Here is a 115343-nt window from a genome sequence, read left to right on the forward strand (position 1 = left end):
AATATTGAGTTATCATATAATAAACATAACTTTTTCATTTCTTAGGAGGATTTCGCCGAAGATGAACGCAAAACGTGCCATTCCCGTAAGAGAAAGAAATATCGTACTGATCGGATTCATGGGTGTCGGAAAGACAACAATCGGCCAGCTGGTCGCTAAGAAACTATACAGAGACTTCATTGATATTGATCTGCAGATTGAGAAAGATTTCAATATGTCCATCCCTGAAATGTTTGAGAAAAAAGGTGAAGCCTTTTTCCGTCAGACTGAAAAGGACTATATATTAGATATCTGCCGCAATACGAAATTCAAGATCGTGTCGCTTGGGGGCGGTTCGTTTAAACAAGAGGAAATCAGACAGTGCTGCCTTGAAAACTGCCTCGTGCTCCATCTTGATTTATCATGGGAGAATTGGAAGCAGCGGGCTGATCTGCTGATTGAAAGCCGTCCCGTTCTGCATAACCGTTCCATGGATGAAATGCAGCAGCTCTTTAACGAGCGCCAAAGCATCTATGATAAACATAATTCAAAAGTGGCGACGGATAATCTGGAACCAGAAGAAATCGCCGATTATATCGTAGAAACGTTAAAAATCGGCTGGGACTTGTATCAGCCGATGTAAAAAGAGCCGTGACGCTGTGAGCGCACGGCTTTTTTGTTTTTAAACAAACGTTTATTAAAATGTTTAGAAAATGAGTGTAAAATCGTGTTAAGATAGAGTCAGAAAATTAAAACATATAAAACAAAGGAGAATAATCGGATATGCAATTATACGACTTGCCGCTCGACCAACTGCAAACCTATAAACCAAATAAAACCGCTCCTCATGACTTTTCGGATTTTTGGGCATCATCATTACATGAGCTTGCAAAGGAAGAGGCAAAGCCTGAATTAAAGGCTGAAAGCTACCCGGCTGACGGCGTGAAAGTATTCCGGCTGACATACCGAAGCTTCGGCAAGGCGGAAATTGAGGGATGGTACGCCGTTCCCGACCGGCAAGGACCGCATCCGGCCATCGTGAAATATCACGGCTATAATGCGAGCTATGACGGGGATATACATGACATCGTAAATTGGGCGCTACACGGATATGCCGCATTCGGCATGCTTGTCCGCGGTCAGCACAGCAGCACAGATACAAGCGTCTCACCGCACGGACACGTTCCCGGCTGGATGACGAAAGGGATTTTAGATAAAGATACATATTATTACCGCGGCGTGTACTTAGACGCCGTCCGGGCTTTGGAAGTCATCAGCGGCTTTGATGAAGTGGATGAAACGAGGATCGCCGTCATCGGCGGGAGCCAGGGAGGCGGACTTTCAATCGCCGCGGCGGCACTATCTGACATTCCGAGAGCGGTTGCGGCCGATTATCCTTATTTAAGCAATTTTGAGCGGGCCATTGATGTCGCTCTTGATGAGCCGTATCTTGAGATTAACTCCTTTTTCAGAAAGAACGGCAGCCCTGAAACGGAGAAGGCCGCGATGAATACACTGGCCTATTTTGATATCATGAATCTGGCGGACCGCGTAAAAGTTCCGGTGCTCATGTCCATCGGCCTGATTGACCGCGTGACTCCGCCGTCGACGGTGTTTGCCGCTTACAATCATCTGGAAACGGAAAAAGAATTGAAGGTTTACCGGTATTTCGGACATGAATACATACCTTCTTTCCATACGGAAAAGCTGGCCTTTCTGAAAGCGCACCTGAAAGGCTGACAGCCGCGAAAAGCCCAAGTACTTGGGCTTTTTTCAGGAATCATCACGGAAAAGGACGGATACAGATGGAACAAAAGATCATCGAAGGATTAAAACGAATTGAAGCACAGCATGGCGTCAAGGTGCTTTACGCCGTAGAATCAGGGAGCCGCGCATGGGGGTTTCCGTCAAGAGACAGCGACTACGATGTACGGTTTCTCTATGTGCCGAAAAAAGAATGGTACTTTTCGATCGAACCGCATAGGGATGTCATAGAAGAGCCGATTCATGACATGCTTGACATCAGCGGCTGGGAACTGAGAAAAGCGCTTAGGCTTTTTAAAAAATCAAATCCGCCTCTTTTGGAATGGCTCTCTTCTGAGATGATCTATTATGAAGCTTTCTCAGCGGCTGAAAAGCTTCGAAAACTGAAAATCCGCGCCTTTTCGCCTGAAGCCGGCATCTATCATTATCTCAATATGGCAAAACGGAATGAAAAAACGGAATTGCGGGGCAGTGAAGTGAAGATTAAAAAGTATTTTTATGTTCTGCGTCCTCTCCTTGCCTGCAGATGGATCGAAACGTTCGGCTCCGTACCGCCGATGTCATTTCCCGTACTGGCCGATGCCTTATTGACGGATGAAGCGCTCATTTCTGAAATCAATACACTGCTTACAAGGAAAAAAAGCGGTCAGGAGCTGGCTCCGGAACCGAGAAATACGATTATTCATGCGTTTATAGAAGAAGAAATAGAACGCATCGGGCACTATGTCAAAACGATCAAAACGCCGAAACCTGACATAACGGAGGAACTGAATCAGCTATTGATTCAGACCGTCGAAGAGGCGTGGGAGGAAAAAGGCGGAAATTGACGATTGCCGTCATTTTCGTCCGCCTTTTTTCGGCATAATCCGCCTGCTATCTAAGAAGCTGATTGTGGTAAAACCACAAAAATATATCAGAATCTTTGTATTTTTAGAATATTGTGAGAGGATGTTTTGTCCATTTACAATAGACTCATACAAATACTTCTTAGATTGCGGGGTGTTAAGGTTGGAAGTGATTACAAGAGATTTTTTCTTATTTTTATCCAAGAGCAGTTTTCTCAATAAGATGGCGCGAAGCTGGGGAAGCCGTGTGGCAGCCGGCAAAATCATCGGAGGAATGGATTTCCGCAGTTCTATCCCGACAATCCGACATTTGAACAGCCAGGGGCTGTCAGTTACTGTCGATCATTTGGGGGAATTTGTCAACAGCGGTGATGTCGCGAAAGAACGCACCGAGGAGTGCATGCAGACCATCGCCTTAATCGCTGATGAACAGCTGAATTCCCAAGTGTCATTAAAAATGACGTCTTTAGGTCTTGATATAGATCTCGATCTCGTCTATGAAAATATGACGAAAATCCTCCAGACGGCTGAAAAACATAAAGTCATGGTGACGATTGACATGGAAGATGAAACGAGATGCCAGAAAACGCTGGATATCTTTAAAGACTTCCGGAGCCGGTATGAATATGTAAGCACCGTGGTGCAGGCCTATCTGTACAGAACGGAGAAGGATCTTGATGACCTCAGCCCGCTGAATCCGTTTCTGCGGCTTGTCAAAGGGGCCTATAAAGAATCGGAAAAGGTGGCCTATCCTGAAAAAAGCGACGTCGATGAAAATTATAAAAGACTCATCCGCAAACAGCTTTTAAAAGGACATTATACGGCAGTTGCCACGCATGATGACAAAATGATCGAGTTTACAAAACAGCTTGCCAAAGAGCACGGCATTCCAAACGACCGTTTTGAGTTTCAGATGCTGTACGGCATGCGCTCGCAAACCCAGCTCAGCCTGGTGGAAGAAGGATACCGCATGAGAGTCTACCTGCCTTACGGGGATGACTGGTACGGCTATTTCATGAGACGGCTCGCCGAACGCCCCTCAAACATCGCATTCGCCTTTAAAGGGATGACTAAGAAGTAAAAAAGGGAGAGATGACAATGACTACACCTTATAAACACGAACCATTCACGAATTTCCAAGATCAATCGAACGTTGAAGAATTTAAGAAAGCGCTTGCGACGGTAAATGAGTATCTGGGAAAAGATTATCCGCTCGTCATCAACGGTGAAAAGGTAGAGACGGAAGCGAAAATCGTTTCAATCAATCCGGCTGATAAAGAAGAAGTCGTCGGAAAAGTGTCAAAGGCGTCCCAGGAGCACGCTGAGCAAGCGATTGAAGCAGCTGCGAAAGCGTTCGAAGAGTGGAGATACACATCCCCTGAAGAAAGAGCGGCCGTTTTGTTCCGCGCAGCTGCCAAAGTCCGCCGCAGAAAGCACGAATTCTCCGCCCTGCTCGTCAAGGAAGCGGGAAAACCTTGGAACGAAGCTGATGCGGATACGGCGGAAGCCATCGACTTTATGGAATACTACGCGCGCCAAATGGTTGAATTGGCAAAAGGCAAGCCGGTCAACAGCCGCGAAGGCGAGAAAAACCAATATGTGTACACTCCGACTGGAGTGACAGTTGTTATTCCGCCGTGGAACTTCTTGTTTGCGATCATGGCAGGAACAACAGTGGCGCCGATCGTTACTGGAAACACAGTGGTTCTAAAACCTGCGAGTGCTACACCTGTTATTGCAGCAAAATTTGTTGAGGTGCTTGAAGAGTCCGGATTGCCAAAAGGCGTAGTCAACTTTGTGCCGGGAAGCGGAGCAGAAGTAGGCGATTATCTTGTTGACCATCCGAAAACAAGCCTTATCACATTTACAGGATCACGTGAAGTCGGTACGAGAATTTTCGAACGCGCGGCAAAAGTGCAGCCGGGCCAGCAGCATTTAAAACGTGTCATTGCAGAAATGGGCGGTAAAGATACGGTTGTCGTTGACGAAGATGCGGACATTGAATTGGCGGCTCAATCCATCTTTACATCAGCATTCGGCTTCGCGGGACAAAAATGTTCTGCAGGTTCACGTGCAGTTGTCCATGAAAAAGTGTATGATCAAGTATTAGAGCGTGTCATTGAAATTACGGAATCAAAAGTAACTGCTAAACCTGACAGTGCAGATGTTTATATGGGGCCTGTCATCGACCAAGGTTCTTACGACAAGATCATGAGCTACATTGAAATCGGAAAAGAAGAAGGCCGTTTAGTAAGCGGCGGCACCGGGGATGATTCAAAAGGCTACTTTATCAAGCCGACGATCTTCGCTGACCTTGATCCGAAAGCAAGACTCATGCAAGAAGAAATTTTCGGGCCTGTCGTGGCGTTTTCTAAAGTGTCAAACTTTGATGAAGCTTTAGAAGTGGCAAACAATACTGAATATGGTTTGACAGGCGCGGTCATTACAAATAACCGCAAACATATTGAACGGGCGAAACAGGAATTCCATGTCGGCAACTTGTACTTCAACCGCAATTGTACGGGAGCGATTGTCGGCTACCATCCGTTCGGAGGCTTCAAAATGTCCGGCACTGATTCAAAAGCGGGCGGCCCGGATTATTTGGCCCTCCACATGCAGGCGAAAACAATCAGTGAAACGTTTTAAGAGGGACTGAATGGGCATCCTCCTCGCGGGGGGTGTCCATTTCACCATAAACATATAAAGCGGAGGAGGAAATGCCATAGCAAACATTCAGTTGATTATTTCCATTTGTATTTATATGGCGGGTATGCTGTTTATCGGTTATTTCGCCTACAGACGGACGTCAAATCTGACGGATTACATGCTCGGGGGGCGTTCTTTAGGCCCTGCCGTCACAGCGCTCAGCGCGGGAGCGGCGGATATGAGCGGATGGCTCTTGATGGGGCTTCCGGGCGCTATGTTCTCGACAGGATTAAGCGGCGCTTGGATTGTGATCGGGCTTGTGCTCGGGGCGTGGGCGAACTGGCTTTTCGTGGCGCCGAGACTGAGAACGTATACCGAAAAAGCGGGGAATTCCATCACCATTCCGGGTTTCCTTGAAAACCGTTTCGGTGATCATACGAAGCTTCTCAGACTGTTTTCGGGTCTTGTCATACTCGTCTTTTTCACATTTTACGTTTCATCCGGCATGGTCTCAGGAGGTGTCTTATTCAACAGCATTTTAGGGTTGAATTACCACACGGGACTGTGGGTCGTGACAGGCGTCGTTGTCGCCTACACCTTGTTCGGGGGCTTTTTGGCGGTAAGCTGGACGGACTTTGTTCAAGGGATCATTATGTTTGCGGCGCTTATTCTTGTGCCGATTGTGACGATTTTCCATACGGGCGGCCCGGGAGAAACCGTTGCCGATATCCGTTCCGTCAACCCGGAACTGTTTAACATGTTCAAAGGGACGACCGTCCTTGGCATTATTTCTTTATTTGCGTGGGGGCTCGGCTATTTCGGGCAGCCGCATATTATTGTGCGCTTTATGGCAATCACATCTGTGAAAGAAATCAAACGCGCCAGACGGATCGGAATGGGATGGATGATTTTGTCTGCACTAGGCGCGCTGTTTACGGGTCTTGCGGGAATCGCGTATTACCACCAGCACGGACTGAAGCTGGCTGATCCGGAAACCATTTTTATTCAGCTCGGCAACATTCTGTTCCACCCGATTATTACGGGATTTCTCATTTCTGCGATTTTAGCGGCCATTATGAGTACGATTTCGTCTCAGCTGCTCGTTACGTCCAGTTCTTTAGTGGAGGACTTGTATAAGTCCATGTTCAGGCGTTCGGCTTCTGATAAGGAACTCGTATTTCTGGGGAGAATGGCAGTGCTTGCGGTGTCAATCATCGCTTTGGTGCTCGCCTGGGAGAAAAACAACACGATACTTGGTCTTGTCAGCTATGCATGGGCGGGATTCGGCGCTTCATTCGGGCCGGTCGTACTGCTCAGTTTATTTTGGAAACGGATGACGAAATGGGGGGCACTCGCCGGCATGATTGCGGGAGCGATTACCGTAATCATTTGGGCGAATGCCGGTCTTTCAGACTTTTTGTACGAAATCATTCCGGGCTTTGCTGTAAGCCTTGCCGCTGTATTTGTCGTCAGCTTATTGACACAGGCTCCGTCAAAAGATGTCACAGATCAGTTTCATGAGTACCGTGATACACTTTCTCAATAAAAGCAAGGAACGAGAGGAAGAAGGGACCGCCCTTTTTCCTCTTTTCACGATACAGGCTTTCGGATAATTCCGTTTTGGGAATATGTGAATTTTTTTCTATACAAAAAGTCACCCCGCAGAGTATGATAAAGATAAAAAGAGCATAGGAGAAATAGGTATGGAAGAGCTTTTAGAGAGAGTTTTTTCATTTACGGACATTGATAAATTAATTGATTTCATCAGTTATGAATTGCAGAAGCCCGTTATTCTGGAAAGCGCGGATTTCTTTTTGCTTGCCTATAATTCTTATTACATTAATCACTTCGACTCCGCCAACCAGCAGACGATATTTTCAAAAAAATGCCCCGTGCAGATTTTTGAAAGGTTTCTGAAGGACGGGGTGATCGAAAAGCTGAAAACCGTTCCTGAACCGTTCCGTGTCGAAAAAATAGACAGTATCGGACTGAATCAGAGAGTGGTTGTAAGCGCAAAACATAAAGGGGAAGTGATGGGCTACATCTGGATTCAGGAGCTCGACCGAAACTTGACGGACGAGGAGCTCGATTTTTTATATGAAACTTCATTCCATGTCGGAAAAATCATCTATAAAACGAACCGGCTGAAACAGGAAAAAGAAGAGAGAGCGGAAGACCTGGTGAAACGGGCGATCTTTCAGCAATTCTCCTCTGAAAAGGAGTTCAGGCGGGAAGCGGAAAAGATGAACGCCGTGCTGCCGTCGGTTTTTTCGGTAGTCGTCCTGCACGCCGCAAATGGGGATGGGGAGGCAGTCGAAGATGTGAAGGAAAACATCAAATCGTACTTGAATTTGCGGGATAAAGTCAGTCACGTCTTAACCATTGATTCCAATATTGTCATCGTCGTCGCAAGCTTCTCGCAAAAAAGCTCCGGCACTTCGGCAGCATCTGAATTCATCCACAAACTGCTGACTCATTTTCACTTTCAGAAGATCCCCACTCCCATCTATATCGGAATCGGCAATGAATACAGCAGCATCCTGAAGCTCGGCAAAAGTTATATAGAGGCCCTTGAAGTCATAAAGGCCGCCGAAATTACCGGAAACCAGGAAAATATCCCGTACGAATACAGTAAGCTCGGGATTTACCGCTATCTTGAAAGCATCGAAGAAAAAAACGCCTCACTGGAATATGTAAACGATGATTTAGCGTTATTAAAAGCCAAAGACAGAGAAAGCAGTACCGAACTGCTGAAAACGTTAGAAATCTATCTCCTCAATAACTGCAAAACAAAACCAGCCGCAGAACAGCTTTTTATTCATCAAAACACATTGAACTACCGTATCAAACAGATTCTTGACATGACATCAATTAATTTAAACGACTTCAGGACAAGGTGCCAGCTGTATCTCGATATCATGCTGATGAAAAAGAGATAAAAAAGAAACCAGTCGCCGTACTGGTTTCAGTTTTAATACCTTCCCGCTTATCAATCTCAGAACCTCACTTCTGAATCACTCCTTTCCCGCAAGAGAGAAATGAATAAACACTGCTGCTCGATGTGTGTTATACTTTTATTGATATTGATTCTCAATTAAAAATGTTGAAGTATAGATATAAACGGGAGGCAGAACGATGGCGGAAAATCATGAGGTGTATGACGTCACGATTATAGGCGGAGGCCCGATCGGCCTGTTTGCGGCTTTTTATTGCGGGATGCGCGAGCTGAAAACGAAAGTGATCGAGTTTTTGCCGCGGCTCGGAGGGAAAGTGTCTATGTTTTTCCCTGAAAAAATCATCCGTGATATCGGCGGAATACCCGGGATTGCCGGAGAACAGCTGATTAAGCAGCTGAAGGAACAGGCTGCGACATTTGAGCCGGATATCGTGTTGAATCAGCGGGTGACCGGATTTAAACGGCTGGAAGACGGAACCATTGTGCTGGAAAGTTCCGAAGGGGAAAAGCACTATACACGCACGGTGATTTTGGCCGTCGGCATGGGAACGCTTGAGGTCAATGAACTTGACAGCGCGGATGCGAGCCGTTATTCGGGAAAGAACCTTCATTATAAAGTGGAGAAGCTTGATGCGTTTCAGGGGAAGCATGTCGTGATTTCCGGAGGGGGAGATACCGCGGTTGACTGGGCGAATGAGCTGGAACCGATTGCGGCGTCTGTTACCGTCTTGCACCGCAGGGAGGAGTTCGGCGGTTTGGAAAGCAGCGTGGCGAAAATGAAGCGGTCTTCCGTGCGGGTGCTTGCGCCGTATCGTCTGAAGCATCTCAACGGCACCGGAGAACGGATCGAGAGCGTCACCGTTTGCCAAACTGAGTCCGGACTTTCTGAAGACATCAAGCTTGATGAGCTCATTATCAACCACGGATTTAAAATTGATCTCGGTCCGATGAAGGACTGGGGGCTTGAGATAGAAGAAGGCAGGATTAAAGCTGACAGACATATGCGGACGAATCTTCCGGGCGTGTTTGTCGCCGGTGACGCCGCCCATTATGAAAGTAAGCTCAGATTGATTGCAGGCGGTTTCACGGAGGGGCCGACCGCCGTGAACAGCGCCAAAGCCTATTTGGACCCGCAGGCGGATCAGATGGCGATGTATTCGACTCACCATAAAAAATTGGTGACACAATAAAAAAGGGCTGACCCCCGATGTTGAGCCTGGGGGGTCAGAAAAGCATTCCGGCGTATCAGCTGTGAACGAGCATGTCTTTCATTTCATTTCGTATAAACGCAAATAACTGTTCCTGATTTTTCACGGCGGTAAACCCGCAGCCGGCGGGGACGTCTTCGCCCATGCAGATGACGGGAGGGCGGTTTGCTGACGGATTCGGTGATATGCCGATTTGTTTTCCGGCGCTGATCAAATGCTGAGCGGATTCTTTGCCCGTACAGATAATCATTTGCAGAGGAGACTCACTGATCGTGCGTTCGATCATGGAAGTGAACCGCTCATCCGCGATATGTTCATGGGTGATATAAAAAGAGCATGATTTTGAGTCTGGCAAGTTTTCTGTCGCTTGACGGCTTCCCACAATAAGCGAATGCGGAGAATCATGTTGACATTCGGATAGGAGAAAGCCCCGTTTTGTCAGTTCCGTCTTTGCGGCCTCAGTCGCTGCATTCAGGCTTGCGGTCACCCGGCGGATGTCGATCTGCTTGAAAGCCAGTGTGTCAAAGAATTCGCATACCGCAAGGCGTGATGTAAAAAATAGTTGTTCAAAGGTGCTGATCTGTTTCAGGATGTTTTCGTTTGCGGGCATTTTTTTAACGATCCGCTTCGGCCACTCGATAACATCGGCGCCATACTCGCGCAGCTTGTCTGTCAATGTATGTTCTTCATCGCCATGAGTGACAACCATGATATGCCGCCCGATGAACGGTTTGCTTTCAAACCAGCTGTGTGTTTGAAAATTGACAATATCACCGATGACGATAATGGCGGGGTTGGTGATGTTTTGGCTTTGAACTTTTTCATGGATATCCTGAAGCGTTCCTTTAACGCTCCGCTGCCGCCCCCACGTCCCCCATTGAATGACGAGTACGGGAACGGAAGGGGATTTTCCGTACTCCGTAAGCTTACGGCATATAAATGACAGATTTTTAACGCCCATGTAAAACACAAGCGTTTGAACGCTTCGGGCAAGCCCTTCCCAGTCGAGATTCGGCCTGCCTTGCAATGATGTATCATGAGCGGTGATCATCGCGAAGGACGAAGCGAAATCACGATGGGTGACGGGGACTCCCGCATACAGCGGCGCTGCGATTCCCGAGGTGATGCCGGGCACCATTTCATAGCGGATGCTGTGCTGATGAAGCGCCTCTGCTTCTTCGCCGACTCTGCCGAACACACTTGGGTCTCCGCCTTTCAAGCGGACTACGGTGCAGCCCTCCGCCGCTTTTTCAATCAGCAGGGCATTTATCTCAGACTGTTTCATAAAATGGCGGTCGGGCAGCTTTCCGCAATAAATGAACCGGCAGTCCGGTGAGGCATATTCAAGAAACTTTGGGTTTGCGAGCCGGTCATACAAAATAATATCCGCTTTCTCCAGAGCCTGTTTTCCTTTTACGGTGATCAGCCCCGGGTCTCCTGGTCCGGCACCGACAAAATATACGATTCCGTTTTTCATGATGGCGTCATCCCTTCAGCAATTTAAAAAATGAAGGACCACTTGAAAAAGTGATCCGGTCTGATCAATACAGGAGGTATACATTCTCTCCTTCGATCAGTGTTTCGTATGTTTTGACACAGCCATGATCCGGCTCTTGGACTTTTCCGTCTTCTAAGGAGATTTTCCAGTCATGCATCGGGCAGAAGACGTATTCTCCGCTGACGATACCTTCAGCCAAGACGCCCCCTTTATGGGGACAGCGGTTTTCGACGGCGCGGACGCTCCCGTCAGAAAGCTTAAATACGGCAAGCTCTTTATCTTCTATATATACGGTTTTTCCTAACTCCTCGGGTAATTCGTTTACTTTGCCTATGCAAACCTTTGTCATATCTTTATTAACCATGTCCGTTCCCCCTTACTGTTTTATGAAGTCGTGACGACATTTTCGAATAGATCTTGAGATGCTTTTTTATCTTTAAGGAAGTATTGCCACGGATCTTTGTGGACAGAGAGTGTCTCATTCATTCTGTCGTTGAGCTCCTGCCGTTTTTCCGGATCGTTTAATACGGATTGGACATGAGATAAACCGACGCGCTCAAGCCATGCGGATGTCCGCTCCAGATAGTTTGCCGTTTCTCTGTAGTACTGAAGGTAAGCACCCGCATATTCTAAGACTTCTTCATTCGTTTTTACTTTCATCAGCAAATCACCGGCGCGCAAATGGGTTCCGCCGTTTCCGCCGACATAAAGCTCCCAGCCTCCGTCGATGCCGACAACGCCAAGGTCCTTAATGCCTGATTCCGCACAGTTCCGAGGGCAGGCGGACACGGCCATTTTGACCTTATGAGGCGTATTGAGCCCTTCGAATTTTTTCTCAAGCGCAATGCCCAGTGCCATGGAGTCTTGCGTGCCGAAGCGGCAGAATTGTTCGCCTACGCACGTTTTTACCGTGCGGAGTGTTTTTCCGTACGCGTAGCCTGACGGCATATCAAGCTCGGCCCATACTTTCGGCAGGTCTTCTTTTTTGACGCCGATGAGATCAATTCGCTGGCCGCCTGTCATTTTAACGAGCGGGATCTCATATTTGTCGACGACATCGGCGATCTTGCGGAGATCTTGAGAGTTGGTTACGCCCCCGTACATCCGGGGAACGACTGAGTATGTTCCGTCCTTTTGAATATTGGCGTGCATCCGTTCGTTCACAAAACGGGATGTTCTGTCATCCTCGTATGTAGCCGGATTAATCATGCCTAAGTAGTAGTTGAGGGCAGGCCGGCATTTGGAGCAGCCCTCCGGCGTTTTCCATCCGAGCACGTTCATGATTTCTCTTGTATGGGACAGCCCTTTGGCTTTGATTTCTTCTACGACTTCATCTCTCGACAGTGAGGTACAGCCGCAAATCGCTTCTTTTTGCGCGGACGCGTCAAATTCTGAGCCCAGTGTATATTGAAGAATGTCGTCCACGAGCGGTTTACAGCCTCCGCAGGAACGGGATGCCCCGGTGCATGCTTTGATTTCGTCCGTTGATGTGCAGCCTTTTTCCTGAATGGCTTGAATAATCGCGCCTTTTGAAACGCCGTTGCACCCGCAGATGATTTCATCGTCGCTCATCGCCGCGGTCATGCTTGCGCCTGCTTCCTGATCAAGAGGCTGTAAGATTGATATTTTGGAGGTTTCAGAGATATCGGCTTGTTTTTGAATCATTGAAAACAGGCGGCTGCCCTCGCTGCTGTCTCCGAACAAAACAGCGCCGACAATTTGATTGCCCCTCAGGACGATTTTTTTATAAATGCCGTCCTGCTCATCGAACACTTTAATCGCTTTTTTGTCCTCTGATTCGTTAAAGTCACCGGCAGAGAAGACTTCGACGCCTGATACCTTTAATTGAGTGGAGAGAACGGAGCCTTCATACGGTTTTGTTTCAATGCCGCAAATATGTTTGGCCAGCACTTTTGCCTGTTCATAGAGCGGCGCCACAAGACCGTATGCGATTCCGCGGTGCTCGGCACATTCACCGACCGCGTAAATGTGCGGAATGTCAGTCTGCATATAATCGTTGACAATGATTCCGCGGTTTACCGGAATGCCGCTTTCTGTGCCAAGCTGTGTATTCGGGCGGATGCCGACGGCCATGACGACCAGATCAGCTTCGATGCTTGTGCCGTCTTTAAAGCGTACGCCTTCGACACGGTCAGTACCGAGAATTTCTTCGGTTTGCTTTTCAAGGAAAAAGGTCATGCCTTGTTTCTCTAATTCGTTTTGCAGCAGGCGTCCCGCCGCTGCGTCAAGCTGGCGCTCCATCAGGAATGGGGCGAGGTGGATGACAGACACGTCCATGCCGAGGTTCAGCAGTCCGCGTGCGGCTTCCAAACCCAGCAGTCCTCCGCCGATGACGGCTGCTTTTTTATATTGTTTTGACGCGGCGAGCATCGTGTCTGTATCTTTTATATCCCGGAATGCCGTGACGCCTTTTTTGTCTGCGCCCGGAATCGGAAGGATAAAAGGGACAGAGCCTGTCGCCAGGATGAGTTCATCGTAAGGCTGGATTCTGTCTGCATCGGTGATGACGGTTTTGTTTTCCGTGTCGACTTTGATGACTGTTTCACCGGTATACAGCTGAATGTTGTTTTCTTTGTACCAGTTCCAATCGTTTAACGTAATGTCTTGAATGTCGGTATCGCCTTGCAGCACTTTTGACAGAAGGATTCGGTTATAGTTGGGATGAGGTTCGGCCCCGAATATTGTAATCTCGAATTCGTCTTTTGAAACACGCAGTATTTCTTCAATCGCTCTTACCCCGGCCATTCCATTTCCAACAAGAACTAGCTGTTTTTTTCCCATCAGATGATCCGCTCCTTATCTTTGTTTTTTTTAGCGTAGCACAGCAAAAACAAATATTTAAGATGCATGTTATGAAATGTAACAAAAAATACTAAAAAATCTAAAAATTTTATGAAAAATTATATAGGGCTGATTCGTACCGCGCACATCTTAAAACCGGGCATTTTACAGTCCGGGTCCAAGGCTTCACCAATTAAATCGTTGACGTTTTGCGTGTCAGACCAATGGATGGGAACAAACAACGTGTCTTTTCGTACTTTCTCCGACCATCTGCTCCGGACCGTGATGCTGCCCCGGGGGGATTCTACTTTCACGAGAACACGGTCTTCGATATGATAGTCGGCCGCCGTTTTTGGGTGGATTTCCACAAAGGATTCGAAATGTCTTGCAGCCAGGGCGGAGCTTTTTCTCGTTTGTACACCCGTTAAGTAATGAGACATCACCCTGCCCGTGGTTAAATAAAGCGGATAGCCGGCGCTCGGTTTCTCTTTCGGGACGGCCGGTTCATTTGGAATCACGCTTAATTCAGCTCTGTGATCGGGATGGGCAAATGAGTGCTCAAACAATCGCCCGGTTCCGGGGTGATCCGCTTCAGGACATGGCCACTGAATGCCGCCTTCCCGCCTGAGCCTGTCATAGGTGATGCCTGCGTAATCAGCAATTCCGCCGCGGCTTGCTTCTCTCAGTTCGTTAAAGATTTCCTCCGCCGACGTATAGGGAAAATAATGCCCTTTACCAAGAGCCGAGGCAATGTCACAGATGATCTGCCAATCATGTTTCGCTTCTCCGGGACAGGTGCGGCTCGCTTCTCTTAATGTCACGCGGCCTTCTACATTTGTCATCGTGCCTTCGTCTTCCAAATAAGAGGAGGCGGGTAAAATCACATCCGCGAATGCCGCGGTCTCAGAAATAAATAAGTCAACTGCGACAAAAAATCTCAGTTTCTTGATTGCCTGCTTGACGAAATTCGCATTTGGGCCGGAAACAGCCGGATTGGAACACATGAGAAACAGTCCTTTGATGTCGCCGCTATCTATTTTTTCTATCATTTCATAGGCTGAGACGCCTTTTTGCGGCAGCTCATCCTGATGAATCCCCCACATCTTCGCAATATACGCCCGGTGTTCTTCATTTTCGATAGAACGGTAGCCCGGAAGCTGATCCGCTTTTTGGCCGTGTTCTCTCGCGCCTTGTCCGTTGCCTTGACCGGTAATCGCCCCGTAACCTGAGAAGGGCTTGCCGATTTTTCCGGTGATCAGCACCATATTTAAGAAAGCTTTCACTGCCGCGGTACCGTCAGTCTGCTGTTCGATCCCCCGCGCTGTAAACAGCATGCCGGATGTTTCCTTGGCAAACTTCACGGCGGCCTTTCGCATATGCTCCAAAGGAACACTTGTCTGCTCGGAGATCTCTTTCAGATCCAAAGCGTCGGTATGCTGTTTGAGCTTATCGAATCCGTTTGTGCGTGTGCGGATAAAGTCTTTGTCTGTAAGCTGTTCGTCAATGCAGATTTTGACGAGTCCGTTTGCCAGGGCTGCGTCTGTGCCGGGCTTGATTTTCAGGTGAAGATCGGCTATTTTGGTCGTCGCCGTTTCCCGGGGATCAATGGCGATAATGTAAGCTCCGTTTTCTTTCGCTTTATCAAAATACGGCATGATCGTCGGCTGGCATTCGGCGATATTGGTGCCGGCCAGGATGATGACACGTGTATGCGGGATGTCCGATAATGGATTCGTCAGGCCCCTGTCCGCGCCGAATGTCTGGCCGGCCGCCGTTGCTGCGGCAGACATACAGAGCCGCCCGTTGTAATCGATGTATTTCGTCTGTAAGCCAACCCGTGCGAACTTTCCAAGCAGATAGGCTTCTTCATTTGTAATTGAGGCGCTCCCGTAGACGGCCATCGCATCATTGCCGTGTTCGGTTTGGATCAGATTGATTTGTTCCTTAATGCGATTCAGTGCTTCAGCCCAAGAGACAGGCACAAATTCACCGTTTTTTTTAAGCAGGGGGCGTGTAATGCGGGAAGAGTGCACGGCATGCTGATGGGCATTCATGCCTTTTGTACATATACGGCCATGTGTCGTCGGATTATCAATGCCGATTGCAGTGTATTTCTTCCGTGCCGCGAAGGTTTGTTCCGTAAGCTGCATTTTGCATTGCATGCTGCAGAACGGGCATTGCGTCTCATATGTTTTTTCCGATTGAATATCTTGCAGTTTGTCACGGAAATAACGGAGCATCGGTTCAGTCAAAAAGCTTCATCCTTTCGTATGGCGTTTTCCCGGCAGACAGGTTTTGCAGCAGGGATATGTCTGAACGGAGATTTTTCAGAAGCTGTGTCCGCATATCTTCTTCAAACAGCATTTCTCTGATATGGACGAGGCCGAGTCTGTCAACCCATTGATAAATCGCTTCGTTGTAGTGAGCCGTTTCGCGATAATATTGAATAAGGCCTTTCATCATAGCGGCGGTACTGTCTTCGTTATCCGTCACACAAAAAAGGCTGCCGGCGCGGGCTTGTTTTCCGCGGACGCCCCCGATATAAATCTCCCAGCAAGTTTGTGTCTGAAGCGCGCCGATATCCTGAATGTAAGCATCGGTGCAATTGTTTTCACATGACAAGCTGACGGATATATAAGCGGGGACGGCAAGCGTGTCGGTATCTCGTTCAATCTTGCTTGCCAGCTCTTGAAAGGAGCGATGCTGTCCGCACGTACATGCTCTGATTTGAATCGTCCTGCGGTGCCGGGGGGAGAAAACCGGCATGTTCAGTGCTTTTCTGATGCTTGCAAGGTCATTTGGCCTGATTCCGGAAAGCCTCAGCCGGTGACTGTCAGTCATCGAAACGCCGGGGATGCTGTATGCTTCGATGACGTCTGCGATGTTTTTGAGCTCTGCCGCACGTGTCAGTCCGCCGTACATTTGCGGAATCAGGGTGCATGTCTCTTCTGCCGATATTTCATTGAACTGCATAAAATCAGGCCGCGTCCTTTCCAAGTAATAGTGAAGCGCCGGAATACAAATGCGGCAGCCGTTTTCTGTTTTCCAGCCGATCTCTCTCATTACCTCGGCGGCATCAGTGAACGGACGGCGGCGAATTTCGGCGATGACTTCTTCTTCTGTCAAATCGGTGCAGCCGCAAAACGAAGGCTGGCGGGAGGATTTTGTGTAATCATCGCTCGCCATATATTTCAGCAAGTCTTCAACGAGCGGCCTGCATCCTCCGCAAGACCCGGACGCTTTTGTCATGTGCTTCACTTCCTCCGCGGTTTTTAAGCCATATTTGTTCACCGCTTCTTCAATGGAGCACTTGGTCACTGAGCTGCATTGGCAAATGGTTTCATGGGGAGGCATGGATTCAAAGGATATACCGCCTTGATCCGGTTCCATGAGCTGTTTTTTTACGATGGAAATGTCCCTTTGCTTCACAAGACTGTCGAGAAGCCGCTGTTTACCGCGCGTGTCCCCGAATAAAATAAAGCCGGCCGGTTTATCGTCCTCAAAGAGCGCTTTTTTGTAGATGCCTGCATGCTCATCATGGAACAATATGCCGGCTGTGTGCTCATCCTCGTGCACCTTTCCTGCCGACCATACATCAATACCGGCTATTTTTAAGGCCGCAGATTGTGCAAAGCCCTGAAACCCTTCGCACGGGACGCCGCATAGATGCTGCGCGAGCACTTTTCCCTGTTCATAAAGCGGCGCCGCCAATCCGTATACAATCCCGTCATGCTCCGCGCATTCACCGACGGTATACACATTCGGTTTGTTCGTCTGCATGAATTGATTGACGATGATTCCTCTGTTCACTGAAAGTCCGGCAGATGCAGCCAATCGGATATTGGGCTTCACACCGGCGGCCATGACAATCAGGTCTGCTTCTATGGAACAACCGTCTTTGAAACGGATGCCTTCCGCCCGTGAGTTCCCTGTAATGGATGCCGTGTCTTTCTCTAAAAGAAAGACTAAGCCTTTTCGTTCCAGCTCTTTCTGCAGCAGGCGGGATGCCGTTTGATCAAGCTGTTTTTGCATAATGGCGGAAGAGTGGTGAATGACGCTGACGTCCATGCCGAGCTGCCGTAAGCCGACGGCCGCTTCAAGACCTAATAAACCGGCGCCGATGACCGCCGCCTTTTGATACCGGCCGGCCGCATTGATAAGGGATTGGCAGTCTTCTATTGTCCGAAAGCCGTACACACCTTCTTTATCTGCTCCGGGTATGGGGAGAATATAAGGAGAGGAGCCCGTTGCAAGGATGATTTGATCGTAAGTCATGCTGCGCTTCCGATCCGTTGTGACAACCTGCCGTTCTGTATCAATGTGTACAACCGTTTCTCCCGTGTAAAGCGTAATTCCGTTTTTTTCGTACCATTCGCGGCTATTCAGCGTAATGTCATCAAGCGAAACCTCACCTTGTAAAACGGAGGATAAGAGAATGCGATTGTAATTGGGATGAGGTTCGCTTCCGAAAATGAAAATCTCAAACATGTCACGGTTCATCTTTAAAATGTGTTCAATACAGCGGATTCCGGCCATTCCGTTCCCTGCTGCAATTAATCGTTGTTTCTTCATTCGCCAAACCTCCTTTGCAGCTGCCTGTAAGATTGCTTCTCTATGAGAAATTATGGCACATTGCCTGATTAACGCATTAAATGTGTCGCATTATCTTACACATGTCTTTTCCGGTGAATGCCGGTCATATATTCTTGATTCAGCAATTTGAAATGATAGAAGACCGGAAAGGAGAATGTTATGAAGCTGTCGGAATTAAAAACAAGCGGTCATCCGCTCACTCTGCTCTGTTCCTTCTTATATTTTGATGTGAGTTTTATGATTTGGGTAATGCTGGGGGCGCTCGGCGTTTATATTTCTCAGGATTTCGGGTTATCTTCTTTTGAAAAAGGGTTTGTCGTGGCTCTGCCGATCTTATCAGGATCTGTGTTTCGGATCATTTTAGGTGTGTTAACGGACAGGATCGGGCCGAAGAAAACAGCTGTGATCGGGATGCTGATCACGATGATCCCGCTGCTTTGGGGGGCATTCGGCGGCCGTTCTTTGACTGAGCTGTATGCGATCGGCATTCTGCTGGGCGTAGCGGGCGCAAGTTTTGCTGTTGCGCTTCCGATGGCGAGCCGGTGGTATCCGCCTCACTTGCAGGGGCTTGCGATGGGGATAGCAGGTGCCGGCAACAGCGGCACTTTGTTTGCGACATTGTTCGGTCCCCGCCTTGCGGAACAGTTTGGGTGGCACAGTGTAATGGGAATTGCGCTTCTTCCGTTGATGATCGTTTTTATACTGTTTATCGTCATGGCGAAGGACTCTCCTGCACAGCCCGCACCGCAGCCGCTTAAAAACTACCTTCACGTTTTCAGGCAGAAGGAAACATGGTGTTTCTGTCTTCTGTACGGCGTCACTTTCGGAGGTTTTGTGGGATTATCAAGTTTTTTGGCGATTTTTTTCGTTGATCAATATCAATTGTCAAAAATCCATGCCGGTGATTTCGTCACAATATGTGTCGCAGCGGGCAGTTTTTTTCGCCCTGCAGGAGGCTGGATTTCAGACCGGGCGGGAGGTGCGAAAGTTCTGGCTGTACTGTTTGTCATCGCGGCTCTGTGTATGGCGGGAGTCAGCAGTCTGCCTCCGCTTTCAACGGTGATCGTTCTGCTGTTTATCGGAATGATGGCGCTCGGTATGGGCAACGGAGCGGTATTTCAGCTTGTCCCTCAGCACTTTGCAAAAGAAATCGGAATGGTGACGGGAATCGTCGGAGCAGCCGGCGGCATAGGGGGTTTTTTCCTTCCGAATATTTTAGGATCATTGAAGCAGATGACGGGAACTTATGCGATCGGTTTTATCTCTTTCTCATGTATCACATTGCTCGCATTTGTGCTTGTTCTGGCCGCAGGCTATTTTTGGAGAAAAAGCTGTGGCACTGAAAACAGTCCTGCGGATGTTTAAGTTTGGGCGGAAGACACGTATGACAGCGTGTCTTTTTTATGATTGATTATTTTTCACTTGATTTTAAACGGAGAATACATCAGAATAAATAGTAACGATTACGATTTATAATAATGTACATCATGATGATAATAAGGCAGGTGCAGGGTATAAATCGTAATCATTCTATTTTGTCAGGAGGCTATTTTATGAAAAAAATTCCGGTTACAGTATTGAGCGGCTATCTTGGTGCCGGAAAGACGACCGTTTTGAATCATATTTTACAAAACCGCAACGGTTTAAAAATTGCCGTCATCGTCAATGACATGAGCGAAGTAAATATAGACGCGGGCTTGGTGAAGCAGGGAGGCGGCTTGTCAAGGACGGATGAGAAACTCGTAGAATTATCCAACGGCTGTATCTGCTGCACGCTGCGTGAAGATTTATTAGTCGAAGTTGAGAAACTCGCGAAAGACGGCAGATTTGATTATATTGTGATTGAATCAACAGGGATCAGCGAACCGATTCCCGTTGCCCAGACATTTTCTTATATAGATGAAGAAATGGGCATTGATCTGACAACATTCTGCAGGCTGGACACAATGGTGACCGTGGTGGATGCAAACCGCTTCTGGCATGATTTCCAGTCCGGTGACAGCCTTCTTGACCGGAAGGAAGCGGTAGGAGAAGAGGATGAACGGGTGATTGCCGATTTATTAATTGACCAAATCGAGTTTTGTGATGTACTCATTTTAAATAAATGCGACATGGTGGGCGAAAAAGAGCTTGAACAGCTGGAAACGGTCCTTCGCGCATTACAGCCCCGCGCCAGACTGATCCGGTCCGTCCGCGGAGAAGTGCCCGCCGAATACATATTGAATACCGGTTTATTTGAGTTTGAGGAAGCGAGTTCATCAGCAGGATGGATAAAGGAACTGACGGCAGGTCATGAAGCGCACACTCCCGAAACGGAAGAGTACGGCATCACTTCGTTTGTGTACTCGCGGCGTCTGCCGTTTCATACCGCTCGTTTTGACAGCTGGCTGCATCAATCAATGCCTGACAGCATTGTGCGCGCAAAAGGAATTGTTTGGTGCGCAACCCGCAACAGCCTTGCGCTGCTGATGTCTCAGGCGGGTCCGGCGGTTTCGATTGAGCCTGTTTCTTATTGGGTGGCGGCAATGCCGAAACTTGAGCAGGAGCAGATCAAACAGCAGGAACCGGAGATTCTGGAAGATTGGGACGACCAATTCGGAGACCGTCATACGAACCTGGTGTTTATCGGAACAGATTTAGATGAAGCAGCCATTACAAAGGAATTGGATCAGTGCCTGCTCACGCCGTCTGAGTTTGATTCCGATTGGTCGCAGCTTGAAGATCCTTTTCAATGGGATATTCAGCGGGCCGAATAACATACCGGCCAAGTTTAGAAGCAGGTGAAAAGGGAAGGAGTGATGAAAAAGGAGCTGACCAAGTGTGAAAGCACTGACATACCAAGGAAAAGAACATATGGAAGTGAAAGAAGTCCCGGCACCCGCCATTCAAGATGAGAGAGATGTCATCGTTCGAATCACCGCAACCGGGATATGCGGTTCAGACCTTCATTTATATAAAAACGGAATACCCGCCGATCCGGGTTATATCGTCGGGCATGAGCCGATGGGAATCGTTGAAGAAACGGGCAGTCAAGTCAAAAAGCTGAAAAAAGGCGATCGGGTCGTGATTCCTTTTAACATCGGCTGCGGAGAATGTCATTATTGCAAGCACCAGATGGAAAGCCAGTGTGATGAATCTAATCCAAATCCTCATACAGATGCCGGCGGCTTATTCGGTTTTTCGGAGTTTAACGGTAATTATCCCGGCGGGCAGGCTGAATATTTACGTGTTCCTTATGCTGATTTCTCTTCTTTTCTGGTTCCGGCAGACAGTGAGCTTGAAGATGAGCAGGTGCTGCTTCTGTCAGATGTCATGCCGACCGCCTTTTGGAGCGTCCAGCACAGCGGAGTGAAAAAAGGAGATACAGTCGTGATTCTGGGATCAGGTCCGATCGGCTTAATGGCGCAAAAATTCGCGTGGAAAAAAGGAGCTAACCGGGTTATCGCAGTTGATCAAGTCCCGCACCGCCTTGAACATGCGAGACGTATAAACGGAGCAGAGACCTTCAATTTTTCAGAACATGATGAGATCGGGAAACTGCTGCATGAACAAACGTCAGGGGGCGCGGATGTAGTGATTGATTGTGTCGGAATGGACGGCACGCCGCTTTCAAAAGAAAAAACAGAGCAAAAACCGAATCAGTTCGGAACGATCAGTCCGATTCTTACAGCATCAGAAGCCGTTAAAAAGTTCGGAACCGTGCAGCTCACGGGCGCATACATTTCTGAAGCGGACGGCTTTCCGCTCGGTGATTTTTTCACACGCAACGTTTCTTTAAAAATGGGCCAGGCACCCGTTATTCATCTGATGCCGATGCTGTATCAAATGATCGAACAAAATGAAATTGATCCGACGGATATCATTACACACAAAATGAGTCTTGCGGAAGCTCCTGCTGCATATGATATATTTGACAAAAAAGAAGATGGCAACATTAAAGTGATTATAAAGCCATAGCGAGGAGAAACACGATGAATATTTACAGACCGGCGGGATTTTGGATCAGATTGGGAGCCGTGGTACTCGACTATTTAATTACTTCAGTGCCTTTGGCGATTATTTTTATGCTGGCAACAGGAAAAGATCCGAATGAGAGCACAATGATCAGCATCATTTTGACTCTTTATGCTATTTTGCTCCCTGTATACTGGAACGGTTATGTTATCGGCAAAAAGATCTGCGGTATCCGCATCGTCAAAAAAGACGGCACTCAGGTAGGCTTCCTCACTATGATTTTGAGAGTACTTGTGGGCGGCCTGATATATGGCGTGACGTTTGGAATCGGTGTGATCGTGAGCGCATTCATGGTCGGAATGAGAGAAGACAAACGGTCAATCCACGATTTTGTAGCGGGAACGTATGTCACATACGCGCTGCCGGACGAATCGATTGAAAAGAGCGAATAATTTCGCTCTTTTTTTGCATAAAAAATGGATGAGGGAGCAACATATAACAAACGTTAAAGGAGGAAAGAGTCATGAAAAAAGCTGCATTGTCTTTAGCTGCGTTTTTCATTACAGCAATGGTTTTCACAATGCCGGCACACGCCGCCGGAACAAAAATGCCTTCAACCATGTCACTCACGGAACAGCAGAAAAAAGAAATTGAATTACTTGAAAAAGAAGTGCTCGAAAAACGAAAACATGTCATATCCAAATATGTTGAGTACGGAGTCCTGCCGAAAGAAAAAGCAGAACATATTAAACAGCATATGGACAGGCGCTTTAACATGATGAAACGAAATGGGTTTGTCCCGAAGCCTCCGCCTCATAAATTGGAAAAGCGGCATCATCATTCTTAAGCATCCGGCAAGCCGGATGCTTTTTTGTTTTTATCGGGATTGCTCTGAAACGCGTTTCATAACGTATGATATCAATATCATACGCATCAGGAGGATGAAACACATGATACATAAAAAACAGGGCCTGTTCCCTGATACATTTCTATGGGGGTCAGCCTCGGCTGCCTATCAGGTTGAAGGAGCCTGGAATAAAGACGGTAAAGGACCTTCAGTATGGGACTTATTCACGAAAATACCGGGTAAAACGTTTAAAGGCTCAAATGGCGATACAGCAGTCGGCCATTATGAGCGTTATAAAGAAGATATCGCCTTGATGGCAGAAATGGGTTTGAAAGCTTACCGCTTTTCTGTCAGCTGGCCGAGAATTTTTCCGAATGGCAGAGGGGAAATCAACGAATCAGGGATCGCATTTTACGAAGACCTGATCGATGAATTGATTTCTAACGATATTGAGCCGGTGCTGACTCTTTATCACTGGGACTTGCCTCAGGCGCTGATGGATGAATACGGCGGCTTTGAATCAAGAAAAATGATTGATGATTTTAATAATTACTGTATTGCGTTATACAAAAGATTCGCCGGCAAGGTGAAATACTGGGTCACGTTAAATGAGCAGAATTATAATTTTCATAACGGGTTTATTACAGCTGCACATCCGCCCGGCGTAAAGGACAGAAAACGATTTTATGAAGCCAATCATATCGCATTTTTAGCTAATGCCAAAGCGATTGAATCCTTCAGACAATATGTTCCTGGCGGCATGATCGGCCCGAGCTTCGCTTATTCACCGGCTTATCCGCTTACAAGTCACCCTGAAGACATAACTGCATTTGAAAACGCAGAGGAATTTATGAACCATTGGTGGCTTGATATGTATTGCCGGGGGACTTATCCGCAAATTCCTTTCAATTATTTAAAGGAAAAGGGCTGGGCGCCCGCCATTGAAGCCGGGGATATGGAATTGCTTGCAAAAGGCAAGCCGGATTTTATCGGTGTTAATTATTATCAGACGATTACGTACGAAAGAAATCCTCTTGACGGTGTATCGGAGGGGAAAATGAACACGACTGGTCAGAAAGGGACAAACCAGGATACTGGTATACCGGGGCTGTTTAAAACGAAAAAGAATCCTAACCTCGTGACGAGTAATTGGGATTGGACGATTGACCCGATAGGTCTGCGCATCGGCCTCCGGCGTATAACGAGCCGCTATGAGCTGCCGGTTTTTATAACAGAAAACGGGCTGGGGGAATTCGATAAAATAGAAGAAGACGGCTCAATTCAGGATGATTACAGAATTGACTATTTACGCTCCCATCTTGAACAGTGCAGAGAGGCCATTAGTGACGGAGTTCATCTCATCGGCTACTGCAGCTGGTCATTCACGGATCTATTAAGCTGGCTGAACGGCTATCAAAAACGCTACGGTTTTGTCTATATCAATCGAGATGAAGAAGATGAAAAGGATTTGAAACGGATCAGGAAAAAAAGTTTTTATTGGTACCAGAATGTAATTGAAACAAACGGTAAAAGTTTATAAAAGTTCCCTGAGAGAAATAAGATTCTCTCAGGGATTTCTTTTACATTGCGGCTGCATCAATAATATACGTATCCGCATGAAGATCGGATAATTCGGCAGGCACTGAATAACAGGTAAGGCTGTATCGGCCTTTCGGAATATTAAAAGAAAGCCGCTTTGACATCACGCTTTCAATCTCAATTCCATCTTTTACAGCCTCAAAGGGAACAGTCGCTTTTTTCTCATAGGATGGTACCGGTTCACTTGTGTTAAGCCTGAGGACGATAAATGCCCTCGTATTTCTCCTTGCCTCAAATGAAACAGCTCCGTCAGCTTCCGCATATCCTTTTTCAATGGCTTCATCGGTCCAATCGATAACAGGCGGTTCTGAATCTTTTTGGAAGATTGTAAATTGATGATAAGAAATGGCCAGTTCTTGCGGTTTCCATGATTTATTCAATGCGCTGTTCCTCCTGTTTTTTACTTGATTTTAAATAATACTCTCGTTCCGTCGGGATCATTGGTAAGCTGGTGTCCGACCCAAGAGCCGGCTCCGCGGTTGTCTGCCGGAGAAATATATTCTACGGAGGCATTATTTCCGCCCTGTTTACAAACCGCCATCGGCCATTCATCCCTATCGTATCCCGTTTTGACGGGCACATGTTTAAGAGATTGCTCACGCCGCTTATGTACTCCGTCTCTGTCAATGGTGCATATGCTGGAATGCCCTTCTTTTATCGCGTCCTTAATATGCTTTGCTGTTTCCGGATATCGATCGGACGGAAATAGGATTACTTTGTCGTAATCACTCTTCTGAACGGTCTGCTCGTTATCTGAGAAAAGATCACCCTTGATCAGGGCCGCGACTGCTCCGGCAATGATGATAAGAACAAGCAGCAGTGCTTTTAATGTTTTCAAGAGTATCAATCACCTCCAGTTTTAATTGCTGTAAAGCTGGTCCAAGAATAAAGCAGAATCGGCCGGCTGTAAAGCTGTTAAAATATATTTCTCAGCCGCAATTCAGCTGAATATCTGTAAAACCATCCGCACAAATCAACTTTATTCATTAAAAATTCAATCAGAAAGTGTTTTTTGCAGTTTCCCTATTCAGAAATGAACGGTTGCGGGTGTATCGTCAATTGACTTATTATAGCGATAAGCTCACCGGCAGGATATCTTCGTCTGCGAGTGTCCGACCCGAAAACCTTGGTCTGCATGACCGTGCGCAACAAGACGATAAAAAGACGGCCATCTGATAAGAAGGCCGTCAGCAAATCATTCCAGATTCGCATGCTTTGTAAACATGTCTGCTGAATTCAATTCTTTTTTCTCCATGATTTTTAGAATAACCGCATCGTAAAACAGCAGAAGAGTTTGTTCGAATAAAGAACCCATCGGCTGAATCGTCTTTCTGTCTCCGCCGGTCTCTTCCTTAGGAGAGCCGGGAATCGTTATTGTAAGATCCGCAAGTTTGCCGAGACTTGAGTCGGGGTTAATCGTTAATGCAGTGATGATGCCGTTAAGGCTTTTGGCTTTTTCAGCTGTATGAAGCAGACTTTTTGTTTCGCCTGAGCCTGAGCCGATGATGACGAGACCGCCTTCTTGGAGGGGAGGAGTAAGCGTCTCACCGACGATGTAAGCGTTCAGACCGATGTGCATCATCCTCATGGCGAACGCTTTAGCCATAAAGCCGGAACGTCCCGCTCCGGACGTGAAGATTTGATCTGCCGATAAAATCTGATTCGCAAGCTTGTCAGCTTCACTGTCGGATATTAATGCTGCGGTGCGGGATATTTCATTTAGTATTTCATGTAAGTATTCAGTCGTTTTCATGATCCTTGTGTGATCAGCTGTTTCATTTTAGCAGCAGCATCCGCTTTATTGTCAGCTCCCGTAATGCCTCCGCCGACAATGATTAAATCTGGGTTTTGTTTGATGGCTTCAGGAAGCGTATCAAGTTTAATGCCTCCGGCAATTGCGGTTTTAGCGCTCTTGACCGCTTTTTTAATCGCCGTCAGTTCCTCGAATGAATTTTTTCCTTCTGCTTGAAGATCATAACCTGTGTGAACACAAATATAATCAACACCGAGCTGGTCAATTTCTTTTGCCCGTGTTTCAAGGTTTTTTACGTTAATCATGTCGACGAGGATTTTTTTCTGCTGTTTTTTTGCTTCGGCAACCGCCCCTTTGATCGTTGAGTCGTCTGTCGCCCCTAAAACGGTGATGATGTCGGCTCCCGCTTCTGCCGCTTTCATAATCTCGTAACCGCCTGCATCCATGATTTTAAGATCGGCAAGCACTTTCAAGTGAGGAAAGGCTGTTTTCATTTCCTGCACGGCTTTCAGTCCTTCATTAATGACAACGGGAGTGCCGATTTCTACAACATCTATATATGGTTCGACCTCTTTCACAAGTTCAATTGCTTCCGGGATATTTACTAAGTCTAATGCCAGCTGTAATTCCACTTTATATCCACTCCTCTTTTTTATGTATTTTCATTCTATAGAGTGCCCCGCATGTTGAGAAGTACGCACTTTGAAGTCTAATAGTTACTTTGAGGATACTGTCCCAAGCAGGCAATACGCTTTGTTTCAGCAAAACTGCGTGGTAGTATAAACTGATGAAAGTTGTGTGAAAAAGTAAGCGTGTATGAATAGATGATGACCGTACAAAAAGTAAGAGGAAGGAGAATGGCCCGTGAGCCGAATGGATGAGAAAACGTTTAATTGCGAAAAGGAATTGACGCTTGCCGTGATAGGCGGGAAGTGGAAAATGCTGATTATGTGGCACTTGGGAAAAGAAGGGACGAAGCGGTTTAATGAGCTGAAAGCTTTAATTCCGGATATTACGCACAAAATTCTTGTGAATCAGCTCAGGGAGCTGGAGCAGGATCTGATCGTTCACAGGGAAGTTTACCCTGTCGTCCCTCCGAAAGTGGAGTATTCTTTAACGGCGCAAGGAGAAAGCCTTATGCCGATTCTGGACGCCATGTATAAGTGGGGAAAAGATTATATGGAATTAATCAACATTGATAAAACTGCAATAAAGGAATCTTTTTGAAGTGCTCTATGTAAAATAGAGTGCTTTTTTTGCGGTTTAATGAAATCATATTGCGAACATTCGGACCGTTTGTTTCGGTTCTTGCGCTGTTTTTTCCGGGTCAGCTTACGTACGTAAATTTTTTTCATTCTGCCATAACTGGATATTCGACAGATTTTCATTATAGTTTAAAGATTTTTAATTTTACGTAAATAATATTTTTGAAAATAAATTGCGGGATGCCGCAAAATACCCTCTGAATTCGTCGGATTTTTTTTCGGTGTGCCGCATGAAACTTTTCACCCATTTTTCGGTGATAAAAACAATATTTTCATATAAAGTGAACGTAAGTAGATATATAGAAATACATGCAGAAATAGGTAAACCTTTCGTGCTTACAATCAATGGCTTTTTGTCTTGATTTCTCATAAATTTGATGCCGCATTTCGGACTGCGCGGGTGAACGGATGACGGATTTCGGCGGTGATTGAATCGGGATCGTTTTTGGAGGTAAGTGGTTCTTTTGGCTTGAGAATGAGTTAGGGACATAGAGGGAGGCTGTTTCTAAGGGAGAATTGACATCTTTATCTTAAAAAGGGGAGGCGCACACATATGGAAATAACTTTTTATCCTTTAACAAATGCTCAAAAACGTATCTGGTATACAGAAAAATTCTATCCGAACACAAGTATTTCAAATCTTGCCGGGTTCGGGAAACTCATTTCTGAAGACGGCGTACAGGCTCATTACGTTGAGAAAGCGATACAGGAATTCGTCCGGCGGTATGAGTCGATGAGAATCCGTCTGCGGCTTGATGATGAGGGGGAGCCCGTTCAATATGTGAGCGAATACCGTCCGCTCTCTATCGGGCACACAGATATCAGGCAAGCCGGCTGCTCTGCGGACGAGCTGTCCAAATGGGGGCGTGAAGAAGCTGGCAAGCCTCTGGCGTTATATGATCAGGATTTATTCCGTTTTTCCGTGCACACGATCAGTGAAAATGAGGTCTGGTTTTACGCTAATGTGCATCACATTATTTCAGACGGGATTTCCATGACGATTCTGGGCAATGCGATTACCGATATTTATTTGGAGCTCTCAGGCGGAGCAAGTGAGGAACAGACGGAGATTCCTTCTTTTATCGAGCACGTGCTGACAGAGCAGGAATATGTGCAGTCGAAGCGGTTTAAAAAGGATCGGGATTTTTGGAACGGGCAGTTTGAGACCGTGCCGGAGCTTGTGTCCCTGAAACGGAGCCAGGCAGATGCGGGTCTTGATGCGAAACGGTTTTCTCAAGAAATTCCTCACGACTTATATGGCCGCATTCATTCATTCTGCGAGGAGCATAAAGTCAGCGTACTATCTCTGTTCCAGTCAGCTCTGATCACTTATCTCTACAAAGTGACCGGCCGGGATGACGTTGTCACGGGTACGTTTATGGGAAACCGGACGAATGCGAAAGAAAAGCAGATGCTCGGGATGTTCGTATCTACGGTGCCTGTGCGGACAAGCGTTGACGGAGGACAGTCGTTCTTGGAATTCGTTAAAGGCCGGATGAAGGATCTGATGAAAATTCTCCGCCACCAAAAGTATCCGTATAACCTGCTTGTCAATGATTTGCGCGCTTCGAAAAGTTCGCTGAGCAGATTGTTTACGGTGGCTCTGGAGTACCAGGTGATGCAGTGGCAGAAAAAAGAGAATCTGTCCTTCCTGACAGACCCTATTTTCAGCGGAAGCGGTACAAATGATATTTCAATTCATGTGAAGGAACGATGGGACACCGGGAAATTGACGATTGATTTTGACTATCGCAGCGACATTTTCAAGGGGGAAGAGATTGAATCTGTTTCTGAACGTTTGATCACGCTGATTGAAGATGCGATTTCATCTCCTGATCGCATAATTGATGAACTTACTCTTCTTTCTGAATCCGAGAAAGAGCGGCTGCTGAAACGGGCCTCCGGCAATCCGGTGAATTACCGCGGAGAGATGACGATACCGGGGCTGTTTGAAGAGAAAGTGAAGTCACTGTCTGACAAACCCGCGGTTGTGTATGAAGGCCGAACATTGTCCTATCGCACATTGCATGAACAGTCAGGCCGTATCGCCGGACGCCTTCTTCAAGCCGGGATATCAGCCGATTCTCCTGTCGCGGTGCTGCTTGGCCGTTCTGAGCGTGTCATTGCGGCAATATTGGGAATTTTGAAAGCGGGCGGCGCCTATGTGCCGATAGATCCTGACTTTCCGGCGGATCGGATTCAGTACATTTTGGAGGACAGCGGAGCGAAGGCTGTTCTGACGGAGGCCGGAATACAGGCGCCCGCAGCGGATGCCGAACGGATTGATTTTGACGAGGCTGTTCAGTATGAAACGGCTGCGGACGGTGTCAGCACACAATCAGACCGGCTGGCTTACATCATCTACACGTCAGGTACAACGGGGCGGCCGAAAGGCGTGATGATTGAGCACCGGCAAGTTCATCATCTGGTGCAATCACTGCAGCAGGAGATTTATCAATGCGGTGAGCAGACGTTAAGAATGGCGCTTTTGGCTCCGTTTCATTTTGATGCGTCCGTCAAACAGATATTTGCCTCGCTTCTTTTGGGACAGACGCTTTATATCGTGCCGAAAACGACTGTAACGAATGGCTCGGCACTGCTGGACTATTATCGTCAAAACCGGATTGAAGCCACTGACGGAACGCCTGCGCATCTGCAGATGATGGCTGCGGCGGGAGATGTCAGCGGAATTGAATTGCGCCACATGCTCATTGGGGGAGAGGGCCTGTCCGCGGCTGTTGCTGAACAGCTGATGACGCTCTTTCATCAATCGGGCAGGACGCCGCGTCTGACGAATGTCTACGGGCCGACAGAAACGTGCGTAGATGCGTCCGTGCATCAGGTGTCAGCGGATAACGGAATGAATCAACAGGCGGCGTACGTTCCGATCGGAAAACCGCTCGGCAACGCCCGTCTGTATATATTGGATAAGCACCAGCGGCTTCAGCCCGACGGCACGGCCGGTGAGCTGTATATCGCGGGTGACGGTGTAGGCCGCGGCTATTTAAATCTTCCGGATTTGACCGCAGAGAAGTTTTTGCAGGACCCGTTTAACGGAAGCGGCCGCATGTACCGCACGGGTGATATGGCGCGCTGGCTGCCGGACGGGACGATCGAATATATCGGCCGTGAAGATGATCAGGTGAAAGTCCGCGGCTACCGCATTGAGCTGGGAGAAATTGAAACGGTGCTCAGAAAAGCCCCGGGCGCGGCGCAGGCCGTCGTGCTGGCACGGCCGGATCAGCAGGGCAGCTTAGATGTCTGCGCATATATCGTTCAGGAAAAAGGAACCGAGTTTCACCCTGCCGAGTACAGGGAGTATGTGTCCAAGCACCTTCCTGATTACATGGTGCCCGCTTACTTTACAAAAACGGACGAAATTCCGCTCACGCCGAGCGGGAAGGCGGACCGCAAAAAGCTGTTTGCGCTTGATGTGCAGGCTGTCAGCTCATCTGAATATGCCGCGCCGAGAAATGAAACGGAGGAAACACTTGCCGTCATCTGGCAGGAAGTTCTCGGAATGGACAAGGCGGGCATTTATGATCATTTCTTCGAGTCAGGCGGTCATTCATTAAAGGCAATGACGCTTCTGACGAAAATTCATAAGCAAATGGGCGTTGAAATTCCGCTGCAATACTTGTTTGAGCATCCGACGATTGCGGCGCTTGCCGATTATGCGGAAAACCGAAACGAAGGACCGGCATTCAGTGCAATTGAGCCGGCTGAGAAGCAGGCGAGCTATCCGCTTTCGCTCGCTCAGCAGCGGACTTATATCGCAAGCCAATTTGAAGACGCGGGAGTCGGATATAACATGCCGGCTGCGGCCATGATTGAGGGCGCTTTAGACCGTGAAAAGCTTGAGCGTGCATTTTCTGCCTTAATCAGCAGGCATGAAGCGCTCAGAACATCGTTTCAATCAGAGGACGGCACGCCGAGACAAGTGATTGGCGAGCATGTTCCGTTTCATATTGAAATGATCGAAGCGCGCGGAAGAACGAATGAACAGGTCATGAAGGACTTTGTGCGCCGTTTTGATTTATCTGAGGCGCCGCTGTTCAGAATCGGCCTGCAAACGCTCGGTCACAATCGCCATATGCTGCTGTTTGATATGCATCACCTGATTTCTGACGGGGTGTCTATTTCCATCATGCTGAAGGAACTGGCTGACATCTACGGCGGAAATCAGCTGCCTGAATTGCGCATTCAATATAAAGATTATGCCGTATGGCAGGCGGAACGGGCGAAAGAAGGCTACAAGAAGGAGCGGGCGTACTGGAAAGAAGTCTTCAGCGGCGAACTGCCGGTGCTTCAGCTGCTCCCTGATTATCCGCGGCCGCAGGTGCAAAGCTTTGAAGGTGACCGCGTGTCCGCCAAGCTGCCGAAAATGCTGCGGGAACGGCTGCAGAAGCTTGCCGAGAAAAACGGAGCCACCCTTTACATGGTGCTGTTATCAGCATACTATACGCTGCTTTCTAAGTATTCGGGACAGGAAGACATCATCGTGGGAACACCGTCAGCGGGAAGAAATCACTCCGATACCGAGGGGCTCATCGGGATGTTTGTCAACACGCTTGCGCTGCGAAGCTCCGTGAAGCAGGATCAGACATTTGCCGGCTTGTTAGGTCATGTGCGCAAGCAGGTGCTGGATGCGTTTTCTCATCAGGATTATCCGTTTGAGTGGCTGACCGAGGAGCTGAACGTGCCCCGGGACATGAGCAGGCATCCGATATTTGACACGATGTTCAGTCTGCAAAACGCCTCGGACGGAATTCCGGAGATCGGTAATCTGACGCTGTCTCTTCATGAAACAAACTTCAATATCGCCAAATTCGACCTGACCATGCAGGCTCGGGAAACAGCGGAAGGCATTGCGCTTGATTTGGATTATTGCACGAAGCTGTTTAAGCGCTCAACTGCGGATCGCATGCTTGCGCACTATGTCCGTCTGCTGGAGAGCGCGGCAGCTCAGCCGGATGCGAAAATCAGCGAATATGATCTGCTTTCTGAACGGGAGGCTTTGAATCAATTACAGCGGTTCAACCCGGAACGCACGGCGTACCCGAAAGAGCAAACGATCGTGCAGATCTTTGAAGAACAAGCCCGAAAGAACCCTGACCGGACGGCTCTACAGTTCGAAGGGGAAACCCTGTCGTATCAGCAGCTGAATGAACGCGCCAACAGGCTTGCGCGGCATATTCTTTCGGTCGGAGGCGGCGGAAAAACCGCGGCTGTTCTGTCTGAACGGTCAATGGATATGATTGTTTCCATTATGGCTGTGTTAAAAGCGGGGTCCGCCTATGTGCCGATTGATCCTGAGCATCCGGTTCAGCGGATTCAGCATTTCTTCCGCGACAGCAGGGCGAATGTGCTCCTGACTCAGCAAAGCCTCAAGCCGCTTGCGGAAAAGGCCGGTTTTCAAGGCGTCATTGTGCTTGCTGATGATGAGGCGAGCTATGAAAAGGACTCTCACAATCCAGCATTGCCGTTTGATTCCAAAACGATTGCCAATCTCACTTATACATCAGGCACGACGGGAACGCCGAAAGGAAACATCGTCACACATGCCAACATTTTGCGGACGGTAAAAAACACGAACTATTTGACTGTTTCTGAAGAGGACACAGTGCTCGGTCTGTCGAACTACGTTTTTGACGCTTTTATGTTTGATATGTTCGGTTCGCTGTTAAACGGTGCAAAGCTTGTGATCGTCCCGAAAGATACGGTGCTGGATATGTCACGCCTGTCCCGTGTGATCAAACGGGAGAACGTCAGCATTCTGATGATTACGACGGCCCTGTTCCACCTGCTTGTTGATATGGAGCCGTCCTGTCTGACGACGCTTCGGAAAATCATGTTCGGGGGCGAAAGAGCGTCTGTAGAACATGTCAAAAAGGCGCTTGCGGCAGTCGGAAAAGGAAGACTGCTTCATATGTACGGCCCGTCGGAAAGCACGGTGTTTGCGACATACCATCCCGTGGATGTCATTGAAGAGGATACGCTCTCCGTTCCGATCGGGAAACCGGTCAGCAATACGGAAGTCTTCATCATGAACTCAGCCGGACGCATTCAGCCGGCGGGTATCGCGGGAGAGCTGTGCGTCAGTGGGGAAGGTCTCGTAGAAGGCTACTACAACCGTCCTGAACTGACGGAAGAAAAATTTGTAAAGCATCCGTTTAAGGAAGGTGAACGGATGTATAAAACGGGCGACTTGGCCAGATGGCTTCCGAATGGCGATATCGAGTTTATCGGACGTATCGACCATCAGGTGAAAATCCGCGGTCAGCGGATTGAGCTTGGCGAAATTGAGCATCAGCTTCAAAGTCATGACCAGATTCAGGAATGCATTGTGCTCGCTGTGGATCAGGGCGCGGGTGACAAACTTCTTTGCGCGTATGTTGTCGGCCTCAGGGAAATCTCTTCCCGGGAGCTGAGGGAGCATTCGGCGAAGGATCTTCCGGCTTATATGATTCCGTCCGTCTTTATTCAATTGGATGAACTGCCTCTTACAGGGAACGGAAAAATCGACAGGCGGGCGCTGCCGATGCCGGATGTGACCGCAGCGAATGCCGTGTCATATACGGCGCCGCGCAATGAAACAGAACAAAAACTGGCGGATATTTGGGCTGAGGTGCTGCAAATGGAGCGGGTCGGCGTCCATGACCAGTTCTTTGAGATCGGGGGCCACTCGTTAGCGGGGATGAAACTGCTGGCCCTTATCCAGAAGACATTCGGCGCGCAGCTTACCTTAAAGGATCTGTTCACTTCTCCGACGGCCGCGGGGCTGGCGCAGCTGATTGAAGGGGCTGAGCGGAAGGCGGCTGAGAGCATCGCACCGGCGGCCGAGCGGGAAACGTATCCGGTTTCTTCACCGCAGAAGCGGATGTTCGTGCTTCAGCAGCTGGAAGGCGCTGAAACAAGCTATAACATGCCGTCTGTGCTCCGCTTAAAAGGAAAGCTTGATGCAGAAAAGCTGAAATCCGTCATGGAACAGCTGACAGAACGCCATGAAGCCTTCAGAACGACATTTGACATAAAGGATGGAGAAACGGTTCAGCGCATATGGACGGAAGCTGATATCGACATGGAATATTATGAAGCCTCTGAAGAAGATGCTGAACGGATTATTCAGAGCTTTATCCGGCCGTTCCGCCTGGATCAGCTTCCTCTCGTCAGAACGGGACTGGTCAAGCTGGCTGAACATGACCACCTGCTGCTGTTTGACATGCACCATATCATTTCGGACGGCGCTTCAGTCGGCGTGCTGATAGATGAACTGTCCCGCTTGTATGGCGGTGAAATGCTTGAGCCGCTGCGGATTCATTATAAAGACTATGCGGTATGGCAGCAGAAATTTATTCAATCAGAGCAGTACCGCAAGCAGGAGGAGCATTGGCTTCGGGAGCTTGACGGCGAGCTTCCGGTATTGACGCTGCCGGCTGATTACAGCCGTCCGGCCGTGCAAACCTTTGAAGGAGACAAGCTGGTCTTTTCTCTGACTGAGGAACAGACGTCGGCTCTTCGCAGTCTTGCGAAACAAACGGATTCTACCATGTACATGGTGCTGCTGGCGTCATACAGCGCCTTTCTCTCAAAACTGAGCGGACAGCATGACATCATTGTCGGCTCGCCGGTTGCGGGACGGTCACATGCGGATCTCGCAAACGTCATCGGTGTTTTTGTGAATACACTCGCGCTTCGTACGTATCCGGAAGCGGACAAAACGTTCACGGACTATCTTAAAGAAGTAAAACAAACCGCTTTACATGCATTTGAAGCGCAGGATTATCCGCTTGAAAACCTTCTGCAAAAGGTTGAGGTGCAGCGTGATACGAGCAGAAATCCGCTGTTTGATGCGGTATTCTCAATGCAAAATGCAAATGCGGAAGATCTGGTCATGGAAGGAATTGAGCTGAAGCACCATCCGTTTGACAGAAAAACAGCAAAGTTTGACCTGACAATGACGGCTGAGGACACAGACGAAGGTTTAACGTTTGTGCTTGAATATAACACCGCGCTGTTTAAACCGGAAACGGCAGAGACATGGAAGCATTACTGGCTTCAACTGTTAGAAGCCGCAGCGGAAAATCCGGCTGCAAAGCTTTCTGAGCTTTCATTGGTAAATAAAACAGAAAAACAAGCCCTCCTTGACGCATGGAAAGGAAAAACAATTTCTGTGCCGCGGGACAAAACGGTTCACCGTCTCTTTGAAGAAACGGCCGCCCGCTACGCGAACCGGCCGGCCGCGGCATATAACGGGGCGAAATGGACGTACGGCGAGCTGAACGCAAGGGCTAACCGCATTGCGCGCATTCTCATGGACTGCGGCGTCACGGCTGACGAACGTGTCGGCATTTTGACGAAACCGTCCTTGGAAATGGCCGCAGGCGTACTTGGCGTCCTGAAAGCGGGCGCGGCATTTGTGCCGATTGATCCCGACTACCCGGAAGAGCGCATCAGCTACATTCTGCAGGACAGCGGGGCCAAGCTTCTTCTCACACAGGAAGCGCTGGACGTGCCGGAAAGCTACAACGGAGAAACGATTCTGCTTGACGGCAGCCGCTCCATTCTGAGCCTGCCGCTTGATGAAAACGATGAAGCGAACCCGCAGACGGAAACAACGGCAGATCATCTCGCTTATATGATTTACACGTCAGGAACGACCGGACAGCCGAAGGGTGTCATGGTCGAACACCATGCGCTGGTGAACCTGTGCTTCTGGCATCACGACGCATTCGCCATGACGGCGGATGATAAAAGCGCCAAATACGCGGGCTTCGGTTTTGACGCCTCCATCTGGGAGATGTTCCCGACATGGACCATCGGCGCGGAGCTTCACGTCATTGACGAAGCGATCCGGCTGGATATCACCCGCTTAAATCACTATTTCGAGGAGAACGGCGTGACCATCACCTTCCTGCCGACGCAGCTGGCCGAACAATTTATGGAGCTGGAAAATACCTCTCTCCGCATGCTTCTCGTCGGCGGCGACAAGCTGAAGCGGGCGGTGAAACAGCCGTACACGATCGTCAACAACTACGGCCCGACGGAAAACACCGTCGTCGCGACAAGCGGCGTCATCAATCCGGAGGAAGGATCGCTTTCGATCGGACGGGCGATTGCCAATACGAGAGTTTATATTCTCGGCGACGGCGATCAGGTGCAGCCGGAAGGCATTGCCGGTGAATTGTGCGTGGCCGGCCGCGGTCTGGCGCGCGGATACCTGAACCGTGAAGAAGAAACGGCGAAGCGGTTTACCGCAGATCCGTTCGTGTCCGGAGAGCGCATGTACCGGACCGGCGACCTCGTCAAATGGAACGCGAAGTGCGGCATCGAATACATCGGCCGTATCGACCAGCAGGTCAAAGTGCGGGGCTACCGGATCGAGCTTTCAGAAATCGAAGTCCGCCTCGCCCAGCTTGCGGACGTTCATGACGCAGCGGTGACGGCCGTGGAAGACAAAGCGGGCAATACCGCGCTTTGCGCCTATGTCGCGCCTCAGCAGGACGATATTGAAGCGCTCAAATCCGCGCTGAAAGACACGCTGCCTGACTACATGGTGCCGGCTTTCTGGGTGGAGATGGACGAGCTTCCGGTCACCGCAAACGGAAAGATTGACAAAAAAGCCCTGCCGGAAACGGATATTGAAGCGGGAAGCGCGGCATACAAAGCGCCGGAAACGGAGATGGAGACGCTGCTTTCCGACATTTGGCAAGAAGTGCTCGGTCTTGATCAGATCGGCGTAAGCGATAATTTCTTCACGCTCGGCGGGGACTCGATCAAAGGCATCCAAATGGCGAGCCGTCTGAACCAGCACGGCTACAAGCTGGAGATGAAAGACCTCTTCCAGCATCCGACCATCGAAGAGCTCGTCTCCTACGTGGAGCGGACGGAAGGCAAGCAGGCCGACCAGGGACCTGTCGAAGGCGAAGCGGCCTTAACGCCGATCCAGCGCTGGTTCTTTGAGAAAAACTTCACGGACAAACACCACTGGAACCAATCCGTCATGCTTCACGCGAAAGACGGCTTTGATCCGGAGATAACAGAAAAAACATTACATGTCCTGACGGTGCACCATGATGCGCTCCGGATGATTTATCGTGAACAAAAACCGTATTACAGAGGGCTTGAGGATGCGTCTGTTGAACTGAACGTCTTTGAGCTGAACGGACCTGCTGAAGACCATGAGGATCGTATCGAAAGGGAAGCAGACCGTCTTCAAAGCAGTATTTCACTGGAAACAGGACATCTCTTGAAAGCCGGGCTCTTCCGGGCTGAAGATGGAGACCACCTTCTTCTCGCAATCCATCACTTAGTCGTGGATGGTGTATCTTGGCGGATTTTACTGGAGGACTTTACGTCCGTGTATACGCAGCTGAAGCAAGGCAATGAACCGGCGCTGCCGCCGAAAACACATTCATTCGCCGAATTTGCCGAGAGAATCAAAGAATACGCAAATACGAAGGCGTTTCTGAAAGAAGCGCATTACTGGAGAGAGCTTGAGGAAAAAGAGGTATGCACTCAGCTTCCGAAAGACAGGCAGTCTGGTGATCAGCGCATGAGACATACGAGAACGGTCAGCTTCTCTCTGACGCCTGAACAAACTGAACAGCTGACGACAAACGTACATGAAGCCTATCACACCGAAATGAACGACATCCTGCTCACGGCGCTCGGACTGGCGCTGAAAGAGTGGACGGGTGAAGACACGATCGGCGTTCATTTGGAAGGCCACGGACGCGAAGACATTCTTGACGGCTTGAATATCACCCGGACGGTCGGATGGTTTACGAGCATGTATCCGATGATCCTTGAGATGAAGCACGCCGACGATCTTTCATATCAGCTGAAACAAATGAAAGAAGACATCAGACACATCCCGAACAAAGGAGTCGGCTACGGCATTCTGCGTTATGTAACGGCGCCTGAGCATAAAGAGAATCTTTCATTTGAGATTGATCCGGATATCAGCTTTAACTACTTAGGCCAGTTTAATGAGATGTCGGATTCCGGCTTATTTACAAGATCCGGGATGCCGTCAGGACAATCGCTGAGCCCTGACACAGAGAAGCCGAATGCGCTTGATATTGTCGGATTTATAGAAAATGGGCAGATGACGATGACGTTTGCCTATCATTCTCTCGAATTTCATGAAAAAACCATTCAATCGTTCAGTGACAGTTTTAAAGGGCACCTCTTGAAAATCATAGATCACTGCCTGGCCCAAGACGGACCTGAGCTTACGCCTAGCGATCTTGGCGATGATGATCTGACGCTTGATGAACTTGATAAATTAATGGAAATTCTCTAACAGAAAAGACAGAGGTGACATATGAGCAAAAAATCGATTCAAAAGGTGTATGCACTCACACCGATGCAGGAGGGAATGCTGTATCATGCGCTGCTTGATCCGCATTCTTCCTCCTACTTCACACAATTAGAGCTTAGGATTCACGGAAGCTTTCAGCTGGAGCTTTTTGAAAAAAGCGTCAATGAGTTGATCCGGACATATGACATCCTGCGTACGGTATTCGTGCACCAGCAGCTTCAAAAACCGCGCCAAGTCGTATTAGCCGAGCGGAAGACGAAGGTGCACTATGAAGATATCAGTCAATTAGATGAAGCGCGCCAAACCGAATATATTGAACGCTATAAACGCGGCGTGCAGCAGCAGGGCTTTCATCTGGCGAAGGATATTCTCTTTAAAGCGGCGGTGTTCAGACTCAGTGAGAAGGAGCTGTATCTCGTCTGGAGCAATCATCATATCGTCATGGACGGCTGGAGTATGGGCGTTTTGATGAAAAGCCTGTTCCAAAACTATGAAGCGCTTCGTGCCGGCCGGCCCGCCGGGGGAAGCCAGGGCAAACCTTACTCTGACTATATCAAATGGCTCGGAGGCCGGGATTATGAGGAGGCGGAACGATATTGGAGCAGCCGCCTGGCGGATTTCGAACAGCCGAGCCTGCTCCCGGGCCGTCTGGCAGCAGAAAAGAAAGACTACCAAAATGAAGAATATTCTTTTGTCTGGGATGAAGAGCTGGTCGCGCAGATTCAGCAGACCGCCAACCGGCATCAAGTCACGGGACCTAACCTGTTTCAGGCCGTTTGGGGTGCGGTGCTCAGCAAATACAACTATACAGACGATGTGGTGTTCGGCACCGTCGTATCAGGCCGTCCTTCAGAAATCAACGGCATAGAAACGATGGCGGGGCTGTTCATCAATACAATTCCCGTCAGAATCAAAATTGACAAAGATACAGCCTTTTCGGACGTGATGGCGGCAGTTCAGAAAAACGCCGTGGAAGCCGAGCGCTATGATTATGTGCCGCTCTATGACATTCAAAAGCGCTCCGCCCTGGACGGCAGCCTCTTAAATCATTTGGTCGCGTTTGAAAACTATCCGCTGGACAAAGAGCTGGAAAACGGGGGCATGGAGGAAAGACTCGGCTTTTCCATTAAAGTTGAACATGCTTTTGAGCAGACGAGCTTTGATTTTAATCTCATCGTGTATCCGGGAAAAACGTGGACTGTCAAAATCAAATACAATGGAGCGGCTTTCGCTCATGATGCCATCGAACGAACGGCGCACCATCTGACCCGCATGATGAAAGCCGCGGTCGGAACGCCTGACGCGCCCGTGCGGGAACTCGGCCTTGTTTCAGGCGAAGAAGAGCGGCAGATTGTTGAGATATTCAATGATACGAAAACGGCGCTTCCGGAAGAGGAGGCCGTTCACCGTTTGTTTGAAGCACAGGCAAACCGGACGCCTGCAAGCATCGCGATAAAAGAAGCGGGACGCGAATGGACCTACCGTGAAGTGAACGAAGCGGCCAACCGCCTGGCGAGACACCTTGTGAAGAGCGGGCTGGAAAAAGGCCGGACCGCCGCTATTATGAACGACCGGTCTGCGGAAACCGTTGTCGGAATGCTTGCCGTCCTAAAAGCAGGCGGCGCATATGTGCCGATTGATCCGGCTTTTCCGGAGGACCGTCTCCGCTTTATGGCGGAAGACAGCTCGATTCGGCTCGTGCTGACAGTTCAGGACTATCAAGAACAAGCGGGCGCATTGCAAGTCCCGGTCGTCATGCTGGATGAAAGCGCGGATGAAACGGTAAGCGGAACAGACTTGAATCTTCCGGCCGGCGGCAACGACTTGGCGTATATCATGTATACATCCGGATCGACCGGCAAACCGAAAGGCGTCATGATTGAACACAGAAATATCATCAGGCTCGTCAAACATTCGAATTACGTGCCGGTTCATGAAGAAGACCGGATGGCGCAAACGGGAGCCGTCAGCTTTGATGCCGGAACCTTCGAAGTCTTCGGCGCATTGCTGAACGGAGCGTCATTGCACCCGGTGAAAAAAGAGACGCTGCTTGACGCCGGACAATTCGCCCAATTTCTGAAAGAGCAGCGGATCACGACCATGTGGCTGACGTCTCCGCTGTTTAATCAGCTTGCCCAAAAGGATGCCGGCATGTTTAACACGCTCCGGCACCTCATCATCGGCGGTGATGCGCTTGTGCCGCATATCGTCAGCAAAGTGAGAAAGGCATCACCGGAGCTGTCGCTTTGGAACGGATACGGGCCGACGGAGAATACGACGTTTTCGACGAGTTTTCTCATTGATCAGGATTATGACGGTTCGGTCCCGATCGGGAAGCCGATCGGAAATTCCACTGCGTACATTATGGATGAAAACCGCAACCTCCAGCCGATCGGCGCGCCCGGTGAGCTGTGCGTCGGCGGAAGCGGAGTGGCAAGAGGCTATGTGAACCTGCCTGAATTAACGGAGAAGCAGTTTGTCCGCGATCCGTTCAGACCGGATGAAATGATATACCGGACGGGGGACTTGGCGAAGTGGCTTCCGGACGGCACGATCGAGTTTCTCGGCAGAATTGACAACCAAGTAAAGGTCCGCGGTTTCAGAATCGAGCTCGGCGAAATCGAGGCGAAAATCAGCCAGGCGGAGAATGTGACGGAATCTGCGGCTGTGATCCGGAAAAATAAAGCGGATGAAAATGAAATCTGCGCTTACTTTACGGCAGACCAAGCCCTTTCGCCGGAAGACCTGCGCAAAACACTTTCGGAATCACTTCCGGAATATATGATTCCCGCGCACTTCATCCAGATGAATCAGTTTCCGCTGACGGCGAACGGAAAAATTGATAAAAAAGCGCTGCCTGAGCCTCAGGCTGAAGCCGTTCAAAAAGAATACGTAGCGCCGAAAACGGAAGCGGAGCAGAAACTCGCGGACATTTGGGAAGGCATTCTCGGTGTAAAAGCGGGTGTGACTGACAATTTCTTCACGATTGGCGGACATTCTTTAAAAGCCATGATGATGACCGCTAAAATCCAGGAGCACTTTCAAAAAGAAGTGCCGATTAAAGTGTTATTTGAAAAGCCGACCATTCAGGAGCTTGCGCATTATTTGCAGCATGAGAGCGAGGAGGAGCAGCAGTTTGAACCGATCCGACAAGCGCCTTATCAGAAGCATTATCCTGTTTCCTCAGCACAGCGCAGGATGTATATCCTTAATCAGCTCGGACAGGCAAGCACGAGCTACAACGTCCCTGCTGTACTTTTGCTGGAAGGGTCAGTAGACAAAAAGCGTCTTGAGGAGGCCATGCAGGCATTAATCAACCGTCATGAGACACTGCGTACGTCGTTTGACATGGCAGAGGGAGAAGTCGTGCAGACCATTCACAAAAATGTGTCGTTTGAGCTTGAAACCGCCGAGGGCCGGGAAGAAGATGCAGAAGAGCTGACAAAAGCCTTTATCAGGCCGTTTGCGCTCAACCGCGCGCCGCTTGTCCGTTCGAAGCTGATCCGGCTTGAAGAAGACCGGCATCTTCTGCTGATTGACATGCACCACATTATTACGGACGGAAGCTCAATGGGCATTTTCATCGGTGATCTTGCGAAGCTTTATCAAGGCACGGAGCTTGCGCTGCCAAAGATTCATTATAAGGATTTTTCAGTCTGGCAGCGTGAAAAAGCAAGTCTCGATCAGCACGAAGCCTACTGGCTTGATACGTTCAAAGGCGATCTGCCGGTGCTGGATCTGCCGCTTGATTTCCCGCGTCCTGCCGAGCGCAGTTTTGAAGGGGAACGCGTCATCTTCGGGCTTGATAAACAGGTGACGGCGCAGATTAAGAAGCTGCTGGCTGATACGGATACGACGATGTACATGTTCTTGTTAGCCGCTTTTCAAGTGCTGCTGTCCAAATATTCGGGGCAGGAAGACATCATAGTCGGGTCTCCGGCGGCCGGAAGACAGCATCCTGATCTCCAAGACGTGCCGGGCATGTTTGTCAACACAGTTGCGCTTCGGTCGCATCCTGCCGGCAAAAAAACGTTCAAACAATTTCTGGATGAGGTGAAAACGGCGAGCCTTCAAGCTTTTGAGCATCAAAGCTATCCGCTTGAAGAATTAATTGAAAAACTGCCGTTAACGAGGGACACAAGCCGGAGTCCGCTGTTCAGCGTGTTATTTAATATGCAGAACATGGAGATCCCGGACCTGCGGCTCGGAGATTTGGAGATTTCTTCATACTCCATGCATCATCATGTCGCTAAATTTGATCTTTCCTTAGAAGCGGCTGAGCGCGGAGAAGAGGTCGGATTGAGCTTTGATTACGCGAAAGCCTTATTTGCGGACGAAACCATCCGCCGCTGGAGCGCTCATTTTGTCAATCTGATTAAAGCCTGCGCTGAAAATCCGGATATTCAGCTGGCCGATGCAAGCCTGCTGTCCGCTCCTGAACGGGAAGCGCTCCTTTCTGATGAAAAACGTACGGAGGCGGATCTGCCTGAGGGCACTTTTGTTTCGCTGTTTGAACGGCAAGCGCAAAAAACGCCTGATCTCACGGCGGTTGCGGGCGGAATAAGTCTGACATATCGTGAGCTTGATGAACGCTCGAACCGGTTTGCCCGCCACCTTCAGGCTTGCGGAACGGGCAGTGAGGACATCGTGGCCATTATGATGGATCGTTCGGCCGACTTGATTACCGCGATTCTCGGTGTCATGAAAGCCGGAGCGGCATTTCTCCCGATTGATCCGGAGACTCCTGAAGAGAGAATCCGCTACTCTCTTGAAGACAGCGGAACGAAGCTTCTGGTCGTCAATGAGAGAAACATGACCGCGGCCGCCGTTTATAAAGGAAAAACGGTCGTAATGGAAGACGGAGAATGGCAGAACGAAAGCGCCGACCGGCTTGAAACGGAGCCCGGCGCCGACCAGCTTGCATATATCATTTATACCTCGGGAACAACGGGCAAACCGAAAGGCGTCCAGCTGGAGCACCGCAATCTAATCAATTATGTCACATGGTTCAGCCGTGAAGCCGGTTTGACCGAAGCTGACAAATCCGTGCTGCTGTCTTCTTACGCATTTGATCTCGGCTATACGGCTATATTCCCGATTCTTCAGGCGGGCGGAGAGCTGCACATTGTGCCGAAAGAGACGTACACCGCGCCTGATCAGCTTGGTGAGTATATACAGAAAAACGGCATTACGTATATGAAACTGACGCCGTCATTGTTCCATATGATCGTCAATACAGCCCGTTTTACGTCAGAACGCCGTTTCAGCCCGCTTCGTTTAGTGGTGCTCGGCGGAGAAAAGATCATCACGTCCGATGTCCGCAAGTTTCATGACGTATACGCCCATACCGACTTCATCAATCACTACGGGCCGACGGAAACGACGATCGGCGCCATTGCCGGACGGATCAATATGGAGCGCCTTGATCAATATGAACAGCGTCCCGTCATCGGCCGCCCGATCGCGAATACCGGCGCGCTTGTATTGGACGGAGCAATGCAGCTCGTTCCTCCGGGCGCAAGCGGCGAGCTTTATATTACCGGGAAGGGGCTTGCCAGAGGATATCTTCACCGTCCGCAGCTGACGGCGGAGAAATTTCTCTCAAATCCTTTTTCACCGGACAGCCTCATGTACAAAACGGGAGATGTCGTCCGCAGGCTTCCTGACGGGACGATTGAATTTATCGGCCGTGCGGATGATCAGGTGAAAATCCGGGGCTACCGCATTGAATTAAAAGAGGTTGAAACTGTGCTGTTAAGCGTAAACGGCATTCAGGAGGCGGTCGTTCTCGCAGTCAGCGAAGGCGGGCTGCCGGAACTGTGCGCGTATTATAAAGCCGACAGCGAGCTGAAAGGCTCTGAGCTTCGCAAACGGCTTTCCGAAACACTGCCGTCTCATATGCTTCCGGCTTATTTCATACAAGTAGACCGCATTCCGCTCACAGCCAACGGAAAAACCGATAAAAACGCCCTTCCGAAACCGGGCGTCAGCCAAACGGCGCAAACAGCTTCAGCCTTGCCGGAAACGGAATTGGAGGAAAAGCTGTGCCGCATTTGGAAACAGACACTCGGTACGGATACGCTCGGCATCGACGATAATTTCTTCGATTACGGCGGGCACTCTTTAAAAGGCATGATGCTCCTCGCCAATATTCAGGCTGAACTGGACAAAACGGTTCCGTTAAAAGCGCTGTTCGAACAGCCGACTGTCCGCCTGCTTGCCGCATATATCGAAAAATCAGCGGTATCTGAGGGATATCGGATGATCTCACCGGCCGACAGTGCAGACGCGTATCCGTTATCATCCGCCCAAAAACGGATGTACGTCCTGAACCAGCTTGACCGGGAGACAATCAGTTATAATATGCCGTCCGTTCTTCTGATGGAAGGAGAAGTCAATATTTCAAGGCTTCAGGAAGCGCTCAATCAGATGATCAATCGCCACGAGTCTTTGCGGACGTCCTTTATCGATCAAAACGGCCGCCCGATGCAGCAGATCGCAGAACAGGCTGACATTGACCTGCACATCTTTGAAGCAGCGGACGAGGAGAAAGCGGATCTTATCATTCAGGCATTCATTAAGCCGTTCGATCTGAGTGCGGCTCCGCTCATTCGGGCCGCTCTTGTCAGACTGAATGAAAAGAAACACCTGCTGCTGCTGGATATGCATCATATTATTGCCGACGGCGTGTCCAGAAGCATGCTGGTCAAAGAGCTCGCTCATCTTTACAAAGGCGGAAGCCTGCCGTCGCCGAACCTGCACTATAAAGACTTCGCCGTCTGGCAGAATGAACCCGAGCAGGCCGAACGGATGAAAGACCATGAGCGTTATTGGCTCTCCGCATTTTCCGGCGAGCTTCCTGAATTGAATCTGCCGACCGATTTCCCCCGTCCGCCGATTCAAAGTTTTAAAGGACAATCCGTCCGTTTCAGAGCGGGGCGTGAAACGGAAAAAGCGGTGCGTGAATTAATGGAATCATCGGGAGCGACTCTTCATATGGTGCTTCACGCCGCGTTCCATGTCTTTTTGAGCAAAATCACGGGGCAGCGCGATATCATTATCGGCTCGGTGACCGCCGGAAGAACGAGCGCCGAAGTTCAGGAAATGCCGGGGATGTTTGTCAATACGCTTGCGCTTCGCAATGAAACGCGAAAAGAGCAGACCTTCGCCGGGCTGCTCGAACGAGTGAAACAAACCAATCTCGACGCGCTGGCGCATCAGGATTATCCGTTTGAGGATCTGATCGGAAAGCTTGACCTGCCGAGAGATATGAGCCGCAACCCGTTGTTCCAGGTTATGGTGACGACAGAAGATCCGGATAAAGAAACACTGGAACTGGAGAACCTGCGCATCACTCCGTATGAGTCAAACCAAGGCACGGCGAAATTCGATCTGACACTCGGCGGCTTTACGGATCAAGAAGGTCTCGGCCTTCAGTTTGAATATGCGACTGATCTGTTTAAAAAAGAAACAATTGAAAAGTGGAGCGCCGGGTTCCTGCGGATTCTGAAGCAAGCGGCAGAAAGTCCGGACAGAAAGCTGCCTGAGATTTCACTGATCAGCGATGCTGAAAAACAAGCTCTCCTTGACGCATGGAAAGGAAAAACACTTTCTGTACCGCGGGACAAAACGGTTCACCGTCTCTTTGAAGAAACGGCCGCCCGCTACGCGAACCGGCCGGCCGCGGCATATAACGGCGCGAAATGGACGTACGGCGAGCTGAACGCAAGGGCGAACCGCATCGCGCGCATTCTCATGGACTGCGGCGTCACGGCTGACGAACGTGTCGGCATTTTGACGAAACCGTCCTTGGAAATGGCCGCGGGCGTACTCGGCGTCTTGAAAGCAGGCGCGGCATTTGTGCCGATTGACCCCGACTACCCGGAAGAGCGCATCAGCTACATTCTGCAGGACAGCGGGGCCAAGCTTCTTCTCACACAGGAAGCGCTGGACGTGCCGGAAAGCTACAACGGAGAAACGATTCTGCTTGACGGCAGCCGCTCCATTCTGAGCCTGCCGCTTGATGAAAACGATGAAGCGAACCCGCAGACGGAAACAACGGCAGATCATCTCGCTTATATGATTTACACGTCAGGAACGACCGGACAGCCGAAGGGTGTCATGGTCGAACACCATGCGCTGGTGAACCTGTGCTTCTGGCATCACGACGCATTCGCCATGACGGCGGATGATAAAAGCGCCAAATACGCGGGCTTCGGTTTTGACGCCTCCATCTGGGAGATGTTCCCGACATGGACCATCGGCGCGGAGCTTCACGTCATTGACGAAGCGATCCGGCTGGATATCACCCGCTTAAATCACTATTTCGAGGAGAACGGCGTGACCATCACCTTCCTGCCGACGCAGCTGGCCGAACAATTTATGGAGCTGGAAAATACCTCTCTCCGCATGCTTCTCGTCGGCGGCGACAAGCTGAAGCGGGCGGTGAAACAGCCTTACACGATCGTCAACAACTACGGCCCGACGGAAAACACCGTCGTCGCGACAAGCGGCGTCATCAATCCGGAGGAAGGATCGCTTTCGATCGGACGGGCGATTGCCAATACGAGAGTTTATATTCTCGGCGACGGCGATCAGGTGCAGCCGGAAGGCATTGCCGGTGAATTGTGCGTGGCCGGCCGCGGTCTTGCGCGCGGATACCTGAACCGTGAAGAAGAAACGGCGAAGCGGTTTACCGCAGATCCGTTCGTGTCCGGAGAGCGCATGTACCGGACCGGCGACCTCGTCAAATGGAACGCGAAGTGCGGCATCGAATACATCGGCCGTATCGACCAGCAGGTCAAAGTGCGGGGCTACCGGATCGAGCTTTCAGAAATCGAAGTCCGCCTCGCCCAGCTTGCGGACGTTCATGACGCAGCGGTGACGGCCGTGGAAGACAAAGCGGGCAATACCGCGCTTTGCGCCTATGTCGCGCCTCAGCAGGACGATATTGAAGCGCTCAAGTCCGCGCTGAAAGACACGCTGCCTGACTACATGGTGCCGGCGTTCTGGGTGGAGATGGACGAGCTTCCGGTCACCGCGAACGGAAAGATTGACAAAAAAGCCCTGCCGGAACCGGATATTGAAGCGGGAAGCGCGGCATACAAAGCGCCGGAAACGGAGATGGAGACGCTGCTTTCCGACATTTGGCAGGAAGTGCTCGGTCTTGACCAGATCGGCGTAAGCGATAATTTCTTCACGCTCGGCGGCGACTCGATCAAAGGCATCCAAATGGCGAGCCGTCTGAACCAGCACGGCTACAAGCTGGAGATGAAAGATCTCTTCCAGCACCCGACCATCGAAGAGCTCGTCTCCTATGTGGAGCGGACGGAAGGCAAGCAGGCCGACCAGGGCCCTGTCGAAGGCGAAGCGGACTTAACGCCGATCCAGCGCTGGTTCTTTGAGAAAAACTTCACGGACAAACACCACTGGAACCAATCCGTCATGCTTCACGCGAAAGACGGCTTTGATCCGGACCTGGTGGAAAAAACCCTGCAAGCATTGATTGAACACCATGACGCGCTCCGCATGGTTTACCGTGAAGAAAGGGAAGGCATCATTCAGACATACCTCCCTGTCACAGAATGCAAGGCAAGCTTTGAAATCGTTGATCTGTACGGAACTGACGAGGATATGCTGAAAAGCCAGATTCAGCGGCTTGCCGATCATCTTCAGGGAAGTCTGGATCTGGAGAACGGCCCGCTGTTAAAAGCGGAGCAATACCGGACAGAACAAGGCGATCATCTGTTAATCGCGATTCACCATCTCGTCGTGGACGGGGTTTCATGGAGAATTCTGCTTGAGGATTTCGCTTCAGGTTATAAACAGGCGCAGCAGCAAAACAGCATCGTCCTCCCGCAAAAAACCCACTCCTTTAAAGATTGGGCGGAGGCGCTGAACACGTTTGCGCAATCAGAAGAGCTGAAAAAGCAGACGGATTATTGGGCGCAGGCAGATGCGGAAGAACTCCGGCCGCTGCCCAAAGACCATGATCCGAACAAGCGGCTCGTCAAACATACGGCGGCCGTGAAATGTGAATTGACTGAGGAAGAAACGGCACAGCTGCTCACAGATGTTCATCATCCGTACGGAACGGAAATCAACGACATTCTGCTCAGCGCGCTCGGCTTAACGATCGGTGAATGGACGGAAAACGGCAAAGTCGGCATCAACTTAGAAGGACACGGCCGGGAGGAAATCATACCGAATGTCAATATTTCACGGACGGTCGGCTGGTTTACGGCCCAATATCCTTTGATTCTGCAGATCAGCAAGGAAGACGGCATCTCTTCCGTCATTAAAACGGTAAAAGAGACGGTGCGGCGCGTTCCTGATAAAGGTGTAGGATACGGGATTCTCCGGTATCTGTCATCCGATGAAGCAGAAAAAGGCGTCACGCCTGAAATCAGTTTTAACTACTTGGGGCAGTTTGACAATGAAGTGAAAACGGAATGGTTTGAGCCGTCTCCATATGATATGGGACGTCAAGTCAGCGAAGAGTCAGAGGCGTTATACGCACTGAGCTTCAGCGGGATGGTTACAGGCGGCCGCTTCGTCATTTCCTGCTCATACAATCAGGAAGAATATGAAAGAAGCACCGTCGAAACACAGATGCAGCGGTTTAAAGACAATCTCTTAATGATCATCCGCCATTGCACAGCCAAAGAGGAGAAAGAATTTACGCCGAGCGATTTCAGCGCGCAGGATCTTGAGATGGATGAAATGGGAGACATCTTTGACATGCTTGAGGAGAATTTAACGTGACAAAAACAGTTAACAGAAGGGGGGAGCGGAGCAGATGAGCCAATTCAGCAAAGATCAGGTTCAGGACATGTATTATTTGTCGCCGATGCAGGAGGGAATGCTGTTTCATACTCTCCTGAATCCCGGCCAAAGTTTTTACATCGAACAAATGACAATGAAAGTAAAAGGCAGCTTGAATATCAGATGTCTTGAAGAAAGCATGAATGTGATCATGGACCGGTACGATGTATTTCGTACCGTGTTCATTCACGAAAAAGTAAAAAGGCCGGTCCAAGTCGTATTGAAAAAACGGCAGTTTCAGATAGAAGAAATCGATCTGACACATGTAACGGACAGCGAGCAAACAGCCAAAATCAATGAATACAAAGAACAGGATAAGATCAAGGGCTTTGATTTGACGCGGGATATTCCGATGCGGGCAGCCATTTTTAAAAAATCGGAAGAAAGCTTTGAATGGGTGTGGAGCTACCACCACATCATTTTGGACGGCTGGTGCTTCGGCATCGTCGTGCAGGATCTGTTTAAGGTATACAATGCCCTGCGCGAACAAAAGCCGTACAGCCTGCCGCCGGTCAAACCGTATAAAGACTATATCAAGTGGCTTGAAAAGCAGGATAAACAAGCATCACTGCATTACTGGCGCGGGTACTTAGAAGATTTTGAAGGACAAACGACATTTGCGGAGCAAAGAAAGAAACAAAAGGACGGCTATGAGCCGAAAGAGCTGCTCTTCTCACTGCCGGAGGCGGAAACAAAAGCATTTACCGAGCTTGCAAAATCGCAGCATACCACTTTGAGTACGGCGCTTCAGGCGGTTTGGAGTGTATTAATCAGCCGCTACCAGCAGTCCGGCGATTTGATCTTCGGCACAGTCGTTTCCGGGCGTCCCGCAGAAATCAAAGGCGTTGAACATATGGTTGGGCTGTTTATCAATGCTGTCCCGAGGCGGGTGAAGCTATCTGAGGATACCACATTTAACGGCTTGCTCAAGCAGCTGCAGGAACAATCGCTGCAGTCTGAGCCGCATCAATATGTGCCGCTCTATGATATCCAAAGCCAGGCCGATCAGCCAAAGCTGATTGACCACATCATTGTGTTTGAAAATTATCCGCTTCAGGATGCAAAAAATGAAGAAAACAGTGAAAACGGCTTTGATATGGAGGACGTCCATGTTTTTGAGAAATCGAATTATGATCTCAACCTGATGGCTTCTCCAGGTGATGAGATGCTGATTAAGCTTGCCTATAACGGGAATGTGTTTGATGAGGCGTTTATCCTGCGCTTAAAATCTCAGCTTCTCACAGCGATTCAGCAGCTCATCCAGAAGCCGGATCAGCCTGTCAATACGATCAGACTTGTTGATGAAAAGGAAAGAGAGCTTCTGCTTACCGGCTTAAACCCGCCGGCTCAGACTCATCAGGCGAAGCCTCTGACAGATTGGTTCAAGGAAGCGGTGAATGTAAATCCAGATGCACCGGCGCTTACGTATTCCGGCCAGACTCTTTCCTATCGTGAATTAGATGAGGAAGCGAACCGTCTTGCGCGCCGTTTGCAAAAGCAAGGCGCGGGTAAGGACACCGTTGTCGCGTTATACACGAAGCGCTCGCTTGAGCTGGTGATCGGCATTCTCGGCGTATTAAAAGCGGGAGCGGCTTATCTGCCGGTTGATCCGAAGCTGCCGGAGGACCGAATCTCGTACATGCTGGCTGACAGTGCGGCAGCCTGTCTGCTGACACATCAGGAGATGAAAGAAAAAGCGGCTCAGCTGCCGTATACAGGAACAACACTCATCATCGATGATCGAGCACGGTTTGAGGAACAGGCAAGCGATCCTGCAGCCGCAATTGATCCCGATGATCCGGCGTATATTATGTATACGTCCGGCACAACCGGAAAGCCGAAGGGCAATATCACCACTCATGCCAATATTCAAGGATTGGTCAAGCATGTAGACTACATGGCATTTTCTGAAAAAGATACGTTCTTATCTGTTTCCAATTACGCCTTTGACGCATTTACCTTTGATTTCTACGCATCAATACTGAATGCGGCACGGCTCATTATCGCAGATGAACATACACTGCTTGATACAGAACGGCTCACTGATCTGATCCGGCAGGAGAATGTCAATGTCATGTTTGCGACAACCGCACTTTTTAATCTTCTCACCGATGCGGGAGAGGAGTGGCTGAAGGCGCTTCGCTGCGTGTTATTCGGGGGTGAGCGCGCGTCAGTGCCTCACGTCAGAAAGGCGCTTGAGATCATGGGGCCTGGCAAGCTGATTAATTGCTACGGGCCGACTGAGGGAACGGTGTTTGCGACAGCTCACGTCGTGCACGATATACCGGATTCCATTTCCTCATTGCCGATCGGAAAGCCGATCAGCAATGCCAGTGTTTATATTCTTAACGGGCAAAATCAGCTTCAGCCGTTCGGAGCTGTCGGTGAACTGTGCATCAGCGGAATGGGTGTATCAAAAGGGTATCTGAACCGTCATGACCTGACGAAGCAAACGTTTATCCCAAATCCATTCAAGCCGGGAGAAATGCTTTACCGCACAGGGGATTTAGCACGCTGGCTGCCGGATGGAACAATTGAATACGCCGGGCGTATTGACGACCAGGTCAAAATACGCGGACACCGGATTGAGCTTGAAGAAATCGAAAAGCAGCTGCAGGAATACCCGGGTGTGAAAGATGCGGTCGTTGTTGCGGATCGCCATGAGTCTGGAGATGCATCAATCAACGCCTACCTCGTGAACCGGACGCCGCTTTCAGCTGAAGACGTAAAGAGGCACCTGAAAAAACAGCTTCCTGCTTACATGGTGCCGCAAACCTTTACTTTCTTAGAGGAGCTTCCGTTAACGACAAACGGGAAGGTCAATAAACGGGAGCTGCCGAAACCGGATCAGACTCAGCTGGCGAAAGAATGGATCGGGCCTCGAAACGCGACGGAAGAAACGATTGCACACATCTGGTCCGACATCCTCGGCAGACAGCAGATCGGGATTCATGATGATTTCTTCGCGCTCGGAGGCCATTCCTTAAAAGCGATGACGGCAGCGTCGCGCATTAAAAAAGAGCTCGGTACTGACATTCCGGTGCAGCTGTTATTCGAAGCGACGACAATCGCAGACATTGCCGGTTATCTGCTTCACGGTGAAGAAAAAGGAATGAAAGATCTCACCATCATGAATAAAAATCAGTCTGACACACTGTTTGCGTTCCCGCCGGTTCTCGGTTACGGGCTGATGTACCAGCCGCTGGCAAAACAGCTGTCCGGCTTTCGAATCTGTGCGTTTGATTTTATCGAGGAAGACAACCGCATCGAACGCTACACAGAGCTGATCCATCAGCTCCAGCCGGAAGGACCGGTCAAGATGTTCGGATACTCGGCAGGCTGCACGCTCGCCTTTGAAACGGCCAAACGGCTTGAAGCCGAAGGACGTAAAGTGGAGCGGCTGATCATGGTTGATTCTTATAAAAAACAAGGCGTCAGCGACTTAGAAGGCCGCACCGTAGAAAGTGATGTCCAGGCGCTGATGAAGGTAAACCGGGACAATGAAGCGCTGAATAACGAAGCCGTCAAAGAAGGTCTCGCCAAAAAAACAACCGCGTTTTATTCTTATTTTGTGCATACCGTCAGCACCGGCACGGTCAAAGCGGATATAGATCTATTAACGTCAGAACCGGACTTTGCGATGCCGCCGTGGCTCGCTTCGTGGGAGGAAGCCACGACAGGTGAATACCGTGTGAAAAAAGGCTGCGGTACTCACGCAGAAATGCTTCAGGGAGAATGTCTCGAAAGGAATGCGGCATATTTGCTCGAATTCCTAAGGAAGGAACATCTGAAGCTGACAACTTCACGATAGAAAAGGAGGAAGCCCGCCAATGGTCCAGCTCTTTAAATCGTTCGATACCACGGAAAAAACGCAGCTTATCTGTTTTCCGTTCGCAGGAGGCTATTCCGCATCATTCCGCCCGCTCCACACCTATCTTCAAGGTGAGTGTGAGATGCTTGCCGCGGAACCGCCGGGACACGGAACAAATCAAATGTCCCCCGTTGAGGATTTTGAACAGCTTGTCAGTTTATACAAGCAGGAGTTGAATCTCCATCCTGACCGCCCGTTTGTGCTGTTCGGCCACAGTATGGGAGGCATGGTCGCTTTCAGGCTGGCGCAAAAGCTGGAGCGGGAGGGCATTTACCCGCAGGCCGTGATCATCTCAGCCATTCAGCCGCCGCATGTTGAAAGGAAAAAAGTGTCTCATCTTGATGATGAAAAATTTCTCGCCCATATTATCGAGCTTGGTGGAATGCCGCAGGAGTTAGTGGAGAATAAGGAGGTCATGTCATTTTTCTTGCCTTCTTTCAGATCCGACTACCGCGCGCTTGAAAGCTTCCGTCCGTCTGATTCTCACATCATTCAATCACCCGTCCATGTTTTTAACGGGCGGAAGGATAAAAAATGTATCAAAGATGCGGACGGATGGAAAAAATGGGCCGACAATCCCGTATTTCATGAGTTTTCGGACGGCCACATGTTCATATTAAGTGAAACTGAAAAAGTGGCGGAACGAATCTATGAGATTATTAACAGGAGCACTGCAGGCCAATTGTTATAGGATATGACAGACAGCATTCGCTGTCTGTTTTTTGTAACAAAATCCGCCCTCGAGTTTTCTCATTTATCAAAAATTTTATGTTATGATTTGATGGAATATAATTTTGAAGGGATTGTCGTACATGAATGATGCAGCAAAAGAGCTGAACAGAACATTATCTGAAGAAAACCCGCACGTGCTTCATATGCTTTCTGATTTGGGCAGAGAGTTGTTTTATCCGAAAGGGGTGCTGACACAATCGGCGGAAGCGAAAGCCAAGGCCGGAAAGTATAATGCCACGATCGGGATTGCCACCTCACAGGGCGAGTCCATGCACTTTTCCCATATTCAAGAGACACTGTCCGCCTATAACCCCGATGATATCTACGATTATGCTCCGCCGCAGGGAAAAGAGCCGCTCAGACAGGAATGGCTGAAAAAAATGCGTCTCGAAAATCCTTCATTAGCCGGCAAAGACATCAGCACGCCGATCGTGACAAACGCTTTAACACACGGGCTGAGCATCGCCGCCGACTTGTTCGTCAATGAAGGGGATACACTGCTTCTGCCTGATAAATATTGGGGAAATTACAATTTCATTTTCGGTGTCCGGCGCAAGGCATCCATTGAGACGTACCCGCTTTTTCAGCAGGATGGGCGTTTTAATGCGGCGGGGCTGTCCGAGCTGCTGAAAAAGCAGGAAGAAAAGGCGATTGTCGTGCTGAATTTCCCGAATAATCCGACAGGCTACACGCCGGGGGAAGAGGAAGCGGCAGAAATCGTCAGCGTGATCCTGGAGGCGGCAGAAGCCGGCAAAGAGATTGTCGTACTCGTAGACGATGCGTATTACAATCTGTTTTACGATGAAACGGCCATTCAGGAATCCATCTTCAGCAAACTCGCCCAAGTGCACGACCGGGTGCTTTGCGTGAAAATAGACGGCGCGACGAAGGAAAATTACGCGTGGGGCTTCCGCGTCGGTTTTATTACGTACAGCACAAAAAGCGAAAAAGCGCTGCGCGTGCTCGAGGAAAAAACAAAAGGGATTATCAGGGGAACGATTTCAAGCGCCCCGCACCCGTCCCAAACGTTTATGCTGCGGGCGATGCAGTCACCGGAATACGAGAAAGAAAAATCGCTGAAATATAACATCATGAAAAAACGGGCTGACAAAGTGAAAGCCGTTCTTGCAGAAAACAAGCACTATGATGACGTATGGAAGCCTTACCCGTTTAACTCTGGTTATTTCATGTGTGTCCGGCTGAAAGACATAAACGCCGGCGAATTGAGAGTATCGTTGCTTGAAAAGAGAGGAATCGGGACGATATCCATTAATGAAACCGATTTGCGAATCGCATTTTCATGTGTTGAAGAGGAACACATCGCGGATCTGTTCGAAGAAATTTATCAGGAAGCAAAGCAGCTGCAGAAACAGGCGGAAATATCAGGCTGACAAAAAAGGAGGGGGACACCCTCCTTTTTGTCTTTTATTCTGTTACATTTACTTTCCCATTCACATTTTCCCGGAGCATTTGCCTGAAAACGGCGATATCTTTTTGCGAATAGAAAAGTCGTTTCGGCAGCAGAAGTGTTCCGTAACCCGATGTTTGTAATCGAAACATATCTTTGTGCTCCCTAGCCGAGAGCAGTTCATCCCATTCAAAAAGAATGCTTGCGTTTTTTTGTTTTTGGCTGATTCCGAGCTGATGAATCGTAATACTTCTGGCAGATTTCAGCCGCGGATTCGTTTTGTATGTTCTGTAAAGACGGAAGAATGAGATTGCCGTTGCGATCACCGTGACTGCCAAAGAGAGAATCACAGCTGCAAGGAAATTCAGGAGAGCTCTGACGCTCCATGTGCCGCCTGTAACCGGGCCGTTCATTTCAAAACAGATGGCAGAAGCCAGCAGCATAATCAAAAAACAGACAGCCGCGGATTTTCCTTGATGATAAGCAAAGTGTTTTCTTACATCGGCAAATGTTAAGCAGCCCGCGAGATAGATATTTTCATTTCGTGTGTTGATCATATTCCGTCTTCGTTTCCTTTCATTTTTCCCCTATGTCGTAATATGCTTTTTTTCCGCCGTCCTGAAGCATTGCTTCCCAAGACTCCGATGACGATACAGACGGCGCCGGCGATATGATACCAGCGGAGTGACTCATGGAGAACGAGGACACCCGCAAGCATCGTCACGATGACGGACAAATTGTTAAAGGCGCTCATCTTAAACGCTTCAATCTTGGACAGCGCGTAGTTTGACATCAATGATGTAATGAGAGAAGACAAAATGCCTAAATACAGAATCGCTGCGATAAAACCGGGATCGCGGAAGGGCAGAAAATACTGCCCGATCGTTCCTTCCGCTCCGTGCCGGAAGAGAGCGATGCAGTTGAAGGAAGCAAAGCCGATCGCAGACATGCACCAGGTCAGCTCACCCAATGAAAAACGCTGGGTCATGCGTCTCGCTGCCGTATTGTAAAGGGCGGAGGACAGCGCGGACAACAGGATCAGGAAAGCACCTTTAAAACTCGCCGATTCCGCGGACACCCCTTTCATTGTGAAAATAAATACCACCCCGGCCACTGACAGGCATGTGAATCCCTTTTGCGCCCATGTCGGACGTTCCTTTAAAAAGTAAGACGAAAACAGCATCGTAAAAATCGGGATGGCGGCTTGAATGATACCGGCTTCCGATGATGAAGAATACAAAAGGCCGAACGCCTGAAAACTGAAAAACAAAGCCGGATATAAAAGGGCCAAAGGCAAGATCGCCAGCACATTCTTCCAGCTGACGGACAGTTTGATCCAGCCGAATAAAACAGGAAGCATTGCACAGATGAAGGCCGCTGTGAACCGATGAGCCAATATATCAAACGGATTGGCGGATTGAAGCGCAATCTTGACAAATATAAAGGAAAAACCGATAATCAGCGCATTTAAAATGGCAGCGAGGTAAGCAGCAGCCAAACGGTTTTGATTAATCATCTTTACGAACTCCTTTAATGAGATCGAGCGCCGGCCGCTCCCTTTTATTGTATGGGAAGGGAAGAAGCAGTACAATGAGAATAATGATAAACTGTACCGGTACAGATGGAGGTTCAGCATGGAAAAGTATATGAACGTGATGATAGAAGTGGAGAGTCTCATTGAAGGCGGCACTTTTCAGGAAGGGGCGCGGCTGCCTTCTATCAGGCAGCTGGCCGAGCGTTTTCACGTCAGTAAAAGCACCGTCATCCGTGCGCTTCAGGAGCTTGAAAAACGGCACATTATTTATGCCGTGCCGAAAAGCGGCTACTATCTTATTAAAAATGAAAAAAAGCGGGAGCGAGAACAAACAGGTATCATTGATTTTGCAGCCTCGGCGCCGGACCCTGATATTTTTCCGTACCGCGACTTTCAGCATTGCATCAACAAAGCCATTGATATGTATAAAAATGATTTGTTCATTTACGGCACGCCGCAGGGGCTTCCGTCTTTAATCCGGGTGCTTCAGAGGCTGTTATCCGATTATCAGGTATTTGCAAAAGAGCGGAACATTTTTATCACCTCGGGTGTGCAGCAGGCGTTATCCCTGCTGTCTCTGATGCCGTTTCCGAACGGAAAAAAGAAGATTTTAATCGAACAGCCGGGCTATCATCTGATGGTGGAGCAGCTTGAAGCGCTGCGCCTTCCCGCCTGCGGCATTAAACGGACGGCTGAGGGGCTTGATATGGCGGAAGTCGAGCGGCTGTTTCAAACGGAGGAAATTAAGTTTTTTTACACGATGCCCCGATTTCATAATCCGCTCGGCAGCTCTCTGACAGAATGGCAAAAACGAGAGCTTGTCCGATTAGCGGAGGCGTATGACGTTTATTTGGTTGAGGATGATTTCCTAGGAGATTTAGAGGACAATCAGAAGGCAGACCCGCTGTACGCCTACGATCTGTCTTCCCGCGTGATTTATTTGAAAAGCTTTTCGAAAATGATTTTTCCGGGGCTGCGTGTTGGAGCGGCTGTGCTCCCGGATTCGCTGGCCCCGGTTTTCCATACGTATAAAAAGCTGAGCGATATCGACTGTTCGATGATATCCCAAGCGGCCCTTGAAGTGTATATCAAAAGCGGCATGTTCAAAAGGCATAAAGAAAAAATCCGGGCCTCTTACAGAGCACGTTCCGAGCTGCTCCAAAACGCGCTGCAGGAGTACGGCGGTTTTTCTGTAAAGCAAACGTCGATCCATACCCATCTCGTGCTGGAGAAAAGCCTTTCCGCTTCAAGAGTTGTGCAGCGTCTGAAAGCGCAAGGCGTGCTGGTGGAGCCGATTGAGAGCCATTACCTATCGGATTTTCCGAAAGAAAATATCATCAAACTCAACGTGTCCAACGTCAAGACAGGGGATATCACGCGAGGCATCAAAATGCTGACGGATTGCTTATAACAGCTCTTCATACGTTTTCATCTCAATCCCGTCACAAAAATCGGGATGCGCCGCACAAACGGCCAGCTTATACTCCTCGTCCGCCTCATATGTGCGGATGAAACAAGGTTCATGTCCGTCCGGAAGTTCAATGGACACATGGCCGTCGTCTTTGAGGCGGACGCTGAATGAATCAAGCGGCAGGGAAAGCCCTTTTCCGGCCTGTTTGATAAAGCTTTCTTTCATCGACCACAGGTGGTAAAAATAATCGGTCTGCTGATCGGGGTGTTTCGCTTGCAGATCACTGTATTCCGTCGGCGAAAAAAACCGTTTGGCGATATCAACCGTGCCGGGCTTCATTTTTTCAATATCAATGCCGATCGGTTTTGAATCAACGGCGCACACGATCCAGCGACCGGAGTGGGAAATATTAAAGTGCATGTCCGGAAGCGCGGGGATGTACGGCTTTCCGTATTCCTGAACGCTGAATGAAATCCCGGCCGGATCAAGTCCGTAAGCCTTCGCCGCAGCGGTGCGGATCAGCATGTCGCCGATCAAGGTGCGGTGAGCATCCTCCTTATGGTAAAAGCGCCGGCATTTTTCCCGCTTTTCGGCGGACACGGCCGCCATCATCCGATCCTCTTCCCCTGCAGAAAGCGGGCGGTCCATATATACTCCGTAAATCTTCATGTCCGATCCTCCGTCTGAAAATATTGTCAAAACCATCCTATCATATCAGACGAAAGCTGTCCGAAAATAAAAAAACAAAACCGTTTCGGCTTTGTTTTTAATGAACGGACGTTGCCCGCCCGGAGATCGCGTATGTTAACAGTTTAGAGGACTGCGGCAAAGAAAAACGCAGAATCAGCCCCGTCAAAACAGCCGTAATAATGGTTCCGGCACCGATAGGTCCGCCCATCATCCAGGCTGCGGCAAGAATCGTCAGCTCAATGCCGTTCCGCACCCATTGCACGTTCCAGCCCGTTTTTTCAGATATCAGCATCATCAGAGAGTCCCGGGGGCCCGCGCCGAGCCCTGCTGATACGTAAATACCGACGCCGCAGCCGATCAGCAGCAATCCGATAGAAAAAAACACGGCCGCTAAGGAAAAAGCGTGCGTCTCAGGAAGCAGAAACGAAAAGAAATCAATAAACATTCCCATCAGCACCATGTTTAAGATAGCGCCGATTTTCGGGAGTGTCCTTGTGAACAGGCAGGTTAAAGCCACGATGACTGCGCCGACCACGATGGACCATTGGCCGACAGAAAACCCGAAATGCTGAAAAAGCCCATAATGAAAGGCATCCCAAGGGCTGATGCCGAGAGCTTTTCCTTTAATGGTTAACGATACCCCGAAAGACAAAATTAACAGACCGGCAAAATAAAACGTCCAGCGCATCAAGAATTCCCGCTTCAAAGAGGCCCCTTCTTTCATAAAATTTCATTAATTGTCATTGTAGCATAACCGCCAAAAAAAAGAAGAAGCGAAATCAGTGTTTCGCTTCTTCTCCCGCTCCTACAAAGGATTCAGTATACGATTTAAAAACCGTTGCGTGCGTTCTTCTTTCGGCGCGGAGAAAATTTGCTCCGGCGGTCCTTGTTCCACAATGACGCCGCCGTCAATGAAGATGACTTCATCGGCCACTTCCTGCGCGAATTTGATTTCATGGGTGACGACGACCATCGTCCAGCCTTCGTTCGCCAGATCCTTAATCACTTTGAGCACCTCGCCGACCAGCTCCGGATCAAGCGCTGACGTCGGTTCGTCAAACAGCATCAGCTCGGGCTGAATCGCAAGCGCGCGGGCGATGCCGACACGCTGCTGCTGACCGCCGGAAAGCTGGAACGGATATAAATCCATTTTGTCTTTCAGTCCGACTTTTTCCAGAAGCTCCATCGCTTCTTTTCTGACTTGCTCCTTGTCGCGTTTTTGCACTTGAACGGGTCCTTCCATGACGTTTTCAAGCGCCGTGCGGTGAGGAAACAGATGATACGCCTGAAAGACCATGCCTGATTTGCGGCGGAGGCGAAGAATATCAGCCTGCTTCACTTTTTTGGAGAAATCTATTGAAAAATCGGAGAATGCCAGCTCGCCGCGATTGGGAATCTCAAGCGCGTTCAGACAGCGCAGAAGCGTCGTTTTTCCTGAACCGGACGGCCCCAGAATGGCGATGACTTTCCCTTTTTCTATCTCCATATCTATCTTTTTTAAAATTTCATTCTGTCCGAATGATTTATTTAATCCTTTGACGGAAAGCATATCGAAACCTCCTTATTTGGCCACATAACGGTCGAGACGCCGTTCGATCACGTGTTGTACGATTGACAGCAAGAAGCAGATGATCCAATAAATAAAGGCGGCTTCAATATAGATGACCAAGATTTGATCAAGGTTTTGCGCGCCGATTTCCTGCGCTTTTCTGAACAACTCCGCGACGAGAATCTGTGACGCGAGAGATGTATCCTTGATCAGGCTGATAAATGTATTTGATAATGGCGGAATGGACACGCGAAACGCCTGCGGCAGGATCACGCGGAACAATGTCTTGCGATAGGTCATGCCGATCGTATAACCGGCTTCCCATTGCCCTTTCGGCACGGATGAAATAGATGCCCGGATGATTTCAGAAGCGTAGGCGCCCACGTTTAATGAAAACGCGATGACTGCGCTTGGGAAAGGGTCCAGCGTAATATTAAATGTCGGGAACAGATAAAAAATGATGAACAATTGAACGAGAAGAGGAGTGCCGCGCACCGCTGATACGTATACGCTGAACACCCATCTCAATGGTTTCATATTTGACATTCTGGCGAGCGCCGTAATCAGCGCGATGATCATCCCGAAAATAAAGGAAAGAATGGTAAGGGGAATCGAGTAATAGATTCCCCCGGAAAGAATCGGCCAGAATGACTGCTGCACCAGATCCCAAGGAATGGCTGTTGCAATCACGGGTTCCGGCATGTTACTTAGAAACATCTTCGCCGAACCATTTTTTCGCTATTTTAGAAAGAGTCCCGTCCTCTTTCATTTCTTTTAACGCCTTGTTGACGTGAGTCACAAGTTCGCCGCTTCCTTTTCGGAATGCGAAATACGTCTGCTGCGGCTGGCCTGCTTCAAACGCGATTTTTACGTTTTTATTGCCGGACGTTTTTAAGTAGTTCAGTACGGCAAGCTTATCGTTGTAAGTCAGATCAGCGCGGCCCTGCTGAATGAGCTGAAGGGATTGCGCCATGCCTTCAACGCCTTCAATTTTCGCGCCGGCTTCTTTCGCTAATTTATTGTAATTGCTTGTTAATGACTGAGCCGCTGTTTTTCCTTTGACATCAGCCTCTTTCGCAATCGTGCTGTCTTTTTTCGTCACGACGACTGCATTTGACGTTGTGTATTTATCCGAAAAATCATATTGGTTCTCACGGCCCGTTTTGCCGACTTGGTTGGCAACGACGTCAAACCGTTTCGCGTTTAATCCGGCAAACATGCTGTCCCATTGCGTTTCTTTGAAGTCAGCTTTCAGATCGAGGCGTTTCGCGACTTCTTGAATCACTTCAACATCATATCCGGTCAGTTTGTCACTCTTTTTATCATGGAAGGTAAACGGTTCGTACGTTCCTTCTGTGCCGACGGTCAGTACGCCTTTTTTCTTGACAGAAGCCCAAAGATCGCCGTCTTTTGACTTAGATCCGCTGTCCTGTGAGTTTCCGCAGGCTGCAAGCATTGCGATGCTGACCATCATGAACAAAGCGAATAATGCTTTTTTCATCTTCTTTATTCCCCACTTTTCTGAGTAGTTTTATTGAGAAAAAATAGCTCCCAATTGTAAAGGATAACTTTTTTTTAGTATGAGTCAAGTAATTGGTTTTCATAAGCGGGAATTCTTCGTGTTCCGGATCAAAATAATTCCAAAAACTGTCTGACCGGCTTCGGCAGATAGCTGTCTTTTCTCCAGATGACGGCCGGTGTCATGACAAACGGGTTGTCTTCGATGATAACCGTTTTGACATGCGAGCGCATATGGACGGGAATCATCGTCAAAGGCAGAATTGTGGCGCCGAACCCTGATGATACGAGGCTCAAGAGCGTCGCGGAGTCATGGCATTCACAGACAACCTGAAGGTCGAGACCGTACTGTTCACAAACTTGGAGGACTTGGTCATACACACCTCTTCCATTGACGGTGCGCAAAAGGATCAAAGGCAAAGAGGCGATGTCATTCAGTTTAATCGTTTCACCGCACAGTCGTTTTGAATGCTCGGACAGCACCAATACACACGGAATGTCTTCAAGCTCCTTCGATTCAATGCCGTCGTTTTTAATCAAGGTGGTGGTGACGGCGGCGTCAATCTGCCGGGTTTCCAGAAGCTCGAGCAGTGAGACAGGCTCATCTTCCCAAATGTTAAAGGTGAGATGCGGAAACCGCTCTTTCATCTGTGACACTTTCTCAAGCATGAGCGCGGCGCAGTAAATGGTTGACCCGACGGCAAGTGTCCCGGCCACCTCCTCCTTCAGCTCTTGTACCTCGATAATGGCATCCTCAAACTTATGAAGAATCTCTTTCGCTCTTTTCAAAAAGACATTTCCTTCATATGTAAGGGTCATGTGTTTCTTTTTATTGCGGTCAAACAGAATGACGCCCAATTCTTCTTCGAGCTGTTTCAGCTGTCTGCTTAAAGGCGGCTGTGCCATATGAAGCTTTTTGGCGGCCGTCGTGATTTTCTGCTCTTGGGCAATGGTGATGAAATAACGCAATTGCCGGATATCCATGAGAACGCGCTCCTTTCTTTTATACCTTTAAGGTATGATACATAGATTTAACGAATATTTTTCATATGGATATATCAGGAGTATGATGGTTTTGACACCACATTTCAAGCGTAAAGGAGGGGTCGATATGAAGCTCGTCATCGGAATGACCGGGGCAACGGGAGCCATATTTGGGATCAGGCTTTTAGAATATTTAAAAGCCGCGGAGATCGAAACCCATCTTGTCGTGTCTCCTTGGGCAAATGTCACCATTACACATGAAACCGATTATACGTTAAAAGATGTCGAGAAACTCGCATCCTATACGTATTCTCACAAAGACCAAGCCGCGGCGATTTCAAGCGGCTCGTTTGAAACGGACGGGATGATCATCGCTCCGTGCAGCATGAAATCACTGGCAAGCATCCGCACCGGAATGGCTGATAATCTGCTGACAAGGGCGGCTGACGTCATCTTGAAGGAGCGGAAAAAACTTGTGCTGCTGACAAGAGAAACGCCGCTCAGCCAAATTCATTTAGAAAATATGCTAGCGCTTACAAAAATGGGTTCCGTCATTCTTCCGCCGATGCCTGCATTTTATAACAAGCCGGCTGACATGGATGAATTGATCGACCATATTGTGTTCCGGACGCTCGATCAGTTCGGCATCCGTCTGCCGGAAGCGAAACGGTGGTACGGAATTGAAAAACAAAAAGGAGGAATCTGATAATGGCCTATCAGGATTTTAGGGAATTTCTCGCCGCTCTTGAAAAAGAAGGGCAGCTCTTAACAGTCAACGAAGAGGTAAAACCGGAGCCGGATCTGGGCGCCGCTGCGCGTGCAGCCAGCAATCTCGGGGATAAAACCCCTGCGCTTTTGTTTAACAATATTTACGGACATCACCATGCGCAGGTGGCTCTGAATGTCATCGGCTCGTGGCCGAATCACGCAATGATGCTCGGCATGCCGAAAGATACGCCTGTTAAAGAACAATTCTTTGAGTTCGCCAAACGGTACGATGCATTTCCGGTGCCGGTCAAACGGGAAGAAACCGCGCCGTTTCATGAAAATGAAATAACGGAAGATATCAATCTATTTGACATCCTTCCGCTATTCAGAATCAACCAGGGGGACGGCGGCTATTATTTGGATAAAGCGTGCGTCATTTCCCGCGATCTTGAAGATCCGGACAATTTCGGCAAGCAGAATGTCGGCATTTACAGAATGCAGGTAAAGGGAAAAGACCGCCTCGGCATTCAGCCCGTGCCTCAGCATGATATTGCGATTCATCTTCGCCAAGCTGAAGAACGCGGCGTGAATCTTCCCGTTACGATCGCGCTCGGCTGTGAGCCGGTGATTACGACAGCTGCTTCAACTCCGCTGTTATACGATCAATCCGAGTATGAAATGGCCGGCGCGATTCAAGGGGAGCCCTACAGAATCGTCAAATCTAAACTGTCTGATTTAGACATCCCTTGGGGCGCTGAAGTCGTTCTGGAAGGAGAGATCCTTGCGGGAGAACGGGAATACGAAGGACCTTTCGGTGAGTTCACGGGCCATTATTCAGGCGGCCGCAGCATGCCGGTGATCAAAATCAAACGGGTATATCATAGAAACAATCCGATTTTTGAACATTTATACTTAGGCATGCCGTGGACGGAGTGCGATTATATGATCGGCATTAATACGTGCGTGCCGCTTTACCAGCAGCTCAAGGAAGCTTATCCGAACGAGATTGTCGCCGTGAACGCGATGTATACGCACGGCCTGATCGCCATCATTTCAACGAAAACGCGCTACGGCGGATTTGCCAAGGCGGTCGGCATGCGCGCCCTGACCACGCCGCACGGACTCGGCTACTGCAAAATGGTCATTGTCGTGGATGAGGATGTCGATCCGTTTAACCTGCCGCAAGTCATGTGGGCGCTCTCAACGAAAATGCATCCGAAACACGATGCAGTCATCATTCCTGACCTGTCCGTCCTTCCGCTTGACCCGGGGTCTGATCCGGCAGGGATGACACACAAAATGATTCTTGACGCCACGACGCCCGCCGCGCCGGAAACAAGAGGCCATTATTCTCAGCCGCTTGATTCTCCGCTGACAACGAAAGAGTGGGAACAAAAACTGATGGACTTAATGAATCAATAAGAAAGGATGAGGTTGCAATGAAAACATGCCCGCGCTGTGAATCGAAAAAAGGAGAAACCGTCAGCCAATCGCCGGTCAAAGGCGCTTGGGAAATTTACCAATGCCAAACCTGCTTTTTCACATGGAGATCCTGTGAACCGGAAAGCATCACGAATCCGGCGGCATTCAACCCGGCATTTAAAATCGATCCGAAAGAAACGGAGACGGCCGCACATGTTCCCGCTGTTCCGGAAAGAAAAGCGTAATGCTGACGGAGCACTTGCCGGAGGCGCTTTACACACTTTTAGACGGGACGGAGCTTGAAAAAAAGCAGCACGACGCATTTGTGCTCCAATCCGTGACAAAAGAAGGCCGTCCGCACGCGGCCATGATCAGCGCCGGTGAAATCGTGGCCGTGAGCAGAACAAATCTCCGGCTCGCCTTATGGAAAAACACGACGACCGTAAGCAGCCTTCTGCATTCGGGACAAGCTCTTTTCATCGCCTGGCACGGAGGAGCCGCATATTACGTCACATTGGAATGTGAGGCGCTTCCGCCGCTGAAAGAGGCGAAACACGAGCGGGAACGGTTCAGCTGCCGCGTGATCACCGTCAAGGAAGATCGGGCGAAATACGCGGATCTGACATCCGGACCGGCCATCCAGCTCCACGAACCGGAAGATGTCTTGAAGAGATGGAGAGAAACACTTGAGGAGTTAAAACAATAGACGCATCAAAAAAGCCTGCGGACGATTCCGCAGGCTTTTCTTTATCTGTTATTGAACGCCTTTCATCGCCCGTTTAATAACGGGAGACAGAAGAATCAAAATAATACCGAGAATGATCGAAACAAGACCGATTGAGCCGAAGTAGGCCGCTTCAGAAATCTTATCAAACAAACCGACTACTTTTGCGTTCAGGGCTTGACCGCAGGCGTTTGTTAAAAACCACATGCTCATCGTCTGCGCTGAGAAAGCGGCAGGCGCAAGTTTCGTTGTGACGGATAAACCGACCGGTGAAAGGCAAAGCTCACCAAGCACAACCAAAAGGAAGCTGAGCACAAGCCAAAGCGGGCTCACAAGCTCGCCGCTTCCGCCCATAACCGGAAGCACCATGACTAAAAATGATAATCCGGCAAGGATAATGCCGATCGCGAATTTAATCGGTGTTGAAGGCTGGCGTTTGCCGAGCTTCATCCAGATCCAGGCGAAGACCGGCGCGAAAATAACGATGAATAATGGGTTCAGAGACTGGAACCATGAAGACTCAAGATGCATGCCCGCAAAGGAAAGTCTCGTGCGCTGATCCGCATATAAAGCAAGAATCGTCGCGCCCTGCTCCTGAATCGCCCAGAACATTGCCGCTGCAACAAACAGCGGAACATAAGCCGCAAGCCGTGATTTTTCCGTTTTCGTCGCTTTTTTGCTCGTGAACATCACGATAAAGTAAATAACCGGAATGACAATGCCGAGGATACTGACGGTATCAATCACACGCTGGATCGTCAGCCAGCCGGTTTGAATCAGAACGATGATAACGGCTGCTGCGATGACCACTCCGATTCCCGTGCCGATCACTGATGATTTAGAAATCGGATTCGGTACATTGGAGCCTGCTTTGCCGAGGTATTTCTTTCTCGTAAGAGCGAAAACAATCAGTCCGAGGAACATACCGGCCGCGGCGCATCCGAAGCCTAAGTGGTAGTTGTACTTCTGTCCGAGTGTTCCGACAATTAGCGGCGCAAGCAATCCGCCGAGGTTGATCCCCATGTAAAAGATGCTGAAACCTGAGTCGCGGCGCTCGTCTTCCTTCGTATATAAATCTCCGACAACGCTGGATACGTTTGGTTTAAGCAGGCCGGTTCCGATAATGATCAGAGCCATGCTGGTAAAAAACGCTGCCGTGCTGCCAGGGAAGGCAAGAGCGATGTGCCCGAACATAATTAAAATTCCGCCGTAAAATACGGTGTTTGCCGTGCCGAATACCCGGTCGGCCAGCCATCCGCCGATGACGCTCGACATGTATACGAGAGACCCGTATATGGACATGATGGCAACTGCGGTCGTTTTATCAAAGCCGAGACCGCCATGAGCGACTTCCGTATATAAATAGTAAAGCAATATGGCTCTCATACCATAGTAGGAGAAACGCTCCCAAAATTCGGTGAAAAACAGTGTGAACAAGCCGCGGGGATGACCGAAAAAGCCTCGTTGCGGCACAGTTTCTGTTATAGAGTCCTTATCAATAGATGCCACCTGAGCCAACCCTTTCTTAAAAAAGTGTATTACAAAAATCATATTCTTATATAATACTTGTGTCAATATAATTTATACTGAATTCAAAAAATTCCAGAATGAAAAGATATTAAAACGTTGAATATAGACGAATTTTCCTGATTCCAATGACTTATTTTGTTATATTATCTGACTAAACTATCTTTATAAACTTTTTTAATAAAATTTAAAGTATGTACAGGCGGAGCGGGATATGGCGGAATAAGATGACAATAAGAGAGGAAGGAGGAGATTATCACTTGCCGAATCGTATATTGGATATTACGGATTGCGGTGTGGCGGCAGACGGAAAAACCGATGTGACGGGCGCCATCAACCAATGCTTGGCCAAGGCCGTCAGCGAAGGCTGTCATACGGTGTTTTTTCCGCCGGGAACCTATAAAATCAACGGCACGCTTGGCGGGGACAGCAGCCAGCCGTTTCGGAACGCCGGGATTAACGTGCCGAGCCATCTCACCATCGTTTTAGATCCGGAATGCACGATTAAAGTGGCGCCGAACAGCTCCTGGGGCTACTCGGCTTTCTATATAGGCAGGCGTGAAAATGTCACCATCACCGGCGGCCGGATTATCGGGGAACGGGATGAACACACGTATACCAATGTCCCTTTGCGTTCGACCCATGAATGGGGGTTTGGAATCTGTATTGAAGGCAGCAGCAATGTGCTGATCGAAAATGTGAAGATTTCGGATTTTACGGGAGACGGCATTATTGTCAGCCCGCTCGGGTTAAAAACAAACAGTGATTACGAAACTTCAGAACAGGTGACCATCCGCCGCTGTGAGATCAGGCAGTCAAGGCGAAACAACATTTCAATCACCGGCTGCAATACCGTTACGGTGGAAGAATGCGTGATTGAAGACGCCGGGCAAGGGAACGGAACGGCTCCGAAATTCGGAATCGATATTGAATCGTACGGAGAAGGCGATATTGATTATGAAGAAGCTCTTCATATTACGGTCCGCAACAACTTCTTTTCCGGAAACGCCGTAAGCTCAGTCACCAACTTTAACGGATATAATGTGTTAATTGAAGGAAATCATTCCGATAACACAATCAGCTACGGGTATGGGGCACATACCGTCATTTCGGGGAATATCTTCTTTCGGTCAGACGGCGGCTCAAGGACCGCAGTCGCCGGACAAGGTGTGTCACAGGGACAGGACAGCAGCAATGCCGTCATTTCCAACAATCTGATTACCGGTTTTTCCACCGGAATAGATGTAAGGGGAAAAAGCGTCCTCGTCACCCATAACAAAATCAGTCAATTTGAAAATACGGGCATTTCCGTCTATCAGGCGGAAGATGTGACCGTTGACGGCAATGTCATTGAAAACGGACGTTCCGAAACGAGACGAAGCACGGGGATGCGGGCGACGCTGTCGGAAAACGCCGTCTTTATGAATAATACTCTGAATCAGGTAACGGACGGAATCAGCATGTCGGCCGGCAATATCACCGTAAAACAAAATGTGCTGAAATCGTTCAGCCGGGGCATATGGGTCACAGGCGGAAATGCCGTTATTGAAGGAAATACGCTGATTCCGAATGCGTATCAGGGCGTCGCGGAGTCCTATGCCGTATCTGTGACAAATGACGCCAGGGCTGTCATCAAGGGAAATCTCTTCAAAAGCTACAAAAACTATCCCATTTTCAGTTCAACATCCTCGGGAACCTCTGTCATCAGCAACCGTTTTGAATCATCACCGCTTATCGTTACCGTGTATCTGAATTCAGGCACGCATGAAGTCATAGACAATACGCTCACGATCAACCGAACGGCGGGCAGCCCGATCGGCATCTATCTGAACGGATCCTCAAATTCCCTCGTGTCGGGAAATACCATCAACAACCTTTCCGCCGCTTCTGCTTCCGCCATCCAAACCAATTCCTCCGCAAGTACTAAAATCATCGGCAACCGCATTATCAAAGGCGTCATTGTGAAACACGCGACAGATACGGACAGCGGAAATATCGTCATCTGAAAACAATCTGCATCGGAAAAATAAAAAGAACACATGAACTCCGAAAGAAGGAGGGATGTGTTCTTTTTTGACACAATACAGCCGTGCGCCTGTCAGGCATCTTTTTTACCTGATTTATATAAAACGATCATTTCTCTGATTAAAAAGAGGGCGAATAAAAACAGCATCAGCCATTCTGAGAAGGTGGTCAATTTAAAAGCGGACAGGTTGTTTTGGACCGCTCCATAGAAACTGAAACCTTGCAGCATATCTATCGTTACTGAAATGATCAGACAGGCAGCCAGCAAAAAAAATGAAACCCCCAATATTTTCATGCGCATCACTCTCCCTTTTTATCCTTTTCGATTACGCAGAACTTATACAGACTTTCCGCCGTGCATAATCTTTTGCCGTACAGGAAGAATATGAAAAAAACGAGGAAAGGTTTTTTGCGATATGCCGCCATTTTTTAAGCAGAAGAAACAAAAAAAAGCCGATCAAAACGACCGTGACAATGAAGGCAGAAAAGAAGCGGACAGCCAGCCGGACAAAGAGCGGGATGAGCCGATCTCCCTCAGCTTAAAGCAAAATATGAAGAAGCTGTCTGAGAGGTTCGGCAACAGTGCCGATGTCGTCATCCGCCGGCTGAAAATCGGAAAAGAAGAGCTTCCGGCTGCAATTGTGTATATCGCCGGTTTGGTAGACGAACAGCTCGTCAGCCAATCCCTTCTGGAGGATTTAATCGACATCCCGTCTGTTCAGCCGGAACAAGCGGTCTGCCTGATATACGACAAAACGCTTGCGATCGGCGGGGTGAAAGAGGCAGAAAAATGGAAAAGTCTTTATGCCGGGCTGGTGGCGGGCAGCACGCTCATTTTTGTCGACGGGGCTGACAAGGCGCTGATCGCCAGCACGGAAGGGGGAGAGCACCGGTCCATTCAAGAACCGAGCACTCAGGTCTCTTTCCGCGGCCCGCGGCAGGGATTCACTGAATCTCTGCAAACCAATATTTCCATGATCCGCAGGTATGTAAAAACGCCTGATGTATGGGTTGAAAAAATGGAGATCGGACACGAAACGAATACGGATGTCGCGCTGATGTATATTAACGGAATTTGCGATAAAAAGCTGATTAAGGAAGTCCGCAAGCGGCTGAAGCACATTGACATCGACAGCATTCTGGAATCCGGATACATTGAACAGCTCATTGAAGACGCGCCGTTTTCTGTGTTTCCCACCGTATATCATACGGAGCGGCCGGACGTCGTGGCGGGGAATCTGCTGGAAGGACGATTTGCGATTATCGTGGACGGAACGCCGTTCGTTCTCATCGCGCCGGCCTTATTTATTCAATTTTTTCAATCCGTTGAGGATTATTATTCACGATTTGATATCGCCACCAGCATCAGGGTGCTGCGGGTTTTGATCTTCTTCATTTCACTGGTGGCGCCGGGGATTTATGTGGCGGCGACGACCTTTCACCAGGAAATGATTCCGACGCAGCTGCTGATTGTCATCGCGGCTCAGCGGGAGACGGTGCCGTTCCCGGCCGTGATTGAAGCGCTGACGATGGAAGTGGCCTTTGAGATTCTCAGGGAGGCGGGTGTCCGGCTTCCGAGAGTTGTCGGCTCCGCCGTTTCCATAGTCGGAGCGCTTGTCATCGGCCAGGCCGCCGTACAGGCCGGCATCGTCTCCCCGGCCATGGTTATCGTCGTCGCCCTGACGGCGATTGCCAGCTTTGCGACCCCGGCTTTTGACATGGCGATATCTGCGCGCCTGATCCGGTTTCTCTTTATTCTGTCGGCGGCGGTCATGGGATTTTACGGGCTGATTCTGGGCATTATCATGATGTTTGTCCATCTGTGCGGCCTGCGTTCATTCGGATTTCCGTATATGTCCCCGCTCGCTCCTTTAACCCCGGGCGGGCTGAAGGATTCCCTTCTCCGAGCTCCGTTATGGGCGGATGAAAAAAGGCCGGGACTGCTCGTGCAGGAAAACAACAGGCGCCAAGGGGAACATCAAAGACCGAAACCGGAGACATCCAGAGGAATGGTTAATAAAGATGTAGAAGAGGGCGACGGTAATGAAAAGACGTAAATGGATGCTTATCCTTTGTACGATGGTTTCCCTTATGTTTGTATCCGGATGCTGGGATAAAAGGGAGCTGACCGATCTAGCGGTGATCTCCGCCATCGGTATTGACCGAACCGAAACGGGAAAATACGTCCTTCACTTGCAAATTATCAATCCGGGAAACGTGGCCGGCGGTCTGCAGGGCGGCGGAGCGGGAGACCGGCCTCCGGTTTCCGTCTATTCGGTGTCCGGAGACAATATGACGGAAGCTTTGAGAAAAGGCTCGATGAAAGTGTCCAGAAGGCTCTATTTTGCGCATACGAATCTCGTGGTGTTCAGTGAAAAACTGGCGAAAGAGGAAGGGCTCAGTTTTATTCTGGACAATCTTGACCGCGACACCGAATTCAGGACGACCGCAACCGTTGTGATCGCGCATAATTGCAAGGCTGAAGACATTATTAAAGTGCTGACGCCGATTGATAAAATCCCTTCCAATAAAGTGAACAAGACGCTCAGCTTCACGCAGGAACAATACGGCAGAGTCATTAAAACCAGCCTTCAGGACGTTCTGATTGATCTCGCTTCTCCGGCCGGGTCGCCGTTTATTCCTGGTTATGAAATGCACGGAGACGATAAAGCCGGTCCTACGATGGAAAATACGCAGACAACTGAACCGAAAGCAGTGCTGTCAGCGGACGGACTGGCGGTGTTCAAAAAGGATGGGAGGCTGGATTACTGGATTGAGGATGACGACAGTGTGGGGGCTGTATGGCTGCTCAATAGGATCAAGCATACGTTCATCAATGCGGATTGGAAGAACGTGAAGCATGCAATCAGTCTGCAGGTCACCCGTCAGAATACAAAGGTGACGGCCACTTTTCCGAACGGAAAACCGCATATTCACGTGCATGCTCAGGTCGAGGGGCTGGTGGACGCTGTCAGATACCCTTTCCATCTGTCTGATCCGCAAGTGCTGATGACGATGCAAAAGGCGCTCAGCGTGCAGCTTGAGAAAGATATCACCAAATCGATTGAAGATATAAAAGCCCATAAGAATGACTTCGTCGGCTTCGGAGACCTGATCTATCGGAAGCATCCGGACAAATGGAAAAAGTTCAAAGGGAAGTGGGATGAAGAATATTTCCCCAATCTCCCCGTAGATGTCAAAACGGAAGTCATTATCAGAAGAACGGGCTTGCGGAATAATCCTCTCTCAGACAAGCTTGAGCATGATTGATTTGAGGAGAAAGGAGCGAAGCGTATGGAAAATGCGAAAATCGGCACGCGTCAGCTGTTTATTATGATCATTTTGTTTGAATTGGGCAGTTCGTTATTGATCCCGCCGGGCACGATGGCCGGGCGGGATGCATGGCTGTCCGTGCTTCTCGGGTGCGTTATCGGTCTCGGACTTTTCTACGTTTATCAGGCGCTGTATCAATTTTTTCCTGAGTCTTCTCCGAGAGATTACATGAACGAACTGATCGGCAGACATCTGAGCTGGGCGGTCTCCCTTCTTTATATTCTCTATTTTGCTTATATCGCCGCCCGCGTATTGCGGGATTTCGGCGAAATGCTTGTCACCTTCGCCTATCAGGACACGCCGATTTTAATTGTGAATGCCATGCTGATGATCGCCGCGATATTTGCGGTCAGAAAGGGAATTGAAGTGATAGCGAGAGCCGGCGAGCTGCTGTTTGGCATTATGTATTTCCTGACAGCCGTCGGGCTGATCCTCATTATCAGCTCAGGCACGATAAACCTCAGATTTCTCCAGCCCGTTTTAGCGGAGGGTGCAGGAACGGTCATTTATTCCGTGTTTAAACAGACGATGTTCATCCCGTTCGGTGAATTAATCGTGTTTGTCATGATTTTCCCTTATTTAAAAGATCGGAAAAAGGTGAAGAAAACCGGATTTCTGGCGATTATCATCAGCGGGCTGTTTTTGGCAATGTCAGTGGCGATTAATATTTGTGTGCTGGACGTCAACTTAATGCTCCGCTCTCAATTTCCGCTGCTGAGCACCATACAGACAATTAAAGTGGAAGAGTTTTTAGACCGGCTGGATGTCTTTTTCATGCTCGTGCTCGTCATCGGCGGTTTTTTCAAAGTCAGCCTTTTTACATATGCGGTTGTCGTGGGCGTGTCCACGCTGTTTAAAGAAAAAAATCCGTCCCAGCTGGCCTTCCCGGTCGGATTGGGGGTGCTGATTCTCTCCATCAGCATCGCAAGCAATTTTTCGGAACATATGAATGAAGGCTTAAACATTGTGCCGATCTATATTCATCTTCCGTTTCAAGTGCTGTTCCCCGTTTTGCTGCTTATCATTGCCGTTATTAAGAAAAAGGTCAAAGGGACCGTCTATACAGTTTCGAAGAAATAACCCGGCCGGTGCGCCGGGTTATTTTAAAATCATGATTTTTGTCTTAATGCATTGACAAACTTGCCTGACAATTGTACATTTTGATTTATTCTTATAAAATTACTAGGAAATATAGGTTTAGTGGTGTTAATAAGTTCCGAACCGTATTTCAGAATAGAAGGAGATCCATCATGACAAAGAAAAAAGAAATCAAACTCGGTGTGTTTCTCGCGGGCACCGGCCATCATGTCGCTTCTTGGAGACATCCTCAGGCACCGGCGGACGCGAGCATGAATTTGGATTATTTCAAAGAACTGGCGAAAACAGCGGAGCGGGGGAAATTGGACATGCTGTTCTTGGCGGACAGTTTATCAATAGACGGCAAATCACATCCGAATGTGCTGACGCGCTTTGAGCCGTTTACGCTTCTGTCGGCGCTCGCTCAGGTCACATCCCGCATCGGTCTGACGGCGACCGCGTCTACCACATACAGCGAACCGTTCCATATCGCGAGACAATTTGCATCACTTGATCATCTTTCCAACGGCCGCGCGGGCTGGAATGTCGTCACATCTTCGATTGAATCGACCGCGCTTAATTTCAGCGGCGAAAAGCATCTTGAGCACCATCTCAGATATCAGCGCGCGGAAGAATTCGTTGAAGTCGTCAAAGGATTATGGGATTCGTGGGAGGAAGACGCCTTTATCCGTGACAAAGAATCAGGAGCATTTTTCGATAAAGGCAAAATGCATGAATTGAACCATAAAGGAACATATTTCTCCGTGAGAGGGCCGTTAAATGTCGCCCGCACACCTCAAGGGCGCCCGGTCATTATTCAGGCCGGATCATCAGGAGACGGAAAAGCGCTGGCCGCCAAAACGGCGGAGGTCATTTTCACCGCGCAAAATCATTTGGAATCCGCGCAGGAATTCTATCAATCTATTAAAGAACAAGCGGCTTCTTTCGGCCGTGATCCTGAAAAAATCGCGATCATGCCGGGAATTTTTCCCGTTATCGCCGATACCGAAGAAGAAGCGCAGGCAAAATATGAAGAGCTCCAAGACCTCATCATTCCGTCTGTCGGCCTGAACATTCTGCAAAACTATCTGGGCGGCGTCGATCTTTCCGCCTGCCCGCTTGACGGCCCGCTGCCTGAATTGGATGCGGATGCGTCGAATGCCGTTAAAAGCCGCTTCAAGCTCGTTCAGGAGATGGCCAAACGCGATAACATGACCATCCGCGAGCTGTACAAATATGTGGCGGGTTCAAGAGGCCATCATATCTTTGTCGGAACGCCGGAACAGCTTGCCGATAAGATGGAAGAATGGGTCGGAAAACAAGCTTGTGACGGCTTCAACATCATGCCGCCGCTTTTGCCTGAAGGTCTCACTCTTTTTGTAGACAAAGTGATTCCGATTTTACAAGAACGGGGCGTGTTCAGAAAAGAGTATGAAGGAACGACGCTCAGAGAACATTTCGGACTGGAAAAACCGGCAAACCGATATGCCGACTAAAGGAGGGCTCATCATGTTAAGACAATACCGGCTCGCAACGGAGGCAGACGCTGATGAGCTGCTTTCACTGACACTGCGGGCGTATGAACCGATCCGAAAGCTCGGCATCAACTTTGCCGCTGCCACGGCGGATAAAGAACTCGTATTAACTAACATACAGAAAAACGCCTGTTACGTTTTGGAGGAAGACGGCCGGATTCTGGCGACGATTTCTCTGCGGATGCCGTGGGGGCCGAATCCCGGGCCGTACGGTGTTCCTCATATTTGGTGGTTCGCCGTCGATCCTGAAACCGGAAAAAAAGGGACGGGCTCAGACATGCTGGAGTGGCTGGAGAATACAGTGCTCCGCGACACATTAAAAGCGCCTTTCGTGTCACTGGGCACAGCGGATAAGCATCCGTGGCTGATCGGCATGTACGAGCGGAAAGGCTACGTCCGTGCAGGCGAAAAGGACTTAGGAAAAGGGCACATCACCATTTATTTGAAAAAACAATTGCAGGATTAACATTTTAATAGGAAAAGGCGGGATTTCAATGAAGAAGAAAACATGGGCTTTGCTGCTGTCTGCCGCACTTTTGGCGGTCTTATCAGCATGCGGAAACGGAAAAGAAAGCGAAGGCGGCGATAACGTACTGCATGTAGGCGCCACGGGACAAAGCTATCCGTTCGCATATAAAGAAAACGGCAAGCTGACCGGCTTTGACGTGGATGTCATGGAAGCCGTCGCGAAAAAAATCAACATGAAACTGGACTGGAAGCTGCTTGAATTCAGCGGACTGATGGGAGAGCTCCAGACCGGCAAACTCGACACCATCTCTAACCAGGTCGCTGTCACGGACGAACGCAAGAAAACGTATAACTTCACAGAACCGTATTCATATGCGGGCACTCAAATCGTCGTCAAAAACGATAACAAAGACATCAAATCAGTCAACGATCTAAAAGGAAAAACAGTGGCGGCCGTTCTGGGCTCAAACCACGCGAAAAACCTTGAGAGCAAGGACCCGGATAAAAAAATCAACATGAAAACGTATGAAACACAAGAAGGCACGCTGAAAGACGTGGCTTACGGACGGGTTGACGCTTATGTAAACAGCCGCAGCGTCCTGATCGCCCAGATCAAAAAGACCGGTCTGCCTCTGAAATTAGCAGGAGACCCGATTGTCTATGAAAAAGTCGCTTTCCCGTTTGCGAAAGATGCGGCTCACGATAAAATCCGCAAAAAAGTAAACAAAGCCATTGAAGACCTGCGAAAAGACGGCACGCTGAAAAAGCTGTCTGAAAAGTACTTTAAAGAAGATATCACAACAGAAGCAAAGCATTAAGAAACGGCGGTGAAAATCGAGAATGAACAGCATTGATTGGGGATTTATGTTTTCAGCTTTTCCCGCGTTAATCGAAGCCTTGCCGATCACATTACTAATGGCCGTCGCAGCCATGGTATTTGCCGTGATCGGCGGCCTTATATTAGCGCTTATCACAAAAAATCGTGTTCCTGTGCTTCACCAGCTGTCAAAGGTGTATATTTCATTTTTCCGGGGCGTGCCGACGCTCGTCCAGCTTTTCTTAATTTATTACGGCCTGCCTCAGCTGTTTCCCGGAATGAGCAAGATGACGGCGTTAACTGCGGCGATTATCGGGTTAAGCCTGAAGAATGCCGCCTACTTGGCTGAAATCTTCCGCGCGGCGCTCAACTCAGTAGATGAGGGGCAGCTTGAAGCCTGTCTGTCTGTCGGAATGACAAAATCCCAGGCGTACAGACGGATCATTTTCCCGCAAGCCGTCAGAAACGCGCTTCCCGCGACGGGAAATACGTTTATCGGCCTGTTAAAAGAAACATCGCTCGCCTTTACATTAGGAGTGATGGAAATGTTCGCCCAAGGAAAAATGTACGCATCAGGCAACCTCAAATATTTTGAGACGTATTTAGCCGTCGCGGTCATGTACTGGATTCTTACGATTATTTACAGTGTGCTGCAGGATCTGCTCGAACGGGCGATCAGCAAGCCTTATCGCACATAGGAGGAGGCTCAGGATGATACAAGTCAGACATATTCGAAAAGCATTTAAAGACCTTACCGTACTTGACGGGATCGATCTTGAGATCAAAAGCGGCGAAGTCACGGCCATCATCGGCCCGTCAGGCTCGGGAAAATCAACGCTCCTCCGTTGTTTGAATCTGCTGGAGCGCCCGGATGACGGAATCATTGAAATCGGTGATGCAAAGCTGAATGCAGCGTCCTATTCGCGCAAAGACGTTCATAAGCTTCGCCAGCAGACGGCGATGGTGTTTCAGAATTACAACCTGTTCAAAAACAAAACCGCCCTGCAAAATGTGACAGAGGCGCTGATCACCGCGCAAAAGAAACCGAAAAAAGAAGCGGAACAGATCGGTATGGATCTGCTGCGGCAAGTCGGTTTAGAACACAAAGCGGACAGCTACCCGATTACGATGTCAGGCGGGCAGCAGCAGCGGATCGGGATTGCGCGTGCCTTGGCCGTTGATCCTCACGCGATTTTACTGGATGAACCGACTTCGGCCCTTGACCCTGAGCTTGTAGCCGGGGTGCTCCAAGTCATCAAATCAATTGCCGAAAAACAGACAACCATGATCATCGTCACGCATGAGATGGCTTTTGCTCGTGAAGTGGCCGACAAGGTCATATTTATGGCGGACGGACGCATCGTTGAACAGGGAACGCCGGAAGAGCTGTTTGACAATCCGCAGAACGAACGGACGAAAAAATTCATTAAGCAAGTGGGAGAGCCCGCCGAACTTGTCTAAGAAGGGAAGAAGAAGAAATGGCAAATGAAACGTATGAATCATTAAACAAACGTTTAATCAATATCCGCCGCGACCTTCATGAACACCCTGAGCTGTCAGGCGAGGAATTCGAAACGACGAATAAAATCCGCCGCTGGCTGGAGGAAGAAGGAATCACGGTTCTTGATATGCCGAAACTTCAAACCGGAGTGATCGCTGAAATCAAAGGAGACAAAAGCGGCCCCGTCATCGCCGTCAGAGCGGACATCGACGCACTGCCGATCGAAGAGAAAACAAACCTTCCGTTTGCTTCGCGCAACAGCGGCGTGATGCACGCCTGCGGCCATGATTTCCATACGGCATCTATTCTCGGCACGGCTTTTTTATTAAATGAGAGAAAGCATGAGCTGAAAGGAACGGTGCGGTTTATTTTTCAGCCCGCGGAAGAAATCGCCGCCGGAGCAAGACAGGTCATTGAAGCCGGCGCGCTTGACGGTGTATCGGCGATATTCGGCATGCATAACAAACCTGACCTCCCCGTCGGCACGGTCGGTCTGAAAGAAGGCCCGCTGATGGCGAGTGTCGACCGCTTTGAAATCACTGTTAAAGGAAAAGGCGGCCACGCCGGAATCCCTGATAACAGCATTGATCCGATTCAGGCGGCAGGACAGATCATCGGCGGCCTGCAATCAGTTGTCAGCAGAAATATCAGCTCGCTTTATAATGCCGTCGTCAGCATCACAAGAGTTCAAGGCGGCAGCTCTTGGAATGTCATCCCGGACCATGTTGAAATGGAAGGCACCGTCCGGACGTTTCAAAAAGAAGCGCGTGACGCTGTTCCGAAACATATGAAGCGGGTTGCCGAAGGAATCGCGGCCGGATTCGGGGCAGAGGCTGATTTCCGCTGGTATCCTTACCTTCCGTCAGTGATGAACGACGCCCGTTTCATCCAGGCGGCGGAACAAACGGCTGAAAGCCTCGGGCTTCAGACCGTTCGGGCAGAACAGTCGCCCGGCGGTGAAGACTTTGCATTATATCAAGAAAAAATCCCCGGCTTCTTCGTCTGGATGGGAACAAACGGAACAGAAGAATGGCACCATCCCGCCTTCACACTCGACGAAAAAGCGCTCCCGGCAGCGGCTGAGTTTTTCGCCCGGCTTGCCGTCAACGTATTGGAGCAGACGGAATGAATACGGAAAATCTGACGGCCGGACTTGCTCAGGCCGTCATGTCGTCTGTGCCGGAAACATCCGCTGAAGCGATGAAAGAAGCGCGCAAAGGACTGCTTGATTTTACAGCGGCAGCTTTTGCGGGGAGACGGGATAAAGGAGTTGAAAAGCTGGTAAAACTGGCCGAAGAAGAAGGCGGGGTGCCGATAGCGCCGCTTATCGGCAGAAATCAAAAAACCACGCCGTCCCAATCCGCGCTCATTAACGGATTCATCGCACATGCGCTTGATTTTGACGATGTTCATTCTGATGTAAGAGGACATCCGAGCGCAGTCATCCTCCCGGCTTTGATTGCAGCCGCATCAGCCGGCCGTATAGACAAAAGCCGTTTTCTCGGTGCTTATGTGACGGGAATTGAAGTGATGGCGCGGCTCGGCGAGTCAGCTGGAAGGCATCATTACGAGAAAGGCTGGCACAATACAGGAACGTTAGGTGCCATTGCGGCCGCATGCGCCGTCGGATTCGCGGAGAATCTGAATCAAACCCAATTGCAGAAAGCAATCGGGTTTGCGGCTGCCCGCTCCGGAGGCATGAGAGTGCAATTCGGGACAGAAATGAAGCCGCTCCACGCCGGACTGGCCGCTCAAGCCGGATTGTTCGCCGTGCAGCTTGCAATGGCCGGTTTCGGCGGCTCAGCTCATGCGCTCGACGGGGAGAAAGGTTTTTTCGGACTGTACGGCGATCTTGAACGGGCAGAAACCCTCCTTGTAAACAGGTGGGGAAAACCTTGGCGGATTGTGGGCCCGGGACTTTGGTTTAAGGTTTATCCGTTTTGCTCGGCGGCTCATCATGCGGCGGACGCCATTCTCAAGCTGAAGGCCGAACATGGTCTCACTTTCGGCCAAACGGAACGGATCGACGTGATTTATCCGCCGGGCGGGGACGCTGCATTGACAGAACGGCGTCCGAAAACAGGCGAAGCGGGAAGATTCAGCGTGGAATATGTGATCACCTTAGCTTTGTACGGTAAGGATTTTTCAGTTGAACATTTCACATCCGAGCCGATTCCGGAATCCCTTCAAAAAGGATTTGAGCGGATTCACCGCAGCTGCGATGACCAAATTCAGCCGGCTGAAAACGCCGTTCCGAAGGGCCGTTTTACAATTGTACGGGTCACGGCTTCCGGCGGTCATGTCTATGAAACACGTATCGACTGTCCGAAGGGAGCGCCGGGAAACGGTCTTTCTGAAAAAGACATTGAAGACAAACTCCGGCTCGCTTTGCCGGGAGAAGAGAAAAAGGCGGAAGAATTGATCAAAGCAGCCGGACAATCAAATATGGACCGTTATTTACAGCTGATATAAATAAAAAGAGCGAGGGGATGGGGACTGACCCCCGTTTTTGAGACAGGGATCAAAACACCTTCATACAGCCAATTGCCGATATTGTATCGGCGATTGGCTGTTTAGTTTCGTTTGAATACGAATATTGTTATAATAATGAATGTATTCTATGGCAGTGCGTTCTACGATGGCGGTCGTAGTTCGATCAATGCTGTTAAGATAGAACGTTTCAGACTTTAGTGAGGAATGAAACGATTCGATGGAGGCATTATCAGCGGGCGTCCCTTTGCGGGACATGCTCATGGTAATGCCTTTTGTTTTAACAGCTTTCTGATACTCATAAGATGTATAAACAGAACCTTGGTCACTATGTAACACGCAGTTTTCAGGAAGTGTTGGCAGCTGATCAAGTGTGTCTAAGACAAAGTCTGTGTCCTGCTTATCTCCAATCGTAAAAGCAATCACTTCTCCATTGTATAAATCCAATATACTGGAAAGGTACAATTGTTTCTGTCCATAAGGCAAATATGTGATGTCCGTTACCAGTTTTTCAAGAGGGCGATCAGACTGAAAGTTCCGATCCAATATATTATCGACCACAGAATATGGCTGCCCACTTTTTTTACGCTTTTTCATCTTAACCCGACACTGCCATTGATTTTTCTGCATAATACGTTGAACAGATTTATGATTAATACTTATTCTCTTTTTTAGTATGGCTGTGATTTTTCGATATCCATATCGATACTTGTGTTCTCGGCACAACGTGCCGATTTGTTTCTCCAGTCGTATCTTAGGATTACTCTTAGTCAGATTCTTTCTCCATCTATAATATGAAGTGCGTGAAATATCTAAATGGACACAGATGTCCTGTACCGTCATCGTCTTGCGCAATTCTTCTACCAGTTTGATTGTCGTTTCCCTATCAGCTTCCTTTCCAATTCGTTGTACTTTTTTAACACTTCATTCTGTTGTCTCAGATAACGATTCTCTGCCTGGAGTTTCTCTAATTCAGAAGAATACTCCGGACCCTTTCCATAAGTATATTGCTTTCCAACAGGCTGTTCGAATCGGTGGGTATCCCCAGCCTTATGCCATCTAACCCATGTCTGAACCTGAGTCTTATTTTTGATATTCAATTCCTGCATGATCTCTTTCATAGGCACGCCCGCCAATCTCATTCCTACAGCCTTCTGTTTGACTTCAACCGGATAACTCACTCTTGTCCCCATAGAAAAACACCTCCAAGTTTTATTTCGGATAACAACGGTCCGTTTTCAAACTTGAAGGTGTTTTTTGTTTGTCTCATATTATGGGGTCAGTTCCATGCAACCCTCGCTCTTTTTACGTTCACTTCTATTGAATTGGGGGATATAGGGTGCGCCCCTGTCTGCGCTGGCAGGGGCGCGGTATCAGGAAACGGCCGTGCCGTTTTCTTTAACCGTGAAACTTCCTCTTGATAAGCGGATGTTGATATCCGAAACTTTGGCAATTTGTTCGTCGTGCGTAACCATGATGACGCATTTGCCGTCTTTATGCGCCAGATCCTGAAAGAGCCGGACGATTTCCTTTGACGTATCCTCGTCGAGATTTCCCGTCGGCTCGTCCGCGCAAATCAAATCCGTGTCACAGCAGAAAGCCCGCGCAATTGAAACGCGCTGCTGCTGTCCGCCGCTTAATGTCAGCACCCGCTGACGGGCCTGCTGTTCGGTGATGCCGACTTTTTTCAGCATGCTGAGCGCGAACGCATCTTTGTTGTTCTCCTTAGAGCCGGTGATCTCCATCGCCGTTGTGACATTCTGGAGCGCTGTCATATACGGGATCAGATGATAAGATTGAAAGAAGATAGAGACATATTGATTTCTGAATTTGGTTAATCCAATTTTGGAGATGTCTTTTCCGTTATAAAGGATGCTTCCCTCTTTAGGTGTGTCAAGGCCGCCCGCCAGAGACAGAAACGTTGTTTTCCCCGTTCCGGAGGCGCCGACAATTGTATAAAGCTTCCCTTTTTCAAAGCTGATCGTTATATCCTGAAACAGCGGCTGTGATTTGTCTTGGTACCAGTAGCCGGTCTGTTGAAAGGTTAATAGGCTCATTATGCTGCCTCCTCTTATTCCTGCTTGGTCAGGATCGTTTTAGGGTGAAGCCGCATGACTGATACAGACGGCAGTAATGTGGCGATGACGGCAATTGCGACGCCGATGCCGCCGAGAATCAGAAGGTCATTCAGCGAGACGTTTACCTGCATTGTACTGATGACATCCGCGCCGGATGAATGCTGACCGAACATGCCGCCTCCCCGCGGCATTTCTCCTCCGCCCCAGCCGCTTGTTTGCTGCTGTGAATCATCGGCTGAGCTGACCTGCTGGGAAAGAAGCTGATTTCCGAGCTGATTCGCCACAAGGCTGCCCGTGAGGGATGCGATCCCGATGGCAATAACGGCGACAACCAGAATTTCCGTTAAGAATTGTCCGATGAGCTTCCAGCGCTTTTCGCCGATCGCCATCAAGACACCCATTTCATACTTGCGTTCCCTGATCGACATCATCACGATCAACCCGAGAATGACCGCGCCCGCGATGGATACAAGGTATACCACGTTTTTAGAAAATGACGCGACATTTTCAATCGGGCCGACCATTTGCTGATACACCTGATCATTTGTCGTCAGCGCGTAGGTTTTATCATCTATAGATGTTTTTTTCGCAGCCGCAACGAATGAGTCAATATATTTGGCATCATCCATATAATAAACGGCTGAGCTGATTTTGTTTTTGTTATCAGACCCTTTTAACGCCGCCGCGGCAGTGTAAGGCGTATAGATTTTATTGTCAGGATTTAAGAATGAAAAATGCTGTGCCTGATCGTCTCCTGATGATGTTGTTTTATAGATTCCCACAATTTTAAGCTTCGTTTTCACAGAATCATCCGCTGCTGAGGAAACGGTAATGGAGCCGCCGACCTTCAGCTTGTTTTGATCTGCCAGCGTTTCATTAATCACGGCGACTTTTGCGTCCGCATCTGTTTTTATGATGGCGCGTCCGTCAGTGATTTTTGAGCTCCCGCCTGTGAAATCATCAAGCAATGCCGTAGAGAGCACGCCTTCGATCGAGATATCAGCTGAAATCATCTGTCTTCCGCCGCCTTGAAAACGGCCGGCGCCGGAACTGTTATCGGCTGATTCGCCTGAGCTTTTTATCGCATCAAAGCTTTCTGCATTTGCTGACGCTGTCGTGAGGAAGTTGTAATTTTTAACATGCTGTAAAGATGTAAGCTTCTTGGCATCTGAGACGGAAATCGGCGTTGATTCAAACGTCCTCTTTTCACCGTCTTTTTGCTGCTGCGCCATTTGCTTTTGGCGGTCAGCCTGGAGTGTGACGCTCCCGCCGAGCTGCTGCCTTGCCAGTTCGCTTGATTTCTTTGCCGCTGACTGGATCGTAAGACCGGACAGGACAAAAATGCAAATCACTGAAAACACAACCAGCTGCAAAAATGTTTTTCCCTTTTTTGCCTTCATGCTCCAAAAGGCTCTTTTTATAAAGTTCATGTCTGTTCCTCCGTGTGGGTGTCAGATCTTGTAAAACCGGCCTTCTTTAGCACCGGCCATTCGATATGTATATAGTAGGAGAAATGTATGAAAAAAATATGAACAAACTATTTCCGGGTGATGAAATAAAAACTAACAATTGTGAAACCCGAAAACACCCGGGTAAAATGGTGCTATTATAAGAAAAAGCGTGAAGATAAGCGGAGGAACCAATGAAGATATTAATGATAGAAGACAATATAAGCGTATGCACCATGACGGAAATGTTCTTTTTTAAAGAAGGATTTGAAGCCGAATTTGTCCATGACGGAGTGGAAGGCTATCAGCGGTTCACGGAAGAGGACTGGGATTTGGTCATTCTGGACATTATGCTTCCATCCATGGACGGAGTGACGATCTGCCGGAAAATAAGAGAGACGAGCAGTGTGCCGATTATTATGCTGACCGCAAAGGACACGGAGTCTGATCAGGTGATCGGGTTTGAAATGGGGGCGGACGACTATGTCACCAAGCCGTTCAGTCCGCTGACACTAGTAGCGCGGATTAAAGCGGTGATCAGAAGATACCGGGCGACGGGGCAGGCCGTAAAAAGCGACGACTTGATCGAAACGGCGTGTTTTTCAATCAATAAGAAGACGCGGGAAGTGTTTCTGCACGGAAAACCTGTCGAGAATCTGACGCCGAAGGAATTCGATCTGCTCTTTTATCTCGCACAAAACCCGCGCCAGGTTTTTTCGAGAGAGCAGCTGCTTGAGCAGGTGTGGGGCTATCAATTTTACGGCGATGAACGTACGGTTGATGTTCATATTAAACGGCTGCGCAAAAAACTGTCCAGTGAGGAAAAACCGTTTTTATACACGGTGTGGGGGGTAGGATACAAATTTGATGAGGATTAAATACTTATATCAGCTGCTGTTAAGCCATGTCAGCATTTTGATTTTGGCCTTTTTCATCATCATTTCCCTGTTTTCGCACTTTGTGAAAGATTTTGCGTATCAAAATAAAGTGGACGAGCTGTCTTCTTACGCGCAGCAGATCACAAGTGAGCTGAACGGCCGCGATCTTGATCTGCGCCGCCTGTATCCGTATCAGGACATGTTAAAAACGCGCGAGACCAGGTTTATTATTTTTGATGAACATCAGCGGCCTTACTTTTTTCCTGACGATATGCCGCCGCGCGAGAAGCTGAAAAGTAAAGAGTGGCACATGCTGAAGCAAGGGAAAACCGTTCAGATCAGAGCGGAGATGAACCGTTTTAATACGGAAGGCTTAGAAGTGTCGCTCGTCGCAAAGCCGCTTTTTATCAACGATCAATTTAAAGGCGCGGTGCTGCTCGTGTCTCCCGTCAGAGGGGTCGAGCAGATGATCAGCCAGGTCAACCGCTATATGATTTACGCGATCATCAGCACCCTTATCATCACGATTCTGCTAAGCTGGCTTTTATCTAAATTTCACGTCAAGCGGATTCAGACATTGCGGGATGCGACCGGAAAAGTGGCATCCGGTGATTACGATATTTCGCTCAAGAACAGCGGCGGCGATGAAATCGGCATGCTGGCGTCCGATTTCAACATCATGGCCAAAAATCTGAAGCAATCGAGAGAGCAGATTGACCGCCTTGAAAAACGGAGGCGCCAATTTATCGCCGATGTCTCCCATGAGCTGAGAACGCCTTTGACGACCATTAACGGACTTGTGGAGGGGCTTAACAGCAACACCATCCCGGAAAAAGATAAAGAGAAATGCTTCTCGCTGATCAGCGAAGAAACGAAGCGGATGCTCAGGCTCGTGAAAGAAAACCTGGATTATGAAAAAATCAGATCCCAGCAAATCAAACTGGACAAGCTCAGTTTGCCGCTCATCGAGGTGTTTGAAATTATTAAAGAGCATCTCAATCAGCAGGCGGAGGAAAAACAAAATCAGCTGCGGATTCAAGTGGAGGACGGCGTCAAAGTGTTCGCAGATTATGACAGGCTGATCCAGATTCTCGTCAACATCACGAAAAACAGCATTCAATTTACGCAAAAGGGAGACATCACGCTGCGCGGGTATGAAGGCTATAAAGAAACGGTGATTGAAATCGAAGACACCGGGATCGGCATCTCCAAAAAGGAAATTGAGCATATATGGGAGCGGTTTTATAAGGCGGACGTGTCCCGGACGAATACGGCATACGGCGAATACGGACTCGGCCTTTCCATTGTCAGGCAGCTCGTCGAAATGCACAAAGGCACGATAGATATTGACAGCGAAAAAGGAAAAGGCACGACCTTTACAATCCGCCTTCCGCTGAATACGAAACATGAATCATCTTGAAAGCGGCGGTCCCGTCTGGCCGCCGTCTGTTTTAACTCCACTCGGAAAATTGCGCTCTGCCGAAACAAAGTTTGCGTGTTTTTCGGGATGGAAAGAGACGGAAACGTGATAAAATAACTGGTAAACAGGTCTTGGATGGGGAGGGTGAAGGAATGAAGAGCGGGTTAATTCCTTCTTCAGCAGTCGGGCAGAAAATTAACGAGTGGTATCGATACATCAGAACATTCAGCGTGCCGGATGCGGAGATCTTGAAGGCCGAGATCAAACAAGAGCTTGACCATATGGAGCCTGATTCGAACTTAGTGCTTTATTATTCCCTCATGGAATTTCGCCATCAGCTGATGCTGGACTACTTGGAGCCGCTGGAAAAACTGAAGATAGAAGACCAGCCGACCCTGTCGGAAATTCTTGATAACATTGATAACAGCCAGGCCGGCCTCAAAGGGCTTCTCGATTATTACGTCAACTTTTTCAAAGGCATGTTTGAATTTGATAAAAGAGAATTTATCTCAGCGATTACATATTATAAACAAGCTGAGAAAAAACTGGCCTTCGTATCGGACCACGTGGAACGGGCGGAGTTTTATTTTAAAGTGGCCGAAGCTTATTATCATATGAAACAAACGTATTTTTCTTTGATACATATAAAAAACGCTTATGAAATTTACGTAGAGCAGGACACATATAACGTCCGGATCATTCAATGCCATTTTGTATTCGGCGTCAATTTAATGGATGAAAGGCGCTTTGAACAGGCGGCCAAACATTTTCAGCACGCTCTGCAAATGGCCGAAAAAGAACAAAAAGCGCAGCTTGTCGGGAGGGCGCTGTATAACCTCGGACTGTGCTACTACAATCAGGACCGCATCGGCGAAGCGATTCCGTACTTTGAACGGGCGGTCGATACATTTGAATCACAAAGAATCGTCAATTCTCTTCCTCAAGCATATTTTCTAATCACACTCATTTACTTTAAACTCGGAAAAAAAGAAAAAGCGTCGGAATATCACAAGCGGGGATATGAATATGCTAAAGAAACAGACGATCCCGTTTATACGGTAAAATTCGAATGGCTGCAGGCTCTGTATCAGGCGAAACCGGATGAGGAAACAATCAGCGCGTGTTTCCGTTACCTGGAAGATAAAAATTTATACGCCGATATAGAGGATTTAGCACTAGAAGCAGCTAAATATTACTATGAACAAAATTGCTTTAAAATTTCTTCTGACTATTTTCTGAAAGTCGAAGAGGCAAGGAAACAAATACAAAGGAGTGAGGGTTTGTATGAAATTGAAATCTAAATGGTTTGTTATTTGTTTAGCAGCCGCCGCGATTTTTACAGTGACAGGTGCAGGCCAGACAGATCAGGCTGAATTCCATGTAGCTGAAAGAGGAATGACGTGAGAAGAAAATAACCTGAACAAAGGAAAAGACTGCCCGAGAATGTTCTCGGCAGTCTTTTTTGCGCGGCCGGACTTGGACAGCGGCGGAAAACAAAAGAAAACGCCGCAGGTCAAAACCCGCAGCGTCCTCATATAGACGGAGTGATGTTTAGAAACCGCCAACGAAGGCAGTACCTACAATAATCAACAGGATAAATAAAACAACGATCAAAGCGAAAGAGCTGACTCCAGAATATCCTGACATGAGCTTCACCTCCATATTGTCTATACCATACAATATGTAAAAGAAGCTGCTTTGTAAGGGATATTAGTGGACAAGAGAAAAAAGAGGCGGTGTCCTATGAGAGTAAGACTCCGGCGAAAAATTCGTCATACAGCGCACGCACCGCGTGTTTTTCCTGTTCTTCTTTCACTCCGAACATCATGCTGACTTCCGATGACCCTTGATTGATCATCTCGATGTTGACACCGGCTTCCGACAGGGCTTTGGATGCCCTGGCGGTTGTGCCGACATTATGGCGCATCGCTTCCCCGACGACCATAATCAGCGCCAGATTGTGCCTGACTGTGACTTCATCTGCTTGAAGTTCCTGCTTCAGGCGGGTGACGAGCCTGTGTTCCAGTTCTGAGTCCATCTGATTGTGCCGAAGGATGATCGTGATGTCGTCAATGCCGGATGGAACGTGTTCATACGTCAATCCTTCTTCCTCCAAAATGTGAAGGGCTTTGCGGCCGAAACCGATTTCCCGGTTCATTAAATATTTGCTTATGTAAATGCTGCAAAAGCCCGTGTCGCTTGCGATGCCGATGACTGGCCCGTTCGTATTGTCACGGCTGCTGACGACGCGTGTTCCTTTCGCATCCGGATTATTCGTATTCTTAATCTGAACGGGGATGCCGGCCCGAAATGCGGGAATCAGCGCTTCATCATGAAAAACGGAAAATCCGGCATAGGAGAGCTCACGCATTTCCCGATACGTCAGTTCGTTAATTTCTTTCGGATGCCGCACGATTGACGGGTTGACGGAATAGACGGCGTCCACATCAGTAAAGTTTTCGTACAGGTCGGCTTTTAAGCCGCTGGCGAGAATGGAGCCGGTAATATCAGAACCGCTCCGGGAAAACGTCACAATCTCATGCTCCTTCGTGTAACCGAAAAATCCCGGAAAAATGATCAAGCCTTCCCGGTTTCTCAGACGGTACAAATGATCATAAGACTCAGGGAGCACCTGCGCGCTTCCGGGTTCATTCGTCACAAACAGCCCCGCTTCTTTCGGACTTACGTATTCCGCTTTCACGCCCTGCCGTCGGAAGTAGGCTGCGATCAGCTTCGCGTTGTTGTCCTCGCCGCTCGCCTTCACCGCATCCATATATTGTTCGGAATTGGTTTTACAGCTGTTTAAGAGATCGAATAGGTCACTGCGGATTCTTTCTATAATAGAGAAATCCAGGTTCAGCTCACGCGCGATGGCGGCGTACCGTTCAATGACCGTTTCGGCAAGCTCGGGCGCTGCACCTTTTTGCAAATAATGCTCCGCACAGCGGATTAACAGATCCGTCACCTTTGTATCGTCCGAGAAGCGTTTTCCCGGTGCCGATACGACGACGGCTTTCCGCGCGGGATCAGCCGTCACAATTTGAAACACTTTCTCAAGCTGGGCTCCTGACGCAAGAGAGCTGCCTCCGAATTTTACAACTTTCATGATTTACATCCCCTAATATTTAAATTTTCTCACAAATTTAATTTTTATTATCTCTCTTTCAAACATGTAAATCAAGGATTTTTTCTACGTGGGAAGAACATTTGTATTTTCACGGAGGAAATTTGCCGCTGTTTGTCAGATTTGTTTCCCTCAAGCGTGTCATCATGTGCAAAAAATGATAAGCAGCCAAATGTAGGTTATAGAAAATCCTGCAAATTCTTGATAGACTGATTGTAAGACAATTTAGTGTACGGCCCGCGGATGACCGCTTTTGAAAGCAAAACTGTATTGACTGCGCTTGGAAAGATGATAAGATTATAATTGTCGTTGATAATGATAATCATTACGAGTGGGATATATGGGAGTTGTTTGGCAATCAGTCATACCGTTTGTGATGGGTGCAGGGAGGCAGCATGAAGCTACGTTACTTACTTTTGCTACTGGCGGTTTTGGCGTGTACTTCTATATTTATCGGTGTAGAAGATTTGTCGCCGCTGGATATTTTTCATTTAAATAAAGAACAGGCAGGTACATTGTTTGACAGCCGGCTGCCGCGTTTGGTGAGCATTATCATCGCCGGCATGAGCCTGAGCATCTGCGGATTAATCATGCAGCAGATCAGCCGGAATAAATTTGTATCGCCGACGACTGCGGGAACGATGGACTGGGCAAGGCTCGGAATTTTGATTTCATTAATGCTTTTTACGTCAGCGAGTCCGCTTGTGAAAATGTCTATCGCTTTCGTTTTCGCGTTGGCGGGGAATTTCCTTTTCATGAAAATCCTCGAGAGAATCAAGTTCAATGATGCGATTTTTATTCCTCTCGTCGGTTTAATGCTTGGGAATATTGTCAGCTCAATCGCCACGTTTATCGCATATAAATACGATCTGATCCAAAACCTGTCGTCTTGGCTGCAGGGAGATTTCTCACTGGTCGTCAAAGGCCGGTATGAGCTTTTATATCTGAGTATCCCGCTGGTGATCATCGCTTATGTGTATGCGGATAAATTTACGGTGGCGGGAATGGGAGAGAGCTTTTCCGTCAATCTCGGCCTGAAATACAAACGCGTCGTTAATATCGGTCTGATTATCGTGTCGCTCATCGCTTCACTGGTGATCCTGACCGTCGGGATGCTGCCGTTTCTCGGGTTGATCATTCCCAATATGGTGTCGATTTACAAAGGGGACAACTTGAGGAGCAGCCTGCCTCACACCGCTCTGCTGGGCGCTGTTTTTGTGCTGTTTTGCGACATTTTGGGAAGGGTGATCATCTTCCCGTACGAAATTTCCATCGGCCTGATGGTCGGTGTTATCGGCAGCGGCATCTTCCTGTATATGCTGTTAAGGAGAAAAGCATATGAGTCATAATAAAAAAATTACGCTGCTGGCGGCGCTCGCCATGATATGTATCGGATTCTTCCTGTTCTACGGACTGGGCAATTGGGAATACTCCCTGCCGAGACGATGCTTCAAAGTGCTTGCCATGATGCTCACCGGAGGAGCGATCGCGTTTTCGACGGTCATCTTCCAGACGATTACAAATAACCGCATACTGACACCGGGCATTTTAGGCCTCGATTCCCTGTATATGCTCATTCAGACCGTCATCGTGTTCCTGTTCGGTTCAATGAATATCGTCATGATGAACAAAAATCTTAATTTCGTCATCTCCGTCGGGCTGATGGTGCTCTTGTCACTCGTTTTGTATCAGCTCATGTTTAAAGGCGAGGGGCGGAACGTGTTTTTCCTTCTGCTTGTCGGCGTCGTGTTCGGCACGCTGTTCAACAGTCTGTCATCCTTTATGCAGATGCTGATTGATCCGAATGAGTTCCAGGTTGTTCAGGACAAAATGTTTGCCAGCTTTAACAATATCAACACCGATCTTTTATGGTTTGCCGGTGCTGTCTTTCTTCTGACGGGCATTTATGTCTGGCGGTTCACGCGGTTTTTTGACGTGCTGTCGCTCGGCAGGGAGCACGCCGTCAACCTGGGGATTGATTACGATAAGCTTGTGAAGCAGATGCTCATTGTCGTCGCCATTCTTGTGTCTGTCTCTACGGCTCTTGTCGGGCCGATTATGTTTTTAGGACTGCTTGTCGTCAATCTGGCGAGAGAGTTTTTAAAAACCTACAGGCACACGTATTTAATCGCGGGTTCTGTCCTGATCAGCATCGTCGCGCTCGTCGGGGGCCAGTTCGTCGTGGAGAAAGTGTTCACGTTTTCCACGACGCTGAGCGTCATCATTAATTTTGCCGGCGGGATTTATTTTATCTATCTGCTGTTAAAGGAGAATAAATCATGGTAGAGGTCAAAAATGTAAGCAAACAATACGGAGGGAAAACCGTCCTTGAGAAAACGTCTCTATCCATTCAAAAGGGCAGGCTCACCTCATTTATCGGTCCGAACGGCGCGGGAAAAAGCACGCTGCTGTCTATCATGAGCCGGCTGATTAAGACGGATTCCGGGGAAATCACGGTCGACGGGCAAGAGATCGGGGCCTGCAAAAGCAATGATCTGGCAAAAAAAATCAGCATCCTGAAGCAGACGAACCAAATCAATATCAGGCTGACGATTAAAGACCTGGTCAGCTTCGGCAGATTTCCGTATTCCCAGGGGAAACTGACGGATGAAGATTGGGTGCATATCAACCAGGCACTCAGTTATATGAAGCTGGATGACTTAAAGGATAAATATCTCGATCAGCTCAGCGGGGGCCAGTGTCAGAGGGCGTTTATCGCGATGATCATCGCTCAGGATACGGACTATATTTTTCTCGATGAGCCGCTGAACAATTTAGATATGAAGCATTCCGTTGAAATGATGAAGCTGTTGAAGCGGCTTGTGGAAGACTTCGGAAAAACGGTCGTCGTAGTGATTCACGATATCAACTTCGCATCCGTATATTCAGACCATATCGTTGCACTGAAAAACGGCCGGATCGTCAAAGAAGGGCCGGCGGAGGAGATCATTGAAACCTCCGTGCTTGAAGATATTTATGATATGACCATCCCGATTCAAGAGATTGACAGTCAGCGGATCGGTGTGTACTTTTCTTAAAAACCAGATGAGGTGAAAATTATGAAAAAATTCGCATTGCTATTCATTGCGCTAGTTACGATTTTTGTTGTTTCTGCATGCGGAAACGGGGACAAAACATCAGGCAAATCAAAAGAAACAATCACAATCAAAGATGACCTGAACAAAGAAGGCGTCAAAGTGCCGAAGAATCCGAAAAAAGTCGTCGTATTCAACTTCGGAATGCTGGACACGATGGATGAACTCGGTTTACAGGATCATGTGGCGGGGCTTCCGAAACAAAACATTCCAAAATACTTATCTTCATATAAAAGTGATAAATACACCAATACAGGCGGTTTAAAAGAACCGGATTTTGAAAAAGTCGCGGATATTGACCCGGATTTAATCATTATCGCTCACAGACAATCTGATTCTTATAAAGAGTTCTCAAAAATCGCGCCGACGATTTACCTTGATGATGACTATACAAACTACGTTGACAGATTCAAGCACAACACCGAAGTGATCGGCAAAATCTTTAACAAAGAAAATGAAGTGAAAGATAAGCTTGCGAAAATTGACAAATCCATTGCGGATCTGAAGAAAAAGACAAGCAGCACGGATAAAAACGGGTTAGTGGTGATGGCGAACGACGGCAAAATCAGCGCGTTCGGATCTAAATCAAGATACGGCTTCATTCATGATGTGTTCGGCGTCAAACCGGCTGACAAAAACATCGAAGCCTCATTGCACGGACAAAGCATTTCTTATGAATATATCGCCAAAACAAACCCTGATTATATGTTTGTCGTTGACCGCGGAACAGCGATCGGCACAAAATCTTCAACAAAACAAGTGGTTGAAAATGATTATGTAAAATCGGTGAAAGCCGTGAAAAACAACCATGTTGTCTACCTTGATTCAGCTACATGGTATTTATCAGGAGGCGGCCTGGAATCCATGGCGCATATGGTGAAAGAAGTTAAAGACGGAATCGAGAAGTAAAAAAAGAACCCGGTCACATATGTGATCGGGTTCTTTTTGGTTTACCGCGTAACGGCCTGCTGCTGCTCGGGCTGACGCGGTTTTTTCTTCAATATAAAAGATAGGAGGAAGCCGGCCAGCGCGATGCAGGCGGCTACGACAAATGCCGCATTCATGCCGTGCAGGGCGGAGTTTGCCGGAGTTGACGCATTTGCGTGCGCGGCCTGGCTGCTCATCACGGAAACTAGCAACGCCGTACCGATAGAACCGCCGACTTGGCGGACGGTATTGTTCATGGCTGTGCCGTGCGGAATTAAGTGGCGCGGCAGGGCGTTGATTCCCGCTGTCGTCACCGGCATCATAATCATGGCTGTTCCCAAAAGCCGCGCGGTATAAACGATGACAATCCAAATGAGAGACGTCGAGTCCGTCAGATTCATAAACGGCAGGGACGTGAGCAGGATGATGAAGAATCCGGTCATCGCAAGGCCTTTTCCGCCGATTTTGTCAAACACCCGGCCGATAAACGGAGACATCATCCCCATCACAATCGCGCCCGGCAAAAGCATTAATCCGGTATCAAACGCGGATACACCCCGGACTTTTTGCGTGTAAAGCGGGAGAATGGTTTCCGTTCCGATCAGCAGCGCGAAAACAAGCGTTCCGAGCAGGGTGGTCAGGCTGAAAATCCCGAAAGAAAACACGCGGAATTCCAGCATCGGTTTTTTGAGTTTCATCTGTCTTGCGATAAAGAAAATCAGCGCGACCGCTCCGACAAGCAGCGAAGTCAGCACTTCAGTACTGGTCCACCCTGAGGAACCGGCGCTTGAGAAGCCGTAAAGCAGACCGCCGAATCCGAGGGTCGATAAGATCACGGATAAAATATCAATCTGTGTTTCTCGTAATGTCGTGACGTTTTTCATCAGAATAATCGCTAAAAGCAAATCGATGACTGCGATCGGGAAGATGATATAAAACAAAGACCGCCAAGAGAATGCTTCGACCGCCCATCCGGAAAGCGTCGGGCCGATCGCCGGGGCGAACGAAATAACCAAGCCGACCATACCCATGGCGCGGCCGCGCTTTTCCATCGGGAAAATCGTGAGAAATACCGTCTGCATGAGCGGCAGCATAATTCCGGCACCGGCTGCCTGGATAATCCGGGCCGTCAAGAGCACCGGAAAGTTCGGGGCAAATGCGCCGACAATGGTGCCCGCCGTGAAAATACTCATGGCGGAAATCAAGAGGGTGCGGCTTGTGAATTTCTCTATTAAAAATGCGGTAATCGGAATCAAAATCCCATTCGTCAGCATAAACGATGTTGTCAGCCATTGCGCTTTGTTGGCGTCTATATTGAAGTCATTCATAATGTGCGGCAGCGCCGTGATAAGCAGTGTCTGGTTCAAAATGGCGACGAACGCACCCGCCAAAAGAATCCCGACAATGACAGAGCGGTTGTATGGTGCAGTTTTAATACTCTTATTCAAGCTGATTCCTTCTTTCTTTATAGTTTGAGCAATGTTTTAACGGCTGCAAGCGGCTGGTGCAGCGGTCCGGCCTGCTCCAAATAACCGATAAGCGCTTTGATGAGAAAATCCCGCGGCTGTTTGTCCGCTGATTCTTTCTCCAGCATAGCCGCCGCGGAAGCGAGTCCTGCGGCGTCATATTTTTCCTCCGGAAGGGCTGAGACGGCTTCTTTCAGTTCCTTCAGGCTTTCAGCCAGCAATACGGTTTTGTCTTTCGGCTCAAATGAGGAAGCGGAGGCGATATAAAGGTCAATCATCTCCTGAGGCAAAGCGGTTTCGGCTGTCCTGTTTTCGACGATGAGATTGAGGTGGCGGATGATAAACTCCGTGAGCGGCTCCAGGGCGAGCGGTTCTTTTTCCAGCTTAATCAGCGTGATGCATTCTCTCAGGAGCCCTTGCAGGACGATTACCAGCTCCCATACATAAGGAATAATGTCTTCACCGTACGTCTGAATCAGTGAATCGCGATGCCAGCAGATAAAGGTGGAGCGGGCCCTGTGAATATGCCGTTTTACCCGTTCATTAATGGAAGAGGGGCTTCCGTACATCAGCATATTAAAAAACTGCTGATTGCGCCTGAAGCCTTCAAGCTCAGCCATCAGTTTTTTGGCAAACCGTTCCTCAGGGGAGAGGCTTGTTTCTTCATTCAATAATGAAGCGGCCGCTACCATCTGTTTCTGGTTAAAGTCGAGCAGCTCCAACAGCAGGTCTTCCTTTGATTCAAACAGCTTATATAAAGATGCTTTGGAGACTTTGCACTCCTCTGCGATCGCCTGCATCGAAACCGACGAAAAGCTTTTCCCGGAAAAAAGCTTTCTTGCCGCCAGCAGAATATCCGTTTTCTTATCATTCATAAGCCCAGATTCCTTCTTTCGTCACAATAGAAAACCCATCGGTTCACAGAAAACCAATGAGTATATGATGAAAATATTAACAAAAATTTTTACATAGTGTCAACGCTTTTGTTTGAGAAATAGAAAAAACCTGCCGGAGTGTTCCGGCAGGCTGATACGTTTATTTATCCGTCTTAAATCCTTGTTTTTCAAGCATTTCACGAATGTGAGGATAATAAACCTGCTTATAGTAGGAAGTGATGCCTTGTGACCAGTTTCTTGTTTCCTGTCCGTCGGTGCGTTTTTTCATGTATTCGGACATCTGCTTGTCATAGGCCTCGATATGGGTTCTTACATCTTCTTCTTGATACGTTTCATGATGCAGAACGGCTGCTTGCGGCAGACGCGGTTTTTTCGCGGAGCGGTCTGCCGGATGGCCGATGACGAGACCGGAAACCGGGAAAACGTATTTCGGAAGTTTCAGCAATTCAATGAGTTCGTCAGGCTTGCCGCGCACGGCGCCGATCGGCACAGTGCCGAGTCCCATTGATTCAGCCGCAGCCGTTGCCGTACCCAGCGCAATCCCGACATCTACGGCTCCGACTAGAACGGACTCTAAACCGTTCGTGATCTCAAGCGGTGTATCATTATATTCTTCAAGCGCAATTTTGGCGCGGTTAAAATCAGCGCAGAATAAAAGGAAAACAGGCGCTTGGTCAATCCACGGCTGGCCGCCGGCCAATTCGGATATTTTTTTCTTCCGCTCCTTATCTTTCACCGCAATAACGGTAAATTGCTGGCCGTTAATGGAAGTCGGCGCTGCCTGAGTTGCTTGGATGATAAGGTCCAGCTGCTCATCCGATACGGGTTCATCTGTGTAGCTGCGGATGGAACGGTGGTCTGTTAATATTTGAAGGACTTCGTTCATGTCATTCATCCTTTCGTTACTCTGACAGTTCTGTGCGGACGACGTCAAGCGGCGCACTCAGCACTTCTTTTGCTTTTGCCACGAATCCTTGGAAATGGTCAGTTGCGTTGTGGAATTTCATCGCTTCTTCATCTTTCCATTGCTCAAGCATAACGAATGTATTTTCCTCACCGACTTTTTCGAAAAGATCGTATTGCACATTTCCTTCTTCCGCGCGTGAATGCTGAACAAGTGATTGCGCTTCTCCTAAAAATTCCTCGCGTTTATCCGCTTTTACTTTCATGTAAGCCTGTAAGACGATCATTGTTATTCCTCCTGATTGGGTTTATTTGTTATAGTTCGAATATTATCGAACTAACTGTAACATGTTTCGCAGTGAATGGTAAAGGAAAAACCCTCACCGCCTAAATTGTCACCCGCCGATGATCTGTGTTACATTTGACTCATGAACATTCCAAACCATCCTGAAACCGAACGCTTACAGCTGACAAAGGTTCTTCATGCTCTGAGTGATCCGCTCCGCTTAGAGCTGGTCAAACAATTGGCGGAAACAACAGAAAAAACGTGCGGAACCTGCGCTGATGTCCGGGTCGCTAAATCAACGCTGTCCCATCACTTCAAAGTGCTGAGGGAAGCGGGGATCGCCCAAGTGCGCATAGACGGGAAGCACCGTTATTATTCCCTGCGCAAAGATGATTTACAAGCGGCGTTTCCCGGCCTGCTGGAGGCGATTTTGCAGACAGAACCGGACCGCTGGTAAATAAGTCCCCGAATTCCGGGGGTTTTTTTATGCGCCGAAAACCGCCCGGTAAAGCCTGTAGACGCCTTCTTGAATATCGCTCTCCTTCAGGCGTGCGAACCCCAGGATAAGCTGCGGCTTATTTGAATCGCCTCCCACTTTCAGACGGAATCGGCTCATCGCAAACAGATCGAGCTGTTCTGCATCCGCCCGTGCCAATATCTCTTTTTCTGAACGTGCGCATTCAAACTCAGTGACAAAATGAAGCCCCGCATTGGCGCCCTTTACACTGATTCTTTCTCCGAATGTTTCTTCCAAAGCCGAAATGAGGCATTCCCGCATGTTCTTATAATGCTGCTTCATCTTTTTAATATGTTTCTGATATTCACCTGATTCGATAAATTCTTTAAGCGCGAGCTGGGCAAGCGTGCTGCACGTTTGCAGGTCATACGTTCTCTCTTTGAACGTCCGCAAAAGCCCGGGCGGCAGAACCATATAGCTGATGCGCAGACCTGGGAAAAGGGATTTTGAAAAGGTCCCCATGTAGATGACATTTTGAAACCGGTCAAGGCTTTGAAGCGCCGGTATCGTATCGGCGTCATATTTAAATTCACTGTCATAATCATCTTCAATGATGAAGCGGCCGTTCTGTTCGGCGGCCCAGTTTAAAAGCTGAATCCGCCGGGAAGCGGGCATGATCACGCCTGAGGGGAATTGATGGGAAGGCGTGGTGATCAATACAGAGGGCCGGCGTTTTTCGATTTCGTCCATGGACATGCCTTTTTCATCAAGGCTGATCGTCGCAACCTTTTTCCCGAGGTTTTGCAGCAGCCGGTACATCCTCATATATCCCGGGTTCTCCATGGCGTAGAGCGCGTCTTTTGGCAGCAGTTCCGTCAGCAGCTGCATCAGCATTTGCGTGCCCGCTCCGAGCACGATTTGTTCCGGGCGGCATGTAACGCCCCTTGTCAGGGAAATAAGCCGCGAAATTGTTTCACGGACTTCATATAAGCCTTGCGGATGGACGAGTTCTCCGAGTATATGAAATGAACGGGCGGCTGCTTTCTGCTCACAGCGGAACCAGCTTTTCAGGGGGAAATGCGCCGTATCCACACTCATATGAGAAAACGAAATCCAGCCGCTCTTATCCGTCTCCCGCTCTTTCAAATCATCAGGCAATAGGAGCGAAGGCGTTTCTTCATGATAAACCGTATCAATTTCCTCCACGAAAAAGCCTTTTCTTTCGACCGCATATAAATAACCTTCCGAAAGCAGCTGCTGATAAGCTGAATTCACTGAATTCACGCTGACCTTCAGCGTCTCGGCAAGCTCCCGTTTAGACGGCACCTTTGTATGAGGCATCAGGCTGCGCTTTAAAACGGCCGCTTTTATGTGCTGATAGATCTGCTGATAGATATAATCCGCCGTTTCCGAATGGTCAATGGAAATCGTCAGCATCCAGACCCTGCCCCTTTCTGATACCATGGATAAATTGATTTTGGTACTTTTCATCATACCAAAAAGAAGTCAGAATGATAAGAAAACAATGCAGGGGGATGGAATCTATGAGTCGAACAGCATCATCGGAAGTGACAACTGCCCAGTGGCAGCAAAAACGGGATCAATTCGTTTCCAAGGGGGTCGGCAACGGAAACCGCAGCATGGCGGTAAAAGGGGAAGGGGCGCTTTTGTACGATTTGGACGGCAGACGATTCATTGATTTTGCCGGAGCGATCGGAACGCTGAATGTCGGCCATTCCCATCCAAAAGTGGTGGAGGCTGTGAAGAAACAGGCGGAGGATCTGATTCACCCGGGTTTTAACGTCATGATGTATCCGTCTTATATTGAGCTGGCCGAAAAACTTTGCGCCCTTGCGCCGGGAGATCATGCGAAAAAAGCGATTTTTCTCAATTCGGGGGCGGAAGCGGTGGAAAACGCCGTGAAAATCGCCAGAAAATATACGAAGCGCCAGGCTGTCGTATCATTTACAAGAGGGTTCCACGGCCGCACGAACATGACGATGAGCATGACGAGCAAGGTGAAGCCTTATAAATTCGGTTTCGGCCCATTTGCCTCAGAGGTGTATCAGGCGCCGTTTCCTTACTATTATCAAAAGCCGGCCGGCATGAGCGACGAGCAGTATGACGAGTTTATCATCAGCGCTTTTGAGGATTTCTTTATCGCCGCAGTTGCACCGGAAACCGTCGCCTGTGTCGTAATGGAGCCGGTTCAGGGAGAAGGCGGCTTCATCATTCCGTCAAAACGTTTCGTGCAGCACGTCGCCGCTTTTTGTAAAAAACACGGCATCGTTTTTGTAGCGGATGAGATTCAGACCGGTTTTGCCAGAACGGGAACGTATTTTGCGATTGAGCATTTCGGAGCCGTTCCTGATTTGATCACCGTATCCAAATCACTTGCGGCCGGATTGCCGCTGAGCGGCGTCATCGGCCGGGCGGAAATGCTTGATGCCGCCGCGCCGGGTGAACTCGGGGGCACATATGCGGGAAGCCCGCTCGGCTGTGCGGCTGCGCTTGCGGTCTTGGATATTATTGAAGAAGAAGGGCTGAATCAGCGTTCCGAGGAGATCGGCCGGATCATCGAGCATCAAGCGCTCGAGTGGAAAAAAGAGCATGCCTGCATCGGAGAAGTGCGCAGACTCGGCGCGATGGCGGCCATCGAAATTGTCAAAGATTCGGACACGCGGGAACCGGACAAAGCGAAAGCCGCGGCGATCGCCAAAACGGCGAACGAGAACGGACTGCTGCTGCTGACGGCCGGCATTAACGGCAACATCATCAGATTCCTGACGCCGCTTGTCGTGACGGATGAGCAGCTCAAAGAAGGCCTTTCCATTATCGAAGCAGCTCTGTGAGTTCAATTATTGGAATGCCGACGGATGTGTCTGCTATCATGAAAGTGTGAGATACATCAACTAGCATTCAATGGCTTTACTATAGCAGAGAAAGGAATGTTCAATATGCCAGAACAATTAACAGTGTACAACCCGGCAACGGGAGAGGCGATCGAAAGCATCCCCCAGCAGACGGCCGACGATGTTGAAAAAGCGATTGAACGTTCACATCAAGCGTTTCAATCATGGTCCAAAACATCAGCGGGAGAACGTGCCTCACTTTTGAGAAAATGGTATGAGCTGATTGTTGAAAATAAAGAAGAACTTGCGGAATTAATTACGAAAGAAAACGGCAAACCGTACGAAGAAGCGGTCGGAGAAGTTTTATACGGCGCCGGCTATATTGAATGGTTCGCCGAAGAAGCAAAACGGATTTACGGCAGAACAGTACCTGCGCCGACAACGGGCAAACGGATTGTCGTCACCCGTCAGGCGGTCGGCCCGGTAGCCGCGATCACGCCGTGGAATTTCCCGAATGCGATGATTACAAGAAAAGCCGCGCCCGCTTTGGCGGCAGGCTGTACGTTCATCATCAAACCGGCGGAGGATACGCCGCTTTCCGCTTACGCCCTTGCGCGTCTCGCATATGAAGCGGGAATTCCGAAGGACGTGCTGCAAGTGGTGATCGGTGACGGAGCGGAAATCGGAAACGTCTTCACCAGCAGCCCGAAAATCCGCAAAATTACCTTTACCGGCTCAACGCCTGTCGGCAAAATCCTGATGAAAAACAGCGCCGACACCGTAAAACATATGTCAATGGAGCTTGGCGGACATGCGCCGCTGATCGTGGATGAAGACGCTGATCTTGATCTGGCGGTAGCCCAAACAATGGCCTCTAAATTCAGAAATGCCGGCCAAACCTGCGTCTGTGCGAACCGGCTGATCGTACACGAATCCGTAAAAGACGAGTTTGCGAAAAAACTGAGTGAAGAAGCTGCGAAACTCAAAGTCGGAAACGGTCTTGAAAAAGGCGTAAACGTCGGCCCTGTCATCAACAAAAAAGGCTTCGATAAAATCGTCGGCCAAATTAATGACGCCGTGGAAAAAGGCGCAAAAGTGCTGACGGGCGGAACGTATGACCAAAACGATGAAAAAGGATGCTATTTCGTGACACCGACCGTGCTGTCAAATGTAGATACATCCATGAACATCATGCATGAAGAAACATTCGGCCCGGTTGCGCCGATCGTTACGTTCTCAGATATTGATGAAGCGATCAAGCTTGCGAACGATACGCCGTTCGGGCTTGCGGCTTATTTCTTCACAGAAAACTACCGCCGCGGCATCTATATTTCTGAACAGCTTGAATACGGCATCATCGGCTGGAATGACGGCGGTCCGTCCGCGGTTCAAGCGCCGTTCGGAGGAATGAAAGAAAGCGGCATCGGCCGTGAAGGCGGTACGGAAGGCATTGAGCCGTACCTGGAAACCAAATACATGTCTATCGGACTTTAATGAGCCGAAAAGTAAGCCCCGCTTCTAAGCGGGGCTGTTTTTATTGAGCAGTCTGCCGGTGAATATCGCCGGCAGGCTTTTTTGATCTTGCGGGAATAATCGGTTCGATTCCAGACAAAATAACAGCAAATACGATTGAAAGAAGGTCGCCATCATGGATATATTACTGGCTCTTCTCCCGGCTTTATTTTGGGGGAGCATCGTGTTATTTAACGTCAAATTAGGCGGCGGGCCTTACAGCCAGACGCTGGGAACGACAATCGGGGCGCTCATCGTTTCGTTTGTGTTGTATCTGTTTGTCCACCCGGTGCTGTCTGGGCGCATTTTTATTGTCGGCATCATCTCGGGGCTGTTTTGGTCGCTCGGCCAAAGCAATCAGCTTAAAAGCATACAGCTGATGGGCGTTTCAAAAACGATGCCGATATCAACGGGAATGCAGCTCGTCTCGACTTCTTTGTTCGGTGTGATCGTATTCAAAGAATGGTCAACCCCGATCGCGATTACGCTGGGTATTCTCGCCCTTATTTTTATCATCATCGGGATTGTGCTCACATCTTTAGAAGATAAAAAGGGGCGGGCGGACGGAGAACCGGGAAACTTAAAAAAAGGCATTGTCATCCTGCTGATCTCCACGCTCGGTTATTTGGTCTATGTCGTTGTGGCCCGGCTGTTCGGCGTATCCGGATGGTCAGCGCTCCTGCCGCAGGCGATCGGGATGGTCATCGGCGGACTGCTCCTGACGTACAAGCATAAACCGTTTAATAAGTACGCCCTCAAGAACATTCTGCCGGGAATCATCTGGGCGCTCGGGAATATGTTTCTGTTCATCTCACAGCCGCGCGTCGGAGTTGCGACAAGTTTTTCCCTCTCTCAAATGGGGATCGTCATCAGCACGCTCGGCGGAATCTTCATTCTCCGTGAGAGCAAAACGAAGCGTCAGCTGGTCGCCATTGCCATCGGGATTATCCTGATCATTGTGGCCGCGGTATTCTTAGGCGTTGCGAAATCAAATTCATAACAAATGCAGGAGGTTTGAACATGTACACGGATTTAAAAGGAAAAGTCGTTGCCATTACGGGAGCTTCATCAGGATTAGGAAAAGCGATGGCGATCCGCTTCGGACAGGAGCAGGCGAAAGTCGTGGTTAACTACTATAGTAATGAAAAAGACGCCCAAACCGTTAAAGAAGAGATTCAAAAAGCGGGAGGAGAAGCGGTCATCATTCAAGGCGACGTCACAAAAGAAGAAGATGTCAAAAACATCGTGCAGACCGCGGTGAAGGAATTCGGCACATTGGATGTCATGATCAATAACGCCGGTATGGAAAATCCGGTTCAGTCGCACGAAATGCCGCTCAAAGACTGGAACAAAGTCATCAATACCAATCTGACCGGCGCTTTCTTAGGAAGCCGCGAAGCCATTAAATATTACGTAGAGAATGATATTCAAGGAAACGTCATTAACATGTCAAGCGTACATGAAATGATTCCATGGCCTCTGTTTGTTCACTACGCGGCGAGTAAAGGCGGCATCAAATTGATGACGGAAACGCTGGCGCTTGAGTACGCGCCGAAGCGCATCCGTGTCAACAACATCGGGCCGGGAGCCATCAATACGCCGATCAACGCGGAAAAATTTGCGGATCCCGTTCAGAAAAAAGATGTGGAAAGCATGATTCCGATGGGATATATCGGTGAGCCGGAAGAAATCGCGGCTGTCGCCGTCTGGCTTGCTTCAAAGGAATCAAGCTACGTAACCGGCATTACGCTGTTTGCTGACGGGGGAATGACCAAATATCCGTCATTCCAGGCAGGCCGCGGATAAGAAAAAAAGCGATCGCAGGCTCTTTAGAGCCGGATCGCTTTTTGCTTACGCGCGTTTTTTCTTTACAAGCGCCGCGATGGAAAGGATAATCGCCGCAGCTGACAGAACGATGGCTGCAATATCAAGCGCTGATACGCCGGATTTGCTTTCTTCATTTGGCTGTTCAGCTCCGTGCGCATCCGTCACGCTGGCCGATTTCGTGATTTTCGTAATCGAGTGAGGCGTGTCGGCTTTCTCATCACCCGTCCATTCTACAATGCTGCCGTCTTTGTAATATTGGTAAGCGTCCCAAGCGGCATCTCCGCTCTTTTCAGGATTTTTCGCAACGAACGTGAACTGCTGGAATTGGCCGGGCTGAATGCCGCCGTCTTTTGCTTCCCAAGTGACGGAGACCGCTTTGTCATCATGTTTGGATACGGATGTTTTCCAGCCCGGAATCGGCTGATACTGCTGAAATTCAACGCCGGCGGGCATTTTCAGCACGACTTTCGTTGTGGGCTCATTCTTTTCCACAGGCACTTTCATCGTGTACGTTTCCCAAGAACCGGCCGCGGATTCCGCCGGTTTGACTGAGACGTGGGCGCTTGCTGCCGCCGTAAAACCGACGAGTGACAGGGTCACGGCGGATATGAATAATAAAGCCTTTTTTTTCAACATGAGATACACTCCTTAGTTTGTCGTTGAGAATATTTGGTTGATTTCATTAAAATCGTTTGTCAGCCCGTGGACTTTGATCTTCCAGTTTCCCTTTTCGGTGATGGACAGGTTGGCGGCTTCGAATGTGCCTTCCTTCGTCTTCTTCAAATCAAAGGTGCTTTCATGCTGTTTGCCGCTGAAGCCCGTCTGGTAAACAGTGACCGTAAATTGCTGAATGTCTTTTACCAAGCTGCCGTTATGATCGGTGACAATGACTTGAAATTCATTTTTACCCGGCTGGTTCGGCGTAATGTGCAAGGACAGGGTTTCCCCGTTTCCGATCGTTTCTGAGCCGTTAAAAGGCAATGGCGCAGGCGGCGGCGGGCTGGGCAGGCTTGTGAAGACGGCGGTTGTAAATAACACCGCAATGCCTAGTGCCCATTCGGCCTTTATCGTTGCGCTGATGCTCCTTTTTCTGCTGAACTTCGTCATCCATACGTGAACGGCGCCGAGCACAAGCATGATGACAAACAGTCCGATTTTCAAAAGGAGCGTCTTACCGTAAGCGGTGTGAAAGAGTGAATCAAACGTGCGGATAATGAAAAATCCGTTCAGCACACCTGAAAATAACAGCACACCGACAGAGGCGAACGCCCAAGGAGAAAACCGTCTGACCGTTTCCCAAGCGATGGTTTTATCGGGTTTTCTCCACTCTGATGAAAGAAGCAGCACAAGCGCGGCGATACCGCCCATCCATACAGACGCGGCCGATAAATGGAGAAAGTCCATCGCGATGCCGACCGCTTTTTCGTCGATAACCGCCGCATGCCCGGCGAATGCTTTTGCCAAAAGCGAAGCGAAGAAGAACAACAGCGGCGCCGTCCAGTACGCAAATGACCGGAATGCTTTCTTCTTCAACAGCGGGATCATGGACAGGGCGAGCAGGATAAATAAGCTGATCTGGATCATCCAGACGTACCCGCCTGCCGTTTTCAGAAGCGTTTCTTTTACATAGTCCGGCTGGAACGCGGCGCTCCAAGCGCCGCCCGCGTTTTCTTTCGTCTGGATCGGGAGCTGGCAGATAAGCGCGAGCCCCGTTACACATAAAGAAATCACGAGCAGCTTTACAGTTCGTTTTGCTTTTGATGAATCTTTATTATTTCTGTACCAAAACAGATGGAAAAAAGCCGTGCCGATAAACAGGGAGAGAGCGGTGTACAAAATACCGCGGTCGATGGCCGCTTCGGGATGAAGCGCCGCTTGCGATGATGTCTGCTCCTGAAGTTCTCCGCCGGCTTTTCCGATACTGAAAGGGATGACGCCGGATACCGGATGTCCGTCGGCCGATACCGCGTTCCATTCCGCTCTGTAAATATCATGCGGCAGATTTTTTTTCAATGCCGCGGTCATGATGCGGGCATCATTTTTTTGAATCACTGTTTTGCCCGCGTCGACCCGTTCGCCGGATGAATTATAGACCTTAATGGAGTGGAAGCCTTCTTCAATCTGTTCATTAAACTCAATTTCAATCTGCTTCGGCGCTTGTTTTAATTCACTGTTCTCACCCGGATTTGAGTTTGTGATGTAGGCGTGGGCGAAGCTTGTTTTCGGAATCAAAACAAGGAACAGCAAAAAGATGAGCCAGCGTTTGTTCTGTCTCATGGATGATGACACCGCCTTCCGGTTGGTTGTTGTTATGTCTTGCTGCAGGTGCATCCCTTCTGCCTGTCGTGTAAGATGATGTCCGCCGCCTCGTCAAAGGTGCAAATGATCCCGCCGAATCCTTTTTGAAACCGTTCTGCGTAATCAAGCGTTGAGAAGGGAATCGCCTGAGGCCGGCAGCAGTGAAGGTCAATATCGGCATGGACTAAAAAGTATGCGGAAGCGGCCGTCAGCGTCGTCTGGAGAAGAAAATCTTTACAAATGACGTGGGACACTTCTTCCTTTTTATCCTCATACCGCAAAATCGCGCAATGAATGCAGCACATCTGCTCAACGGCTTGTGAAACGGTAATAAGCTGAACAGAATACGAATGCTGAATCGGCCGCAGGCAATAGCCGCATTGATTGGCGCTTCGTTCTGAAGCGGGAGGGAGCGTAATGCCGCCGGGTGTCCGGATAATCCGGTTTGCATCCGCCAGCTGATTGACGTCTCTGTACACGGTCATCTCGGAGACGCCGAATCTCTCGCTTATGTCAGAGATTTTCAGCGCGCCCTCTTCTTTCAGCCATTCAAGCAAGGTTTGCTGTCTGTGAATCGGAAGCAATTCTGCATCCTCCTTTTTATGATGCGAATGAGTGATGAACCTCCCTCTAAGAGTAGATGTTTTCACAAATGCACACAAGAGCCTGATGATAAAATATGTGAAAAAATGTTGAACAATCACAAATGTAAAAGACGTAGTCAGACTCTGTTATAATAGAAGAGTTGAATGGAGGAATAAACATGAAAGAAACGACCTGCCCGAACTGCGGCAAGCCGATTACAGGCGACATGGTCAGATCATCCATGATCCCGTGCCAGTTTCAGTGCGGGCATTGCCATGTGAAATTGCGTGAATATAAAGTATCAGCTCCGATTATGGCTGCGGCCATTGCGATCACGGTGCTTTTGATTTATCTTGTGCAGATGGCCAGAACCGCCGTCATGCCGATGTTTCCGGCAGCGCGGTATGTGCCGGCCGCCATTTTCGCGCTCGTATGTGCGTATCCGGTGTTTATTATCAGTGAGCGGCTCATTGCCAAACTCGTCGTCACAAAAGGACACATTATATACAGAAAGCGGTAAGACACCTTTGATGAGGTGTCTTTTTTTTGTTAAGGAGTTGTCACAGTCTCTGTGCCAAACTCCTCTTTACTTTTCATTGAATGGGGATTGTAAGCGTTTTATGATGAAGACACAGGGGAGAGAAACCCCGTGTCTTATTTATTTTCATCTGAAGGCAAGCAAACAGGGAGGGAATGAACATGCAGCAAGAACAGCAAGCTGGCATGAAAGTGAAGATACAGCGGTTCGGCAGTTATTTAAGCGGTATGATCATGCCGAATATCGGCGCATTTATCGCATGGGGAATTATCACCGCGCTGTTTATTCCAGCGGGATGGTTTCCGAATCCGCAGCTGAATACATTGGTAACCCCGATGATTACGTATCTTCTGCCGCTTTTAATCGCATATACGGGCGGAAAAATGATTTACGATCACCGCGGGGGAGTCGTCGGAGCGACGGCGGCCATCGGAGTCATTGTCGGAGCGGACATTCCGATGTTCTTAGGGGCAATGATTATGGGGCCTTTGGGCGGTTATCTCATTAAACAATTAGACCGTGTGTTTAAAGATAAAGTCAGACAGGGGTTTGAAATGCTGATCAACAACTTCACGGCGGGAATTATCGGAGCTGTGCTCACGATTATCGCGTTTTATGCGATCGGCCCGGTCGTCCTGTCTCTTAACAAATTGCTGGCGGCGGGTGTGGAAGTCATTGTCCACGCGAATTTGCTGCCGATTGCAAGCGTTTTCGTAGAACCGGCGAAAGTCCTGTTCCTGAATAACGCGATCAACCACGGCATTTTAAGTCCGATCGGAATCGAGCAGGCCGCCAAAGCGGGTAAATCCATTCTGTTCTTAGTGGAAGCGAACCCCGGGCCGGGACTCGGTATTTTACTGGCATATATGTTCTTTGGGAAAGGCTCTTCAAGATCGACGGCCCCGGGAGCGGCGATCATTCATTTCTTCGGGGGGATTCATGAAATCTATTTCCCTTACATTTTAATGAAACCGATGCTGATCCTCGCGGCGATCGCCGGGGGAGCGAGCGGACTGCTTACATTCTCGATCTTTAACGCGGGTCTTGTCGCCGCATCATCTCCGGGAAGCATCATCGCCATTTTAGCGCTGACGCCGAAAGGAAGCTACCTCGGCGTGCTGGCGGGCGTCATCGTTGCCGCGGCCGTATCGTTTATCGTTTCGGCGCTTATTCTGAAATCGTCTAAAGCGGGCGAAGAAGATTTGACAGCCGCGGCGGAAAAAATGCAGGAAATGAAAGGCAGGAAAAGTGAAGCGGCGGCCGCGTTGGCGGACAAAGAGGAAGAGCCGGAAAACAGCGCCGCTGATATTTCCGCCGACCAAGTCAGCCGCATTATCTTCGCGTGTGACGCGGGTATGGGATCGAGCGCAATGGGCGCCTCCATTTTAAGAAATAAAGTGAAAAAAGCAGACCTGGATATTGATGTGACAAATACGTCGATCAATAATCTGCCGAATGACGCGGATATCGTCATTACGCATAAGGACCTGACTGACCGCGCGAAAGCGAAGCTGCCGCAGGCGGTGCACATTTCGGTTGATAATTTCTTGAACAGCCCGAAATACGATGAACTGATTGAAAAGCTTAAAAACTAATCAAACAGAAAGAGGGATTTTCATCATGGAAGTATTGGCTAAAGCGAACATCAAACTGAACCAGACAGTGAACTCAAAGGAGGATGCCATCCGCCTCGCGGGACAGACATTGATTGATAACGGCTACGTGAAGAACGGCTATGTGGAAAAAATGTTCGAACGTGAAGAAACATCATCCACGTTTATGGGGAATTTCATCGCGATCCCGCACGGCACGGAAGATGCGAAGGATGAGGTGCTTCATTCAGGCATTTCCGTCATCCAGATTCCGGACGGTGTGGAATACGGTGAAGGCAATACGGCAAAGGTCGTTTTCGGTATCGCCGGAAAAAACAATGAACACTTAGACATCCTGTCAAACATCGCCATCATCTGCTCAGAGGAAGAAAACATCGAACGGCTGATCAGTGCAAAGACGGAAGAAGAACTGGCCGCTATTTTCAGCGAGGTGAACTGACATGATTGCCCTTCATTTCGGAGCGGGAAACATCGGGCGGGGCTTTATCGGCGCCCTGCTCCATCATTCCGGCTATGACGTAGTTTTCGCTGATGTGAATGAAACGATGGTCAGCCTTCTCAATGAAAAGAAGGAATATACCGTGGAGCTTGCCGACGGCGGCCGGCAGACCGAAATCATCGGCCCCGTTTCAGCCATCAACAGCGCGGTGCAAGAACAAGAGCTGTACAGGCTGATCAATGAAGCGGCGATCATTACGACGGCGGTGGGCCCGAACGTTCTAAGACTCATCGCCCCGTCCATCGCGGAAGGGCTGAAGCGCAGAACGTCCTCTGAACCTCTCAATATCATTGCCTGTGAAAATATGATCGGCGGCAGCAGTTTTCTGAAAAAAGAAGTTTTCGGACATTTGACGGAAGCGGAACGGGAACTCGTGAACCGGACGGTCGGCTTCCCGGATTCTGCGGTGGATCGGATCGTGCCGATTCAGCACCATGAAGATCCGCTGAAAGTATCTGTAGAACCGTTTTTTGAATGGGTCATAGACAGAACCGGCTTTGCCGGCGGCCAGCCGGTACTGGAAGGTGCGTTGTTTACGGATGACCTTACGCCGTTCATTGAACGGAAACTGTTTACCGTCAATACCGGTCATGCCGTTACGGCGTACGTCGGCTATCAGCGCGGATTAAAAACCGTCAAAGAGGCCATCGGCCATCCGGAAATCCGGCGTGTCGTGTACGATGCACTTTCAGAAACGGGCGAGTACTTGGTGAAAGCGTACGGCTTTAAGCAAGCCGAACACGAGCAGTACATGAAAAAAATCATCGGCCGCTTTGAAAATGAATACATCACGGATGATGTGACAAGAGTCGCCAGATCACCGCTCAGAAAACTCGGAGCGAATGACAGATTAGTAGGGCCGGCCAAAAAAATAAAAGAACCGAACGCGCTGGCAGAAGGCATCGCCGCCGCCCTGCGTTTTGACTATCAGGATGATCCGGAAGCGGTTGAGCTGCAAAAGCTTATCGCGGAAAAAGGCACGAGCGGCGTTCTTCAAGACATTTGCGGTATTCAGCCGCATGAGTCGCTGCACGGCATCGTGCTCAAAAAGCTCAATCAATAAAAATGAACCCGCGTCGGGGGACGCGGGTTTTTTCTTGCGTTATAATGAGAGAGAGGGAGGCTGCGTGATGAATCAGAAGCTATTGCCCCATCGTTTTCCGTTTCTTTTGATTGACGGCACGACGAACAGTGAAGCCGGAAAATGGGCGGCTGCTTACAAAAACATCAGTGAAAATGACTGGTTTATAACTGAATCCCAAAGAGAGATGCCATTTTCGCTCGTCGTTGAAGCAATGGCCCAAACGGCGGCTTGCGCGGGAATTACCGGTGGCGACGGCCTCGGTCTCTTATCCGCGGTGAAGAAAGCGGAAAGGTTAGGTGCCGCTTTGCCGGGAGACCGTCTGGATCTTTTTTTTGAGGTCACGCGAATCAGACGCGGTTTTGTGTTCGGCCGGGCGAAAGCGTCCGTTGCCGGGAAGCCTGTGGCGGAAGCTGAGCTCAGCATATTTATCCAGCCATCGTAAAAAAAGCCGCCTCCAGCGGCGGCTTTCGGACAAGCCTGTTATTTTGTATCATAATCTCTTTCACTTTGTGAATTGTCCCTTTGGTCATGTTTGTGTTTTTCGTCATTGGCGTTTTCCTTCAGCTCTTCCAGCGGAATCGGATCGGTTAAATCATGATGTTCAGGATTTTCATTCGGTTTGTTCTTTTGTTTTCTTTCTTTCATCCTCCATCACCTCGATATTTCTTTTCCTCAACGTTCTCCCCGCCAAACGCAGGAAGCGGTTTTTTGTCCCTGTGGGTCATATGTATTAAAATAGAGACGACTACATTATAAAAAGTGAGGTACATATATGCCGATACAAAGAGAAGACGCAGATATTAAACTGATCGCGATTGATATGGACGGAACCCTGCTCAATGACGAGCAGCTCATCCCGGAGGAAAACCGGCGGGCGATCAAGGAAGCGGAGGCGAAAGGAATTCACGTCGTCATCAGCACAGGACGCACGCTGATGACCTGCCGCGAACTGGCTGAGTCTCTCGAGCTGTCATCCTTTTTAATCACGGCAAACGGCAGCGAAATCTGGGATTCCGACTTTGAGCTGGTTGAGCGCAAGCTTCTTCATACCGATCATATTCAAAAATTATGGGATCTGAGGAATAAGCACAACACGAATTTCTGGGCCTCTACCGTCGATAGAGTGTGGAGAGGGGAATTCCCGGAAACGATTACGGATCATCAGTGGCTCAAGTTCGGATTCGAAATCGAGGATGACGAAGTGCGGAATGAGGTGCTGAAAGAGCTCAAGGAATACAAGGAGCTCGAGATCACAAACTCCAGTCCGATCAACATCGAAGTCAATGCCCTCGGTATCAACAAAGCGGCTGCGCTGGCGAAGGTATCGGAAAAACTCGGCTTCACGATGGAAAATGTGATGGCCATGGGTGACAGTCTGAATGACATTGCCATGATTGAAAAAGCGGGTGTCGGCGTCGCCATGGGGAATGCGCAGGACATTGTGAAAGAAACAGCTGACTGGGTGACTGATGTCAACACGGAAAACGGGGTCGCCAAAGCGATCCGCCACTGGGTGTTATAATAGAAAAAAGAGAGAGTCTCAGTATGAGGCTCTCTTTTTTTTGTTTTGTCAGATTTATGACTAGGTCCATGGTAGGTTTTCTGACAAAAGGATGTTCAAACCTGTCAGAATTAAATATAATGAAGAGAAATCCAACAATTCGGAATAGTCATTCCGAATAGCGGAATGATAATCATATAAAACGTTTACAATACAGGAGGGATCTTATGTTTCAGATTGACATCAATTGTGATTTAGGAGAGAGTTTCGGTGCTTATAAAATCGGGCTGGATGAAGAGATTTTGGATTATGTGACATCTGCAAACATCGCCTGCGGCTTTCATGCGGGTGATCCCAGCGTGATGCGCAAAACGGTTGCGCTTGCGGCGGAAAAAGGCGTGAAAATCGGCGCTCATCCCGGGCTGTTCGATCTGCAGGGATTCGGGCGGCGGCAGATCGCGATTACACCCGAGGAAGCGTATGATCTGACGCTGTACCAAATCGGCGCGCTGTCAGGGTTTTTAAAAGCAGAAGGTGTCGAGATGCAGCATGTGAAGCCGCACGGCGCTTTATATAATATGGCCGCCGTCAATCCCGGCCTGTCAGAAGCCATCGCTCAGGCGGTCTGTCATTTTGATCCCGGGCTTATTCTTTTCGGGCTTTCCGGAAGCGAGCTGATTAAAGCGGGAGATCGAATCGGACTGAGGACGGCAAGCGAAGTGTTTGCGGACCGCACCTATCAGGAAGACGGCACGCTGACGCCGCGTTCAGAGCCGGATGCGCTGATTCAGGATGACAAAAAAGCGGTCGGTCAAGTGATTCAAATGGTGAAAGACAGCACGGTGACATCACGTAAGGGACAAGCTGTAAGCCTGAAAGCGGACACGGTCTGCATTCACGGAGACGGAGCCCACGCCCTCACATTCGCAAAAACAATCAAAAAAGAATTAAAAGCGGCAGACATTCAAATCAGCGCGCTTTCAAAAGACTGAGCAGCAGAGGGAGGAAGACAGCATGGAGCAAAAGAAAAAAACAGCCGGAAAGGCTTCCGGCAAATGGTCGCTTCTTTTAGGCGCGACATTTTTGATGGCGACATCATCAATCGGGCCCGGCTTTCTGACGCAAACGGCCACGTTTACCAATACATTGGCGGCAAGCTTCGGCTTTATCATTTTAATTTCTATTATTTTGGACATTTTCGCGCAAACCAATGTATGGCGGATTATCGCGGTTTCCGGAAAGCGCGGCCAAGAGATTGCCAATATGGTGCTTCCGGGCGCCGGTTATGCCATTGCTTTTCTGGTCGTGCTCGGCGGACTTGCGTTTAATATCGGAAACATCGGCGGCGCGGGTCTCGGTCTTCAAGTATTATTCGGGATCAAACCGGAGATCGGCGCTTTAATCAGCGCAGCGGTCGCGGTGCTGATTTTTGTCATAAAGGAAGCCGGAAAAGTCATGGACCGTTTTATGCAGATCGCCGGAATCGTCATGATCGTATTGACAGTGTATGTTGCCGTAACGACGGCTCCGCCGGTCGGACACGCCGTTGTGAAAACTTTTATGCCTGATCATATCAGTGTGCTGGCGATCGTGACGCTTGTCGGCGGCACGGTCGGCGGATACATTACATTTGCCGGCGGCCACCGTTTGCTTGATTCAGGCATCCAAGGGAAGGAAGTCCTCCCTCAGGTTACGAAAAGCTCCATCACAGGCGTTCTGATTACATCGATTATGCGGATTGCCCTGTTTCTCGCCGTGCTCGGCGTCGTCTCAAAGGGCCTGAGCATTGATCCTGATAATCCGGCGGCTTCTGTATTCCGGCTTGCGGCGGGAAATGTAGGCTATAAAATTTTCGGCGTCATCATGTGGTCTGCCGCTATCACGTCTGTCATCGGCGCCGCCTATACATCGGTATCATTTTTCAAATCATTTTCAACAAAAATCGAAAAGCACTCACATGGCGTCATTATCGGTTTTATCATCGTATCCACTCTAATTTTTGTCACGATCGGCCAGCCTGCCAAAATTCTGGTCGCGGTCGGTTCGCTTAACGGCTTAATTCTGCCGCTTGCATTAGCGATGATTCTGTTGGGCGCTTATAAGAAAAAAATCGTCGGCGATTACAAGCATCCGATCTGGCTCACGATTGCAGGGGCGATCGTAGTGGTTGTCATGGCGGTTATGGGCATCTATACATTATTCACGCAGATGCCGCAGCTATGGAGCTGATGATATGAAAAAACATATGAGTGACATGAGTCCCGAAGAAGTCAGACAGCTGATCAGGAAGGGGCAGATGACCGGGCCAACGGCGGGGTTGGCCGCTTCTTACGCACAAGCCAATCTCGTCGTTTTGCAAAAGGATCTTGCCTTTGATTTTCTCTTATTCTGCCAGCGCAATCAAAAGCCTTGTCCGGTGCTTGACGTGACGGATGCGGGTTCACCCGTTCCGGCAATAGCTGCGCCGGGAGCTGATATCCGGACGGACTTTCCGAAATACAGGGTTTATCGGCATGGCGTGCTTACTGAAGAGGTAACGGATATTACGCCGTATTGGAAGGATGATTATGTCGGGTTTTTAATCGGCTGCAGTTTTTCATTCGAGCAAGCCCTTATTAATCAGCACATTCCAATCAGGCACATCGATGAGGGTGTGAATGTCCCCATGTATAAAACAGACATTGACTGTGTTCCCGCCGGCCCGTTTTCTGGAAAGATGGTCGTCAGCATGAGACCGATTCCGGAAAGGCTTGCAGTCCGCGCGGCGCAGGTCACGTCACGTTTTCCCGCCGTGCACGGCGCCCCCGTCCGCATCGGAAATCCGCAAAGCATCGGTATCAGCGATTTGCATCAGCCGGATTTCGGAGATGCCG

Annotated in this window: 91 protein-coding genes and 2 pseudogenes (1 of these 93 cut by a window edge); 60 read left to right on the plus strand and 33 right to left on the minus strand. The window is 49.0% G+C overall.

Going from position 1 to position 115343, the window contains the following annotated elements:
- The first annotated feature begins 61 nt into the window (after window positions 1–61).
- The 8 genes from NYE62_RS01720 to NYE62_RS01755 all read left to right on the plus strand — a co-directional run bounded on the left by NYE62_RS01720 (window position 62) and on the right by NYE62_RS01755 (window position 9380).
- Window positions 62–622: a shikimate kinase gene (locus NYE62_RS01720; protein WP_003156609.1), complete on the plus strand. Its 561-nt coding sequence runs from the start codon at window positions 62–64 to the stop codon at window positions 620–622.
- A 140-nt stretch (window positions 623–762) separates the two neighbouring features.
- Window positions 763–1719, plus strand: a complete 957-nt coding sequence (gene cah / locus NYE62_RS01725; protein WP_007409374.1) for a cephalosporin C deacetylase — start codon at window positions 763–765, stop codon at window positions 1717–1719.
- Window positions 1720–1784: 65 nt separating this feature from the next.
- Window positions 1785–2570, plus strand: coding sequence for a nucleotidyltransferase domain-containing protein (locus tag NYE62_RS01730; RefSeq protein WP_199022322.1), 786 nt, complete (start codon window positions 1785–1787; stop codon window positions 2568–2570).
- A gap of 187 nt (window positions 2571–2757) precedes the next feature.
- Window positions 2758–3669 (plus strand): proline dehydrogenase, encoded by a 912-nt coding sequence (locus NYE62_RS01735; protein ID WP_087920787.1) that lies wholly within the window; start codon window positions 2758–2760, stop codon window positions 3667–3669.
- Between the two features lie 17 nt (window positions 3670–3686).
- The gene (gene pruA / locus NYE62_RS01740; RefSeq protein ID WP_199022323.1) at window positions 3687–5234 is read left to right on the plus strand and encodes an L-glutamate gamma-semialdehyde dehydrogenase; all 1548 of its coding nucleotides are present in this window, start codon (window positions 3687–3689) and stop codon (window positions 5232–5234) included.
- Window positions 5235–5325: 91 nt separating this feature from the next.
- Window positions 5326–6780 carry a sodium/proline symporter PutP gene (putP, locus tag NYE62_RS01745; RefSeq protein ID WP_076983722.1) on the plus strand — a complete coding sequence of 485 codons (1455 nt, stop codon included), beginning with the start codon at window positions 5326–5328 and terminating at the stop codon, window positions 6778–6780.
- 157 nt (window positions 6781–6937) lie between these two features.
- Window positions 6938–8173 (plus strand): PucR family transcriptional regulator, encoded by a 1236-nt coding sequence (locus tag NYE62_RS01750; protein WP_003156600.1) that lies wholly within the window; start codon window positions 6938–6940, stop codon window positions 8171–8173.
- Between the two features lie 196 nt (window positions 8174–8369).
- Window positions 8370–9380 carry an NAD(P)/FAD-dependent oxidoreductase gene (locus NYE62_RS01755; protein WP_144664484.1) on the plus strand — a complete coding sequence of 337 codons (1011 nt, stop codon included), beginning with the start codon at window positions 8370–8372 and terminating at the stop codon, window positions 9378–9380.
- A 55-nt stretch (window positions 9381–9435) separates the two neighbouring features.
- Here the strand turns inward: NYE62_RS01755 and cobA are convergent, their stop codons facing one another.
- The 5 genes from cobA to nirB form a co-directional block, all read right to left on the minus strand.
- Window positions 9436–10875 (minus strand): uroporphyrinogen-III C-methyltransferase, encoded by a 1440-nt coding sequence (gene cobA, locus NYE62_RS01760; protein ID WP_144664485.1) that lies wholly within the window; start codon window positions 10873–10875, stop codon window positions 9436–9438.
- Window positions 10876–10939: 64 nt separating this feature from the next.
- The gene (nirD, locus tag NYE62_RS01765) at window positions 10940–11260 is read right to left on the minus strand and encodes a nitrite reductase small subunit NirD (protein WP_007409365.1); all 321 of its coding nucleotides are present in this window, start codon (window positions 11258–11260) and stop codon (window positions 10940–10942) included.
- A gap of 20 nt (window positions 11261–11280) precedes the next feature.
- A complete protein-coding gene (gene nasD, locus NYE62_RS01770; protein ID WP_242750284.1) occupies window positions 11281–13698 on the minus strand; it encodes an NADPH-nitrite reductase in 2418 nt (805 codons plus the stop codon).
- 119 nt (window positions 13699–13817) lie between these two features.
- The gene (locus tag NYE62_RS01775; protein ID WP_241457871.1) at window positions 13818–15950 is read right to left on the minus strand and encodes a nitrate reductase; all 2133 of its coding nucleotides are present in this window, start codon (window positions 15948–15950) and stop codon (window positions 13818–13820) included.
- Window positions 15943–18270, minus strand: coding sequence for a nitrite reductase large subunit NirB (gene nirB, locus NYE62_RS01780; protein ID WP_095352418.1), 2328 nt, complete (start codon window positions 18268–18270; stop codon window positions 15943–15945). The genes NYE62_RS01775 and nirB overlap by 8 nt, the downstream gene beginning before the upstream one ends.
- Before the next feature lie 180 nt (window positions 18271–18450).
- Here nirB and NYE62_RS01785 point away from each other — a divergent pair, with 180 nt between their 5' ends.
- From NYE62_RS01785 to NYE62_RS01810, 6 genes are all read left to right on the plus strand, one after another.
- Entirely contained in the window at window positions 18451–19656 is a 1206-nt protein-coding gene (locus NYE62_RS01785) for a nitrate/nitrite transporter (RefSeq protein ID WP_094032057.1), read from the plus strand.
- Window positions 19657–19844: 188 nt separating this feature from the next.
- Window positions 19845–21047, plus strand: coding sequence for a GTP-binding protein (locus NYE62_RS01790; RefSeq protein ID WP_015239124.1), 1203 nt, complete (start codon window positions 19845–19847; stop codon window positions 21045–21047).
- Between the two features lie 64 nt (window positions 21048–21111).
- Window positions 21112–22248, plus strand: a complete 1137-nt coding sequence (locus NYE62_RS01795; protein ID WP_342497192.1) for a zinc-dependent alcohol dehydrogenase — start codon at window positions 21112–21114, stop codon at window positions 22246–22248.
- A 14-nt stretch (window positions 22249–22262) separates the two neighbouring features.
- On the plus strand, window positions 22263–22697 hold the full coding sequence (locus NYE62_RS01800; protein WP_012116767.1) for an RDD family protein: 435 nt from the start codon (window positions 22263–22265) through the stop codon (window positions 22695–22697).
- A 71-nt stretch (window positions 22698–22768) separates the two neighbouring features.
- The gene (locus tag NYE62_RS01805; protein ID WP_144664490.1) at window positions 22769–23092 is read left to right on the plus strand and encodes a YckD family protein; all 324 of its coding nucleotides are present in this window, start codon (window positions 22769–22771) and stop codon (window positions 23090–23092) included.
- Window positions 23093–23195: 103 nt separating this feature from the next.
- The gene (locus NYE62_RS01810; protein WP_113766610.1) at window positions 23196–24632 is read left to right on the plus strand and encodes a family 1 glycosylhydrolase; all 1437 of its coding nucleotides are present in this window, start codon (window positions 23196–23198) and stop codon (window positions 24630–24632) included.
- Between the two features lie 40 nt (window positions 24633–24672).
- Here NYE62_RS01810 and NYE62_RS01815 read toward each other — a convergent pair whose 3' ends face one another.
- From NYE62_RS01815 to hxlA, 4 genes are all read right to left on the minus strand, one after another.
- Window positions 24673–25071 carry a competence protein ComJ gene (locus NYE62_RS01815; protein ID WP_015239128.1) on the minus strand — a complete coding sequence of 133 codons (399 nt, stop codon included), beginning with the start codon at window positions 25069–25071 and terminating at the stop codon, window positions 24673–24675.
- Window positions 25072–25091: 20 nt separating this feature from the next.
- On the minus strand, window positions 25092–25529 hold the full coding sequence (locus NYE62_RS01820) for a NucA/NucB deoxyribonuclease domain-containing protein (protein ID WP_003156588.1): 438 nt from the start codon (window positions 25527–25529) through the stop codon (window positions 25092–25094).
- A gap of 357 nt (window positions 25530–25886) precedes the next feature.
- Window positions 25887–26444, minus strand: a complete 558-nt coding sequence (hxlB, locus tag NYE62_RS01825) for a 6-phospho-3-hexuloisomerase (RefSeq protein ID WP_015239129.1) — start codon at window positions 26442–26444, stop codon at window positions 25887–25889.
- On the minus strand, window positions 26441–27076 hold the full coding sequence (gene hxlA, locus NYE62_RS01830; protein WP_015239130.1) for a 3-hexulose-6-phosphate synthase: 636 nt from the start codon (window positions 27074–27076) through the stop codon (window positions 26441–26443). Before hxlA ends, hxlB begins: the two co-directional genes overlap by 4 nt.
- A gap of 232 nt (window positions 27077–27308) precedes the next feature.
- Here hxlA and NYE62_RS01835 point away from each other — a divergent pair, with 232 nt between their 5' ends.
- From NYE62_RS01835 to NYE62_RS01870, 8 genes and pseudogenes are all read left to right on the plus strand, one after another.
- The gene (locus NYE62_RS01835) at window positions 27309–27671 is read left to right on the plus strand and encodes a helix-turn-helix domain-containing protein (protein WP_007409352.1); all 363 of its coding nucleotides are present in this window, start codon (window positions 27309–27311) and stop codon (window positions 27669–27671) included.
- Window positions 27672–28262: 591 nt separating this feature from the next.
- The gene (gene srfAA, locus NYE62_RS01840; protein WP_342497193.1) at window positions 28263–39017 is read left to right on the plus strand and encodes a surfactin non-ribosomal peptide synthetase SrfAA; all 10755 of its coding nucleotides are present in this window, start codon (window positions 28263–28265) and stop codon (window positions 39015–39017) included.
- A 21-nt stretch (window positions 39018–39038) separates the two neighbouring features.
- Window positions 39039–42131: pseudogene (gene srfAB, locus NYE62_RS01845) on the plus strand (surfactin non-ribosomal peptide synthetase SrfAB); the annotation flags it as partial.
- Between the two features lie 16 nt (window positions 42132–42147).
- The gene (gene comS / locus NYE62_RS01850) at window positions 42148–42312 is read left to right on the plus strand and encodes a competence protein ComS (RefSeq protein ID WP_269461319.1); all 165 of its coding nucleotides are present in this window, start codon (window positions 42148–42150) and stop codon (window positions 42310–42312) included.
- Window positions 42258–49799 (plus strand): annotated as a pseudogene (gene srfAB / locus NYE62_RS01855) (surfactin non-ribosomal peptide synthetase SrfAB); the annotation flags it as partial. The gene comS and the pseudogene srfAB (NYE62_RS01855), both read left to right, overlap by 55 nt.
- A gap of 34 nt (window positions 49800–49833) precedes the next feature.
- The gene (gene srfAC / locus NYE62_RS01860; protein ID WP_342497194.1) at window positions 49834–53670 is read left to right on the plus strand and encodes a surfactin non-ribosomal peptide synthetase SrfAC; all 3837 of its coding nucleotides are present in this window, start codon (window positions 49834–49836) and stop codon (window positions 53668–53670) included.
- Window positions 53671–53689: 19 nt separating this feature from the next.
- Window positions 53690–54421: a surfactin biosynthesis thioesterase SrfAD gene (gene srfAD / locus NYE62_RS01865; RefSeq protein WP_064115814.1), complete on the plus strand. Its 732-nt coding sequence runs from the start codon at window positions 53690–53692 to the stop codon at window positions 54419–54421.
- Window positions 54422–54542: 121 nt separating this feature from the next.
- On the plus strand, window positions 54543–55853 hold the full coding sequence (locus NYE62_RS01870; RefSeq protein WP_342497195.1) for an aminotransferase class I/II-fold pyridoxal phosphate-dependent enzyme: 1311 nt from the start codon (window positions 54543–54545) through the stop codon (window positions 55851–55853).
- Window positions 55854–55887: 34 nt separating this feature from the next.
- Here NYE62_RS01870 and NYE62_RS01875 read toward each other — a convergent pair whose 3' ends face one another.
- Together NYE62_RS01875 and NYE62_RS01880 are read right to left on the minus strand one after the other, a co-directional pair.
- Window positions 55888–56427 carry a YcxB family protein gene (locus NYE62_RS01875; RefSeq protein ID WP_241457881.1) on the minus strand — a complete coding sequence of 180 codons (540 nt, stop codon included), beginning with the start codon at window positions 56425–56427 and terminating at the stop codon, window positions 55888–55890.
- A complete protein-coding gene (locus tag NYE62_RS01880) occupies window positions 56424–57383 on the minus strand; it encodes a DMT family transporter (RefSeq protein WP_059366607.1) in 960 nt (319 codons plus the stop codon). Before NYE62_RS01880 ends, NYE62_RS01875 begins: the two co-directional genes overlap by 4 nt.
- A gap of 121 nt (window positions 57384–57504) precedes the next feature.
- Here NYE62_RS01880 and NYE62_RS01885 point away from each other — a divergent pair, with 121 nt between their 5' ends.
- Entirely contained in the window at window positions 57505–58815 is a 1311-nt protein-coding gene (locus NYE62_RS01885) for a PLP-dependent aminotransferase family protein (RefSeq protein ID WP_095352410.1), read from the plus strand.
- Here the strand turns inward: NYE62_RS01885 and NYE62_RS01890 are convergent.
- The 6 genes from NYE62_RS01890 to NYE62_RS01915 form a co-directional block, all read right to left on the minus strand.
- Window positions 58810–59484 (minus strand): 4'-phosphopantetheinyl transferase superfamily protein, encoded by a 675-nt coding sequence (locus NYE62_RS01890; RefSeq protein ID WP_039252813.1) that lies wholly within the window; start codon window positions 59482–59484, stop codon window positions 58810–58812. The genes NYE62_RS01885 and NYE62_RS01890 overlap by 6 nt on opposite strands.
- 97 nt (window positions 59485–59581) lie before the next feature.
- A complete protein-coding gene (locus tag NYE62_RS01895; protein ID WP_039252812.1) occupies window positions 59582–60211 on the minus strand; it encodes a YitT family protein in 630 nt (209 codons plus the stop codon).
- 99 nt (window positions 60212–60310) lie between these two features.
- Window positions 60311–61054 carry a cystine ABC transporter ATP-binding protein TcyC gene (tcyC, locus tag NYE62_RS01900; RefSeq protein ID WP_007410246.1) on the minus strand — a complete coding sequence of 248 codons (744 nt, stop codon included), beginning with the start codon at window positions 61052–61054 and terminating at the stop codon, window positions 60311–60313.
- A 12-nt stretch (window positions 61055–61066) separates the two neighbouring features.
- Window positions 61067–61771, minus strand: a complete 705-nt coding sequence (locus tag NYE62_RS01905; RefSeq protein WP_003156375.1) for an amino acid ABC transporter permease — start codon at window positions 61769–61771, stop codon at window positions 61067–61069.
- Complete coding sequence (tcyA, locus tag NYE62_RS01910; RefSeq protein WP_015416795.1) at window positions 61758–62555, minus strand: cystine ABC transporter substrate-binding lipoprotein TcyA; 798 nt, start codon at window positions 62553–62555, stop codon at window positions 61758–61760. Before tcyA ends, NYE62_RS01905 begins: the two co-directional genes overlap by 14 nt.
- Window positions 62556–62683: 128 nt before the next feature.
- Window positions 62684–63556 (minus strand): LysR family transcriptional regulator, encoded by an 873-nt coding sequence (locus tag NYE62_RS01915; protein ID WP_015416796.1) that lies wholly within the window; start codon window positions 63554–63556, stop codon window positions 62684–62686.
- A gap of 91 nt (window positions 63557–63647) precedes the next feature.
- Between NYE62_RS01915 and NYE62_RS01920 the strand changes: the two genes are divergently transcribed.
- Genes NYE62_RS01920 through NYE62_RS01935 form a run of 4 tightly spaced genes read left to right on the plus strand, consistent with a single transcriptional unit; the run spans window position 63648 to window position 66392 of the window.
- The gene (locus NYE62_RS01920) at window positions 63648–64262 is read left to right on the plus strand and encodes a non-oxidative hydroxyarylic acid decarboxylases subunit B (protein WP_094032062.1); all 615 of its coding nucleotides are present in this window, start codon (window positions 63648–63650) and stop codon (window positions 64260–64262) included.
- A gap of 2 nt (window positions 64263–64264) precedes the next feature.
- Window positions 64265–65686 (plus strand): phenolic acid decarboxylase BsdC, encoded by a 1422-nt coding sequence (gene bsdC / locus NYE62_RS01925; RefSeq protein ID WP_007410249.1) that lies wholly within the window; start codon window positions 64265–64267, stop codon window positions 65684–65686.
- 17 nt (window positions 65687–65703) lie between these two features.
- Window positions 65704–65931, plus strand: a complete 228-nt coding sequence (locus NYE62_RS01930; RefSeq protein WP_007410250.1) for a non-oxidative hydroxyarylic acid decarboxylases subunit D — start codon at window positions 65704–65706, stop codon at window positions 65929–65931.
- Window positions 65931–66392 (plus strand): hypothetical protein, encoded by a 462-nt coding sequence (locus NYE62_RS01935; RefSeq protein WP_007410251.1) that lies wholly within the window; start codon window positions 65931–65933, stop codon window positions 66390–66392. Before NYE62_RS01930 ends, NYE62_RS01935 begins: the two co-directional genes overlap by 1 nt.
- A gap of 48 nt (window positions 66393–66440) precedes the next feature.
- Here the strand turns inward: NYE62_RS01935 and NYE62_RS01940 are convergent, their stop codons facing one another.
- Complete coding sequence (locus NYE62_RS01940) at window positions 66441–67919, minus strand: peptide MFS transporter (RefSeq protein ID WP_012116786.1); 1479 nt, start codon at window positions 67917–67919, stop codon at window positions 66441–66443.
- A gap of 278 nt (window positions 67920–68197) precedes the next feature.
- Here NYE62_RS01940 and NYE62_RS01945 point away from each other — a divergent pair, with 278 nt between their 5' ends.
- Window positions 68198–69943 (plus strand): right-handed parallel beta-helix repeat-containing protein, encoded by a 1746-nt coding sequence (locus NYE62_RS01945; protein WP_342497196.1) that lies wholly within the window; start codon window positions 68198–68200, stop codon window positions 69941–69943.
- A 92-nt stretch (window positions 69944–70035) separates the two neighbouring features.
- Here the strand turns inward: NYE62_RS01945 and NYE62_RS01950 are convergent, their stop codons facing one another.
- Window positions 70036–70257: a hypothetical protein gene (locus tag NYE62_RS01950; RefSeq protein WP_007410254.1), complete on the minus strand. Its 222-nt coding sequence runs from the start codon at window positions 70255–70257 to the stop codon at window positions 70036–70038.
- Between the two features lie 121 nt (window positions 70258–70378).
- On the opposite strand from NYE62_RS01950, the gene gerKA reads away from it, so the two are divergent.
- The 10 genes from gerKA (at window position 70379) to NYE62_RS02000 (ending at window position 81165) form a co-directional block, all read left to right on the plus strand.
- Entirely contained in the window at window positions 70379–72019 is a 1641-nt protein-coding gene (gerKA, locus tag NYE62_RS01955) for a spore germination protein GerKA (RefSeq protein ID WP_039252803.1), read from the plus strand.
- Window positions 72006–73232: a Ger(x)C family spore germination protein gene (locus tag NYE62_RS01960; protein WP_020955315.1), complete on the plus strand. Its 1227-nt coding sequence runs from the start codon at window positions 72006–72008 to the stop codon at window positions 73230–73232. The genes gerKA and NYE62_RS01960 overlap by 14 nt, the downstream gene beginning before the upstream one ends.
- Window positions 73233–73256: 24 nt before the next feature.
- Window positions 73257–74375 carry a GerAB/ArcD/ProY family transporter gene (locus tag NYE62_RS01965; RefSeq protein ID WP_012116790.1) on the plus strand — a complete coding sequence of 373 codons (1119 nt, stop codon included), beginning with the start codon at window positions 73257–73259 and terminating at the stop codon, window positions 74373–74375.
- Window positions 74376–74542: 167 nt separating this feature from the next.
- On the plus strand, window positions 74543–75868 hold the full coding sequence (locus NYE62_RS01970; protein ID WP_094032085.1) for an LLM class flavin-dependent oxidoreductase: 1326 nt from the start codon (window positions 74543–74545) through the stop codon (window positions 75866–75868).
- A gap of 13 nt (window positions 75869–75881) precedes the next feature.
- Window positions 75882–76373 (plus strand): GNAT family N-acetyltransferase, encoded by a 492-nt coding sequence (locus NYE62_RS01975; protein WP_144664498.1) that lies wholly within the window; start codon window positions 75882–75884, stop codon window positions 76371–76373.
- 28 nt (window positions 76374–76401) lie between these two features.
- Complete coding sequence (locus tag NYE62_RS01980; RefSeq protein ID WP_012116791.1) at window positions 76402–77193, plus strand: amino acid ABC transporter substrate-binding protein; 792 nt, start codon at window positions 76402–76404, stop codon at window positions 77191–77193.
- A gap of 22 nt (window positions 77194–77215) precedes the next feature.
- Window positions 77216–77890, plus strand: coding sequence for an amino acid ABC transporter permease (locus tag NYE62_RS01985; RefSeq protein ID WP_007410261.1), 675 nt, complete (start codon window positions 77216–77218; stop codon window positions 77888–77890).
- A gap of 13 nt (window positions 77891–77903) precedes the next feature.
- Window positions 77904–78653, plus strand: coding sequence for an amino acid ABC transporter ATP-binding protein (locus NYE62_RS01990; RefSeq protein ID WP_094032068.1), 750 nt, complete (start codon window positions 77904–77906; stop codon window positions 78651–78653).
- Between the two features lie 17 nt (window positions 78654–78670).
- Window positions 78671–79822 carry a M20 peptidase aminoacylase family protein gene (locus tag NYE62_RS01995; protein ID WP_144664500.1) on the plus strand — a complete coding sequence of 384 codons (1152 nt, stop codon included), beginning with the start codon at window positions 78671–78673 and terminating at the stop codon, window positions 79820–79822.
- Window positions 79819–81165, plus strand: coding sequence for an MmgE/PrpD family protein (locus tag NYE62_RS02000; RefSeq protein ID WP_342497197.1), 1347 nt, complete (start codon window positions 79819–79821; stop codon window positions 81163–81165). Before NYE62_RS01995 ends, NYE62_RS02000 begins: the two co-directional genes overlap by 4 nt.
- Before the next feature lie 60 nt (window positions 81166–81225).
- Here NYE62_RS02000 and NYE62_RS02005 read toward each other — a convergent pair.
- From NYE62_RS02005 to NYE62_RS02015, 3 genes are all read right to left on the minus strand, one after another.
- Window positions 81226–82376, minus strand: a protein-coding gene (locus NYE62_RS02005; protein ID WP_222835235.1) for an IS3 family transposase whose coding sequence is annotated in 2 segments (ribosomal slippage) — window positions 81226–82103 and window positions 82103–82376 — 1152 coding nt in all. Because the reading frame shifts where the segments join, the coding sequence is not laid out codon by codon here.
- Window positions 82377–82556: 180 nt separating this feature from the next.
- Window positions 82557–83240 (minus strand): ABC transporter ATP-binding protein, encoded by a 684-nt coding sequence (locus tag NYE62_RS02010; protein WP_342497198.1) that lies wholly within the window; start codon window positions 83238–83240, stop codon window positions 82557–82559.
- A 14-nt stretch (window positions 83241–83254) separates the two neighbouring features.
- The gene (locus tag NYE62_RS02015) at window positions 83255–84691 is read right to left on the minus strand and encodes an ABC transporter permease (protein WP_094032072.1); all 1437 of its coding nucleotides are present in this window, start codon (window positions 84689–84691) and stop codon (window positions 83255–83257) included.
- Window positions 84692–84903: 212 nt separating this feature from the next.
- Between NYE62_RS02015 and NYE62_RS02020 the strand changes: the two genes are divergently transcribed.
- The 4 genes from NYE62_RS02020 (at window position 84904) to NYE62_RS02035 (ending at window position 88411) form a co-directional block, all read left to right on the plus strand.
- Window positions 84904–85587 (plus strand): response regulator transcription factor, encoded by a 684-nt coding sequence (locus NYE62_RS02020; protein ID WP_007410267.1) that lies wholly within the window; start codon window positions 84904–84906, stop codon window positions 85585–85587.
- Window positions 85574–87007, plus strand: a complete 1434-nt coding sequence (locus NYE62_RS02025) for a HAMP domain-containing sensor histidine kinase (RefSeq protein ID WP_179288762.1) — start codon at window positions 85574–85576, stop codon at window positions 87005–87007. The genes NYE62_RS02020 and NYE62_RS02025 overlap by 14 nt, the downstream gene beginning before the upstream one ends.
- Window positions 87008–87159: 152 nt before the next feature.
- A complete protein-coding gene (locus tag NYE62_RS02030) occupies window positions 87160–88308 on the plus strand; it encodes a Rap family tetratricopeptide repeat protein (RefSeq protein ID WP_007410270.1) in 1149 nt (382 codons plus the stop codon).
- Window positions 88292–88411, plus strand: coding sequence for a PhrC/PhrF family phosphatase-inhibitory pheromone (locus tag NYE62_RS02035; RefSeq protein WP_003156334.1), 120 nt, complete (start codon window positions 88292–88294; stop codon window positions 88409–88411). The genes NYE62_RS02030 and NYE62_RS02035 overlap by 17 nt, the downstream gene beginning before the upstream one ends.
- 147 nt (window positions 88412–88558) lie before the next feature.
- On the opposite strand, the gene NYE62_RS02040 is transcribed toward NYE62_RS02035, so the two are convergent.
- Window positions 88559–88654 (minus strand): YjcZ family sporulation protein, encoded by a 96-nt coding sequence (locus tag NYE62_RS02040; RefSeq protein WP_021495118.1) that lies wholly within the window; start codon window positions 88652–88654, stop codon window positions 88559–88561.
- 94 nt (window positions 88655–88748) lie between these two features.
- Window positions 88749–90113 carry an aspartate kinase gene (locus NYE62_RS02045; protein ID WP_095352403.1) on the minus strand — a complete coding sequence of 455 codons (1365 nt, stop codon included), beginning with the start codon at window positions 90111–90113 and terminating at the stop codon, window positions 88749–88751.
- A gap of 413 nt (window positions 90114–90526) precedes the next feature.
- On the opposite strand from NYE62_RS02045, the gene NYE62_RS02050 reads away from it, so the two are divergent.
- From NYE62_RS02050 to NYE62_RS02065, 4 genes are read left to right on the plus strand one after another with little or no spacing between them, the layout of a single operon-like run.
- Complete coding sequence (locus NYE62_RS02050; RefSeq protein WP_015239156.1) at window positions 90527–91480, plus strand: ABC transporter permease; 954 nt, start codon at window positions 90527–90529, stop codon at window positions 91478–91480.
- A complete protein-coding gene (locus NYE62_RS02055; protein ID WP_014416905.1) occupies window positions 91470–92417 on the plus strand; it encodes an iron chelate uptake ABC transporter family permease subunit in 948 nt (315 codons plus the stop codon). Before NYE62_RS02050 ends, NYE62_RS02055 begins: the two co-directional genes overlap by 11 nt.
- Window positions 92411–93169: an ABC transporter ATP-binding protein gene (locus tag NYE62_RS02060; protein WP_003156330.1), complete on the plus strand. Its 759-nt coding sequence runs from the start codon at window positions 92411–92413 to the stop codon at window positions 93167–93169. Before NYE62_RS02055 ends, NYE62_RS02060 begins: the two co-directional genes overlap by 7 nt.
- 21 nt (window positions 93170–93190) lie before the next feature.
- Window positions 93191–94135 carry a siderophore ABC transporter substrate-binding protein gene (locus NYE62_RS02065; RefSeq protein WP_144664502.1) on the plus strand — a complete coding sequence of 315 codons (945 nt, stop codon included), beginning with the start codon at window positions 93191–93193 and terminating at the stop codon, window positions 94133–94135.
- A 41-nt stretch (window positions 94136–94176) separates the two neighbouring features.
- Here the strand turns inward: NYE62_RS02065 and NYE62_RS02070 are convergent, their stop codons facing one another.
- From NYE62_RS02070 to NYE62_RS02085, 4 genes are all read right to left on the minus strand, one after another.
- Window positions 94177–95601, minus strand: coding sequence for an MDR family MFS transporter (locus tag NYE62_RS02070; protein WP_095352401.1), 1425 nt, complete (start codon window positions 95599–95601; stop codon window positions 94177–94179).
- A 17-nt stretch (window positions 95602–95618) separates the two neighbouring features.
- Window positions 95619–96494 (minus strand): TetR/AcrR family transcriptional regulator, encoded by an 876-nt coding sequence (locus NYE62_RS02075; protein WP_015416814.1) that lies wholly within the window; start codon window positions 96492–96494, stop codon window positions 95619–95621.
- Between the two features lie 160 nt (window positions 96495–96654).
- The gene (gene nfsA, locus NYE62_RS02080) at window positions 96655–97401 is read right to left on the minus strand and encodes an oxygen-insensitive NADPH nitroreductase (RefSeq protein ID WP_015416815.1); all 747 of its coding nucleotides are present in this window, start codon (window positions 97399–97401) and stop codon (window positions 96655–96657) included.
- Between the two features lie 16 nt (window positions 97402–97417).
- Window positions 97418–97705: a putative quinol monooxygenase gene (locus NYE62_RS02085; RefSeq protein ID WP_003156323.1), complete on the minus strand. Its 288-nt coding sequence runs from the start codon at window positions 97703–97705 to the stop codon at window positions 97418–97420.
- Window positions 97706–97846: 141 nt separating this feature from the next.
- Here NYE62_RS02085 and NYE62_RS02090 point away from each other — a divergent pair, with 141 nt between their 5' ends.
- Window positions 97847–98161, plus strand: a complete 315-nt coding sequence (locus tag NYE62_RS02090; protein WP_012116810.1) for a helix-turn-helix transcriptional regulator — start codon at window positions 97847–97849, stop codon at window positions 98159–98161.
- 27 nt (window positions 98162–98188) lie between these two features.
- On the opposite strand, the gene NYE62_RS02095 is transcribed toward NYE62_RS02090, so the two are convergent.
- Window positions 98189–99598, minus strand: a complete 1410-nt coding sequence (locus NYE62_RS02095; protein WP_144664503.1) for a PLP-dependent aminotransferase family protein — start codon at window positions 99596–99598, stop codon at window positions 98189–98191.
- Between the two features lie 107 nt (window positions 99599–99705).
- On the opposite strand from NYE62_RS02095, the gene gabT reads away from it, so the two are divergent.
- The 4 genes from gabT (at window position 99706) to gdh (ending at window position 104331) form a co-directional block, all read left to right on the plus strand.
- Complete coding sequence (gene gabT, locus NYE62_RS02100) at window positions 99706–101013, plus strand: 4-aminobutyrate--2-oxoglutarate transaminase (RefSeq protein WP_144664504.1); 1308 nt, start codon at window positions 99706–99708, stop codon at window positions 101011–101013.
- Window positions 101014–101118: 105 nt separating this feature from the next.
- Window positions 101119–102507, plus strand: coding sequence for a succinate-semialdehyde dehydrogenase (gabD, locus tag NYE62_RS02105; RefSeq protein ID WP_094296380.1), 1389 nt, complete (start codon window positions 101119–101121; stop codon window positions 102505–102507).
- 154 nt (window positions 102508–102661) lie between these two features.
- On the plus strand, window positions 102662–103525 hold the full coding sequence (locus tag NYE62_RS02110) for a RhaT/GlcU family sugar-proton symporter (protein WP_003156317.1): 864 nt from the start codon (window positions 102662–102664) through the stop codon (window positions 103523–103525).
- Window positions 103526–103545: 20 nt separating this feature from the next.
- Window positions 103546–104331 (plus strand): glucose 1-dehydrogenase, encoded by a 786-nt coding sequence (gene gdh, locus NYE62_RS02115; protein WP_007410286.1) that lies wholly within the window; start codon window positions 103546–103548, stop codon window positions 104329–104331.
- A gap of 45 nt (window positions 104332–104376) precedes the next feature.
- On the opposite strand, the gene NYE62_RS02120 is transcribed toward gdh, so the two are convergent.
- From NYE62_RS02120 to NYE62_RS02130, 3 genes are read right to left on the minus strand one after another with little or no spacing between them, the layout of a single operon-like run.
- A complete protein-coding gene (locus tag NYE62_RS02120) occupies window positions 104377–104988 on the minus strand; it encodes a DUF1775 domain-containing protein (RefSeq protein ID WP_144664505.1) in 612 nt (203 codons plus the stop codon).
- 12 nt (window positions 104989–105000) lie between these two features.
- The gene (locus NYE62_RS02125; RefSeq protein ID WP_047935222.1) at window positions 105001–106629 is read right to left on the minus strand and encodes a copper resistance CopC/CopD family protein; all 1629 of its coding nucleotides are present in this window, start codon (window positions 106627–106629) and stop codon (window positions 105001–105003) included.
- 32 nt (window positions 106630–106661) lie between these two features.
- On the minus strand, window positions 106662–107234 hold the full coding sequence (locus NYE62_RS02130; protein ID WP_032870800.1) for a DeoR family transcriptional regulator: 573 nt from the start codon (window positions 107232–107234) through the stop codon (window positions 106662–106664).
- Between the two features lie 179 nt (window positions 107235–107413).
- Between NYE62_RS02130 and NYE62_RS02135 the strand changes: the two genes are divergently transcribed.
- The 5 genes from NYE62_RS02135 to NYE62_RS02155 all read left to right on the plus strand — a co-directional run bounded on the left by NYE62_RS02135 (window position 107414) and on the right by NYE62_RS02155 (window position 111411).
- Window positions 107414–107755: a hypothetical protein gene (locus NYE62_RS02135; protein WP_014416915.1), complete on the plus strand. Its 342-nt coding sequence runs from the start codon at window positions 107414–107416 to the stop codon at window positions 107753–107755.
- A gap of 173 nt (window positions 107756–107928) precedes the next feature.
- Window positions 107929–109368: a PTS mannitol transporter subunit IICB gene (locus NYE62_RS02140; protein WP_095352399.1), complete on the plus strand. Its 1440-nt coding sequence runs from the start codon at window positions 107929–107931 to the stop codon at window positions 109366–109368.
- A gap of 25 nt (window positions 109369–109393) precedes the next feature.
- Window positions 109394–109825, plus strand: a complete 432-nt coding sequence (locus tag NYE62_RS02145; protein WP_012116817.1) for a PTS sugar transporter subunit IIA — start codon at window positions 109394–109396, stop codon at window positions 109823–109825.
- Window position 109826: 1 nt separating this feature from the next.
- Window positions 109827–110948 carry a mannitol-1-phosphate 5-dehydrogenase gene (locus tag NYE62_RS02150; protein ID WP_144664506.1) on the plus strand — a complete coding sequence of 374 codons (1122 nt, stop codon included), beginning with the start codon at window positions 109827–109829 and terminating at the stop codon, window positions 110946–110948.
- A 67-nt stretch (window positions 110949–111015) separates the two neighbouring features.
- Window positions 111016–111411, plus strand: coding sequence for a 3-hydroxyacyl-ACP dehydratase FabZ family protein (locus NYE62_RS02155; protein ID WP_003156298.1), 396 nt, complete (start codon window positions 111016–111018; stop codon window positions 111409–111411).
- Between the two features lie 38 nt (window positions 111412–111449).
- Here the strand turns inward: NYE62_RS02155 and NYE62_RS02160 are convergent, their stop codons facing one another.
- Window positions 111450–111614: a hypothetical protein gene (locus tag NYE62_RS02160; protein ID WP_003156294.1), complete on the minus strand. Its 165-nt coding sequence runs from the start codon at window positions 111612–111614 to the stop codon at window positions 111450–111452.
- A gap of 127 nt (window positions 111615–111741) precedes the next feature.
- Between NYE62_RS02160 and NYE62_RS02165 the strand changes: the two genes are divergently transcribed.
- The 4 genes from NYE62_RS02165 to NYE62_RS02180 all read left to right on the plus strand — a co-directional run.
- Window positions 111742–112491: a Cof-type HAD-IIB family hydrolase gene (locus NYE62_RS02165; RefSeq protein ID WP_007410293.1), complete on the plus strand. Its 750-nt coding sequence runs from the start codon at window positions 111742–111744 to the stop codon at window positions 112489–112491.
- Window positions 112492–112697: 206 nt separating this feature from the next.
- Window positions 112698–113462: a 5-oxoprolinase subunit PxpA gene (locus tag NYE62_RS02170; protein WP_007410294.1), complete on the plus strand. Its 765-nt coding sequence runs from the start codon at window positions 112698–112700 to the stop codon at window positions 113460–113462.
- 22 nt (window positions 113463–113484) lie between these two features.
- Window positions 113485–114699: an NRAMP family divalent metal transporter gene (locus NYE62_RS02175; RefSeq protein ID WP_007410295.1), complete on the plus strand. Its 1215-nt coding sequence runs from the start codon at window positions 113485–113487 to the stop codon at window positions 114697–114699.
- A gap of 4 nt (window positions 114700–114703) precedes the next feature.
- Window positions 114704–115343 carry the 5' portion of a putative hydro-lyase gene (locus NYE62_RS02180; protein ID WP_144664508.1) on the plus strand. Its footprint extends 155 nt past the window's final position, so 640 of the gene's 795 nt are visible here — the first part of the coding sequence; its start codon is at window positions 114704–114706; its stop codon lies beyond the right edge, outside the window.

The sequence above is a fragment of the Bacillus sp. FSL K6-2861 genome (assembly GCF_038630725.1).
Classification (GTDB): Bacteria; Bacillota; Bacilli; order Bacillales; family Bacillaceae; genus Bacillus; species Bacillus velezensis.

Coding starts and splice junctions, on each gene's coding strand:
- NYE62_RS02150 (WP_144664506.1), top strand. CDS start 109,827: ATGATTGCCCTTCATTTCGGAGCGGGAAACATCGGGCGGGGCTTTATC.
- NYE62_RS01800 (WP_012116767.1), top strand. CDS start 22,263: ATGAATATTTACAGACCGGCGGGATTTTGGATCAGATTGGGAGCCGTG.
- NYE62_RS02120 (WP_144664505.1), bottom strand. CDS start 104,988: ATGTTGAAAAAAAAGGCTTTATTATTCATATCCGCCGTGACCCTGTCA.
- NYE62_RS02060 (WP_003156330.1), top strand. CDS start 92,411: ATGGTAGAGGTCAAAAATGTAAGCAAACAATACGGAGGGAAAACCGTC.
- NYE62_RS01980 (WP_012116791.1), top strand. CDS start 76,402: ATGAAGAAGAAAACATGGGCTTTGCTGCTGTCTGCCGCACTTTTGGCG.
- tcyA (WP_015416795.1), bottom strand. CDS start 62,555: ATGAAAAAAGCATTATTCGCTTTGTTCATGATGGTCAGCATCGCAATG.
- NYE62_RS02170 (WP_007410294.1), top strand. CDS start 112,698: ATGTTTCAGATTGACATCAATTGTGATTTAGGAGAGAGTTTCGGTGCT.
- srfAC (WP_342497194.1), top strand. CDS start 49,834: ATGAGCCAATTCAGCAAAGATCAGGTTCAGGACATGTATTATTTGTCG.
- NYE62_RS01730 (WP_199022322.1), top strand. CDS start 1,785: ATGGAACAAAAGATCATCGAAGGATTAAAACGAATTGAAGCACAGCAT.
- NYE62_RS02155 (WP_003156298.1), top strand. CDS start 111,016: ATGAATCAGAAGCTATTGCCCCATCGTTTTCCGTTTCTTTTGATTGAC.
- NYE62_RS02085 (WP_003156323.1), bottom strand. CDS start 97,705: ATGATCGTCTTACAGGCTTACATGAAAGTAAAAGCGGATAAACGCGAG.
- cobA (WP_144664485.1), bottom strand. CDS start 10,875: ATGAAAAACGGAATCGTATATTTTGTCGGTGCCGGACCAGGAGACCCG.
- NYE62_RS01965 (WP_012116790.1), top strand. CDS start 73,257: ATGGAAAATGCGAAAATCGGCACGCGTCAGCTGTTTATTATGATCATT.
- NYE62_RS02165 (WP_007410293.1), top strand. CDS start 111,742: ATGCCGATACAAAGAGAAGACGCAGATATTAAACTGATCGCGATTGAT.
- NYE62_RS01785 (WP_094032057.1), top strand. CDS start 18,451: ATGAAGCTGTCGGAATTAAAAACAAGCGGTCATCCGCTCACTCTGCTC.
- NYE62_RS01885 (WP_095352410.1), top strand. CDS start 57,505: ATGGAAAAGTATATGAACGTGATGATAGAAGTGGAGAGTCTCATTGAA.
- NYE62_RS02000 (WP_342497197.1), top strand. CDS start 79,819: ATGAATACGGAAAATCTGACGGCCGGACTTGCTCAGGCCGTCATGTCG.
- nfsA (WP_015416815.1), bottom strand. CDS start 97,401: ATGAACGAAGTCCTTCAAATATTAACAGACCACCGTTCCATCCGCAGC.
- NYE62_RS02110 (WP_003156317.1), top strand. CDS start 102,662: ATGGATATATTACTGGCTCTTCTCCCGGCTTTATTTTGGGGGAGCATC.
- NYE62_RS01960 (WP_020955315.1), top strand. CDS start 72,006: ATGAAAAGACGTAAATGGATGCTTATCCTTTGTACGATGGTTTCCCTT.
- hxlB (WP_015239129.1), bottom strand. CDS start 26,444: ATGAAAACGACTGAATACTTACATGAAATACTAAATGAAATATCCCGC.
- gabT (WP_144664504.1), top strand. CDS start 99,706: ATGAGTCGAACAGCATCATCGGAAGTGACAACTGCCCAGTGGCAGCAA.
- cah (WP_007409374.1), top strand. CDS start 763: ATGCAATTATACGACTTGCCGCTCGACCAACTGCAAACCTATAAACCA.
- NYE62_RS01950 (WP_007410254.1), bottom strand. CDS start 70,257: ATGAAAATATTGGGGGTTTCATTTTTTTTGCTGGCTGCCTGTCTGATC.
- srfAD (WP_064115814.1), top strand. CDS start 53,690: ATGGTCCAGCTCTTTAAATCGTTCGATACCACGGAAAAAACGCAGCTT.
- NYE62_RS01805 (WP_144664490.1), top strand. CDS start 22,769: ATGAAAAAAGCTGCATTGTCTTTAGCTGCGTTTTTCATTACAGCAATG.
- NYE62_RS02015 (WP_094032072.1), bottom strand. CDS start 84,691: ATGAACTTTATAAAAAGAGCCTTTTGGAGCATGAAGGCAAAAAAGGGA.
- gerKA (WP_039252803.1), top strand. CDS start 70,379: ATGCCGCCATTTTTTAAGCAGAAGAAACAAAAAAAAGCCGATCAAAAC.
- NYE62_RS02055 (WP_014416905.1), top strand. CDS start 91,470: ATGAGTCATAATAAAAAAATTACGCTGCTGGCGGCGCTCGCCATGATA.
- nasD (WP_242750284.1), bottom strand. CDS start 13,698: ATGGGAAAAAAACAGCTAGTTCTTGTTGGAAATGGAATGGCCGGGGTA.
- gabD (WP_094296380.1), top strand. CDS start 101,119: ATGCCAGAACAATTAACAGTGTACAACCCGGCAACGGGAGAGGCGATC.
- NYE62_RS01985 (WP_007410261.1), top strand. CDS start 77,216: ATGAACAGCATTGATTGGGGATTTATGTTTTCAGCTTTTCCCGCGTTA.
- NYE62_RS01870 (WP_342497195.1), top strand. CDS start 54,543: ATGAATGATGCAGCAAAAGAGCTGAACAGAACATTATCTGAAGAAAAC.
- NYE62_RS02010 (WP_342497198.1), bottom strand. CDS start 83,240: ATGAGCCTATTAACCTTTCAACAGACCGGCTACTGGTACCAAGACAAA.
- gdh (WP_007410286.1), top strand. CDS start 103,546: ATGTACACGGATTTAAAAGGAAAAGTCGTTGCCATTACGGGAGCTTCA.
- NYE62_RS02125 (WP_047935222.1), bottom strand. CDS start 106,629: ATGAGACAGAACAAACGCTGGCTCATCTTTTTGCTGTTCCTTGTTTTG.
- NYE62_RS01935 (WP_007410251.1), top strand. CDS start 65,931: ATGCTGACGGAGCACTTGCCGGAGGCGCTTTACACACTTTTAGACGGG.
- NYE62_RS01930 (WP_007410250.1), top strand. CDS start 65,704: ATGAAAACATGCCCGCGCTGTGAATCGAAAAAAGGAGAAACCGTCAGC.
- NYE62_RS01875 (WP_241457881.1), bottom strand. CDS start 56,427: ATGATCAACACACGAAATGAAAATATCTATCTCGCGGGCTGCTTAACA.
- NYE62_RS02175 (WP_007410295.1), top strand. CDS start 113,485: ATGGAGCAAAAGAAAAAAACAGCCGGAAAGGCTTCCGGCAAATGGTCG.
- NYE62_RS02030 (WP_007410270.1), top strand. CDS start 87,160: ATGAAGAGCGGGTTAATTCCTTCTTCAGCAGTCGGGCAGAAAATTAAC.
- NYE62_RS02050 (WP_015239156.1), top strand. CDS start 90,527: ATGAAGCTACGTTACTTACTTTTGCTACTGGCGGTTTTGGCGTGTACT.
- nirB (WP_095352418.1), bottom strand. CDS start 18,270: ATGAAGAAACAACGATTAATTGCAGCAGGGAACGGAATGGCCGGAATC.
- NYE62_RS02145 (WP_012116817.1), top strand. CDS start 109,394: ATGGAAGTATTGGCTAAAGCGAACATCAAACTGAACCAGACAGTGAAC.
- NYE62_RS01810 (WP_113766610.1), top strand. CDS start 23,196: ATGATACATAAAAAACAGGGCCTGTTCCCTGATACATTTCTATGGGGG.
- NYE62_RS02065 (WP_144664502.1), top strand. CDS start 93,191: ATGAAAAAATTCGCATTGCTATTCATTGCGCTAGTTACGATTTTTGTT.
- bsdC (WP_007410249.1), top strand. CDS start 64,265: ATGGCCTATCAGGATTTTAGGGAATTTCTCGCCGCTCTTGAAAAAGAA.
- NYE62_RS02135 (WP_014416915.1), top strand. CDS start 107,414: ATGAAAGAAACGACCTGCCCGAACTGCGGCAAGCCGATTACAGGCGAC.
- NYE62_RS01755 (WP_144664484.1), top strand. CDS start 8,370: ATGGCGGAAAATCATGAGGTGTATGACGTCACGATTATAGGCGGAGGC.
- NYE62_RS01890 (WP_039252813.1), bottom strand. CDS start 59,484: ATGAAGATTTACGGAGTATATATGGACCGCCCGCTTTCTGCAGGGGAA.
- NYE62_RS01975 (WP_144664498.1), top strand. CDS start 75,882: ATGTTAAGACAATACCGGCTCGCAACGGAGGCAGACGCTGATGAGCTG.
- NYE62_RS02140 (WP_095352399.1), top strand. CDS start 107,929: ATGAACATGCAGCAAGAACAGCAAGCTGGCATGAAAGTGAAGATACAG.
- srfAA (WP_342497193.1), top strand. CDS start 28,263: ATGGAAATAACTTTTTATCCTTTAACAAATGCTCAAAAACGTATCTGG.
- NYE62_RS02035 (WP_003156334.1), top strand. CDS start 88,292: ATGAAATTGAAATCTAAATGGTTTGTTATTTGTTTAGCAGCCGCCGCG.
- NYE62_RS02045 (WP_095352403.1), bottom strand. CDS start 90,113: ATGAAAGTTGTAAAATTCGGAGGCAGCTCTCTTGCGTCAGGAGCCCAG.
- NYE62_RS02075 (WP_015416814.1), bottom strand. CDS start 96,494: ATGAATGATAAGAAAACGGATATTCTGCTGGCGGCAAGAAAGCTTTTT.
- NYE62_RS02040 (WP_021495118.1), bottom strand. CDS start 88,654: ATGTCAGGATATTCTGGAGTCAGCTCTTTCGCTTTGATCGTTGTTTTA.
- NYE62_RS01790 (WP_015239124.1), top strand. CDS start 19,845: ATGAAAAAAATTCCGGTTACAGTATTGAGCGGCTATCTTGGTGCCGGA.
- NYE62_RS02020 (WP_007410267.1), top strand. CDS start 84,904: ATGAAGATATTAATGATAGAAGACAATATAAGCGTATGCACCATGACG.
- tcyC (WP_007410246.1), bottom strand. CDS start 61,054: ATGCTTTCCGTCAAAGGATTAAATAAATCATTCGGACAGAATGAAATT.
- comS (WP_269461319.1), top strand. CDS start 42,148: ATGAGAGCGAGGAGGAGCAGCAGTTTGAACCGATCCGACAAGCGCCTT.
- NYE62_RS01905 (WP_003156375.1), bottom strand. CDS start 61,771: ATGTTTCTAAGTAACATGCCGGAACCCGTGATTGCAACAGCCATTCCT.
- NYE62_RS01915 (WP_015416796.1), bottom strand. CDS start 63,556: ATGGATATCCGGCAATTGCGTTATTTCATCACCATTGCCCAAGAGCAG.
- NYE62_RS01720 (WP_003156609.1), top strand. CDS start 62: ATGAACGCAAAACGTGCCATTCCCGTAAGAGAAAGAAATATCGTACTG.
- NYE62_RS02095 (WP_144664503.1), bottom strand. CDS start 99,598: ATGCTGACGATTTCCATTGACCATTCGGAAACGGCGGATTATATCTAT.
- NYE62_RS01750 (WP_003156600.1), top strand. CDS start 6,938: ATGGAAGAGCTTTTAGAGAGAGTTTTTTCATTTACGGACATTGATAAA.
- NYE62_RS02090 (WP_012116810.1), top strand. CDS start 97,847: ATGAACATTCCAAACCATCCTGAAACCGAACGCTTACAGCTGACAAAG.
- nirD (WP_007409365.1), bottom strand. CDS start 11,260: ATGGTTAATAAAGATATGACAAAGGTTTGCATAGGCAAAGTAAACGAA.
- NYE62_RS01990 (WP_094032068.1), top strand. CDS start 77,904: ATGATACAAGTCAGACATATTCGAAAAGCATTTAAAGACCTTACCGTA.
- pruA (WP_199022323.1), top strand. CDS start 3,687: ATGACTACACCTTATAAACACGAACCATTCACGAATTTCCAAGATCAA.
- NYE62_RS01995 (WP_144664500.1), top strand. CDS start 78,671: ATGGCAAATGAAACGTATGAATCATTAAACAAACGTTTAATCAATATC.
- NYE62_RS02160 (WP_003156294.1), bottom strand. CDS start 111,614: ATGAAAGAAAGAAAACAAAAGAACAAACCGAATGAAAATCCTGAACAT.